General features: G+C 68.2%; 103 protein-coding genes and 1 CRISPR repeat array (2 of these 104 running past the window's edge). Of the genes, 40 read left to right on the forward strand and 63 right to left on the reverse strand.

Annotation, left to right across the window (positions count from 1 at the left end):
* A protein-coding gene (gene lnt / locus FNM00_RS05560) for an apolipoprotein N-acyltransferase (RefSeq protein WP_143912264.1) crosses the window boundary here: on the forward strand, positions 1-310 show its final stretch. 1148 nt of this gene lie to the left of the window's left edge; the window shows 310 of its 1458 coding nt (coding positions 1149-1458); the start codon falls outside the window, past its left edge; its stop codon occupies positions 308-310.
* Here lnt and FNM00_RS05565 read toward each other — a convergent pair.
* From FNM00_RS05565 to FNM00_RS05585, 5 genes are all read right to left on the reverse strand, one after another.
* A complete protein-coding gene (locus FNM00_RS05565; protein WP_143912266.1) occupies positions 307-693 on the reverse strand; it encodes an RNA polymerase-binding protein RbpA in 387 nt (128 codons plus the stop codon). The two genes, lnt and FNM00_RS05565, sit on opposite strands and share 4 nt — an antisense overlap.
* A 34-nt stretch (positions 694-727) precedes the next feature.
* On the reverse strand, positions 728-2038 hold the full coding sequence (locus tag FNM00_RS05570; protein ID WP_246065074.1) for an MFS transporter: 1311 nt from the start codon (positions 2036-2038) through the stop codon (positions 728-730).
* The gene (locus tag FNM00_RS05575; protein ID WP_143912270.1) at positions 2035-2799 is read right to left on the reverse strand and encodes a glycerophosphodiester phosphodiesterase family protein; all 765 of its coding nucleotides are present in this window, start codon (positions 2797-2799) and stop codon (positions 2035-2037) included. The genes FNM00_RS05570 and FNM00_RS05575 overlap by 4 nt, the downstream gene beginning before the upstream one ends.
* Positions 2800-2932: 133 nt before the next feature.
* Complete coding sequence (locus FNM00_RS05580; RefSeq protein ID WP_143912272.1) at positions 2933-4468, reverse strand: UDP-N-acetylglucosamine 1-carboxyvinyltransferase; 1536 nt, start codon at positions 4466-4468, stop codon at positions 2933-2935.
* Positions 4469-4524: 56 nt separating this feature from the next.
* Positions 4525-5175 carry an MBL fold metallo-hydrolase gene (locus FNM00_RS05585; RefSeq protein WP_221933611.1) on the reverse strand — a complete coding sequence of 217 codons (651 nt, stop codon included), beginning with the start codon at positions 5173-5175 and terminating at the stop codon, positions 4525-4527.
* 17 nt (positions 5176-5192) lie between these two features.
* On the opposite strand from FNM00_RS05585, the gene FNM00_RS05590 reads away from it, so the two are divergent.
* Positions 5193-5684, forward strand: coding sequence for a phosphoribosyltransferase (locus FNM00_RS05590; RefSeq protein WP_143912274.1), 492 nt, complete (start codon positions 5193-5195; stop codon positions 5682-5684).
* A 3-nt stretch (positions 5685-5687) separates the two neighbouring features.
* On the opposite strand, the gene FNM00_RS05595 is transcribed toward FNM00_RS05590, so the two are convergent.
* Positions 5688-6755 carry an alpha/beta hydrolase gene (locus FNM00_RS05595; protein ID WP_143912276.1) on the reverse strand — a complete coding sequence of 356 codons (1068 nt, stop codon included), beginning with the start codon at positions 6753-6755 and terminating at the stop codon, positions 5688-5690.
* A gap of 330 nt (positions 6756-7085) precedes the next feature.
* On the opposite strand from FNM00_RS05595, the gene FNM00_RS05600 reads away from it, so the two are divergent.
* From FNM00_RS05600 to FNM00_RS05620, 5 genes are read left to right on the forward strand one after another with little or no spacing between them, the layout of a single operon-like run.
* On the forward strand, positions 7086-7667 hold the full coding sequence (locus FNM00_RS05600) for a DinB family protein (RefSeq protein ID WP_185972993.1): 582 nt from the start codon (positions 7086-7088) through the stop codon (positions 7665-7667).
* A 25-nt stretch (positions 7668-7692) separates the two neighbouring features.
* On the forward strand, positions 7693-8478 hold the full coding sequence (locus tag FNM00_RS05605) for an alpha/beta fold hydrolase (RefSeq protein ID WP_143912280.1): 786 nt from the start codon (positions 7693-7695) through the stop codon (positions 8476-8478).
* Positions 8479-8505: 27 nt separating this feature from the next.
* On the forward strand, positions 8506-8952 hold the full coding sequence (locus FNM00_RS05610; RefSeq protein WP_143912281.1) for a helix-turn-helix transcriptional regulator: 447 nt from the start codon (positions 8506-8508) through the stop codon (positions 8950-8952).
* A gap of 5 nt (positions 8953-8957) precedes the next feature.
* The gene (locus FNM00_RS05615; protein WP_143912283.1) at positions 8958-9368 is read left to right on the forward strand and encodes a VOC family protein; all 411 of its coding nucleotides are present in this window, start codon (positions 8958-8960) and stop codon (positions 9366-9368) included.
* Positions 9369-9372: 4 nt separating this feature from the next.
* Positions 9373-11736 carry an ATP-binding cassette domain-containing protein gene (locus FNM00_RS05620; protein WP_143912285.1) on the forward strand — a complete coding sequence of 788 codons (2364 nt, stop codon included), beginning with the start codon at positions 9373-9375 and terminating at the stop codon, positions 11734-11736.
* 134 nt (positions 11737-11870) lie between these two features.
* On the opposite strand, the gene helR is transcribed toward FNM00_RS05620, so the two are convergent.
* Positions 11871-14030, reverse strand: coding sequence for an RNA polymerase recycling motor ATPase HelR (helR, locus tag FNM00_RS05625; RefSeq protein ID WP_143912286.1), 2160 nt, complete (start codon positions 14028-14030; stop codon positions 11871-11873).
* A 184-nt stretch (positions 14031-14214) separates the two neighbouring features.
* Between helR and FNM00_RS05630 the strand changes: the two genes are divergently transcribed.
* Together FNM00_RS05630 and FNM00_RS05635 are read left to right on the forward strand one after the other, a co-directional pair.
* Positions 14215-14988: a DsbA family protein gene (locus FNM00_RS05630; RefSeq protein ID WP_143912288.1), complete on the forward strand. Its 774-nt coding sequence runs from the start codon at positions 14215-14217 to the stop codon at positions 14986-14988.
* A complete protein-coding gene (locus FNM00_RS05635) occupies positions 14985-15653 on the forward strand; it encodes a hypothetical protein (protein ID WP_143912290.1) in 669 nt (222 codons plus the stop codon). The genes FNM00_RS05630 and FNM00_RS05635 overlap by 4 nt, the downstream gene beginning before the upstream one ends.
* Here the strand turns inward: FNM00_RS05635 and FNM00_RS05640 are convergent.
* The 3 genes from FNM00_RS05640 to FNM00_RS18795 form a co-directional block, all read right to left on the reverse strand.
* Positions 15640-17139, reverse strand: coding sequence for a dynamin family protein (locus FNM00_RS05640; protein ID WP_143912292.1), 1500 nt, complete (start codon positions 17137-17139; stop codon positions 15640-15642). The two genes, FNM00_RS05635 and FNM00_RS05640, sit on opposite strands and share 14 nt — an antisense overlap.
* The gene (locus FNM00_RS05645) at positions 17136-18980 is read right to left on the reverse strand and encodes a dynamin family protein (protein ID WP_185972994.1); all 1845 of its coding nucleotides are present in this window, start codon (positions 18978-18980) and stop codon (positions 17136-17138) included. The genes FNM00_RS05640 and FNM00_RS05645 overlap by 4 nt, the downstream gene beginning before the upstream one ends.
* Positions 18981-19077: 97 nt before the next feature.
* On the reverse strand, positions 19078-21354 hold the full coding sequence (locus tag FNM00_RS18795) for an IniB N-terminal domain-containing protein (RefSeq protein WP_185972995.1): 2277 nt from the start codon (positions 21352-21354) through the stop codon (positions 19078-19080).
* Positions 21355-21673: 319 nt separating this feature from the next.
* Here FNM00_RS18795 and FNM00_RS05650 point away from each other — a divergent pair, with 319 nt between their 5' ends.
* Both FNM00_RS05650 and FNM00_RS05655 read left to right on the forward strand, forming a co-directional pair.
* Positions 21674-22846, forward strand: coding sequence for an Hsp70 family protein (locus tag FNM00_RS05650; protein ID WP_185972996.1), 1173 nt, complete (start codon positions 21674-21676; stop codon positions 22844-22846).
* Positions 22843-24771, forward strand: coding sequence for a LuxR C-terminal-related transcriptional regulator (locus FNM00_RS05655; protein ID WP_143912297.1), 1929 nt, complete (start codon positions 22843-22845; stop codon positions 24769-24771). The genes FNM00_RS05650 and FNM00_RS05655 overlap by 4 nt, the downstream gene beginning before the upstream one ends.
* A 32-nt stretch (positions 24772-24803) precedes the next feature.
* Here FNM00_RS05655 and FNM00_RS05660 read toward each other — a convergent pair whose 3' ends face one another.
* The gene (locus tag FNM00_RS05660) at positions 24804-27602 is read right to left on the reverse strand and encodes a helix-turn-helix transcriptional regulator (protein ID WP_143912299.1); all 2799 of its coding nucleotides are present in this window, start codon (positions 27600-27602) and stop codon (positions 24804-24806) included.
* Between the two features lie 125 nt (positions 27603-27727).
* Positions 27728-28267, reverse strand: coding sequence for a hypothetical protein (locus FNM00_RS05665; protein ID WP_143912300.1), 540 nt, complete (start codon positions 28265-28267; stop codon positions 27728-27730).
* Positions 28268-28729: 462 nt separating this feature from the next.
* On the opposite strand from FNM00_RS05665, the gene FNM00_RS05670 reads away from it, so the two are divergent.
* The gene (locus FNM00_RS05670) at positions 28730-29731 is read left to right on the forward strand and encodes a fatty acid desaturase family protein (RefSeq protein ID WP_246065075.1); all 1002 of its coding nucleotides are present in this window, start codon (positions 28730-28732) and stop codon (positions 29729-29731) included.
* Between the two features lie 29 nt (positions 29732-29760).
* On the opposite strand, the gene FNM00_RS05675 is transcribed toward FNM00_RS05670, so the two are convergent.
* From FNM00_RS05675 to FNM00_RS05690, 5 genes are all read right to left on the reverse strand, one after another.
* Positions 29761-30525 (reverse strand): methyltransferase domain-containing protein, encoded by a 765-nt coding sequence (locus FNM00_RS05675; RefSeq protein WP_246065076.1) that lies wholly within the window; start codon positions 30523-30525, stop codon positions 29761-29763.
* A 150-nt stretch (positions 30526-30675) separates the two neighbouring features.
* Entirely contained in the window at positions 30676-30828 is a 153-nt protein-coding gene (locus FNM00_RS18800) for a hypothetical protein (RefSeq protein WP_185972997.1), read from the reverse strand.
* Positions 30829-30979: 151 nt separating this feature from the next.
* Complete coding sequence (locus FNM00_RS05680) at positions 30980-31711, reverse strand: GNAT family N-acetyltransferase (RefSeq protein WP_246065077.1); 732 nt, start codon at positions 31709-31711, stop codon at positions 30980-30982.
* An 11-nt stretch (positions 31712-31722) separates the two neighbouring features.
* The gene (locus FNM00_RS05685) at positions 31723-32238 is read right to left on the reverse strand and encodes a mycothiol transferase (protein WP_143912308.1); all 516 of its coding nucleotides are present in this window, start codon (positions 32236-32238) and stop codon (positions 31723-31725) included.
* A 48-nt stretch (positions 32239-32286) separates the two neighbouring features.
* Positions 32287-32898, reverse strand: a complete 612-nt coding sequence (locus tag FNM00_RS05690) for a trimeric intracellular cation channel family protein (protein WP_246065078.1) — start codon at positions 32896-32898, stop codon at positions 32287-32289.
* 419 nt (positions 32899-33317) lie between these two features.
* Positions 33318-34320: a CRISPR direct-repeat array (repeat unit 28 nt; unit sequence GGATCATCCCCGCTCGTGCGGGGAGCAC).
* Positions 34321-34612: 292 nt separating this feature from the next.
* Between FNM00_RS05690 and FNM00_RS05695 the strand changes: the two genes are divergently transcribed.
* Genes FNM00_RS05695 through FNM00_RS05710 form a run of 4 tightly spaced genes read left to right on the forward strand, consistent with a single transcriptional unit; the run spans position 34613 to position 37368 of the window.
* On the forward strand, positions 34613-35188 hold the full coding sequence (locus tag FNM00_RS05695; RefSeq protein ID WP_185972999.1) for a DnaJ family domain-containing protein: 576 nt from the start codon (positions 34613-34615) through the stop codon (positions 35186-35188).
* The gene (locus FNM00_RS05700) at positions 35185-36075 is read left to right on the forward strand and encodes a DNA-3-methyladenine glycosylase family protein (protein WP_143912311.1); all 891 of its coding nucleotides are present in this window, start codon (positions 35185-35187) and stop codon (positions 36073-36075) included. The genes FNM00_RS05695 and FNM00_RS05700 overlap by 4 nt, the downstream gene beginning before the upstream one ends.
* Before the next feature lie 50 nt (positions 36076-36125).
* On the forward strand, positions 36126-36734 hold the full coding sequence (locus FNM00_RS05705; protein ID WP_221933612.1) for a hypothetical protein: 609 nt from the start codon (positions 36126-36128) through the stop codon (positions 36732-36734).
* 10 nt (positions 36735-36744) lie between these two features.
* Complete coding sequence (locus tag FNM00_RS05710; protein ID WP_143912314.1) at positions 36745-37368, forward strand: MSMEG_1061 family FMN-dependent PPOX-type flavoprotein; 624 nt, start codon at positions 36745-36747, stop codon at positions 37366-37368.
* Here the strand turns inward: FNM00_RS05710 and purE are convergent.
* The 5 genes from purE to FNM00_RS05735 all read right to left on the reverse strand — a co-directional run bounded on the left by purE (position 37359) and on the right by FNM00_RS05735 (position 41505).
* On the reverse strand, positions 37359-37856 hold the full coding sequence (gene purE / locus FNM00_RS05715) for a 5-(carboxyamino)imidazole ribonucleotide mutase (protein WP_143912316.1): 498 nt from the start codon (positions 37854-37856) through the stop codon (positions 37359-37361). The two genes, FNM00_RS05710 and purE, sit on opposite strands and share 10 nt — an antisense overlap.
* Positions 37853-39007 carry a 5-(carboxyamino)imidazole ribonucleotide synthase gene (locus FNM00_RS05720; protein WP_342778535.1) on the reverse strand — a complete coding sequence of 385 codons (1155 nt, stop codon included), beginning with the start codon at positions 39005-39007 and terminating at the stop codon, positions 37853-37855. The genes purE and FNM00_RS05720 overlap by 4 nt, the downstream gene beginning before the upstream one ends.
* 34 nt (positions 39008-39041) lie before the next feature.
* A complete protein-coding gene (locus FNM00_RS05725; protein ID WP_246065079.1) occupies positions 39042-40034 on the reverse strand; it encodes an adenylate/guanylate cyclase domain-containing protein in 993 nt (330 codons plus the stop codon).
* On the reverse strand, positions 40018-40539 hold the full coding sequence (locus FNM00_RS05730; protein ID WP_143912319.1) for a PH domain-containing protein: 522 nt from the start codon (positions 40537-40539) through the stop codon (positions 40018-40020). Before FNM00_RS05730 ends, FNM00_RS05725 begins: the two co-directional genes overlap by 17 nt.
* Positions 40540-40677: 138 nt before the next feature.
* Positions 40678-41505, reverse strand: coding sequence for a biotin--[acetyl-CoA-carboxylase] ligase (locus tag FNM00_RS05735; RefSeq protein ID WP_143912321.1), 828 nt, complete (start codon positions 41503-41505; stop codon positions 40678-40680).
* 17 nt (positions 41506-41522) lie between these two features.
* On the opposite strand from FNM00_RS05735, the gene FNM00_RS05740 reads away from it, so the two are divergent.
* The 3 genes from FNM00_RS05740 to FNM00_RS05750 are packed head-to-tail and all read left to right on the forward strand — an operon-like array spanning position 41523 to position 43941.
* Entirely contained in the window at positions 41523-43127 is a 1605-nt protein-coding gene (locus FNM00_RS05740) for an acyl-CoA carboxylase subunit beta (protein WP_143912322.1), read from the forward strand.
* The gene (locus FNM00_RS05745; protein ID WP_143912324.1) at positions 43124-43357 is read left to right on the forward strand and encodes an acyl-CoA carboxylase subunit epsilon; all 234 of its coding nucleotides are present in this window, start codon (positions 43124-43126) and stop codon (positions 43355-43357) included. The genes FNM00_RS05740 and FNM00_RS05745 overlap by 4 nt, the downstream gene beginning before the upstream one ends.
* Positions 43351-43941 (forward strand): Maf family protein, encoded by a 591-nt coding sequence (locus FNM00_RS05750; protein ID WP_221933618.1) that lies wholly within the window; start codon positions 43351-43353, stop codon positions 43939-43941. The genes FNM00_RS05745 and FNM00_RS05750 overlap by 7 nt, the downstream gene beginning before the upstream one ends.
* 61 nt (positions 43942-44002) lie before the next feature.
* On the opposite strand, the gene FNM00_RS05755 is transcribed toward FNM00_RS05750, so the two are convergent.
* Positions 44003-45169, reverse strand: a complete 1167-nt coding sequence (locus FNM00_RS05755) for an acyl-CoA dehydrogenase family protein (RefSeq protein ID WP_143912328.1) — start codon at positions 45167-45169, stop codon at positions 44003-44005.
* 191 nt (positions 45170-45360) lie between these two features.
* On the opposite strand from FNM00_RS05755, the gene FNM00_RS05760 reads away from it, so the two are divergent.
* The gene (locus FNM00_RS05760; protein WP_221933613.1) at positions 45361-47127 is read left to right on the forward strand and encodes an acetyl/propionyl/methylcrotonyl-CoA carboxylase subunit alpha; all 1767 of its coding nucleotides are present in this window, start codon (positions 45361-45363) and stop codon (positions 47125-47127) included.
* A gap of 62 nt (positions 47128-47189) precedes the next feature.
* Here the strand turns inward: FNM00_RS05760 and FNM00_RS05765 are convergent, their stop codons facing one another.
* From FNM00_RS05765 to FNM00_RS05785, 5 genes are all read right to left on the reverse strand, one after another.
* Positions 47190-52079, reverse strand: a complete 4890-nt coding sequence (locus tag FNM00_RS05765; RefSeq protein ID WP_185973000.1) for a fibronectin type III domain-containing protein — start codon at positions 52077-52079, stop codon at positions 47190-47192.
* Positions 52080-52203: 124 nt separating this feature from the next.
* Positions 52204-53574, reverse strand: a complete 1371-nt coding sequence (locus FNM00_RS05770; RefSeq protein ID WP_246065080.1) for an NAD(P)H-quinone dehydrogenase — start codon at positions 53572-53574, stop codon at positions 52204-52206.
* An 88-nt stretch (positions 53575-53662) separates the two neighbouring features.
* The gene (locus tag FNM00_RS05775) at positions 53663-54430 is read right to left on the reverse strand and encodes a heme ABC transporter ATP-binding protein (RefSeq protein WP_143912334.1); all 768 of its coding nucleotides are present in this window, start codon (positions 54428-54430) and stop codon (positions 53663-53665) included.
* Positions 54430-55452 carry a FecCD family ABC transporter permease gene (locus FNM00_RS05780; RefSeq protein ID WP_143912336.1) on the reverse strand — a complete coding sequence of 341 codons (1023 nt, stop codon included), beginning with the start codon at positions 55450-55452 and terminating at the stop codon, positions 54430-54432. Before FNM00_RS05780 ends, FNM00_RS05775 begins: the two co-directional genes overlap by 1 nt.
* On the reverse strand, positions 55449-56630 hold the full coding sequence (locus FNM00_RS05785; RefSeq protein ID WP_246065081.1) for a heme/hemin ABC transporter substrate-binding protein: 1182 nt from the start codon (positions 56628-56630) through the stop codon (positions 55449-55451). Before FNM00_RS05785 ends, FNM00_RS05780 begins: the two co-directional genes overlap by 4 nt.
* A gap of 105 nt (positions 56631-56735) precedes the next feature.
* On the opposite strand from FNM00_RS05785, the gene FNM00_RS05790 reads away from it, so the two are divergent.
* Positions 56736-57545, forward strand: a complete 810-nt coding sequence (locus FNM00_RS05790; RefSeq protein ID WP_374190837.1) for a purine-nucleoside phosphorylase — start codon at positions 56736-56738, stop codon at positions 57543-57545.
* A gap of 156 nt (positions 57546-57701) precedes the next feature.
* Positions 57702-59327 (forward strand): phospho-sugar mutase, encoded by a 1626-nt coding sequence (locus FNM00_RS05795; RefSeq protein WP_143912339.1) that lies wholly within the window; start codon positions 57702-57704, stop codon positions 59325-59327.
* Between the two features lie 94 nt (positions 59328-59421).
* Here the strand turns inward: FNM00_RS05795 and FNM00_RS05800 are convergent, their stop codons facing one another.
* Complete coding sequence (locus FNM00_RS05800; RefSeq protein WP_143912341.1) at positions 59422-60684, reverse strand: DUF445 domain-containing protein; 1263 nt, start codon at positions 60682-60684, stop codon at positions 59422-59424.
* 69 nt (positions 60685-60753) lie between these two features.
* Between FNM00_RS05800 and FNM00_RS05805 the strand changes: the two genes are divergently transcribed.
* Both FNM00_RS05805 and hrpA read left to right on the forward strand, forming a co-directional pair.
* Positions 60754-61542 (forward strand): CPBP family intramembrane glutamic endopeptidase, encoded by a 789-nt coding sequence (locus FNM00_RS05805; RefSeq protein WP_246065082.1) that lies wholly within the window; start codon positions 60754-60756, stop codon positions 61540-61542.
* A 4-nt stretch (positions 61543-61546) separates the two neighbouring features.
* Complete coding sequence (gene hrpA, locus FNM00_RS05810; protein ID WP_143912343.1) at positions 61547-65182, forward strand: ATP-dependent RNA helicase HrpA; 3636 nt, start codon at positions 61547-61549, stop codon at positions 65180-65182.
* 166 nt (positions 65183-65348) lie between these two features.
* On the opposite strand, the gene FNM00_RS05815 is transcribed toward hrpA, so the two are convergent.
* Positions 65349-65711, reverse strand: coding sequence for an FKBP-type peptidyl-prolyl cis-trans isomerase (locus FNM00_RS05815; protein WP_143912345.1), 363 nt, complete (start codon positions 65709-65711; stop codon positions 65349-65351).
* A gap of 19 nt (positions 65712-65730) precedes the next feature.
* On the opposite strand from FNM00_RS05815, the gene FNM00_RS05820 reads away from it, so the two are divergent.
* Entirely contained in the window at positions 65731-66753 is a 1023-nt protein-coding gene (locus tag FNM00_RS05820) for a zinc-dependent alcohol dehydrogenase family protein (RefSeq protein WP_143912347.1), read from the forward strand.
* Between the two features lie 19 nt (positions 66754-66772).
* On the opposite strand, the gene FNM00_RS05825 is transcribed toward FNM00_RS05820, so the two are convergent.
* The 3 genes from FNM00_RS05825 to FNM00_RS05835 all read right to left on the reverse strand — a co-directional run bounded on the left by FNM00_RS05825 (position 66773) and on the right by FNM00_RS05835 (position 70712).
* On the reverse strand, positions 66773-68101 hold the full coding sequence (locus FNM00_RS05825) for a hypothetical protein (protein ID WP_143912349.1): 1329 nt from the start codon (positions 68099-68101) through the stop codon (positions 66773-66775).
* Between the two features lie 81 nt (positions 68102-68182).
* Complete coding sequence (locus tag FNM00_RS05830) at positions 68183-69391, reverse strand: acyl-CoA dehydrogenase family protein (RefSeq protein ID WP_143912350.1); 1209 nt, start codon at positions 69389-69391, stop codon at positions 68183-68185.
* A 13-nt stretch (positions 69392-69404) separates the two neighbouring features.
* Entirely contained in the window at positions 69405-70712 is a 1308-nt protein-coding gene (locus FNM00_RS05835; protein ID WP_246065083.1) for an acyl-CoA dehydrogenase family protein, read from the reverse strand.
* Between the two features lie 155 nt (positions 70713-70867).
* Here FNM00_RS05835 and def point away from each other — a divergent pair, with 155 nt between their 5' ends.
* Entirely contained in the window at positions 70868-71461 is a 594-nt protein-coding gene (def, locus tag FNM00_RS05840) for a peptide deformylase (protein ID WP_143912352.1), read from the forward strand.
* A 129-nt stretch (positions 71462-71590) separates the two neighbouring features.
* Here def and FNM00_RS05845 read toward each other — a convergent pair whose 3' ends face one another.
* Positions 71591-72397, reverse strand: coding sequence for a TrmH family RNA methyltransferase (locus FNM00_RS05845; RefSeq protein ID WP_143912354.1), 807 nt, complete (start codon positions 72395-72397; stop codon positions 71591-71593).
* Between the two features lie 18 nt (positions 72398-72415).
* Here FNM00_RS05845 and FNM00_RS05850 point away from each other — a divergent pair, with 18 nt between their 5' ends.
* Positions 72416-72943 carry a YbhB/YbcL family Raf kinase inhibitor-like protein gene (locus FNM00_RS05850; protein WP_143912356.1) on the forward strand — a complete coding sequence of 176 codons (528 nt, stop codon included), beginning with the start codon at positions 72416-72418 and terminating at the stop codon, positions 72941-72943.
* Between the two features lie 87 nt (positions 72944-73030).
* Here the strand turns inward: FNM00_RS05850 and FNM00_RS05855 are convergent, their stop codons facing one another.
* Genes FNM00_RS05855 through FNM00_RS05865 form a run of 3 tightly spaced genes read right to left on the reverse strand, consistent with a single transcriptional unit; the run spans position 73031 to position 75413 of the window.
* A complete protein-coding gene (locus tag FNM00_RS05855) occupies positions 73031-74128 on the reverse strand; it encodes an SPFH domain-containing protein (RefSeq protein WP_143912357.1) in 1098 nt (365 codons plus the stop codon).
* A 14-nt stretch (positions 74129-74142) separates the two neighbouring features.
* Entirely contained in the window at positions 74143-74592 is a 450-nt protein-coding gene (locus FNM00_RS05860) for an NfeD family protein (protein WP_143912359.1), read from the reverse strand.
* A 14-nt stretch (positions 74593-74606) separates the two neighbouring features.
* Positions 74607-75413: an ABC transporter ATP-binding protein gene (locus FNM00_RS05865; RefSeq protein WP_143912361.1), complete on the reverse strand. Its 807-nt coding sequence runs from the start codon at positions 75411-75413 to the stop codon at positions 74607-74609.
* A gap of 50 nt (positions 75414-75463) precedes the next feature.
* On the opposite strand from FNM00_RS05865, the gene serB reads away from it, so the two are divergent.
* Complete coding sequence (gene serB, locus FNM00_RS05870) at positions 75464-76708, forward strand: phosphoserine phosphatase SerB (RefSeq protein WP_425456798.1); 1245 nt, start codon at positions 75464-75466, stop codon at positions 76706-76708.
* Between the two features lie 10 nt (positions 76709-76718).
* On the opposite strand, the gene FNM00_RS05875 is transcribed toward serB, so the two are convergent.
* A complete protein-coding gene (locus FNM00_RS05875; protein WP_143912363.1) occupies positions 76719-76934 on the reverse strand; it encodes a dodecin in 216 nt (71 codons plus the stop codon).
* A gap of 65 nt (positions 76935-76999) precedes the next feature.
* Here FNM00_RS05875 and FNM00_RS05880 point away from each other — a divergent pair, with 65 nt between their 5' ends.
* Together FNM00_RS05880 and FNM00_RS05885 are read left to right on the forward strand one after the other, a co-directional pair.
* A complete protein-coding gene (locus FNM00_RS05880) occupies positions 77000-77308 on the forward strand; it encodes a DUF3099 domain-containing protein (protein ID WP_185973001.1) in 309 nt (102 codons plus the stop codon).
* Between the two features lie 3 nt (positions 77309-77311).
* Positions 77312-78079 (forward strand): SURF1 family cytochrome oxidase biogenesis protein, encoded by a 768-nt coding sequence (locus tag FNM00_RS05885; protein ID WP_143912367.1) that lies wholly within the window; start codon positions 77312-77314, stop codon positions 78077-78079.
* Here the strand turns inward: FNM00_RS05885 and FNM00_RS05890 are convergent.
* The 9 genes from FNM00_RS05890 to FNM00_RS05930 form a co-directional block, all read right to left on the reverse strand.
* The gene (locus FNM00_RS05890; RefSeq protein WP_143912368.1) at positions 78066-79667 is read right to left on the reverse strand and encodes an ABC-F family ATP-binding cassette domain-containing protein; all 1602 of its coding nucleotides are present in this window, start codon (positions 79665-79667) and stop codon (positions 78066-78068) included. The two genes, FNM00_RS05885 and FNM00_RS05890, sit on opposite strands and share 14 nt — an antisense overlap.
* Positions 79668-79884: 217 nt before the next feature.
* On the reverse strand, positions 79885-80244 hold the full coding sequence (locus tag FNM00_RS05895; protein WP_087624618.1) for a metal-sulfur cluster assembly factor: 360 nt from the start codon (positions 80242-80244) through the stop codon (positions 79885-79887).
* 4 nt (positions 80245-80248) lie between these two features.
* Entirely contained in the window at positions 80249-80719 is a 471-nt protein-coding gene (gene sufU, locus FNM00_RS05900; RefSeq protein WP_143912370.1) for a Fe-S cluster assembly sulfur transfer protein SufU, read from the reverse strand.
* Positions 80720-80721: 2 nt separating this feature from the next.
* Entirely contained in the window at positions 80722-81963 is a 1242-nt protein-coding gene (locus FNM00_RS05905; protein WP_143912371.1) for a cysteine desulfurase, read from the reverse strand.
* Positions 81960-82724 (reverse strand): Fe-S cluster assembly ATPase SufC, encoded by a 765-nt coding sequence (gene sufC, locus FNM00_RS05910; RefSeq protein WP_143912373.1) that lies wholly within the window; start codon positions 82722-82724, stop codon positions 81960-81962. The genes FNM00_RS05905 and sufC overlap by 4 nt, the downstream gene beginning before the upstream one ends.
* 4 nt (positions 82725-82728) lie before the next feature.
* Entirely contained in the window at positions 82729-83052 is a 324-nt protein-coding gene (locus tag FNM00_RS05915; RefSeq protein WP_143912375.1) for a Rieske (2Fe-2S) protein, read from the reverse strand.
* 11 nt (positions 83053-83063) lie between these two features.
* Positions 83064-84224 (reverse strand): Fe-S cluster assembly protein SufD, encoded by a 1161-nt coding sequence (sufD, locus tag FNM00_RS05920; protein ID WP_143912377.1) that lies wholly within the window; start codon positions 84222-84224, stop codon positions 83064-83066.
* Positions 84225-84253: 29 nt separating this feature from the next.
* Entirely contained in the window at positions 84254-85690 is a 1437-nt protein-coding gene (gene sufB / locus FNM00_RS05925; RefSeq protein ID WP_143912378.1) for a Fe-S cluster assembly protein SufB, read from the reverse strand.
* Positions 85687-86379 (reverse strand): helix-turn-helix transcriptional regulator, encoded by a 693-nt coding sequence (locus FNM00_RS05930; protein WP_342778536.1) that lies wholly within the window; start codon positions 86377-86379, stop codon positions 85687-85689. The genes sufB and FNM00_RS05930 overlap by 4 nt, the downstream gene beginning before the upstream one ends.
* Before the next feature lie 201 nt (positions 86380-86580).
* On the opposite strand from FNM00_RS05930, the gene FNM00_RS05935 reads away from it, so the two are divergent.
* Positions 86581-87639: a DNA polymerase domain-containing protein gene (locus FNM00_RS05935; RefSeq protein WP_143912380.1), complete on the forward strand. Its 1059-nt coding sequence runs from the start codon at positions 86581-86583 to the stop codon at positions 87637-87639.
* 103 nt (positions 87640-87742) lie between these two features.
* On the opposite strand, the gene FNM00_RS05940 is transcribed toward FNM00_RS05935, so the two are convergent.
* Positions 87743-88849, reverse strand: coding sequence for an ATP-dependent DNA ligase (locus FNM00_RS05940; RefSeq protein ID WP_143912382.1), 1107 nt, complete (start codon positions 88847-88849; stop codon positions 87743-87745).
* 47 nt (positions 88850-88896) lie between these two features.
* Positions 88897-89148 (reverse strand): hypothetical protein, encoded by a 252-nt coding sequence (locus FNM00_RS05945; protein ID WP_143912384.1) that lies wholly within the window; start codon positions 89146-89148, stop codon positions 88897-88899.
* 71 nt (positions 89149-89219) lie between these two features.
* Here FNM00_RS05945 and FNM00_RS05950 point away from each other — a divergent pair, with 71 nt between their 5' ends.
* Genes FNM00_RS05950 through FNM00_RS05960 form a run of 3 tightly spaced genes read left to right on the forward strand, consistent with a single transcriptional unit; the run spans position 89220 to position 91800 of the window.
* Positions 89220-90140, forward strand: coding sequence for an ABC transporter ATP-binding protein (locus FNM00_RS05950; protein ID WP_246065084.1), 921 nt, complete (start codon positions 89220-89222; stop codon positions 90138-90140).
* 44 nt (positions 90141-90184) lie between these two features.
* A complete protein-coding gene (locus tag FNM00_RS05955; RefSeq protein ID WP_246065085.1) occupies positions 90185-90910 on the forward strand; it encodes an ABC transporter permease in 726 nt (241 codons plus the stop codon).
* A complete protein-coding gene (locus tag FNM00_RS05960; RefSeq protein WP_143912387.1) occupies positions 90901-91800 on the forward strand; it encodes a COX15/CtaA family protein in 900 nt (299 codons plus the stop codon). Before FNM00_RS05955 ends, FNM00_RS05960 begins: the two co-directional genes overlap by 10 nt.
* Before the next feature lie 240 nt (positions 91801-92040).
* Here FNM00_RS05960 and FNM00_RS05965 read toward each other — a convergent pair whose 3' ends face one another.
* Complete coding sequence (locus tag FNM00_RS05965; RefSeq protein WP_143912398.1) at positions 92041-92991, reverse strand: heme o synthase; 951 nt, start codon at positions 92989-92991, stop codon at positions 92041-92043.
* A gap of 72 nt (positions 92992-93063) precedes the next feature.
* On the opposite strand from FNM00_RS05965, the gene tkt reads away from it, so the two are divergent.
* From tkt to pgl, 6 genes are all read left to right on the forward strand, one after another.
* Entirely contained in the window at positions 93064-95226 is a 2163-nt protein-coding gene (gene tkt, locus FNM00_RS05970; protein WP_143912400.1) for a transketolase, read from the forward strand.
* A 28-nt stretch (positions 95227-95254) separates the two neighbouring features.
* Positions 95255-96343 (forward strand): transaldolase, encoded by a 1089-nt coding sequence (gene tal, locus FNM00_RS05975; RefSeq protein ID WP_143912402.1) that lies wholly within the window; start codon positions 95255-95257, stop codon positions 96341-96343.
* Positions 96340-97926 (forward strand): glucose-6-phosphate isomerase, encoded by a 1587-nt coding sequence (locus tag FNM00_RS05980; protein WP_143912404.1) that lies wholly within the window; start codon positions 96340-96342, stop codon positions 97924-97926. The genes tal and FNM00_RS05980 overlap by 4 nt, the downstream gene beginning before the upstream one ends.
* Before the next feature lie 94 nt (positions 97927-98020).
* Positions 98021-99541 carry a glucose-6-phosphate dehydrogenase gene (gene zwf, locus FNM00_RS05985; protein WP_143912406.1) on the forward strand — a complete coding sequence of 507 codons (1521 nt, stop codon included), beginning with the start codon at positions 98021-98023 and terminating at the stop codon, positions 99539-99541.
* Positions 99541-100446 (forward strand): glucose-6-phosphate dehydrogenase assembly protein OpcA, encoded by a 906-nt coding sequence (locus FNM00_RS05990; RefSeq protein ID WP_143912408.1) that lies wholly within the window; start codon positions 99541-99543, stop codon positions 100444-100446. The genes zwf and FNM00_RS05990 overlap by 1 nt, the downstream gene beginning before the upstream one ends.
* A 13-nt stretch (positions 100447-100459) precedes the next feature.
* The gene (gene pgl, locus FNM00_RS05995; protein WP_246065086.1) at positions 100460-101161 is read left to right on the forward strand and encodes a 6-phosphogluconolactonase; all 702 of its coding nucleotides are present in this window, start codon (positions 100460-100462) and stop codon (positions 101159-101161) included.
* Positions 101162-101184: 23 nt separating this feature from the next.
* On the opposite strand, the gene FNM00_RS06000 is transcribed toward pgl, so the two are convergent.
* From FNM00_RS06000 to uvrC, 13 genes are all read right to left on the reverse strand, one after another.
* Entirely contained in the window at positions 101185-101844 is a 660-nt protein-coding gene (locus tag FNM00_RS06000) for a GntR family transcriptional regulator (protein WP_143912412.1), read from the reverse strand.
* Between the two features lie 92 nt (positions 101845-101936).
* Complete coding sequence (locus tag FNM00_RS06005; RefSeq protein ID WP_143912414.1) at positions 101937-105311, reverse strand: molybdopterin-dependent oxidoreductase; 3375 nt, start codon at positions 105309-105311, stop codon at positions 101937-101939.
* Between the two features lie 27 nt (positions 105312-105338).
* Positions 105339-106763, reverse strand: a complete 1425-nt coding sequence (locus FNM00_RS06010; protein WP_143912416.1) for a short-chain fatty acid transporter — start codon at positions 106761-106763, stop codon at positions 105339-105341.
* Positions 106764-106812: 49 nt separating this feature from the next.
* Positions 106813-107760, reverse strand: a complete 948-nt coding sequence (locus FNM00_RS06015; RefSeq protein ID WP_185973002.1) for an ornithine cyclodeaminase family protein — start codon at positions 107758-107760, stop codon at positions 106813-106815.
* 198 nt (positions 107761-107958) lie between these two features.
* The gene (locus tag FNM00_RS06020) at positions 107959-108312 is read right to left on the reverse strand and encodes an RNA polymerase-binding protein RbpA (RefSeq protein ID WP_143912420.1); all 354 of its coding nucleotides are present in this window, start codon (positions 108310-108312) and stop codon (positions 107959-107961) included.
* Positions 108312-108548 carry a preprotein translocase subunit SecG gene (gene secG, locus FNM00_RS06025; protein ID WP_143912422.1) on the reverse strand — a complete coding sequence of 79 codons (237 nt, stop codon included), beginning with the start codon at positions 108546-108548 and terminating at the stop codon, positions 108312-108314. Before secG ends, FNM00_RS06020 begins: the two co-directional genes overlap by 1 nt.
* A 15-nt stretch (positions 108549-108563) precedes the next feature.
* Positions 108564-109364, reverse strand: coding sequence for a triose-phosphate isomerase (gene tpiA, locus FNM00_RS06030; protein ID WP_143912424.1), 801 nt, complete (start codon positions 109362-109364; stop codon positions 108564-108566).
* Positions 109361-110575: a phosphoglycerate kinase gene (locus tag FNM00_RS06035; RefSeq protein WP_143912425.1), complete on the reverse strand. Its 1215-nt coding sequence runs from the start codon at positions 110573-110575 to the stop codon at positions 109361-109363. The genes tpiA and FNM00_RS06035 overlap by 4 nt, the downstream gene beginning before the upstream one ends.
* Positions 110576-110594: 19 nt before the next feature.
* Positions 110595-111602: a type I glyceraldehyde-3-phosphate dehydrogenase gene (gene gap, locus FNM00_RS06040; protein ID WP_143912427.1), complete on the reverse strand. Its 1008-nt coding sequence runs from the start codon at positions 111600-111602 to the stop codon at positions 110595-110597.
* A gap of 85 nt (positions 111603-111687) precedes the next feature.
* Positions 111688-112671 carry a DNA-binding protein WhiA gene (gene whiA / locus FNM00_RS06045; RefSeq protein WP_143912429.1) on the reverse strand — a complete coding sequence of 328 codons (984 nt, stop codon included), beginning with the start codon at positions 112669-112671 and terminating at the stop codon, positions 111688-111690.
* 36 nt (positions 112672-112707) lie between these two features.
* A complete protein-coding gene (locus tag FNM00_RS06050) occupies positions 112708-113643 on the reverse strand; it encodes a gluconeogenesis factor YvcK family protein (protein WP_143912430.1) in 936 nt (311 codons plus the stop codon).
* On the reverse strand, positions 113640-114503 hold the full coding sequence (rapZ, locus tag FNM00_RS06055; RefSeq protein WP_185973004.1) for an RNase adapter RapZ: 864 nt from the start codon (positions 114501-114503) through the stop codon (positions 113640-113642). Before rapZ ends, FNM00_RS06050 begins: the two co-directional genes overlap by 4 nt.
* Positions 114500-115343 carry the end of an excinuclease ABC subunit UvrC gene (gene uvrC / locus FNM00_RS06060; RefSeq protein WP_143912432.1) on the reverse strand. Its footprint extends 1130 nt past the window's final position, so the window shows 844 of its 1974 coding nt (coding positions 1131-1974); the start codon falls outside the window, past its right edge; its stop codon occupies positions 114500-114502. Before uvrC ends, rapZ begins: the two co-directional genes overlap by 4 nt.

A 115343-nucleotide genomic window follows, 5' to 3' on the forward strand; every position in this document is an offset into this window, starting at 1 on the left:
GAGCAATGCGAGTTTCGAGGGTACTTCGCAGCTGCGCCAGCAGTGGAACATCTCCCGTCTGCGGGCCATCGAGACCGGACGTTATGTCGTGGTGCCGTCGACCAATGGCATCAGCGGGGTCGTGGCGCCCGACGGCGAGGTCGTCACGGAGGCGCCGCTTCTGGAGCCGACGGTCATGATCGAGGACATCACCGGGGCCACCGGAACGACACCAGCCCAGCGACTCGCCGCTCCGTTGGAGGGGCTCATCGCCGGGCTGGCATTGGTCGGCGTCGTGGCGGCCTGGCGGGCCGCCCGTCGCCGCGGTTAAGCGGTCTTCTTCTTGCTCGCCGAGCGTCGGTGCAGGTGCGGCGGGCCGATCTCGCCGCCGCGCAGCAGCTCCAGTCGCTCGCTCAGGAGGTCCTCGAGCTCATCGACGGAGCGACGCTCGAGGAGCATGTCCCAGTGCGTACGGATGGGCTTCTCGTCCTTGTCGTTGCCGGAGGCGTCGGCACCGACCAGGCGGCCCATCTGCCCGGACTTCGGGTCCTCCCACTCACCGGGGATCTCCGCTTCCTCCGACATCGTCACGGTGAAGGTGCGGCCGTCGGCGAGGGCGTACTCGACCTCCTGGCGCGGAGCCATCTCCACGCCGCGCTCGTCTTCGAAGCTCTGGGCACCGAGTCGGGCGCCTCGCAGTGCTCGTTCAGCCATGCTCGCGTTCCCCTTTCGTGGTCGTCTCTACCTATCAACGTACGCCATCGCCGTGAGATTCCCCTGAGAAGCGATCGTCGTCCGCGTGAGCCAGTTCGGGGACCCGCAGCAGTAGCGCGAGCCCGATGCCGAGGACGATCATGATCCCGAGGATTCCCCAACGATCCGCCCCGCCAATCAGCACGAACAGGCCGAAGAGGCTGGGCGCCATGAAGGACGCCGCCCGCCCGGTCATCGCATACAGGCCGAAGTTCTGTCCCTCCTTGCCGGTGCGGGTCGCCCGGGTCAGGTAGGTGCGGGAGGCGGCCTGGGCGGGCCCGACGAACAGACACAGGGCCAGGCCGAAGATCCAGAACATCAGCGGACCGCTGACGAACAGCAGGACGACCGCCACGACCAGCATCGAGACCAACGAGGCCACGACGACCCGCCGTGACCCCCAGCTGTCGTCGAAGTAGCCGGCCACCCAGGCTCCCGCAGCGCTCACGACATTGGCAGCGATGGCGAAAAGGATGACATCGGCGGCATCGATGCCGTAGACGCTGACGGCGAGGATGCCGCCGAAGGTGAACACACCGGAGAGGCCGTCGCGGTAGAAGGCGCTCGCGATGAGGAATCTCAGCACATCGCGGTCGCCGGCCCACATCGCCTTGAGCTCTCTCCAGAGCACCCGATAGGACTCGATGAAGCCGACGTCGGCGCTGTCCGGGGTGGCGCTGGCGGGGAGTTCGGGGACGGCGAAGAACAACGGGATCGCGAACACGAGGAACCATGCCGCGGCGACCAGCGCCACCAGCCGGATATTCCATCCGTTATCGGTGGAGAGACCGAGGATGCCGCCGTCGCCGGTGATGAAGCCGAAGTAGCAGATCAGCAGCAGGACGATGCCGCCCAGATAGCCGAAGGCCCAGCCGATGCCGGAGATGCGTCCGACATTGTCCGGCGTGGAGACCTGACGCAGCATCGCGAAGTACGGGACCTGCGCGAGCTCGAAGGCGATCGAGGCCACCGACACGAGGAGCAGCCCGAACCACAGGTAGTGGTAGTCGTCCTCGACGAAGAACAAGGCGGCTGTGAGCGTCACCACGAGGCCGGTCAGCAGCGCGAGGGTGCGTTTGCGACGGCCACGGGCATCCGACCGTTGGCCGAGAGCGGGGGCGGAGATCGCTATCACGAAGGCCCCGGCACCGATCGCCCAGCCGTACCAGGTACTGGCGGAGATCGGCCCGGGAAGATCGTCGCCGACGCCGTCGACGAGGTACACCGAGAAGACGAAGGTGATGATGACCGCGTTGAACGCCGCCGAACCCCAGTCCCAGAGGCTCCAGGCGATGACCTTCTTCATGGGGCCTCGTTCCATTCTCCGCGGGCGAGAAGCACGTCCTTGAGCAGGTCCGTGCGGTCGGTCATGATCCCGTCGACACCGAGATCCAGCAGCCGGTGCATCTCGACGGGATCGTCGATGGTCCAGACGTGGACCTGGATGCCGGCGGCGTGCGCGCGCTTCAAGAGCCGTCGGGTGACGATGGGGATGGGCCCACGCTTGACCGGTACCTGTAGGCAGTCGACCCCGCCGGGCGCTCGGAGGCCCAGCACGACCCGCGCGACCTCGCGGGACGACGCGCTCGTGGCGGCCTCCGGCAGCCGGGAACGCAGGATCGCCAAACGCTGATGCGAGAACGAGGCCAGGCATACGCGGTCGACGGCCCCGAGGCGCTCGATCACGTCGCAGGTGGGGTCGATCGCGTCGGCAGACTTGATGTCGATATTGAAGCGGGCGTCGGGCAACGCCGCCATGAGCTCGTCGAGCCGGACGATCGGCTCACGGTCCCCGAGAAGCATCGCGTCGAGCTCGGCGGACGTGAGGTCGCTGATCGCCCGGTCGTCGCCGGCGAGGCGCGTGAGGCGCGCGTCGTGGCATGCGTAGGCGACGCCGTCGCTCGTGGCGCGGGTATCGGTCTCGAGGTATCGGTAACCTGACTCGACCGCGTGGCGAAAGGCGGTGAGCGAGTTCTCGATCCCCGCGTTGCCGGCCGTACGGGCGCCGCCGCGATGGGCGAAGGCCAGGGGAGTGGGAGCGTCCAAGTAGGCCGGCGAGCGATTCACGTCTCCCACGCTAGGGGAGGGCTCCCGCTCACGGACGACGCCTCGCCGTCGCCGCGCTCGCGTCCGGGCGGTAGACCGTCAACCCCATCGACTGCGGATGAGGTTGACAGGCTACCGCCGCCGTGCCGGACGCTCAGATATCGCGGAAGGTCTCGATCTCTGCGCCCAGGGCGTTGAGCCTGGTCGCCAGATCCTCGTAGCCGCGATTGATGACATAGACGCTGCGCAGCACCGAGGTGCCCTTGGCGGCCAGCATCGCGAGCAGGATGACCACGGCGGGACGCAGCGCGGGCGGGCACACGAGCTCGGCACCGCTCCAGTGCGTCGGACCCTCGATGAGGACCCGGTGCGGATCCATCAGCTTGACCCTCGCACCCAGCTTGTTGAGCTCGGTCAGGTAGATGGCGCGATTCTCGTACACCCAGTCGTGCAGCATCGTCTGCCCGTCCGCAGTCGCCGCGATGACGGCGAAGAACGGCAGATTGTCGATATTGAGGCCGGGGAACGGCATCGGGTGGATCTTGTCGATCGGCGCCCTAAGCTGCGACGGATGCGTGGTGATGTCCACCAGGCGGGTCTGACCGTTCTCGGCCATGTACTCGGCCGACCGCTCGTACACGAAGCCCATCTCCTCGAGCACCGCGAGCTCGATCTCCATGAACTCGATCGGCACCCGGCAGACCGTGATGCTGGACTTGGTGACGATGGCGGCCGCGATGAGGCTCATGGCCTCGATCGGGTCCTCGCTCGGCGCATAGTCGACATCGGTGCGGATGTCCGGCTCACCGTGCACGCGCAGGGTGGTGGTGCCGATGCCCTCGATCCGGACACCCAGCTTCTCCAGGAAGAAGCAGAGGTCCTGGACCATGTAGTTCGAGCTGGCATTGCGGATGACGGTGACTCCGTCGTAGCGGGCCGCGGCGAGCAGCGCGTTCTCCGTCACGGTGTCGCCGCGCTCGGTGAGGACGATCGGACGCTCGGGACCGGTGCCCTGTGCGGCGGACGCGTGGTAGCTGCCCTCGGTGGCGATGACCTTCAGGCCGAAGGGACGCAGAGCCGTCATGTGCGGCTCCACCGTGCGGGTGCCGAGATCGCATCCTCCCGCATAGGGAAGCTCAAACTCGGGAACCCGGTGCATGAGGGGGCCGAGGAACATGATGATGCTGCGCGTGCGGCGCGCGGCGGCGGCGTCCATCGCCGCGAGGTTGAGCTTCTCGGGCACGACGAGCTCGAGATCGTTGTACTCGTTCAACCAGCGGGTCTTGACGCCGATGGAGTCCAGCACCTCGAGCAGGCGGTTGACCTCCTCGATGCGTGCAACTTTGCGCAGGACCGTCGTGCCGGTGTTGAGCAGGGACGCACAGAGCAGCGCCACGCCGGCGTTCTTGCTCGACTTGACGTCGATCGAGCCCTGGAGCGTCGTGCCGCCCTTGACCCGCAGGTGGCTCGGCCCGGAGGTGCCCACGCTGACGATCTCGGAGTCGAGAGCCGAACCGATCCGCGCGAGCATGTCCAGCGTCAGGTTCTGCTGGCCCTTCTCGATGCGGTTGACGGCGCTCTGACTCGTGCGGAGCTGGGCGGCGAGTTGCGCCTGGGTCAGACCGGAGTGCTGGCGCGCATCGCGGATCAGGGTCCCGATGCGTCCGAGGTAGTCGTCTCGTTCCGTCATGGTTCGAGGCTATCTCATGTGTGAGATAGAGTCGCGTCGAGCGCGTGCGTCGATCATCACATGTCGAGCGTGCCGTCCTGAGGGAGGTCTCGCGCATCCGGCACACCGCCGAAACGGCTGACATGCTGCCAGTAGACGCCGTGTCCGGCCTCGGAGACGGTGCAGTCATGGATCGGGAACATGACCTTCGGGCCGACGCGCCCCACGAACTCGATGGTCTCGGCGACCTTGGTCCACGGAGCGGACAGCGGAACCGCCAGCACGTCGACCTCCGGGGGAGCGACGGCATAGCTGTCGCCGGGATGGAACAGTGTCGGCTCACCCGATGCGGTGACGAGCACGCCCACGTTGGCGACCCTGGGCAGCGGCTCGGCGATGACCGCGTGCCATTCGCCGACGCCCGTCAGCTCCAGGTCACCGACCAGAGTGAGCTCGCCGTCGCGGTGCGCGCGCCACGGCGAGCCGAGGCGCGCGGCGGTCTCCGGGTCGGCCAGCAGCGTGGCACCGGGATTGGCCTCCAGCAGGTCCCCGATGCGGTCAGGGTCCACATGATCGGGGTGCTGGTGCGTCACGACGATGGCGTCCAGCCCGGTCAGGTCGAAGACCGCGTCGCGGCTGAAGGTGCCGGGATCGATCAGGATGCGTGTCGCGCCCGATTCCACGAGAAGGGCAGCGTGCCCGTAACGAGTGACCAACATGTCGTCCATCGTGGCACGATGTCCGCATGACGCAGCGGGAGATCCTCACCTGGGAGCGGTACGGCACGGCGGTGCGCGAGCTCGCCCAGTCGGTCGCCGACAGCGGATTCGTCCCCGATGTGGTGCTGGCGGTCGCCCGCGGCGGTCTGATTCCCGCCGGCTCCGTCGCCTATGCGCTGGACTGCAAGAACCTCTTCACGATGAATGTCGAGTTCTACACGGGTGTCGGGACGACCCTCCCGGCTCCGCAACTGCTGCCGCCCTTCCTGGATCTCGCGGAGCTCAACGACATCGGCGTGCTGGTCGTCGACGATGTCGCCGACAGTGGTCGGACCCTCGAGCTGGTCGTCAACGTCTGCCGCAAGCATGCCGCCGAGGTACAGTCGGCGGTCATCTACGAGAAGCCGAGATCCCTGATCGCGCCCGACTTTGTATGGCGTCGCACCGATCTGTGGATCAACTTTCCGTGGTCGAGCGAGCCGGTGATCACCTCGCGGTCGGGCGTCGCCGACGCCTGAGCCTCAGCGGCTGAAGGCGGCGTGCGCGAAGTCCTCGATCGCGTCGCACACGGCCGAGAACCGCAAGGACGCGAAGCGGTCGAAGCCGTGCTGGGCCCCCGGCAGTTCGGCCAGCGCAACGGTGTCGCCCGACAGCATCCGGCGATGTCCCGCATACCGCCGAGCGCCCGAGATGTCGACGAAGGAGTCGGCATCGCCGTGGACGAGGAGCGTGAGCGGTGCCTGGTCGGCCGGGTACCTGGTCGGGTCCGAGGGGACATCGGAGCGTGTTCGCTGGGCGCCGTAGTAGCCGTAAAGTCCGACGAGTGCGCGTACCTGTGCGCCACGCAGGGTAGACAGCACCGCGAGATGCGCGCCGGCGGAGCTCCCCACGAGCACGATGCGCTCAGGATCGATGTCCAATTCCTCGGCATGCATGCGGAGCCAGGTCACGACCTCGACGATGTCATCGGCATTCGCCGGGAACTCTCCGGCAGGAAGCAGCCGATAGTCCGGCGAGACGGTCACCCAACCCCGGCGTGCGAGCCGGTACAGGAGCATCCGGGCGTCCTGCGAGCGTCGGCCTCGACGGAAGCTACCGCCGTGCACGTGGACGAGAACCGGTGCGGGACCCGGAGGCCGGCGTCGGCGACGGTAGAGATCGAGCCGATTGGCCTTCCCGTACGGCCCATAGGAGATCGCGCCGTGGCGCTCCACGCCCCTGGGCAGACGCGGCCAAGGGCGGAAGGCGAGGCTCGCCCAGGGGCGCGGGCGCCGCGCCGGGGTGCCACCGACAGCGCGGACGGCGGACTCCAGCACGTTCCGTGCCGCGAGGGCGCGGCCCAGCAGCGCGACGCCGCCGAGCAGCGAACAGCCGAGCAGGATGACGGCGACGACGCTGATCTCGCCGAGCGTGACGGTCGACGCGAGGAGGAACACGGTGAGTGCGAGGACCTGTAACGGGAGCTCGGAGGTCGCCACGCCGGCGTAGAAGCTGATCGTCGCAACCAGAGGATTGGCGCGGGCGGGCCACAAGGCGAGGGCGACGCTGAACGCGAGCAGGGCGGACAGTGCCATCACCAGCGTGGTCATCGCGGCTCAGCGGATCGGCGACGAGGGCCGGACGTCCGGATGCGAGCTGGGCATGGCCGCATTGTGTCAGAGAGGGGGACCATGGGTGTGTCACGGCTCACATCGGGGCGAGGTCACGCCTACGTGACGTGGTTTCGCTCCGTGACGGCTACGCCCCTCCTGTCACGGCTCCATTGCGTCCTGCTCGCAGAGCTCGCGGTCGCTACTCAACCACCGATCCCGACCTTCGGTGGTCGAGTAGCCGCTGGGGGTACCTCCCGCTTGCGGGGGAGGGACGAGCAGCGTATCGAGACCACGCTTACGTCAGAGGTCACGACTACCGTGAGGGCTATGGACGAGACGAGCTGGAAAGACGTGCTGGAGCACTACCTGCGCAGGGCCCATCGCTCGGTGCACCGGACGATCGACGGCGTGAGCGAGTACGACCTGAGGCGTCCGTTGACGCCCACCGGCACCAATCTGCTCGGAGTGGTCAAGCACCTGGCGACGGTCGAGCACGGGTATCTGGTGACCTTGCCGGGACGCACGAGCCCTGCCGCCGAGGTCATCACGTGGGACGACGAGGAGAGCATGACCGATAACGCCGATCTCTGGGTCGAGCGGGACATGTCCAGCGAGTCGGTGATCTCGCTGTACGACCAGGTCGAGGTGGCTTCTCTCGCCTCCATGCGGGAGCTGCCACTGGACACGCCAGTGACCGTCCCGTGGTGGCGACCGGATGCCCGGGACACCACCCTCGGCCTTCTCGCGGTCCACGTGATCGCGGAGACGGCCCAGCACGCGGGCCAGCTCGACATCCTGCGCGAGCAGCTCGACGGTGCGACAGCCGAGTCGTCCGGCGACGGTCGCGACACGACCTGGTGGCGCGCCTACGTCGACAAGATCAGCGCGGAGGCCGAGCACTTCGCCTGATCGAGGTCGTCACTAGGCTGGGTCCGTGACCGAGCCGACGCTGTACACCCGCCTCATCGGCGACGCCGGAACCCCCGTGGTCTTCCTGCACGGGCTGTTCGGACAAGGACGCAACTTCACCCAGATCGCCAAAGGGCTCGAACCGGAGTTCCGGTCGCTGCTCGTCGACCTGCCCGACCACGGCCGCTCGTCGTGGACCGAGCGCGTCGACTACGTGACGATGGCCGATACGGTCGCGGAGACGATCGGCGAGGTCTTCCCCGATCGGCGCGTCCACCTCGTCGGCCACTCGATGGGCGGGAAGGTGGCCATGATGACCGCCCTTCGCCACCCGGACCTCATCGACCGGCTGGTCATCGTCGACATCGCACCGGCGGTGAGCGAAGGGGCTGACGAGTTCGAGCATCTCCTCGGCAGCCTGGCAGCGCTCGATCTCGACTCCGTCGAACGGCGGTCGGATGCCGATACCGCCCTCGCGGGACGCATCGGCGACGAGCGGGTCCGAGGATTCCTCCTGCAGAATCTTCGACCTCACGACGGCGGTTTCGCCTGGCAGGCCAACCTGTCCGTACTCCGCCGAGATCTAGATCGGATCGGAGACTTCCCCGAGATCGATGCCGTCTTCGAAGGGCCGACGCTCTGGGTGGCAGGGGAGAAGTCGGACTACATTCGGCCCGAGCACGCCGACCGGATGCGCGAGCTCTTTCCCCGCACCACGCAGGTCACGGTCAAGGACGCCGGCCACTGGGTGCACTCCGAGCAGCCCGAGTCGTTCATCGCGATCCTGCGCGCCTTCCTCGGCAACGACTGAGCTCCCGAGCCGTGGCACGATACAGCCATGGCCGATGATGCCGTCGAACAGCGGCTGCGCGATCTCACGCTGCTGCGGCGTGTGCGCGACCGCATCGATCGCGATTACGCCCAGCCCCTGGACGTCCCCTCCCTGGCCCGCGACGTGCACATGTCGACGGGCCATCTGAGCCGGCAGTTCCGGCTGGCCTACGGCGAGAGCCCCTACAGCTATCTCATGACGCGGCGGATCGAGAGGGCGATGACGCTGTTGCGGCGGGGCGATCTCAGCGTCACGGAGGTCTGTTTCGCGGTCGGCTGTTCCTCGCTCGGTACGTTCAGCACCCGGTTCAGCGAGCTCGTCGGCGAGCCGCCGAGTGTCTACCAGCGACGCTCGGGCACCGGACTCCCCGGCGTGCCCTCCCTCGTTACCAAACGCGTCACCCGACCGATCAGGAATCGAGAAGCGTCCACCGGGCCCGCGGCTTTACTGTGAGCCTCATGAACCTGAGAATCCACGTCACCTTCCTGCCTCACGAGGACGCCGAGACCTCGATGGCGTTCTTCCGCGATGTCCTCGACTTCGAAGTCCGCAACGACGTCGGGTACGACGGCATGCGCTGGATCACGGTCGGGCCGCCGGATCAACCCGACACCTCGATCGTGCTGTTCCCACCCGCCGCCGACCCGGGTATCACGCCTGAGGAGCTGACCGTCGTCCGCGAGATGATGGCCAAGGGCACCTTCTCCTCGCTCGTCCTGGCGACGAGCGACCTCGACGAGGTCTTCGAGCGCCTGCAACGGCACGATGCCGATATCGTTCAGGAGCCCATCGACCAGGACTACGGTGTACGCGACTGCGCCGTCCGCGACCCCGCCGGCAATATGATCCGCATCCAGGAACGAGAGTGAATCGATGACCACGCCCCCTGCCCCCGCCGCCGACAGCCACGACGTCATCCGCGTGCGCGGGGCCAGGGAGAACAACCTGCGAGATGTCGACGTCGAACTGCCGAAGCGACGTCTCACCGTCTTCACCGGCGTCTCGGGATCCGGCAAGAGCTCGCTCGTGTTCGGCACTATCGCCGCGGAGTCGCAGCGTCTCATCAACGAGACCTACAGCGCCTTCGTGCAGGGCTTCATGCCGACCCTCGCCCGCCCCGATGTCGACGTGCTCGAGGGTCTGACGACGGCGATCATCGTCGACCAGGAGCGCATGGGAGCCAATATCCGCTCGACGGTCGGCACCGTCACCGATGTCAACGCGATGCTGCGCATCCTGTTCAGCCGGCTCGGGGAGCCGCAGATCGGCTCCCCGCAGGCGTTCTCCTTCAACGTCGCGTCGATCAGCGGCGCGGGCGCCGTCAACTTCGAGCGGGGCGGCAAGACGGTCAAGGAACGCCGCGATTTCAGCATCACCGGCGGCATGTGCCCGCATTGCGAGGGGACGGGCCGGGTCAGCGACTTCGATCTGTCGGCGCTGTTCGATGCCGACAAGTCCCTCAACGAGGGTGCTGTCACCGTGCCGGGGTACAGCATGGACGGCTGGAACGGACGCATCTACCGCGGCTGCGGCTTCTTCGACCCGGACAAGCCGATCTCTGCCTTCACCGACACCGAGCTCGATGATCTCCTGTACAAGGAGGCCACCAAGGTCAAGATCGAAGGCATCAATCTCACGTACATGGGACTGATCCCGCAGATCCAGAAGTCCTTCCTGTCCAAGGACCGCGAGGCGATGCAGCCGCACATCAGGGCCTTCGTCGACCGGGCGATCACCTTCACGGACTGTCCCGAATGTCATGGCACTCGGCTGAGCGAGCTGGCCCGGTCCTCGCGAATCCGTGGCCGGAACATCGCGGAGCTGTGCGCGATGCAGATCAGCGACCTGGCGGACTGGGTCGCCGAACTCGACGAGCCTTCGGCGGGGCCGCTGCTGGAGGCCCTGCGGGAGACTCTCGACTCCTTCGTGGAGATCGGTCTGGGCTATCTCAGCCTGGACCGGCCGTCGGGCACCCTGTCCGGGGGTGAGGCTCAACGAACCAAGATGATCCGCCACCTGGGGTCCTCGCTCACCGATGTCACCTACGTGTTCGATGAACCGACGATCGGGTTGCATCCGCACGACATCGCCCGAATGAACCAGCTGCTCCTGCAACTGCGCGACAAAGGCAACACGGTGCTCGTCGTCGAGCACAAGCCCGAGACGATCGCGATCGGCGATCACGTGGTCGACCTCGGGCCCCGAGCGGGCACTGAGGGCGGCCAGCTGGTCTACGAGGGGACCGTCGAGGGCCTGCGCTCCAGCGACACGCTCACGGGTCGGCACCTCGATGACCGGGCCACGCTGAAGCCGCAGGTGCGGGCCGCGAACGGGACCCTGGAGGTCCGCGGCGCCGATAGCCACAATCTGCGAGAGGTCGATGTCGACATTCCGCTCGGTGTCCTCTGCGCCGTCACCGGGGTGGCGGGTTCGGGCAAGAGCTCGCTCGTGCATGGATCGATTGCCGGGCGAGAGGGAGTCGTGGTCATCGACCAGGGCGCGATCAAGGGCTCGCGACGCAGCAATCCCGCGACCTACACCGACCTGCTCGACCCGATTCGCAAGGCCTTCGCCAAGGCGAACGGGGTGAAGCCCGGACTGTTCAGCGCCAACTCCGACGGTGCCTGCCCGCACTGCAAGGGCGCCGGCGTGGTCTACACGGATCTGGCGATGATGGCGGGCGTGGCCGTGCCGTGCGAGGTCTGCGATGGCAAGCGGTTCCAGGCCGAGGTGCTGGAGTACACCTTCGGTGGCAAGGACATCAGCGAGGTGCTTGCGATGTCGGTCGGCCAGGCCGAGGAGTTCTTCGGAGCGGGCGATGGCAGGATTCCGGCGGCCCACAAGATCCTCGTCCGGCTCGCCGACGTCGGCCTCGGCTACATCAAGCTCGGCCAGCCGTTGACGACGCTGTCCGGTGGTGAGCGTCAGCGGCTCAAACTCGCCGCGCAGATGGGCGAGAAGGCCGATGTCTACGTCCTCGACGAGCCGACCACCGGCCTGCACCTCGCCGATGTCGAGCAGCTGCTCGGGCTGCTGGATCGCCTCGTCGACACGGGCAAGTCCGTCGTCGTCATCGAGCACCATCAGGCCGTCATGGCCCATGCGGACTGGATCATCGACCTCGGTCCCGGCGCGGGGCATGACGGCGGACTCATCGTCTTCGAGGGCACGCCGGCCGAGCTGGTCGCGGAGGCGTCGACGCTCACCGGGCAGCATCTCGCCGAGTACGTCGGCTAGCGGGTGTATGACGACGGAAGATGTGATTCCGCGGTCGCAATGAGTACCGCCGAGTCACATGCTCCGTCCACGCCGGACGAAGGATGCGATTCGGCGGTCGCGATGGCTACCACGGAATCACATCCTTCGTCAGCTCACCGCGAGTGGAGGATGACCAGCCGCTGTGTCGCGCGGGTCATGGCGACATAGCGGTCGACGGCGCCCTCGATGCCGTCGCCGAAGGAATCGGGATCGAGCAGGACGACCAGGTCGAACTCGAGCCCCTTGGCGAGCGTGGGGGAGAGGTGTCGCACTCGTGACGGGTCACGAAGATCCACCGCGGTGCCCCCGATGACGCAGGCCGTCCCCTCCGCGTGGGCTGCGAGCCAGTCATCGAGGAGGTGCTCGAGATCGTCAGGATGTCCGTGAAGGACGGGAAGGCCGCTCGACCGCACCGATATCGGCACATTGGCGTCCGGCAACACCCGGCGGATGACGGGAGCAGCCTCCTCCATGACCTCGGCCGGTGTGCGGTAGTTGACCGTGAGGGAGGCCTGCTCGATCGTCTCGATGCCCACGCGCCGCAGTCGTTCCTCCCACGACTCGGTGAAGCCCCGTCTCGACTGGGCCCGGTCGCCCACGATGGTGACGCTCCGGGACGGACACCGGCTGAGCACCATCTGCCATTCGGCATCGCTGAGCTCCTGGGCCTCGTCCACGATGAGGTGCGCGAACGGCCCGTCGAGGGGCTCACGCTGGTCCTCCAACGGTGCCTCATCGTCGAGCACTGATCGAAGGTCGTCACCACGCAACATCGACATCACCAGCATCTCGGAGTCGTCGGCCGCGATGAGATCGTCGATCACCCGCGTACGTTCCTCACGTTCGGCGGCGAGGGCGGCGCCATGGCGGCGACGACGCCGCGCGGCATGTGGGTCGCCCAGCCGCCGACGTGCCGCATCCAGCAGCGGACGGTCCGAGGCAGTCCAGGCCCGCGGTTCGGCCCGCTGGAGCGATCGAACCTCGTCGGCGGTGAGCCACGGCGCGCACCGGCGCAGATACGCCGGCACCTCCCAGAGATCGCCGACGAGATCGTAGGGATCGATCAACGGCCAGGCCCGGTCGAAGGCTTCAGCGAGTCCGGCGTCTCGCCGCAGCACCCGCACCAGTTCCTCGACGGACACCTCCATCTCGGGGCGACCGTCGACGAGGATCGCGAGTACCGCCTCCCAGACCTCGTCGCGCGCGTCATTGTGCGGCCGTTGAGGATCAGCCGAGGCGAAGGCCTCGGCCCAGTCGGCGGGTCGCAGCAGCAGATCAGCCCAGGGGGTCTCCACCACCAGGGACTCCGTGGGCGGTTCCTCGTAGAGCTGGACGGCCGGCTCTATCGCCTCGACCATGGCCACCCGTGCCTTGAGCCGCGCCACCTCCTCGTCCGCCTCCGCCGGCACGTCCGGTAGGCCCGGCACCAGGTCCCCGACGGTGCAGGTCGAGACTCCGTCCTCGCCCAGACTCGGAAGGACATCACCGATGTAGGCCAGGTAGGGCCGGTGCGGACCGATCACCAGCACCCCGCCGCGCCCCTCCCCGAGCCGGGGATCGGCATAGAGCAGATAGGCGGCCCGGTGCAGAGCGACCACGGTCTTACCGGTCCCAGGGCCTCCGTCGACCACCAGTGCGCCCGCCGAGGAAGCACGGATGATCGCGTCCTGGTCCGCTTGGATCGTGGTGAGAACCTCCTGCATCCGCGACGAGCGGCTCCGCACGAGAGCCGCGAGGAGCGCCGAGTCCTCGTCTGGGGCGAGATCCTCGGATCCGTCGCCGGCGAGGACCTCGTCCCAGTAGTCGACGACCCGGCCGTCGCTCCAGCGGTAGCGCCGACGGCTCGCCAGACCCATCGGCCGCCTCGGGGTGGCAGCGAAGAAGGGCTCGGCTGCGGGCGAACGCCAGTCGATCAGCAGACGGCGACCGTCCGGAGCGGTGAGGCCCATCCTTCCGATGTAGACGGGGGCATCGGGAGCATCCGCGGGCACCATCCGGCCGAGGCACATCTCGGGGGCGAAGCGGCGCAGCCGGCGCATCTCCGCGTCGAGACGACGCACCTCCTGATCGCGGTCGAGCGCGGCCTGGCCCGGGCCGGCAGGGGCTCGGAGCGCCGCGTCGCGCCGTGATGTGAGCTCGCGGAGCCGTTCCGCGATGACGGTGGCGAGCTCGGCGAAGCGCAGCTCGTCGGCGTGGATGAGCGCGGTCTGCGCCTTCGCCATACGGCTGTCCGGCAGCGCGAAGACAGGGGACGAGTCAGGGGACGGGGACATGGATTCAGGAGTGTGGGGAGATCGCATCAGATGAGGATTCTGGACCCTCGACGGGGGCTTGCGGCAAGCCCCCGTGCGCGATATATCTTGGAGATGGCAGGGCTATGTCCTCCGCCATGCCTCACTCCATCTGCCCCCTGAGAGCGGCATACTGTCTACGCACGACCATCGAGTGAGGAGCGTCATGAGTGACGGCAACGCCCAACGCCGGGCGCTGGCGGACAAGATCCGTCAGAACCATCAGCGGAAGGCTCGCCGTCGGCGCTCCGTGGCCACCGTCTTGATCGTGGTGATCGTCGTCGTGGCCCTTGCCCTCCTCGGATGGCGCCAGCTGCGTGCCAGCGAGGAGGACACCGGTATCGCCGTCCCCGAGAACGCGACCGATGACTACGGGTTCACGCTCACTCCCGAGCTCGCCGGTAGCGAGGCCGTGGGGACGACCCCCGTCGACGTGCAGATCTTCGAGGACTTCCTCTGCCCCTCTTGCAAGGCCTTCCACGACGAGTCGGGTCCCTTCCTCGCCGAGCAGGTCGCGAACGGGACCGTCAGCATCACGTACCACCCCTTCACCTTCCTGCTGGAGGCCTCGACCGACGAGTACGCCCAGCGTGCCGCGAACGCCGCCGTGTGCGTCGCCGATGATGCCGGAGTCGCCGCCTATGCCGCGATGCACGACCTGCTGCTGCAGAACCAGCCTGCCGAGGGCGGAGCGGGGCTCAGCGACGACCAGCTGATCGCCTTCGCCACCCAGGCCGGCGCCGGGGACGTCACCGACTGCGTCGCCGACCGTACCTTCACGCCCTGGGTCGAGCGCGCCCTCGAGAAGGGCCGCGCCGCGGATGTCACCACCACGCCGACAGTCCGGATCGGCGGCATGAACGTGGTGCGCAGCGACAACGGCACCGAGTCCATCCCCGGCCCCGAGGAGCTCCAGTTCGCGATCGAGGCGGCCCAGTGAACCAGCCGAACCCCGGACCCTCCTGGGATGTCGATCGATCGGGCGCCCCGAAACGCCCCTCCTTCGCCAGCAATTTCACCCCTCAGCCGCCGATCGAGCGTCCCCGTCGCGTCACGGTCGCGGTCTGGCTGGTGCTCACGGCGGTCGTGATCTTCCTGGCGCTCACAGCGCTGGCCGCCTGGCAGTTCGGCGACGTTCGCGACACCGTCACCGAGGCGCTACCCACCGATCTCGAGGCCGACTACACCGACGGGGAGATCCGGCGCGCCGTGCGGGTGCTGATCGGGGTGGTCGCCGGGCTCGGCTTCCTGCTGACCCTGATGCAGGCGGTGACCATCCGGTCGGTGGCCCGACGCCGGTCCGGTTCGGCGCGGGTGCTGTTCGTGATATCCGTGGTGCTCTACCTGCCGCTCGCCGTGCTCAGCACGTCAATCCGCGCGCTCGGCCGTGGCGATCTCGCGGCGAGCGCCGTCGCCGTCCTCTGCCTCGTGGTCGCGGTCGTGCTCGTGTGCACACCGGCGGTCTCGGCCTGGTGGCGTCAGCCCGATCGACGAGATCCGGCTCCGCTGATCCGCCGGGACGAGACGGCCCCGGAGCATCCGGTCGCCTCGCCCCCTGACGCGCAGGTGACCGAGGATGACCCGGAGGATCTCAACCGAAGGTGACCGAGGCCCGGTGCTCACGCCCCATCAGCGTGACGATGATGGTCTCGCAGCTACGCTCGGCGGTCTTCGCGGCCCGGTAGGTCTCGTGATCCACCAGCGGATTGACCGTCAGCTCCCGCCACCGCTGCAGATGATGGATCGCGAGGTCGAGCAGCTCCTGGGCTGACAGCTCCTGGCCGTCGACCCCGAGCCGACACTCCGGGCTGCCACCGTGACCGCCGACGAGCCGTTCCAGCTCATCGGCGAGGTCCGCCGACAGGTGCAGCCGCCGCGCGGCGATCCGCCCCAGCAGGCGGGTCTCCGCGAAGGTGTGCGCACCCGCCATGTGTTCATCGGCCATCACCACGATCTCATCGGAGCCGGGCACCGGACGTGAACGCACGAAGCGATGCACCGCGAGCACGATGGAGTGGGCCTTCAACTCGGACTGACGTTGCACGAAATGCACGTCGATGACCCGACGGAGCTCCTCCAGGCCGCTGCGGCGGAGCAGTTCCTCGGCCAGCTCGCCCGCGTCATCGACACCGCCGCGTACGGCTGCCAAGGCGAGCCGGATCCCGTACATGCCGAAGCGGTCGACCAGATCGGCCCGCACCCGCTCGCTGGGGAGCTCGTCGTCGGGGGTCGCCAGGAACCGCTCGGCGCTGATCATCAGCTGACGGGTCTCGTCGGGATGACGGGTGGCCAGGCTGCGGAAGACACTGAAATCGGACTGGCGCAGGGTCATCGCACCGGTGCCGAGGAGGCCGGCGACCGGCACGATGGTCTCGCACACACCGTGCAGTGCGGGATGATCACGGAGCCGCTCCACGGCCTCGTTGACCGAGACCATGGCGGTCAGTCGCCCGGCGCCGAGCTCGTCGGCGCGAGAGAGCACCGCGATGGCGCCGATCGCCGCGTTGCCATGACGGGTGCGATCGTGCAGGGTCTGCAGATAGCGCACATCTGAGTCGTGCAATGACCGCAGGAGATAGACCACCGCATCCGCCCCGGTCGCCCCGTGCTCGGGCAAGAGGAAGCGGTCGGTCTGGCTCGACACGTCCTCGGTCACCGAGATCGTCCCAGGGGTGTCGATGAAGGTCACCCCCTGGATACCGGGGGCCGGCCAGCTGACATCGAGGCGTTCGAACTCGTCGGGGGAGAGCCCCTGCAGTGCCAGCTCGAGACGGCCGGGCTGGCGCTGTGCGGGCAAGAGTGCCGGGGTGCCGTCGGTGAGCAGACCGCGCACCGACGGCGTGGCCCCGTAGTGATAGCGGGTCACGATACGGGTGCACTCGCGGGCGTCCGTCGGGGCGATCCGCTCGCCCAGCAGGCCGTTGAGCAATGTCGACTTGCCCGCCTTGACCGAGCCGACGAGGGCGATGCGCAGGGGACCGTCGAGTCGCCGATCGAGCTCATCGAGTTCAGCGATCGCCGTGGGATCGAAGGCATACAGCCGCCGCGCGGCCGCCACCACCGCTCGTGCCGAGTCCAGGGGACCTCTCATGCTGATGTCAACTCCTGCGTCAGGGCCGGGGCCGTGCCGGCGCCGGCCTGGCGGCACAACTCGCGGATCTCCCGCAGTTCGCGGCTGAGGACGAGGGCCCGGCGAGACCGCTCGTCGGTGGGCAGCGCGGCCCCGTCCTTCGCCGCCCGCACGGACTCGGCGAGTGAACGCTTCAGATCCTCGGCGATCTCCGAGAAGTGGTCGCGTAGCACCCGCTTGATGCGACCCATGCGGTCCCGCGACTCCTTGCCGACCTGGAAGATCGACTCATCGATCAGTCGCCGTACCGCCACCTTCGCCTCGTTGCGCCGCTGCTCGAGCCGTTGATTGGCATCCTGCCGGTAGGCGAATCCGCCCATCATCAGACCGGCGGCCACCGAGAGCGGGTTGACCAGAGCCATCCCGGCGAGGCTGGTCATCAGCCCGAACATGAGGATGCCGCCGTAGGACCCCTTCATGCCGACCATCACCTTCTGGCCCAGCGAGAGCCGGCCGGAACGCACGAACTCCAACCCGCCGATCGCTCGCAGCGCCTGCTCGGCACCGTCCAGCGTCAGATCGGGCAGCGCGGCTCGGCCGTCGAGGGAGAAATGGCGGGCCACCACCTCGGCCAGATGCTCGCTGCGTTGATGGGCCCAGACGAAGTTGTCCGAGACCGCCTGCGTGACCGACTCCGCGAGCCAGAGGCCGACGTCGTCCCACACCTCGCCGGGATCGCAGTCCTCGATCAACTGCTCCGCCTCGCGTCCGACCGCACGCAAGCGGTCGCGCAGGTCGAACTCGATATCCGAGACGAGCTCGGCAGCACCGTCGGACAGCGTCTGCTGCCAGCGCGCCGAACGACGGGTGAGCTGGTCGGCGACATCGCGGGCGTCCTCGAGCTCGCGCACCACCTCGACCGCACCGGAGGCGGCCCCCAGGGCGCGCAGCTCCGCTTGCAGCACCATCATGAGATGCTCCCCGACGCCGGTGATATCGGTGGCTGCGGCACGTCGACGCTCCGCCAGGACATCCGCGCGGACGACATCGTGCAGATGGGTGCCGAGTGCGGCGACCTGCGCCTCCCGCGCAAGCTCCTCGTCATGTTCGCGGCCCGCCAGATCGTGCAACAGCGCGGATGTAGCGAGCAACGGCACCTCGATCTCGGCCGCGGCGAGGTGCTCGCGGTCAGCATCGAGGATCGTCCGCCACTGATGCTGCAGATCGATCTTGCTGACGACGCAGGTGATGCGCGGGCACAGGGCCACAGCCTGTCTCAGGAAGCTCATCTCCGGTTGGGTGAATTCCTGTGTCGCGTCCGAGAGCATGATGGCGGCATCGGCCTGCGGGAGCAGGGTGAGGTTCGTGGAGATCTGGGCTTGGGCCCGCCCGACTCCGGGCGTGTCCACCAGGACCAATCCGTCGGCCAGGAAGGAGCGGGGCAGCCGGACCTCGGCGTGCAGCGAGCCCGCGAATCCCGTCTCGCCGGCCAGTTCGGTGACATGGCGGCGCAGCTGCCGTGGGTCGATCGGAGTGCGGATCGAGGTCTGCTCCTCCTCGAACTCCGTGACCAGCAGTGCGCTCGGCTGCTCACCCCAGCTCACGGAGGTCGGCACCGCAGTGGCCACGACATCGTCGACCGGGCAGACGGGCGCATCGATGAGAGCATTCACCAGGGCGCTCTTGCCCTGTTTGAACTGACCGACGACCACCACCTGGACGGCGGTGTCGTTCACGAGCGTGCGCGCCTCGTCGAGTCGCGTGGTGAGCTCGGGCCGGCCGTGCGAGGTCGCGAAGGTGCTCAGCCGCTCGACGATCTCGTCGAGCGAGGGGGAATCGTGGGGTACGGGAGACGCTGACACGTGGGCTCCTCTGAGGCGCGGGGATGGGATGACACCGGATCCAGACCTCCGACCGCTGCGAACCGCCAGGCTCGCAGCGGCCGGAGACCGTCCGGGGTCAGCCCGCGTTGTAGTCGTAGTCGTAGGTGTAATCGTTGACGGTCGTGTCGATCGTGGTGTCCGTCGGCGCGTACGTGTTGCCCGAGCCCTGCTCGTAGTAGTCGCCGCCGTAGGAGCTGCCGCCACCGTCCTGGTAGAAGTCGCCACCGTAGGAGTTGACGGCACCCTGCTCGTAGTAGTCGCCGCCGTAGGAGCTGCCGCCACCGTCCTGGTAGAAGTCGCCACCGACCGAGTTGTCCTGAGACAGGTCCACGCCGACGTCGCCCACGTTGACCGAGTTGTCCTCGGAGAAGTCGGCATTGACATCACCGATCGTGGTCGACTCGTCGGTGGTCGTGGTGTTGCCGGAGTCGGTGATCGTGGCGTTGCCCGAGTCGGTGATCGTGGTGTTACCCGAGTCGGTGGTATTGCCCGAATCATTCACCGAGTTGTCCGACAGATCCACCGCGAGCGTTCCCACGCTGATCGAATTGTCGTTATTGAGTGAATCGGTGATGGCCACCGTGTTGCCCGAGTCGGTGGTGTTGCCGGAGTTGCGGCTGTCGGTGTTGCCAATGCCTCCGGCGTTCGAGCCGTTCTCCCAGTAGTCGCCGCCGACCGAGTTGTCCTCGGACAGGTCCACCGACACGTCGCCGACGTTGATCGAGTTGTCATCCGTGGTGGTGTTGCCGGAGTCGGTGATGTTGCCCGAATCGTTGATCGAGTTGTCCGACAGATCGACGTCGCCGACGTTGATCGAGTTGTCGTCCGTGGTCGTGTTGCCGGAGTCGGTGATCGTGGTGTTCCCGGAGTCGTTCACCGAGTTGTCCGACAGGTCCACCGACACGTCGCCGACGTTGATCGAGTTGTCGTCGACCGTCGTGTTGCCAATGCCTCCGGTATTCGAGCCGTTCTCCCAGTAGTCGCCGCCGACCGAGTTGTCCTCGACGGTGGTATTCCCGGAGTCGTTCACCGAGTTGTCCGACAGATCGACCGACACGTCGCCGACGTTGATCGAGTTGTCGTCTGTGGTCGTGTTCCCGGAGTCGGTGATCGTGGTGTTGCCCGAGTCGGTGGTGTTGCCCGAATCGTTGACCGAGTTGTCGGACAGATCGACGTCGCCGACGTTGATCGAGTTGTCGTTGCCGATGCCGCCGACATTCGAGCCGTCCTCCCAGTAGTCGCCGCCGACCGAGTTGTCCTCGACGGTGGTGTTCCCGGAGTCGGTGATCGTGGTGTTCCCGGAGTCGGTGACCGAGTTATCGGACAGATCGACGTCGCCGACGTTGATCGAGTTGTCGGAGTTATCGGAGTTGTCGTTGCCGATGCCGCCGACATTCGAGCCGTCCTCCCAGTAGTCGCCGCCGACCGAGTTGTCCTCGACGGTGGTGTTCCCGGAATCGGTGATGTTGCCCGAGTCGTTCACCGAGTTGTCGGAGTTGTCGGTGATCGTGGTGTTACCCGAGTCGGTGATGTTCCCGGAGTCGTTGATCGAGTTGTCGGAGTTGTCGTTGCCGATGCCTCCGACATTCGAGCCGTCCTCCCAGTAGTCACCGCCCACCGAGTTGTCGGAGTTGTCCGAGTTGTCGGTGATCGTCGTATTGCCCGAGTCGTTCACCGAATGATCGGAGTTGTCGTTACCGGAGTTCTCGGCCTGGTTCTGGTTCCCGCCGACGGTCGTCGAGTTGTCGTTACCGGAGTTCTCGGCCTGGTTCTGATTGCCGCCGACGGTGGTCGAGTTGTCGTTACCGGTGTTCTCAGCGTTGTTCTGGTTCCCGCCGATCGTGTTGCCGGTGTTCTCCGCCTCGTTGTTGATCTGGTCCCCACCGAGGGTCAGCTTGCCGTCACCGTTCTGGATCATGTCGCGCCCGGCGGCCTGCGCGTCATCGGACGCCACGGTGTTGCCGTGGCCGACGACCACCGGATCGTTGGGGGCGAACTCGCCTCCGACGGCGAGACCGCCGTCGCTGGCGAAGGCCTGGCGCACATCGCCCTCAGCCCAGATGTTCTGGCCGAAGTGCGTGCCACCGTAGCTGCCGATGGCGATGTTCTTGACCAGGTAGTTGATCATCTCGCCGGGTGTTCCGCCGCCACCACCGACGGCGGCGATGGCCACCGCGCCGGGAACCGAGTTGGCGATCAACGGTGTCAGCGCGTCGACATCCGCGCACGAGATATCGCCGAGCCCGGCCGCGGCCAGGGCACCTGACGAGTCTTCCGCGAACGCCTCGGCCTTGGACGAGTCGCCCAGCAGATCGAGAATAAAGCTCAGCAGATTACTGGCGGTCACTTCCATGAGAACTCCTCTGAATCACAAGCCCGCCGCGAAATCGACCGAGCCACTGTGACGCTATGTCGACGCGTCGATCCCGCCCAACGGGGACGACCCCCCTCTTTTCGACCGCGGGCCCTGCGCGCCGTCACCTGTTCAGCGGAGGTGGATTAGGGGATGGATGAGGGGATCGGGCCTCGACAACTGGGTGGTGAACCCCTATGGAGGACCCGATCGCTGGATTAGACTCGCACTCGGACGGCCCTCGGGAGGGCCGATTCATGCTCGGATCACGGGGGTATCCGACGACCAGATCACCCCTAGCGACTCGGGAAGTGTCGACATGATCGGAATCGACGTAGGTGCCACGGATGTCACCCACAGCGACGGCAGCACGTTCCTCCACAGAGTCCCCGACACCCCCGCGGATCTTCTCGCCCGCGTCGCCGGGGACCTCCCCGATGTCCGTGTCGATGAGAACGGATGTTCGTTGCGGCCCGCCCGAGAGATCTACGCGACGATCGTCGCCCGGTCGATCCCGCCGCGTCATCGCGGATCGACCGTCGCACTGGCCACTCCGGCCTGGTGGAGTCCACGCGTGATGGACCAGGTCCGCTCGGCTCTACTGGCGCAGTCGCTCGAGGCGGTGCTGGTCAATGAGGCCGAGGCGGCTGTCGCCGAGCACCAGGCGGCGGGGCACCGTATGCCCGAGACGGTGGCCGTCGTCAGCGTCCGGGCGGCGTCCAGCAGCGTCGCGATCGTGGAGCATTGCCAGGAACGGCCCGCCGCGCGGGTGGCCCCCGCGTTCGTCCTCGACGAAGGCGGGGACCGGCTCGATGTCGCTGTCCTGCACCATCTGGTCGACGGTCTCACCGATCTGGGCGACATGATCGACGGTGAGGATGTGGCGACCATCGCCGCTGCCCGCGAGGCGTTGCGCCACTGTCGCGAGCTACGTGAAGCCCTCTCGGTGAGCACGGTGGAGTCGCTGCATCCGGAGCTGCCGGGAGCCGATCACCACCTCCGATTGGTGCGCAGTGAGCTCGAGGAACTCGCTGCCCCCTGGATGGCCTCGGTGACCCGTATGGTGGCCTCCGCCCTCGACCAGTACGGGCGGCCGGTCGACGCCCTCCTCCTCGTGGGAGGACTCGCCGCCATGCCGATGGTCAGCCAATATCTCTCGGCCGAGCTGGCCGTCGAGGTACTGGTCGCGCAGGAGCCGCGGCTGGTCGTCGCGCGGGGTGCGCGACGGCTTCTCCCCGAGGAGGTTCCGGCAGGCCGGGGGAGGAGGGTCGGCTCCTGGTTCCGCGGCAGCTCGCGTCGCTCGAAGACGACGCGGGTCGACGGCCGCCGGCGTCGGGAGGAGACCCCGCAGATCGACGCACCGCCAGGAAGGGTCGCGCTGGCACTACCTCCCGGTTCGCTCGATGACGCGGCTCCCGAACGCCTGGTCGAGGAGTTCACACCGGTCTCCGGCCCCGCGCCTGCCCGCGGACATCGGCAGCTGACGTCATGAGCGCCGGCGCCCTTCAAGAGCTCGAGGTCTCGATGCCCGACCTGCCCGACGACGCGACAACCGCGCGGCGCACGCTGCAGCTGCACGTCGCGCTCAGCTGTCCCGCGAACGCCGCCGAGCTCGCGCGCAGGGTCGGCCGTCCGGAACGCGCCGTCCGCGACGACCTCGACGCGATGATCGCCAACGGCACGATCCATGTGCAGGAGGGCGTCCTCCGCACGTCCGCGGCGGCGCGGCTGGTCGCCGAGGCACTTCCCGGCGAGGTCCGCGAGATCCACGATCTGGTGCTCGCCGATGTGGATGCCGCGAGTGCGCGTCCGGCGACGTTGATCGCCCTGGCCGAGTCCGGGTGCCGGGACCCGAAGCTGCTCGGGCATCTGGTCCGCGTCGTCAACGAGCATCCCGATGGCGCTTCGGTCACCGCGATCCTGAACGCGGTGGCCCGATCGACCGGGCTTGAGGACGATGGGGTGCAGCTACTGCGTGCCACCGATGCGTCCATCCGGGGCCGGACGGAACTCGTGTTACGTCTCACCGAGGCTCTGGTCACCGCGGGTTCGGCTGCGACGCGCAAGCGAGCCGCCGTCTTGGCGGCCGGTGCCCATGTGCAGAGCGCGCGACTCGAGCGCGCTGGGGCACTTTACCGGCATGTCGGTGGGGACGAGCTCGGACAGGACGCCGCCTGGGCGGTGATGTCCGCGCTCGGGCGGGGCGATCTGGAGGCCGCCCGCGTGTGGCGCGCGGCGATGGGCGATGACGCACTGACGAGTCAGTCGTCCGGCCTGCTCGACTTCGCCGACGGACTCCTGCGCAGCGTCGAGGAACCGGGTTCGGTCTCCCTCGATCGACTGGCACGTTCGCTGTCGGCCTTGGGGCCTTTCGGCGCTGAGCTCGTGCTACCCGACACTCCGGCCGCCGTCGGCGCGCTCTTCGCGATCAGCCGCGGAGAGCCCGCCACGGCGGAAGTGCTGCTCGACCGCGCGCTGCGCGCGGGTCTCGGGGGTGAGGCGGGGCGTCGTCGCCATCTGCTGGTCTCCGCCTGGTCGCTCATGGTGCAAGGTCGGCTACACGCCGCAGATCAACGCGTCGAGTCGCTCGGTTCGCCCGAGGAGCTGGGGGACCGGGACCTGTTGTTCTACTGGGGGCTGCGCGCCGGCCTCGCTCGGCGCCGCAGCGATGCGCACGAGACGCGCGCCGCGTGGCGCGAGTTCCGCGATCGCACGCTGGGCGTCAGCCTGAGCCTGTACGACCTCCTCCCGCTGGGGGAGATGATGGTGGTGGCGGCGCGGTTGCACGATGCTGAGCGGGTGGCTCCGATGGTCGAGCAGGCACTCTCGGTACTCGAGGGACTCGGACACCCGCCGTCGTGGGCCGCGCCACTGCACTGGTGCGGTGTGCAGGCGGCCTTCCAGAGTGAGGATCCGGCAGCGCTCATGCCCCACGCCAATGCGCTCGCCACAGCCGCCTCGCGCAGCTCCTATGCCGCGACGCTGGCGCGGGCCGGTCGCACCTGGCTGGATGTCCTACGTCGGGAGGCCGATCTCGCCGCGGTGGAGGTCAGCGTGCGCGAGCTCGCCGCCACCGGCCACGTCTGGGACGCGTCGCGGCTCGCGGGTCAGGCGGCGCTGCAGCATCCAGACCGCGAGGGGACCCTCGCGATGATGCAGCTGGCCCGCGAAGTCAGCAAGAGCCACCAGCAGACCCAGCCAGTGCCGCTGCGGTCCTCGACGCTCACTGCCCGGGAACTCGAGGTCGGTCGGCTGGTGCTCGACGGCCAGGGCTATCGAGCGATCGGCGAGCAGTTGTTCATCTCGCCGAAGACGGTCGAGCACCATGTGGCGCGGATCCGCAACCGGCTCGGCGCCACCAGCCGCGGCGAGCTCCTGGAGATGCTGCACGACATCGTGACCGCGACGGATCAGTGAGCCAGGGGAGGGGAGCGGCGCCGGACAGCGGGCTACTCCGGCGTCGCCCCGGCCTCTCGGAGCAGGCGCGCCACCTCGCCCCGTGACGACAAGCGGAGCTTGCGGAGCACATTGGAGACGTGCGAGCGCACCGTCGCCACCGACACGACCATCGACTCGGCGATCTGATTGTTCGAGCGTCCTTCGGCGAGCTGCTCGACGATCTGCCGTTCACGGTCCGTGAGGGTGGCGAGGAGACGCGCGGCGGGGCTCTGAGCAGCTGGCGACGCGGGGGAGAAGCGGGCACGGACGGCCGACAGATAGGCCTCGGCACCGAGGCGTTCGAGGATCTCGATGGCCTTCTCGGTCACCCGACGTGCCTCCTCGTGAGCGCCTTGCTCGTTCAGGAAGACGCCGAAATCGGCGAAGGTCAACGCCTGCGGGAGGGGGAGACCGTCGACCGCGACGGCGGACTCATAGTGGCGCCGCGCGGTCGACGCGTCACCGCGGGCCTCGGCGAGCCGCGCGCGCAACCAGTCGAGGCTGCCCCAGTACTCGAGCCAATGGACGTCCCGCCAAGCAGCCAGCTCTTCGATCAGGTCGGCCGCTTGATCCAGTCGTCCGAGATCGATGAGGGCCAGAACACGGTAGGTGAGGTAGCCGCGGTGGGTATTGGACAGCCGGTCGACCGTCGGCCCCTGGCTCGCGCGCAGCACTCCTTCGGGGTCGCCCGCAGCACGGGCCGCCTCGCATTCGGCCATCACGGCGGTGTCCGCCGCGTAGCCCTCCCACATGATCTCGTGCTGGTGCCGGGCCAGCTCGAGATGGCGCTCGATATCGCGGCCGCCGCGGATTGCCGCGATGATGGCGCGCAAGGCCGCGAAGGTCGGCCGTGTCTCGACATCGAGGGCATCGAAGGCGATCTCCTCGGAAAGATCGATGAGGGTGCCCGCCTCGGCGTAGTCGCCGCGCAGGACGAGACAATCGGCGAGGATGAGCCGGGCCGTGCCGGCCGCCCACGGCTCGCTGACGCGATCGAGGAGTTCCACACCCCGGCGGGCGAGACGTTCGCCGGCCGCGAAGCGGCCGAGGGCCAGTTCGGCGCCGCTCACGGCCACGAGGCTGTCGACCTTCAGCGGACCGTCGGGCATCTCCTCGATCCGTCGTTCCAGCTCGGGAAGCGCTTCGGCGACGGCCGGCAACTCGAACATCCGCTGGTCGTGCACCGTGCGATAGCAGTCCAGCAGCACCAGATACTCCTGGGGCGCGACCATCCAGGCCAGACGTGCGTCACCGAGCTCGACGGCATCGGCGGGTGCCTTCTCGAAGAGGGTCCGCGCGTGGTCGATGAGCAACGGAACCATGGACGGGTCGTTCGTGCGCATCGTCATGATGACCACCAGGAAGGACAGGAAGGCCGAGACGGTGCGATCGTCCGGGTCGGAGCTCTCCAGCGCGAGCAACGCCATCACCTGCTCCTGGGGGAGCTCGCTCTCGACCCGGTGGGCGGCGAGCACGATGAGGATGAAGTCGCGCAGCGTGGACGGGGGGAGCCGTTCGTATTCGTCGGCGAGGTCGAGGATCAGATAGCCGGTCTTGCCGCGGATATGTGCCACGGCGAGGCTGATCAGCAGTTCCTGGCGCGTGGCGGTGTCGTCGGCGAGATCGAGCGCGGTCCGCAGGATGTCCGAGGCGTTGCCGAATCCACCGTGATCGAGGGCCTCCGATACGTAGTAGTTGACCTGTTTGCCGAGCTCTTCTGACCACTGCTCCGCGCCTTTCAGAGCGTGGCGGACCGAACGATAGCCCGAGGTAATCGTGGCGAGGGCGCGGGAGATCGCGCGGACCCGGTCGGCGGCGATCGTGTCGCGGATGGCCTGCGCGACCAGAGCATGCCGAGGCACGATGGTGGCACCGAACCCGGACTCGCTGAGCACGCCCGCTGCGCTGGGCTCGGACAGCTCGACCGGCTCGCCGAGCAGATCCGCCGCGGCATGGAGATCGGCGCGGGACATCTCGTGTCCGGCGAGGCAGACGATCTCGGTCGTCGCGCGCGCCGGCGCGCTCAGCTCACGGAAGCCGTGCAGCAGCGGATTCTCGTCGCTGGTCGCCCCGCGGATCGGCAGATCCCAGATGAGGTGAAGGTGGGCCACCTCATCGGGTGTCAGCTGACGCAGGATCGCGTCCAGGCGCAGGAACGAGCCGCTGGTCGCCTTGAGCAGCCGCTCGCCGGTGCGCGCGGACACGCCCGTGCCCAGGCGGTCGGCGGCGAAGGCGCGGATCTCGTCGGTCGTGAGCGGGTCGATCTGGTGGACCAGGTCCTGCGGGCTGTGGGAGATGAGCTCGGCGAGCACCTGTCCGAAGGACCCCTGCTCGTAGGGAGTCCGGGCCCCGAAGCCGAGAAGGACATGGCGCCGATGGATGCGGGGGATGACGTACCGCAGGACCCGCTGTGATTCTGTGTCGATCCATTGAACATCGTCGATGAGCACCACGGCTCCGTCAGCGGCGTTCTCACGGAAGCGGCGGAGGCACTCGCGGGCGACGGGGATCGGCTGCGTCTCACGGTCGGGCTCGAAGTCCCAGCCGTCGAACAGGCCGCTGGCAGCGAAGCGCTCGATGAAGCTGTAAGGCTCGCCGCACTCGATCTCGTCGGCATTGGCGAAGTAGACCGGCCAGGAACTGGATTCCTGGCCGGCGATGCCGAGCTCGCGCAGGAGGAAGGTCTTTCCCATGCCTGCCATGCCTTCGACCAGCAGCGTGAGGCCGCCTTGGGCCACCGCCTTCTGCACGACATCGGCGGCGAACCGTCGCCGCTCGAAGGCAGGCGAATACGGCGAGTCCCGAAGCATGGGCTCATGTTAACCCCAGTCATAGGCCTGATTCGGCCTGTTTCAGGGGCCCGAGAGAACCATTTTTCCCTAGGCGCTGCGTGGTCCGGGCTCCACTCTAGATCGATCCGATAATGCACATTATGTCAACTTGTGTCCAGAGAAGCCTTCTCGGCACGACCCGGTGTCCCTCCGTCATCGTCCCAACGCTCCCCTTCGTCCTCCGCGGCAGGGTTCACCCTGGGCGCCGCCTGGAAGTCGATGAGTGCGGCCTGCGATGTGAGCGACTGAAGCCTGTTCGCCTCCCGAGTCTGGGCGTCGCGAGCCCGCCGGTCGCGCGCATCGTCCTCGTCGTGAATCTGCTGGACGGCGTCGTCGATCACACGCGTGAGGTGGTAGCCGAGCCCGGCGGCGAGCTCACGCAGAGTGGTCTCGGTGACCATGAGTCGCCGATCGGCGACCGCCAGCCGGATGTCCCGATAGCCGGCCGCACCGAGCTCCTCGCGGACGGCGTGCCCTTCGATCCGGCTCTTCTCCGCCCCGGTGACCCGGCGTGAGAGCACGATCGGCACGGTATAGCGGTCGGGCCCACCGGGGACACCGACATCAGGTGGCAGGCCACCGACGAGTACCTCGGTGAGTCTCAGCGGGCTCATCGCCGCGGACGCGGATGCGGATGCGGACATCGTGTCCCCCACTTCTGCCGTGTTCCTCCGCCGCCGAAAGCCACGGAGAGAAAGGCCTTCGCATAGACACCGGACGACACGTCGCCGGCGATGGATACCGCGGCTGTGCCCAAGCGTGTTGGGAGCCGGAACGGACACACGGCGATTCGTTCTCGTCGCGGCCGCATCGACGTGCTGGCCGTGGTACTAGACCCGCGGATCGTGTACTCGATCTACGCGACATGGTGTTCGAAGGAGATGTGGCCTGGTTGCCACCTACCTGCAGTCTAGCGCGCGTCACCCATTCCCTCGCGACCAGCAGTAGGTGGCTCCAGCGCGTAGGCTGGAGGCGCGCGTCGAACCTTTCAGAGTGTCAGGCAAAGGGCCCGCAGAAGGCGGCCTACCATGTTCTACACCAGCGGTAAACCATCCTCCGGCGCAGTGCGATCGGCGGATGAGTTCACTAATCTCTACACCGGGCTCATGCACGAGGTCCGCGACCAAGGCCTGTTGCGTAAGCGACCCGCGTATTACTACCGCCAGATCGCCGTCGCCGTCACGACCTTCGCCGCGCTCTGGGCAGCGGTGGTGCTCATCGGCGACTCGTGGTTCCAGCTGATCCCGGCGGCCGTGATGGGGATCGTCCTCGCCCAGTTCGGCTTCCTCGGACATGACGCGGCCCACCAGCAGATCTTCACCTCCCGCGCCGCGAACGCGTGGACCGCGCGCATCCTGGCCGGGGCCTTCGCCGGGCTGAGCTACGGGTGGTGGCGAGGCAAGCACAACAAGCACCATGCCGCGCCCAATAAGGAGGGATACGATCCCGACATCGCCCCTGGGGCCATCGCCTTCACCCGCGACATCGTCGAGTCTCGCACCGGGTTCACCGGGTGGCTGGCGCGGCGTCAGGGATGGTTCTTCGTTCCGCTGCTCACCCTCGAAGGGCTGAACCTGCATGCCTCGAGCATCCGCGCGCTACTCCCCCGTCAGCAGCTGCCGTGGAGACGACTCGAGCTCGTCATCGTCACGACTCGCCTCGCGGCGTTCGTCGCGCTCCTGGTGCTGCTGCTCCCGCCCGGGATCGCCGCGGCTTTCTTCGCGGTCCAGATGGCGGTATTCGGCCTCTGCCTGGGCGGATCCTTCGCGCCGAACCACAAGGGCATGCCGATCGTGCCGGCCACCATGAAGATCGACTTCCTGCGGCGCCAGGTCCTGATGTCACGCAATGTCCGAGGGAACTGGTTCATCGACCGGGCGATGGGCGGGTTGAACTACCAGACGGAGCACCACCTCTTCCCGAGCATGCCCCGACCGACTCTCAAGCGCGTCCAGCCCCTGGTCCGCGACTATTGCCGCCGCCATGGCATCGCCTATACCGAAGAGACGCTCTTCACCTCCTACGGCATCGTCATCAGATACCTCAACGACGTGGGCCTTCGTGCCCGCGCACCCTTCGACTGTCCTCTCGCTCGCGAGATGCGCTGATCGACAGGCCGCTGCCCCGCCGCGGCGGCTCACTCGGGAAGGCGCGCGAGCAGTTCCCCGTTCACGATCGCGAACCAGGCGTCCGGCTCTTCTCCCCAGGCCCGCCAGCCGGCGGCGATCCGGACGAGATCGTCACCGGTGACACCGTAGCGACCGGCCTGCTCGGCGAACAGCTCGGCGGAGTACCGCTCGGCCTGACTATGCCCCCACCATCGGCAGGTCTCGGAATCGGCGTAGTTCCATGTACCGGCCGTGTAGCGGACATCGGTCAGGCCTGCCGCTTGGGCCCAGGTGCGCATCCGCCTGGCCGCGTCGGGCTCGGCGCCGTTGCCCCGTGCCACTCGACGGTAGATAGTCCGCCACTCCTCCAGCTCCGGGAGTTCTGGATACCAGGCCATGGCCGCGTAGTCGGCGTCGCGGGCAGCCACCCAGCCGCCGGGCTTGGCCACCCTCGCCATCTCCCGGAGCGCGCCGACCGGATCGGTCAGGTGCTGAAGCACCTGGTGGGCGTGCACGATGTCGAAGCTGTCGTCTTCGAAGGGCAGCGCCATCACATCACCCAGCTCGAAGCGGGTACGGGTGTCCCCTCGCTCGGCAGCACCCGCGCGGGCCGCGACGAGCGGCTTCTCCACGTTCTCGATTCCCACCACGACACCCGGTGCGACGATCTCAGCGAGGTCCAGAGTGATCGTTCCCGGGCCGCAGCCGACATCGAGGACGCTCATCCCCTGCCGCAGCACCGGAAGGAGATAGCCCGCGGAGTTCGCCGCCGTGCGCGCACCATGCGAGGCCAAGGTGGCACGCTCGTGTCCATGCGTGTAGCGGGAAGATTTCACTATCCGAGACGTTCTCGCTCATATTCCGAGACGATGCCAGGTGGACCCCAGCCCCGTCGAGGACCCGGTCGCATCGTGGACATCGCGAACGCCACGGCCACCCGCGGATCAGTCCACCACGACGTCGACGGCGAGACGGCAGTATCGACCAACGAAGCCCTTCAGCGCCCCGATGTCGATCGCGGACACCGCGGTGGGCGGCAGGCCGCGCAGATGGACCGTGGTGCCATGCGCATCCCATAGCGATAGCTCTGGGACCAAGAGCCGTCGCTGCGCCGGTTCTCATGCACGAGCTCCTCGCACACCGCAGCCACAGTGGACATGCCGCGTCTGGGCGCGCCATCGGGAAGCGTCGGTGGCGTGGCGGCAGCGTAGAACCGGACGTCGGGCGTGGCCATGACCGGCTTGCGGATCATCGTGCCGTCGACATCTCGACGCGTGTCGGTGCCCGTCCGTCGTCGCTGACAGTGACACTCGACCGGTGGATACGGACCATTGCGGTGCCGATCCTGCCCTGCGCCTCGGCTTCGTCATCGGCGTAGGCCAGCACTTCGAGGATCATGTGCACCACCTGCTCCACGCCGATGTCCCCCACCGACCGTCGCGCCTCGTCGAGGTGGGCGATGTCGACATCGCGCGACCAGTCGTGGGTCAGCGTGACCCACGACGTCCGATCCCCCTCCGGCTGAAGGTGCCGTATCAGCCGCCGCTCCACGGGGCCATGCGCATGGCGCACGGCGACGTCGCCGGTGTCCTGCCATCCAGTGGCCTCATACAGTGCGATCGCCCGGTCGTTGGTGTCGATCACCCATAGCTCCAGCGTTGGAAAGCCCTGTCGTGCGGCTTCCTCACCAAGGTGGTGCAGGAGCGCGGTGCCGATGCCCTGTCCCCATTTCGCGGGCTCCACAGCGAGATACCGGAGTTCGAGCCGATCCTCGTGCGGGACGATGACGCTGAAGCCGACCGGATGGTCGGTGTCATCAGCGATCTGCAACGAGGAGCCGGGCGCCGAGAGCGCGGACCGTATCCCCCGCACCACGCTCGCTGTGTCCTGCGGATCGACGCCGTCGCGTCGGGCGGTCGCGCGAGCCCAGATTCCAGCGGCGCACAGCTGCGCCCCCTCCCCGGAGACGGCGCGAATCATGTACGGCGAGGTCAATGACCGCCTCGGCTGGTGACGATGCCGCGCACGTAGGCGGCCTGTCCTGCGTGCTGTAGGCCATCGGCGATGACGCTGACCAACCTGACCGCCAGTGACACGGGCGGGTCCCAGCGCTCGTCCACGATCCGATCGAGGTCCTCATCGCGCAACGTCGCGACATAGCGTCGTGTCCGCTCAGTCACCGCTCGGAGATAACCGGCGAGCAGATCGGCTGAAGCGACCACCGAGTCGACCTGCTCGCTGGTGTATCCGTAGCCGGTGTCCTCGACGGGCACCGGCAGGTCGAATCGCTCGTGCCATCCTTCGGCGACCCACGCCTGAGCGCCTCCGCACGCGTCGGCGATGTGGTCGTCCTGCACCCGGGCCAGGTGCCAGACCAGCCAGGCGATCGAGTTGTTTCCTCCCGGACGTTCCGCGAGCTCGTCCCGCGAGAGATTGCCGAGGGCCGCGGCCGCGGCCGACTCGATCCGGGTGAAGGCATCGTCAAGGAGAGCTGCTGTGGTGACCATGTCTCCACGCTACGACCGACCGCTCTCCCCTGCCATCCGCTGCGTTTCCTACCGTCGACGCGCGCCCGGCGCCGACCATCCGCGGCGCATCGACACGAGGCGCAAGCCCAGGCACACCAGTGCCGGCCCCACGTACACGATCCCGGCCGCGCCGAACGCCTCGGCCACCGTCGTGAGGGTGGCACCGACGATCGCGGGGATCGCATAGAGTTCGCCGCTGAAGACCACCGGCGTGCGCCCGGACAGCACATCGCGGACGATGCCGCCGCCCACGGCCGTGAGGACTCCGAGCAGCACCGCCGTCGCGGGCGTGATGTCGTGACTCAAGGCGGCGATCGTGCCGGTGACGCAGAACGTCGCCAGACCGACGGCATCGAGCAGCATGACGACACGTTCTCGACGCAGCACGCGGTCGTGCTGCCAGAAGATCAGCGCGGCCGCGAGAGTCGCGGTCAGCAGCCGTTCCCAGCTACCGATGTTGACCGGCGGGTTGACGCCGAGCAGCACATCGCGGAGGACCCCTCCGCCGAGACCGGTCATCATGGCCAGGACGACGAGACCGACGATGTCGAAATCCCGACGGACCCCGACGAGAGCGCCGGTCATCGCGAAGACGAAGATGCCCGAGAACTCCAGCACCGCGAGGACGGTTGCAGTCACCACGACATCGTAGGGCGCGCCACAGCTTCACCCTCCGCTCCCCCAGCGCCAGCGGTGAGTTATCCCGCATCTCGCCCGTGGGCGGTGAGCTGTCACGCACTTTCGTCGTCGGAGTGCGGGATGGCTCACCGCCCATCCGCGGCGATCACTCACGGCCCGGGCAGGAGACTCGCGAGGCGATGCATGGGGAAACCGTCGCGCGTGGGACGAAGGATGTGCTTCCACGGTTGCCCTGACCACCACGAAGTCACATCCTTCGTTCTCGCCCGACGGAGGATGTGCTTCTGTGGTTGCCCCGGCAGCCACGGAATCACACCCTCCGTCCCACGCGGCGCAGGAAACAGCTCACCGGCGGCCTCACCGATCCCCGGCAGAGCGGGAGCATGGCAGCATCCCAAATCGCGTTCGTTTGGTTCTCGGGATCATCCCCGCTCGTGCGGGGAGCACGTGCGGGCGGTGCCCACCGGGTCGACGGCACCGGGATCATCCCCGCTCGTGCGGGGAGCACACCTTCGGGTGGTCGGCGAACCCGTCGTCGATGGGATCATCCCCGCTCGTGCGGGGAGCACTGGCGCGTAGGTGATCGTCATGCCGTCTTCCCCGGATCATCCCCGCTCGTGCGGGGAGCACATCGTCGCCCGGGCGCTAGCCGGCGTGCTGCTCGGATCATCCCCGCTCGTGCGGGGAGCACGGCGTGCGCCGACTCGCAGCCGGACTCGCGTGAGGATCATCCCCGCTCGTGCGGGGAGCACGCCCATCTTTGGCGCCATCGGCGCGTTCGTCTCGGATCATCCCCGCTCGTGCGGGGAGCACTAGCGAGGAAGCAGACAGCTCCGAGTTCGTCGAGGGATCATTTCCGCTCGTGCGGGGAGCACGCCGAGTACCCCGACGGGTCACCGGCCGCCTGGGGATCATCCCCGCTCGTGCGGGGAGCACTACCGCAGCACCACCGACGTAGCATCACCGGCGGGATCATCCCCGCTCGTGCGGGGAGCACTCGGTGTCGTCATCGAGGATCAGCCGGCCCTCCGGATCATCCCCGCTCGTGCGGGGAGCACTTGCCCAGGATCATCACGCCCTCAAAGCGAGCGGGATCATCCCCGCTCGTGCGGGGAGCACTCGCTGCTGCGGCGACCTGGATCGTCACCCACGGGATCATCCCCGCTCGTGCGGGGAGCACCTCGTGGGCAGGGGTAGAAGCTGACGCGCGCAAGGATCATCCCCGCTCGTGCGGGGAGCACTAGTCGCCCCCACCGGAGGGATAGGCGTGGACAATCATCCCCGCTCGTGCGGGGAGCACGGCAACAGGACGCCGAGCGCATGGCCGAACAGCCAATCATCCCCGCTCGTGCGGGGAGCACATGGCGTCCGCTGGCGAAATCGACTTCGCCACGCAATCATCCCCGCTCGTGCGGGGAGCACGCTTGCTGACCTGCGCAAACACACGTCGAGGAGCGGTTTCGGCATCACTTTTCTACCACGCCCACGTCTCGTTTGTGAAAGACGCCATCCCCGTCTACGGCGACTCCCCCGAGCACTCCGCTGCGCTCCGTGCAGGGAGGTACCCCCACCACGCCGGATACCTCGAATGCCGCATCAACCCCCGAGACGGCATCCCCGAATTCCGACGACCCGGCACCCGACAATGGAAACGCAACCACCGATGGCGACCCTGATCATGACCGCGGACGTAACCTGGAGGCGAGGTGGTTCGATGACGCGTGATGACAGCCGTCAGCGCGCCATGCGCTACCGCATCGGTGACGAGGACCCGCCGGCTTCCGAAACTGAGCAGAGCGAGTACGAAGCGGGCCGCGAACGCCGTCTCGAAGCGCAACCGTTGTGGATCGACCAGCAGATCCGCTCAGCCATGGCTCGCGGCGACTTCGACAACCTCCCCTACGCCGGCAAGCCCCTGCCCGACCGGCTTCTCAGGAACGACCCGGACTGGTGGGTCAAACAGCTCATCGAACGCGAACGCGTCAGCGGAGTCCTTCCCCCAGCACTGCAACTGCGCAAGGACGACGCAGCCCTGGGCAGTCTCCTCGACGCCATCTCCTCGGAACGGCGAGTCCGGGAGGAGATCGAATCGTTCAACGCCCGCGTCATCGAGGCCCGGCGGCAGCTCCTCGGCGGCCCACCGGTCGTCACCCCTCTGCGCGACGTCGAGGCCGAGGTCACGGCCTGGCGAGAACGCGCCGAACACCGTCGTGTCGCTGCGCAGCGCCATGACGACACGCCGACCAGTCGGTCACCACGCCGGCGCTGGCTCCGGCGCCGGAGCGCATGACTCTACATATCGAGCTCCCAGGCCGATACGACCTCCACCGCTCCCTGAGCCCGCTCCGACGTGGTCAGTACGACCCGACATTCCGGCGACGAGGCGACGAGATCTGGAACGCTGTCCGCTCGCCAGAAGGACCCGCCACCCTACGCCTCCGGCAGCTCACGCCCTCCCTCGTCGAAGCCGACGTATGGGGTCCCGGTGCCGAATGGGCCGCACACCGCCTACCCGAGCTGCTCGGTGCCGCCGACGATCCCGAGAGCTTCACCCCCTCGGACGCATTGATGGCCGACCTCCACCGCCGCACGCCAGGCCTACGCCTGCCGCGAACGCTGCGCGTCCTCGACGCCCTCGTCCCCGCGATCATCGAGCAGAAAGTCCTCGGCGTGGACGCGTTCAACGCCTGGAGCCGCATCCTGCGCCATGCGGGCACCCCCGCGCCCGGCCCGGCGCCCGCCGGGCTCCTCGCCCCACCCGACGCCACCGGCTGGTCCTCCATCCCCGCCTGGGAATGGCACCGAGCAGGCGTGGGACCGCAGCGCTACCGCGCCATCCAGGCGGCGGTCCGCGTCGGAGAGCGACTTCAACAGCTGCCCTCCGAACGCCTGCCGGCAGGCCTCTCCCCCATCCCCGGCGTCGGCCCCTGGACCATCGCCGAGACGATCGTCCGGGTCCATGGCGACAGCGATGCCGTGCCGTGGGGCGACTACCACCTCGGACGCCTCGTCGGGACGGCCCTCGCCGGACGCATCGTCGACGACGACGCCACCATCGCCCACCTGCTCGCCCCCTACGCGCCCCACCGATATCGCGCCCTGCGTCTCCTCGCGCTCCACATCAGAGTCCCCCGTCGAGGTCCCCGGCGCGCCCGCGTCGACTACCGCGCCCACTAGGGTGAGCTCCTCAACGAGCGGCACCCCGCGAACCGTCTGACACTGGACGCGTGGAGCAACGATTCGTCGGGCATATCGCCGGCATGGGCACCACCTCAGGCACCCGGCTCGTGGTCGGCGTGTGGGAGCACTCCCCCTTCGGTCGCTTCTGCGATGTGATGGTCGAGGAAGCCACCGGACACCGAACCCTCCTCGCTCCCACGCCCGACACCGCCGACTACGTGTCAGCCACCTATACCTTCGACTCCGTCGACATCGCACCAGTGACCCTCACCGTCGACAACGCGCTCTGGGCGGTCCGGCATCGAGCACTCACCCTCGACTGGCAGGTCGGCAGACGTCGACTGCTCGGCGCGCTGCTTCACCTCGTCCCCTCCGGGCTCCGTGAGAAGGAAACGTGGGCCCAGGCCATCGACCCAGTCGCACGCATCGTGCAGCCAGGCGTACGTACCCACGGGACGGCCGGAAACGACCGGACCGAGTGGTACGCCGCCGACGATGTCCGTGCCATCGTCGCCGCGACCGGAACCTGGCGCGGTGCCTCCCTCGGCACGCTCGCACCGCTGAGACCGCCCGTCTCCTTCGGATTCTCCTCCGCACCCCGCAGCCCGTCCCTGACCAGCGTGACGAGCATCGTCCGCGATGACGACACCCGTTAGAGTGCCGAGCATGGACGCCCAGATCAGGACCGAAGGCGAGTTACGCGAGATCCTCGGAGAACCGCACCCGCGCATCCGCGACAAGGACCGTGACCGGCTGGCCGACGTCCATCGGACCTTCATCGAGGCCTCGCCCTTCTGCCTCGTGGCGACCAGCGGCGCCGACGGCAGCTGCGACGTGTCGCCCAAGGGCGATCCCGCCGGCCATCTCGCGACCGTGCTCGACGACCGCCATCTCGCGCTCGCCGAGCGTCCCGGCAACCGCCGTGCCGACGGCTTCGTCAATCTCCTGACCAATCCGCACATCGGGCTGATCTTCGTCGTCCCGGGACGCGGCGACACCCTCCGGGTCAACGGCACCGCGCGGCTGCTGCGCGACGCCCCCTACCGGGACCGCCTGGAAGTGAAAGGGCACCGCCCGCAGATCATCTGCGAGGTCGAGATCGAACAGGTCTTCTTCCACTGTTCCAAGGCATTCCTGCGTTCTCGGCTCTGGGACCCGGAGTCGTGGGACGTGGAGTCAGTCCCCTCGCGGGCGCGGATCGCGCACGCCTTGGAGCGCGCCGATGAGCCCCTCGCCGATGTGGTCGCCTACTACGAGAGCCCGGAGTACGCGGCGAATCTCTATCGCTGATCGCGCACCGCGGCGCCCTTCGCGCGCGCCGCATCGGCGAGACCTTCCTGGAACCGCAGAACACGTTCGGTCAACTCGGTATCCCCGGCCGCAAGCATGCGCACGGCCAACAGCCCGGCGTTGCGGGCATTGCCGATCGAGACGGTGGCGACGGGCACTCCGGCCGGCATCTGCACGATCGAGAGCAGCGAATCCATGCCGTCGAGATACTTCAACGGCACGGGCACGCCGATGACCGGCAGGGGGGTGACGGCGGCCAGCATGCCGGGCAGATGCGCAGCTCCCCCGGCTCCGGCGATGATCGCCTCGAGACCCCTGCCGTGAGCTTCGCGACCGTAGTCGAGCATCTCGGTCGGCATCCGGTGGGCCGAGACCACGTCGGTCTCGTAGGCGATGTCGAACTCCGCCAAGGCGTCCGCGGCCGCGCGCATCGTCGGCCAATCCGAGTCCGACCCCATGACGATCCCGACGCGTGGTCGTGGGTTCATTGCTCTCCTCCGTCGGTGAGAACAGCGGCGCTGCGGCGAGCACGCGCCAGAACATCGTCGAGATCGTCGCCCACGGCCGTGACATGGCCGACCTTACGGCCCGGCTTCACGGACTTGCCGTAGAGGTGGATCTTGACATCGGGTTCGGCGGCCAGGGCGATTGCGCGCTGAGCCCGCAGATCGGTGACGCTACCGCCCAGCACGTTGACCATGACGGTCCACGGTTGGCGCGGCCGGGGTGAGCCGAGGGGCAGATCGAGCACGGCGCGCAGGTGATTCTCGAACTGACTCGTCAGTGCGCCGTCGATGCTCCAATGACCGGTGTTGTGCGGGCGCATCGCGAACTCGTTGACCAGCACGCGCCCGTCCTCGGTCTCGAAGAGTTCCACCGCGAGCATGCCGACGACATCGAGCCCCTCGGCGACGGTCAGGGCGATACGGCTCGCGGCCTCGGCGAGCTCATCGTCCAGACCGGGGGCCGGCGCGATGGCCTCGACACAGATGCCGTCGGACTGACGAGATTCGACCACCGGATAGGAGACCGTATCGCCGGACGGCCGACGGGCGATCTGGGCCGAGAGCTCGCGTGTGAAGGGGACGAGCTCCTCGGCCAGCAGCCGGGCGCCGCGTTCCCGCACCACGGAAAGCGGGTCATCCAGGTCATGGACCGCATCGACCCGCCAGACCCCCTTGCCGTCGTAGCCGCCGCGCGTGGTCTTGACGATGAAGGGCCAGCCGATCTCGTCCCCGAAGGAACGGAGCCGATCGGGCGCCTCGGCATCGGGCTCGACGATGCGAAAACGGGGGCCTGGCACTCCGAGCTCATCGAGCTTGAGCCGCATGTCGCCCTTGTCCTGGGCGTAGATCAGGGCTTGCGGGCCGGGACGGCAGGCGACTCCCTCGTCCTGCAGCGCCCGCAGATGGGCCGGAGGCACGTGCTCGTGGTCGAAGGTCACCGCGTCGGCGCCCGCGGCGATCCGGCGCAGCGCCTCCAGGTCGGTGTAGTCCCCCACCTCGTGGTCGACGATCACCTGGGCGGCCGACACATCCGGCCCTTCGGCCAGCAGGCGGATGTCGATACCCAGTGCGATGGCGGGCTGTTGCATCATCCGGGCGAGTTGTCCGCCACCGATCACAGCGAGTTCAGGCACGGGTATCACCCTAGCGAGCCCCGTGGCGGCCAGCTCAACGGCTGCGGAAGCCGCGGCGCTCCGACACCGTGATCGGCGAGACATTGCCGAACCCGCGCAGCAGGCGTGGCGGAAGGACCCGCGTCTCGAAGTCGTCGCCGAGCCGGTCGGCAGTGGTCTTGTCGATGAGGACGCGGTTGCTCCGGGCGACGTGAGAGAGCCGGGCCGCGAGGTTGACCGGTGGTCCGAAGACATCGCCCAGGCGGCTCAACACCGATCCGGTGGCCAGTCCCACTCGCAGGCTGGGCAGCCCGTCGCTCGTGGACAACCGTCGGACGATCTCGAGCGCGATACGCGTCGCCTGGACCGGATCGGGGCAGACGTAGAGCACGGCGTCGCCGAGGGTCTTGATGACCCGGCCGCCGTGCGACGTGATGAGGTCGGTGGCGCGGGTCTCGAAAGTCTCGACGATCCGGGCGAGGCCGGCGTCGTCCAGCTCGTTCGACAGCGCCGTGAATCGCGACAGGTCCGCGAAACCGACGGACATCGTGGTGGAGAGCAACTCCTCGTCAAGCGCGCCCTGAGCCTCGAGTCGGGACGCGGCGGCCGCCAGGTGGCGTCGCCAGGCGTGGATCATGAGCTGCTCGAAGGCCGGGCCGGCCGTGGCGACGAGCGCCATCGCCGCCTCCATGCGGTTGCCGGCACGTCCCTCGTCGACATCGTGTTCCAGCTGGTCGACGAGCGTCGAGACCTGCCAGTCGGCCAGACGTGCCATCGTCTGCCCGACGGCGCGCGTCAGCCGGAAGATGGTGTCCTCACCGAGCACACCATGGTCGATGGCGGAGGCCACGATCGCGACCGCCTCGGCATCCGACTCGCCGAAGGCGGCATCCTCCCCCGGGTCCGGGAAGCCCAGCGCGCGCCACAGACGCCGGGTGTTCTCCGGGGACAGGCCGCCCTTCTCGGCGACCTCGTCGCTGGTCAGCTCGAGCCGGGAGCCGAGGATGAGCGAGACGAGCTCGTCGCGCTCATCAGCTCGATTCGCCACGAGGAACCTCCTGATGCGTGTCGTGGGCGTCAAAGACCAGCCCGCTCACGGTGCGGTGAAAGCGTTCGATGCGCGGGATGTCGTGGAGTTTGAGCCCCTCCTGCTGCGACGCATCGTGCACGACGAGCGTGCCACAGCCGAGGAGGCGATCGTTCAGATGCTTCTCGTAGTTGACGTCGTTGATGCGCATGAGCGGGATCACCCGGCCGGTGCGGGTGAGGATGCCGCGCTGCTCGACGATTCGCAGATTCGTCAGCGTGTAGGTCCACAGGTACCAGCGCAGGAACGGGATCAGCGTCGTGATGACGAACAGCACCGCGGCGACCGCGATGACGATGCCGCGGGCCCAGCCGTCGCCGCGCGAGCCGATGAAGCCGACGGCGAATCCGGCGACGCCCATGAGCACGAGTCCGAGCAGGAACGGAACGAAGAGGACCTTGATGTGGGTGCGCGTCTCCTCGACGACTTCCTCTCCGTCGAGAAGGAGCTTGCGAGACAGGCTCATGCCGGCACCTGCCAAGAAAAACGTCGAGGATGGGCAGACGCCGGCATGATCTCCACGGCCGATCGCTCGCTACGCTCGCTCATGAGGCCGATTCTGTCATGTGCGTATCGCGGCGGGAATGTTCACGACACGACCGTCTCACCTGGCCGGCCGGACATGGACGACGTCGCCTGAGCTGAACGGCGTGCCGTCCACGATGAGCCGACCGTCGCCGTCGACGGTCTCGGCCGTGCCCACGAAGGGGTCGCCTCCCGGCCGCTCGATGCGCACGTGCTGGCCCAGCGTGACGCATCGTTCCAGGAAGGTCTCGCGGATCGCCTCGATCGCGTCGGGGCGCGGATCCTCCCAGCGTGTGAGCCAGTGGTCGAGGCCTTCCAGCAGCTCGACCAGGACGGCCCGACGGTCCAGGTCGCGTGCGCCTTCCAGGGCGAGAGAGGTCGCCGTCGTGGTCGGGAGCTCGTCGCGACGCGCGGCGATGTTGAGCCCGATGCCGATCACCGCGCCGGCGGCGAGCCCCGGGGTCTCGACGCGTTCGAGCAGGATGCCGCAGATCTTGCGGCCGTCGACGAGGACGTCGTTCGGCCACTTGATCCCGCCACCGCGTACCCCACGGGCACGCACGAGATCGTCGACCGCGAGTCCCGCGACCAGGGGCAGCCAACTCCAGCGGCTGATGGGAACGACCGGTCTGATGAGCGCGGAGACGGCGATCCCCGATCGGCCGGGGAGCGCGAAGCTGCGACCGAGCCGTCCTTTGCCGGCGTCCTGTCGATCCGCGGCGACCACCGAGCCTGTTGGGGCGCCGTCCCGAGCCATCGACGCGAGGTCGGTGTTCGTGCTCGACGTCCGCTCCGGCGCCACGATGTCGCCACGCCAGCGGGTGTGCGTCAATCGTGCTCGCAGCTCGTCGGCGGCGAGGGGACTGCGGGACAGATCACAGGGACCGGGTGGGGGCGAGAAGGTCACGGTCTAAGGTAAGCCACATGACCGACGCAGCACCCGACGTCCAGCTCGAGGCACATCCCGAGCTCCACACCACCGCGGGCAAGCTCGCCGACCACGAGCGCCGCACCCACGAGGCCACCGTCGAGATCGCCGAGCGCGCCGCGGAGAAGCAGCATGCCAAGGGCCGCCAGAGCGCCCGCGAGCGGATCGAGCAGCTCCTCGACGAGGGCTCCTTCGTCGAGCTCGACGCCTTCGCCCGGCACCGCGCCACCGCCTTCGGCCTGGATCAGAACCGGCCCCTCGGCGATGGTGTGATCACTGGCTACGGCACGATCGACGGCCGCCAGGTCTGCGTGTTCAGTCAGGACTTCAGCGTCTTCGGCGGCAGCCTCGGCGAGGTCTACGGCGAGAAGATCACCAAGGTGATGGACCTGGCGATCAAGGCCGGCTGCCCGATCATCGGCATCAACGAGGGCGCCGGCGCCCGCATCCAGGAGGGCGTCGTCTCCCTGGGCCTCTACGGCGAGATCTTCCGCCGCAATGTGCACGCCTCGGGTGTCATCCCGCAGATCAGCCTCATCATGGGCTCGAACGCCGGCGGGCACGTCTACTCCCCCGCGGTCACCGACTTCGTGGTGATGGTCGACCAGAAGTCCAATATGTTCATCACGGGCCCGGACGTCATCAAGACCGTCACCGGCGAGGACGTCTCGATGGAGGACCTCGGCGGCGCGCGCACCCACAACACCAAGAGCGGCAACGCCCACTACATGGGTGCCGACGAGGAAGACGCGATCGAGTACGTCAAGGCGCTTATCAGCTTCCTCCCGCAGAACAACATGGAGGAGCCCGAGCCCTTCGACGAGGTCATCGACCTCGAGCCGAATGACGACGATCTCGCCCTCGACACCCTGATCCCGGATTCGGCCAACCAGCCGTACGACATCCGCACGGTGATCGAGACCGTCCTGGACGATCAGGACTTCCTCGAGGTCCAGCCGCTGTTCGCCCCGAACATCGTCATCGGCTTCGGCCGGGTCGAGGGCCGCAGCGTCGGCGTCGTGGCCAATCAGCCGATGCAGTTCGCCGGCACGCTCGACATCGACGCTTCGGAGAAGGCGGCCCGTTTCGTGCGGACCTGCGATGCCTTCAACATCCCGATCCTCACCTTCGTGGACGTGCCCGGCTTCCTGCCCGGCACCGATCAGGAGTGGAACGGCATCATCCGCCGCGGCGCCAAGCTCATCTACGCCTACGCCGAGGCCACGGTCCCGCTCGTCACGGTCATCACCCGCAAGGCCTACGGTGGCGCCTACGACGTGATGGGCTCCAAGCACCTGGGTGCCGACGTCAACCTCGCGTGGCCCACCGCCCAGATCGCCGTCGTCGGCGCCCAGGGCGCGGTCGGCATCCTGTACCGCCGCGATATCGCCGGAGCCGATGACCCCGACGCCCGTCGCGCCGAGCTCATGACCGAGTACGAGGACACGCTGTGCAATCCGTACGTGGCGGCCGAGCGCGGCTATGTCGACGCCGTCATCCGGCCGAGCAGCACCCGCGCGGAGGTCGCCAAGGCACTGCGCCTGCTGCGCACCAAACGTGAGTCGCTGCCGCCCAAGAAGCACGGGAACATCCCGCTGTGAGCGACGAGCAGCAGGATCAGCCGCGCCCGGTTCTTCGGGTCGTCAAGGGCGATCTCACCGAGGAGGAGCTCGCCGCACTCGTCGCGGTGGTCTCCGTGCGCAACGCGGCGGCCGCCCATGCGGCTGCCCGTCGCCCACGTCGAGTCCGCTCCGAGTGGGGCCACCCCGCGCGGCAGCATCGCACCGCGCTGCGTGTCGGCCCCGGCCAGTGGCGGGCGAGCTCCTGGTGACTCCTCTCGTGCTCGCCTCAGCCTCCCCGGCGCGGCTGGAGACGCTGAGGCGAGCAGGGGTGGAACCCGAGGTGATCGTCTCGGGAGTCGATGAGACCGAGGTGCTGGCGGCCACCCCTGGTCAGCTGGCATCGTCGCTCGCGCAGATGAAGTGTCGAGCGGTCGCGGTCGATCATCCCGATCGCCTCGTGCTCGGCTGCGACTCGGTCCTGGAGTTCGATGGCGAGCCGCTGGGCAAGCCCCATGACCCGCGGGTCGCTCGCGAACGGTGGCGAGCCATGCGTGGCAATGCGGGAGTGCTGCATACCGGGCACTGTGTCCGCCTGGGTGACGATGAGGTCGTCCGCTCCGTGGCCACGCGGGTCCACTTCGCCTATGTGACGGACGATGAGATCGATGCCTATGTCGCCACCGGCGAACCTCTGCAGGTGGCAGGGGCCTTCACCATCGACGGTCTCGGCGGGGCCTTCATCAGCCGCATCGAAGGCGATCACCACAATGTGACCGGTCTCAGCCTGCCGGTTCTGCGCGACATGCTGCACGATTTCGATATCGTCTGGACCGATCTGTGGAGTGTTCGCTGACCGAACTCGGGGGGATCGACGCGCGGTCTGCCGTTCTGCGGCGACGGTCTCGCTCCCCTTCCTACTCCACCGGCAGCCCGAGCCCGCGAGCGATGAGCATCCGCTGCACCTCGCTGGTGCCCTCGCCGATCTCGAGGATCTTGGCGTCGCGGTAGAAGCGTACGACCGGGTACTCCTCCATGAAGCCGTACCCGCCGAAGATCTGCGTGGCGACGCGCGTGGCCGTGACCGCGGCTTCAGAGGTGTAGAGCTTGGCGATCGAGGCCGCCTGTTTGAACTCCGGACCTGTCCGGCCGGCGTCCTTCATCGCCGCGGCACGGTAGGTCAGCGCACGGCCCGCGGCAGCCATGACGGCCAGATCGGCGATCTGGAAGGCGACGCCCTGCTTGCTGCCGATGGGGACGCCGAAGGTGTGTCGCTCCCCCGCGTAGTCGCGGCAGAGTTCCAGGCAGCCCTCGATCAGCCCGACCGCGAGCGCGGCGATGGCGACCCGGCCATCGTCGAGGGTCGCGAGGAACTGGGCGTAGCCGCGTCCCCGCTCCCCGAGCAGGTGGTCCTCCGGCACCCGGGCATCGGTGAAGGTGAGCGGATGGGTGTCGCTGATGTGCCAGCCGAGCTTGTCGTAGGCGCGTTCTGCGGTGAATCCGGGCGTCCCACTGGGCACGATGATGGTGGAGATCTCCGGGCGGCCGCCTTCGCGCTCCCCGGTCCGAGCCGTGACGGTGACGAGCGACGTGATGGCGCTGCCGGAGTTGGTGATGAACTGCTTGCTGCCGTTGATCACCCAGCTCCCGTCGTCGAGCACCGCTCGGGTCGCAGTCGCGCCGGCATCGGAGCCCGCCCCCGGCTCGGTCAGGCCGAAGCCGGCGAGAGCACGGCCGGCGACGAGGTCAGGCAGCCAGCGTTCCTTCTGCGCGTCGGAGCCGAAGGTCAGGATCGGACTGATGCCCAGACCGACGCCGGCCTCGAGCGTGATGCCGATGGACTGGTCGACGCGGCCCAGTTCCTCGATGGCCACGCACAGACTGGTGAAGTCCGCGCCCGCTCCCCCGTACTCCTCCGGCGCGGTCAACCCGAAGAGCCCCAGATCCCCCATCGCCTGGATCGCGTCGACCGGGAAGTGATGGTCCCGGTCCCACTGAGCCACGTACGGGGCGATGCGCTCGGCAGCGAAGTCGCGCACGACATGCCGGAAGTCCTCGTGCTCACGCGACAGTTCGAAGTCCATGCGGTCAGGTTAACACCCATTAACTGAACTGCGGGAAGCGCTCGCCGCCTCAACGCACGGGGTCGAGGGCACGGCGCGCGCGTGACCCGGATCACGCGACGCTCATGACCTGAGACCTGGGACACCTCGTACCGAGCGCACGCCCTAGACTCGGCCTGCAGCCGCTGCTGCGTCGACGACAAGGAGTTCATGTGACGACGCCGTTGAAGAAGGTACTCATCGCCAACCGTGGCGAGATCGCGGTCCGAGTGATCCGCGCGGCCCGGGATGCCGGGATCGGTAGTGTGGCGGTCTACGCCGAGCCCGACCGCGATGCGCTGTTCGTGCGGCTGGCCGATGAGGCCTACTCGCTCGAGGGAGCCACGCCCGGCGACTCCTACCTCTCCATCGAGAAGATCATCGCCGCCGCCGAGCGCAGCGGCGCCGACAGCGTGCACCCCGGCTACGGCTTCCTCGCCGAGAACGCCGAGTTCGCCCAGGCCGTCATCGACGCCGGGTTGATCTGGATCGGCCCCTCCCCCGACGCGATCGAGGCCCTCGGCGACAAGGCCAAGGCCAAGCACATCGCCGAGCGCGCGAAGGCTCCGCTCGCTCCCGGCACCAAGGATCCGGTCGCCGGCGCCGACGAGGTCGTCGAGTTCGCGCAGGAGAACGGTCTCCCCGTCGCCATCAAGGCGGTCTTCGGCGGCGGTGGCCGCGGCCTGAAGGTCGCTCGCACGATCGAGGAGATCCCTGACCTCTACGAGTCCGCGGTCCGCGAGGCCGTCTCGGCCTTCGGCCGCGGCGAGTGCCTCGTCGAGAAGTTCCTCGACAAGCCGCGCCACGTCGAGACCCAGTGCCTTGCCGACAAGCACGGCAATGTCGTGGTGGTCTCGACCCGAGACTGCTCGCTGCAGCGGCGTCATCAGAAACTCGTCGAGGAGGCCCCGGCGCCGTTCCTGAGCGACGAGCAGCTCACGACCCTCTACGAGTCCAGTAAGGCCATCTTGCGCGAGGCCGGCTATGTCGGGGCGGGCACCTGCGAGTTCCTCGTCGGCAGCGACGGCACCATCAGCTTCCTGGAGGTCAATACCCGCCTGCAGGTCGAGCATCCGGTCTCCGAGGAGGTCACCGGTCTCGACCTGGTCCGCGAGATGTTCCGTATCTCGGCGGGTGAGGAGCTCGGCTACGACGACCCGGAGATCCGCGGACACTCGATCGAGTTCCGGATCAACGCCGAGGACGGCGGCCGCGGCTTCCTGCCCGCGCCGGGCACGCTCACCGCGTGGGACCCGCCGGCCGGACCCGGTGTGCGCGTCGACTCCGGCTATGTGGTCGGCGAGACCATCCCCGGCGCCTTCGACTCACTGGTCGCGAAACTCATCGTCACCGGCGCGACGCGCCAGCAGGCGATCGAGCGCTCGCGACGCGCCCTGGCGGAGTTCGTGGTCGACGGCATGCCCACGGTGATCCCCTTCCACGCGAGCGTGCTGAACGATCCGGCGTACACCGCCGAGAACGGCTCCTTCGACGTCTACACCACCTGGATCGAGACCGACTACGACAACCAGCTGGAGCCGTACTCCGGTGCCGCCGGCGAAGCGGACGAGGCCGGTGAACGCGAGCGCGTGACAGTAGAGGTCGGCGGCAAGCGCGTCGAGGTCGTCCTGCCCGGCGGTCTGGGCGCTGCCGCCGCCCCCGCGGCGGCGCAGAAGAAGGCCAAGCGCAAGGCAGGCTCCGGCGGCGGCGCGGCCGTCAGCGGCGACTCCCTCACCTCGCCGATGCAGGGCACGGTCGTCAAGCTCACGGTCGAGGACGGCCAGGAGGTCGCCGAGGGCGATCAGGTGCTGGTCATCGAGGCGATGAAGATGGAGCAGCCGATCACCGCGCACAAGGCGGGCGTCATCACCTCGCTGGACGCCGAGGTCGGCGCGACCGTCTCGGCCGGTGCCGTGATCTGCGAGATCAAGGACGCCTGAGCTCCGACCGACGACGAAGGGCTGCTCCCCTGCTGGGAGCAGCCCTTCGTCGTTCGCGAGGTCTAGAAGCCGAACCAGTTCGACTTGAGTCCGAAGGCCGTGCGGGCCCCGTTGCCGGTGATCTCGACTGAGCCGCTGCTTCCCGTGATGCGGACCTTGTCGACGCGCCCGCCCATGGATCCGTAGCCATTGCGCGCGGTGACCTGGATGCTCCGGGCAGTGCCGATCTGCGGGTAGGCCCGCTTGACGGCATCGGCACTGATGGTGGTCGTCCACGAGTGATTGGGATTGCTGGAAACGGCGTCCCAGTCGTCCTTCACCGGCTTGAGGTAGGGATGCTCCTTCGGATAGCTCGGCCAATTGGTGTACCCACCCGACGAGCTGGAGTACTGCGTGAAGGCCGGCGTGTTGCCGTACATCAACACCTGACCTCGCGTCGCGTCGATCGCGGTGTTGGTTGCCGCGGCCTCCGCGTTGTACCCGCCGTAGACCTGGCACGCGGTGGTGTCGCAGATGTCGTAGGCCGGGCTGCTCGGGTTCATCGTGCGAACGGTGTAGGTGCGCGCGGCGACCGCCTGGGAGCGCAACGCTTGCTGATGCCAGCCCGACGGCATCTCGCGAGGCACGACGCCACGGATGTAGTCGTCGAGGCTGAACAGCTCGTTCACGGTCGTACGAGCCGATCCGGAGCCGGTCCACCATCGGATGACGCCGCGGAAGGTCCGGTCCTGGGAACCGAAGAGGGCCGTCACGGTCCCACCGTCGACACCGAATTGCACGTCTCCGCGCCACGTCCCACCGTGGTTATGCCACGTGCCGCCGGTGTTGTAGCGCAGCTGGTTGCGCGACGAGTCCCCGGCGCGCACCACCTGCCACAGATCGACATGGCGTCCATCGGGACGCGCGGGCAGGACCTTGTTCGGCCCGCCCCCGGCGCTCTGGACCATCAGCCCGCTCTTCGGGCGCACGGTGAGCGCGTCCGTGGGCGCTCCGCTGATCTGCACCCGCACACGGGCGCTGCGTGTCGCGAGCTTGGTGCCCGGGTAGTAGTGGCTCAAGATCTGCTGGTAGCTGTTGCCCTGCAAGGCGCCGCCCTGTGCCCCGTACTGGCTCATGCCCACGCCGTGACCGTAGCCGTGCCCCTTCATGGTCACCGAGCCGTTCGAGAAAGTCGCCGAATTGCTCGAGCCCGCGGCGGCAGTGCGAAATGCGGTGTAGGCGGTATAAGCGCCCTGTCCGCCGTCAGGGCCGAGTGCAGACACCGCGACCCGATACTCGACGCCGGCCTTGAGGCCCGTGATCGACACTGAGGTTCCCGTCGGCTCGCTGGGCCATTGCTTGGGCGAGCCGTTAGCACCCTCGCGGTACCAGATCCGGTAGCGCTGCGCGCCGGCCACCGCCGACCAATTGACGTTCAGGCTCGAGCTGCTCGCCGACCCAGTGAGTCCGCTCGGAACGGCGGGAATCGTACGGAATGGCGTGTAAACTGTGTAGTCGCTCTGGTCGACTCCCGGCGCCAGCGCCGCAACCGCGAAGCGGTACTCCGAGCCGGCCTTGAGGCCCGTAACAGTGGCATTCGCGACCGTGGGCTCGGTGGGGAGCTGACGTGGAGTGCCGTTGGCTCCCTCGCGGTACCAGATCCGGTAGCGCTGCGCGCCGGCCACGGCGTTCCAATCGACGCGGATACTCGAGGCGGAACGCGCACCCAGACGCAGCGACTGTGGCGTGGACAGCCGGCTGAGCGATGTCGTGCGGAATGGCGTGTAGGCCGTGTACGCGCTCTGCCGACCCCCAGCGCCGAGCGCTGCGACAGCGACGTAGTAAGTCGCCTCCGGCTTCAGGCCATCCACAGCGGCGTTGGCCGCGGTGGGCTCGGTGGGCCATTGCTTAGGCGAGCCGTTGGCCCCCTCGCGATACCAGATCCGGTAGCGCTGCGCACCCGGCACGTCAGACCAGGAAAGCTGTAGCCGATCACCGCCGGGCGTCGCGCTGAGCTTCGTCGGCGTCGCGACCCCTGTATAGAAGCTAGTGTAGGCGGTGTAAGCGCTCTGACGATTCGCCGACGACAACGACGACACCGCCACCTGATAGTCGACCCCTGGCTTGAGCCCAGACAGGGTGATCGAGGTTCCTGGCGGTTCCTGCGGGGCCTGCCGCGGGGTGCCGTTCGCTCCCTCGCGGTACCAGACCCGGTATCGTGCTGCTCCCTTGACCGCCTTCCAGCTGACCTTCAACGATGTCGGCGTGGCCGAGGCGGTGAGGTTCTGCGGGACTCCGGGCGCTGTGCGAAACGGCGTGTACGCCGTGTACGCGCTCTGCTGACCTCCCCCGCTGATGGCCGAGACCGCGACTCGATACTCCGTATCGGACGCCAGGCCGGTCAACGTGGCCGAGGTCCCAGTGGGCTCTGTCGGTAGCTGCTTCGGAGTGCCGTTCGCTCCCTCGCGGTACCAGACCCGGTAACGCTGCGCGCCGGGCGTGGCCGCCCAGGAGACCGTCAGTGCGTCGGAGGCCGAGCTGGCCTTCAACTGGGCCGGCATGCCTGGGAGCGTTCCGTACGGTTTGTACTCGGTGTAGTCGCTCTGCGTGCCGTCGGCACCGAGGGTCGAGACAGCCACGCGGTACTCTGTGCCGGGCTTGAGCTTCGTCAGGGTGACGCCGGGTTTCGTGGGCTGCGTCGTCCACTGCTTCGGAGTGCCGTTCGCTCCCTCGCGGTACCAGACCCTGTACCGCTGTGCGCCGCGAGCCGCGTCCCACGTCACCGTCAGTGCCGTGGCCTCGCGCTTCGTCGCGCGGAGGTTGATCGGCGTCTCCGGCGCCGGCTTGCCTGACACGGTGAGGGTCGCGAAGGGTGTGTAATCGGTGTAGTCTCCGCGACCGGCGGCGGTGACGGCTGTGACAGCGACCGAGTAGGGTGAGGCGGCCTTCAGGCCCGTGATCTTCACGGACGTGGAGGTGGGCTCTGTCGTCCACTGCTTCGGGGTGCCGTTCGCTCCCTCGCGGTACCAGACCCGGTACCGCTGGGCGCCGCTCACAGCGCGCCACGAGACGTCCACCGAGGTGTTGCTCGGCTTGACGGCGAGTCCACCGGGTGCCGCCGGGCCGGTGCGGAACGGTGTGTAGGCGGTGTAGGCGCTCTGGCCGTTGTTCGCGCCGAGAGCCGCCACTGCAACCCGATACTCTGTGCCTCGCTTCAGACCGGTGATAGTGGTCGATGTGCCGGACGGCTGCGTCGTCCACTGCTTCGGAGTGCCGTTCGCTCCCTCGCGGTACCAGACCCGGTACCGCTGGGCTCCGGCTGTGGCCTTCCAGCTCACCCGCAACGACGGTCCTTCAGCCGTCGCGGTGATTCCCTGAGGTGTCGTGGGCCCTGTGCGGAAGGCTGTGTAGGCGGTGTAGGTGCCTGCTGCTCCGCTGCTGCGCACCCCGGCGACAGCGACCGAGTACGTCGTGTTCGCGCGTAGTCCCGTGATCGATGCCGAGGTACCGGTGGGCTGGGCGGTCCACTGTTTCGGAGTACCGTTGGTCCCTTCGCGATACCAGATGCGATAGCGCTGCGCACCGGAGACGGCGTTCCACCGAAGGTTCAATGCGCTGCTGGAGGCACTGCTGACCTGGAAACCGCCGGGAGCCGCCAGGGCGGGTGTCCCCCCTCCCCCGCTGTGCATCAGCTTGTCGACATCGGCGCGTAAGCCGTTGCCGGCGTTGAGCCAGTCCAATCCGTAGCGCCCCGGGCAGGCGGTAGCCATCCAGTTGCGGTGGCCGTTTACGGTGAAGTTCGTTCGGCCCGCCAGGGTGACCTGGGTCAGCGGCTTGAGACCGAAGCGCTGCAGGCGCCAGGCGGTGAGCCGGCTGACAGTGCTCCGCAGCGTGTTCCACTCGCCGTTCCAGATATTCGCGGTCTCGAAGTTGCCCATCATCGCGATGCCGGTGCTGTTGTCGTTCACCGCGCCGACACCCGCGTGGGCGCCTCGCCGGTGCCCGGCGATGCTGCCCGCGCGACCCTCGAAGATCTGGCCGTACTTGTCGACGAGGAAGTTGTAGCCGATATCGCACCAGCCGTTGGTGACGATGTGCATCGTCTGGTAGCTGCGGACGATGCCCGCGGACTGGGCCTTCGAGTAGGAGTTGGCACCCGCGGTGTGGTGGATGACCACGCTACGCATCGAGCCCCGGGTGGCATCACAGCTCTGCCCGGGACCCGCACCCCAGCCGCTGCGGGAGATGATCGCCGGCTGTGCCACAGACGCGAAGCCCGTGAGCTCGCCTGCCTCACCGCCTTCGGGTGTCGCGACGTCCTCGGGCCCCGGGTCCACGGTGGTGATCTTCAGGTCGGGAAGCGCGCCCTGATCCGAGGTCACGCGCGCCCGCACACCGTCGGCGGGCTCCGAGGTCCACAGCGGATCGCTGGCCGAGGGCGAACCTTCACCGTCCGCGAGCGGCAGGTCCTCCCACTCGGTCCACTCGCCCGCGACCCGCACGCTCATCACAATCGAGACACCGGTGGCCTCGACATCCTGGTCCCAACTGACGGCTGCCATGTGGAACGGGCTGAGATCCACCTTCTCAAGGATCGAATCATCGGTAGCTGACAAGGCGCGGAGCGTGTCCTCGGGGACCTCCACGTTCTCCACAGTGACCAGGTCCGAGAGAGCTCCGTCGTCGACTCGTTCGGCCTTGAGCGCACCGAGGATCGGCGCTTCGGCCGGAGGAGCGTCCTCGACCGGGGCGGAGGGAGCTTCTTCCGCCGGCGGTTCTGGAGACTCCGCGGGTGGCTGCTCCTCAACGGGTTCGGGAGACTCTTCTGCCTCCGCGGGCTCCGTACCCACCGTGGCCGCGGGCGTACCGGCAGGCGTCGGCTCGGCCGCCGCGGGCTCGAACGCGACGAGCACCAGCAGCAGGCTGATGAGAAGGGCGGCAGCGGAGCGCAGCGACAGCAACCGAGAATGCATGGGGAAGTCCATTCCTGGGGCGTGTGTGACGAAAGTGAATCGTGTTGTCAAAGAGGATTATCACCTGAGATTCCGGGCAAACGCCAGCGGTGGGCGGTCACCTGCGAAAGCACATCGGTGTAATTCACACGAGGCGGTGCAAACGGCGCGCGGCCTCCGCGACAGAGCCTGACATCGACGGGTAGACCGTGAAGGCTTCCGCGATGTGATCGGCGGTCAGCTGGGCCGATACCGCCACCGAAACCGGGTGGATCAGCTCACTGGCTCGCGGCCCGACCACGACCCCGCCGACGAGGGTGCCGATGCCCTGCCGCGCGAACAGCTTGACGAAACCGTCGTGGACGCCCTGCATCTTGGCGCGCGGATTGGACGCGAGCGGCAGGATCGTCGCGTCGACGACCAGGCCCCGTTCCTCGATCTGCCGCTGCGAGAGACCGACGGTCGCGATCTCCGGCGAGGTGAAGATGTTGCTGGACACCTTCAGACGTGACAACGGATTCACCGCGTCGCCCAGCAGATGAGCCATCGCGATCCGCCCCTGCTGGGCTGCAACCGAGGCCAGCATCAATACGCCGGTGCAGTCGCCCGCGGCGTAGATGCCCGGAACGGAGGTGCGCGAGACCTTGTCGACCGCGATGAATCCGCCGTCATCGGTCTCCACGCCCACCGCGTCCAGGCCGAGGTCAGCCGTATTCGGGATGGATCCGAGCGCCAGCAGGCAGTGCGAGCCCTCCACGGTCCGGCCATCGGTGAGGGTCACGACGACTCGCTCGCCATCGCGGTTCACCGAGGCCATCCGGGAGTTGCCCATCACGGTCATACCGCGACGGGTGAAGACATTCTCGATCAGATTCGCGGCGTCGGGGTCCTCGCCGGGAAGCACCCGGTCCCGGCTGGAGACCAAGGTGACCTGCGCACCGAGGCCGTTGTAGGCACTCGCGAACTCGGCTCCGGTGACGCCCGAGCCGACGACGATCAGATGCTCGGGGATCTCGTCCAGGCCGTAGACCTGCTCCCAGGTCAGGATGCGCTCTCCGTCGGGTTGGGCGTCGGGACTCACTCGGGGGTGGGCGCCTGTGGCCAACAGGATGCTGTCCGCGGCGACGACGCGCTCTCCCTCGTCGGTCGCGGCGACCACGGTCCCCGGGGCGTCGATGCGTCCCGTGCCCTTGACGATCTCGACCCCGGCCGAGCGCAGCCGATCCTCGATGTCGCGGGACTGCGCCTGCGCCAGACGCAGTACACGGGCGTTCACCGATGCCAGGTCGGCGCGCGGCGTCGAGGGAATCTCGACACCCAGCTCGGCCGACGTGCCGACCTCGGTCAGCAGATCGGAGGTGGCGATGAGCGTCTTGCTGGGTACGCAGTCGGTGAGGACGGTCGATCCGCCGAGGCCATCGCGGTCGATGAGTGTGACATCGGCCCCTGATCTGCGCGCTACCAGCGCTGCCTCGTAGCCGCCGGGTCCGCCTCCGATGATCGCCACATGAGTCACGTGAGCCATTCTCTCGCAGAGCACGGCTCACGAGCCAATCGCCCGGCCTCCGTGCCCGCGGGATCGGCATGCCAGCGTCGATCGGCGGTCAGCCTCGTCGACGCCGGGGTACGACGAGCGGACGGCCATCCGGACCGTCGATGACGTCCACCGCCACCCCGTAGACCTCGGCGATCCGCCCCGCCTCCAGGACCTGCTCCGGTGCGCCGTGCGCGACGAGGGAGCCACCGTCCAGCAGGGCGACACGATCGGCGTAAGCAGCCGCGAGCGACAGGTCGTGCAGCACCACGACCACCGTCCTGCCCTGCCGCGCGTCGTCGGCCGCATGGGCCAGGACATCCTCCTGGTGGCGAAGATCCAGCGCCGCGGTGGGCTCGTCGAGCAGGATGACGGGGGTCTGTTGCGCGAACACGCGCGCGAGGGCCACCCTGGCCTGCTCTCCACCGGAGAGGGCCTGCGCTGAGCGGCCCCGCAGATGGGCGATGTCAGCGCGTGCGATGGCGTGATCGACCGCCTCACGGTCACGCTCCGGCTCCGCGGGCCACGGCGCACGACCCATCGCCACGACGTCGTCGACCGTGAAGGCGAAGCTCACGGCGTTCTTCTGGAGCAGCACCGCCCGTTCACGGGCGAGCTCGGCCGCCGGCCACGCGGACACCGCTCGATCGTGCAGCAGGGCCGTGCCCTCGGCCTCGATATCGCCTGCCAGGACGCCGAGCAGCGTCGACTTGCCGGCACCGTTCGGGCCGACGATCGCCAGCAGCGTCCCCTCGTCGATCTCCAGGCTGACCTCGTCCAGGACGGCGCGGCCGCCGCGCCGGACGGTGACCCGGTCGAGGCGATAGGTGGTCGCCATCAGCCCCACCCTCCGGACCGCGCCCGCGTCTGGCGGATCAGCACGAAGAAGAAGGGGCCGCCGATGAGCGCGGTGAGCATGCCGAGCGGCAGGTCGGCTCCGGGCACCAGCGTGCGGGCCACGAGATCGCACCAGACGATCAGCGCCGCGCCGGCGATCACGCTCGCCACGATCAGGGTGCGATGCGCGGGGCCGAGCAGCATCCGCATCGCATGCGGTACGACCAGACCGACGAAGGCGATGATCCCCGCGAAGGAGACCGCCGCCGCTGTCACGAGTGCCACGATGCCGATGGAACCGATGCGCAGGAGCTCCACCCGCACGCCGAGATGCGCGGCACTGCGCTCGCCGAGGCTCAGCAGATCGTAGCGACGCGCCAAGGCGAAGGAGACGGCGATCGAGGGGACGGCCACGATGGTCACGAAGGCGACCTCGTGCCAGCGGGCGCCGTTCAGCGAGCCGAGCTGCCAGAACACGATCTGCTCACGAGCGGACGTGTTGCCGAGGAACATGGTCAACGCGATCCCGGCACCGGCGAAGGCATTCACGGCGATACCGGTCAGCAGCAGCGTGACGACCTCGGTCCGGCCTTCGGCCCGGGCCGTCAGGTAGACCAGCAGCGTGGCCAGGAAGCCCGCGACGAAGGCCGCGGCCGCGGTCGCGCCGGCCGCGGTGACACCCGCGGCGATGACGGCGGCGGCGCCGAGCGCGGCTCCGGAGGACACGCCCACGACACCGGGCTCGGCGAGGGGGTTCCCGAAGATCGCCTGCATGATGACGCCGCCGACAGCCAGACACGCGCCCACCACGATCCCGAGGGCGAGGCGCGGGAAGCGGATCTGCGTCAGCGTCTGGGCGATGATGTCGTCGCTGGGATACCAGGATGTGGAGATGCCGACGGACTTCAGCGCCGCGCCCAGCACATCGGTGACGTCCACCGGCAGCTGCCCGATCGCGGCGGACACCACGACACCGATGATCAGCGCGGCGACGAGACCGGCGACGACGAGGACCCGCTTCACGAGTCCTCGCCGGGCGCGTACACGGCGCGAGCCAGGGCATCGAGGACCCCGGCGGAACGGGGGCCGAAGGAGAGCACATCGGTGTCGGCCATGTCCACGATGCGCCGCTTCTGCCCTGCCGTGGTGAGCGCGAGCGCGGGCTTGCTCGACAGCAGCCCGTCGACGCCACCGGCAGACTCGAGGCCCTTCGTCATCACCAGCAGCAGGTCGGGGTCGGCCGCGACGATCGCCTCATCCGTCAACGGCGTGTACTCCCGCCACCCTTGGTCGGTGCCGACATCGACGCCGCCGAGTCGCTGGACCAGGTCGTCGGCTCCCGATCCGGGTCCGAAGAGGTAGTAGACACCCGAGCCGCCGCGCAGGTAGAGGAACGCCATACGCAGGCGCTCGCCCTCGGCGGGCACGAGATGGTCGTCGATCGTCGCCGACACCTCCTCGATCTCCGAGAGGATGCGCTCGGCGAGCAGCTCGCCCTCGTCCGCGAGTCCGAGCGCCGCTCCGACATCCCGCGCCTGCTGCGCGGCGCCCTCGAACGAGGCCGCCCGCGGGATGACGACGAGAGGGACGCCGGCATCCGCGATCTGCTCGACCACATCGCGCGGGCCGATGGAGCCGTCGGTCAGCACCACTGTGGGACGCAGCGCCAGCACCGACTCGACGTTGATCGCGTGGCCGCCGCTCGTGACCACCTCGACATCGTCGATCCCCGGGAAGGAGGCGGCTTGGTCCCGGCCGACGAGCCGGTCGCCCATCCCGAGACCCCAGATGGTCGAGGACAGCGAACCGGAGATGTCGAAGGCGACGATCCGCGAGGTGTCGTCGACCGTCACCTCGCTCTCCCCCGTGGTGAGCTCCGAGGTGACGGTCACCGGCAGCTGAGGTTCGGCCTTCTCGGTGATCGGCTCCACCGAGCGGTCGGACAGCGCGGCCGTGGACGGGCCTTCGATCCCGAAGGGGTCCTGTGGAGTGAGCGAGGACAGCGGCGCCAGATCGACGCCGGTGCCGGCATTGCTGGTCTCGTCGCTCGCCCCACCGCCCTGGCAGGCGCTCAACACGAGCAGGACGCCGGCGAGTAGGGCTGTCAGGACGGACCGCGCGGGCCCTTGAGGCCTCAGGCCGGCCGGCTGCGACGATGCGGCGAACACAGACAACGACTCCTCGGGACCGGAAGACGCCACGACCCAGCGTCCTATGGTTAGGCTAGGCTCAGTAAAGCACAACGGAATCGTCCGTCCTCACGCGACCCGAACCCCACGGAATCGGCACGTGGTTTCGCGTAGGGTGTGCTCGTGACCGCCTACGATCGAGCCCGAGACGCCGCCGAAGCCCTGCGCGAACGCACCGGCGGCGTCAAGCACAGCGTGGCACTGGTGATGGGCTCGGGCTGGCTCCCCGCGGCCGACGCCCTCGGCGAGCCGAGCGTGGAACTTCCCGCCGCCGAGCTCCCGCACTTCACCGCTCCCGCGGTCGCCGGTCATGGGGGCACCATTCGGTCGGTTCCGGTCGGTGACACCCATGCTCTCGTCTTCCTCGGCCGGACCCATTTCTACGAGGGCCGCGGCGTGGAGGCCGTGGTCCACGCGGTCCGTACGGCTGCTGCCGCTGGCGTGGAGACCATCGTGTTGACCAATGGTTGCGGCGGGCTCGACCCTTCGTGGACCCCCGGAACTCCCGTCCTCATCCGCGACCACATCAATCTCACCGCGACCTCGCCCATCGTCGGTGCCACGTTCATCGACTTGACCGATCTCTACTCGCCGCAGCTGCGCGAGTTGGTGCGGGAGGTCGATCCGAGCATCGACGAAGGCGTCTACGTGCAGTTCCCCGGTCCTCACTACGAGACCCCTGCCGAGATCGCGATGGTCCGGGCGATCGGCGGCGATCTGGTCGGCATGTCCACCGTCCTCGAGGCGATCGCCGCACGTGAGGCGGGGATGGACGTGCTCGGCATCAGTCTGGTGACCAATCTCGCTGCGGGTATCAGCGGCGAGCCGCTCAACCACGAGGAGGTGCTGGAGGCCGGCCGCGCCTCCGCGGCGCGCATGGGCACGCTCCTCGCCGATGTCCTCCCTCGCGTGCCTCGCCGCTCATGAGCGAACGAAGCGAACGAACCATGAGCACGTCAGGCCGGCTCCCGCCTACCATGCGCTCTTCTGGGCAGGAGCTGGCATGAGCGAGCGAAGCGAGGGAACCATGAGCACGTCAGGCCGGCTCCTGCCTACCATGCGCTCTTCTGGGCAGGAGCAGGCATGACCGGGCCAGAGGCCATCGACCTGGCTCGCGCGTGGATCGCCCAGGACCCGGACGACGAGACCCGTGCAGAGCTCCAGCGGCTGGTGGACCGTCGCGATCACACCGTGCTCGCGCGCCGCTTCTCGGGCAGGCTGACCTTCGGCACGGCCGGCCTGCGCGGCGAGCTCGGGGCCGGCCCCACGCGGATGAACCGCGTCGTGGTCGCGCAGGCCGCTCGCGGCCTCGCCGACTATCTGCGGTCCCGCCACGAGCGTCCGGCGGTGGTGATCGGCTACGACGCGCGCGAGAAATCGGACCATTTCGCACGCGACACCGCCGAGATCCTCAGCGGAGCGGGCATCGCGGCGGTTCTCTTCAGCGCACCCACGCCGACACCCGTCCTCGCCTTCGCTATCCGGCATCTCGGGTGCACTGCCGGGGTGATGGTCACGGCCTCGCACAATCCCCCGCGCGACAACGGCTACAAGGTCTACCTCGGTGACTCCAGCCAGATCGTGCCTCCGGCGGATACCGAGATCGCCGACGCGATCTTTCGGGTGGGCCCGATCGACACGTTGCCACGGGGCGATGACTACCGGCTGATCGGCGAGGACGTGATCGAGGCGTACCTGGACGCGGCCGTCGGTCTCGTGGGCGAGCTTCCGCCGACTGCCCCGCTGGACGTCGTCTACACCCCTCTGCATGGCGTGGGGCTCGACATCATGAGCGAGGCGGCGCGCCGCGCCGGATTCGCCCCGTTGCATGTGGTCGCCGATCAGGCTGAGCCGGATCCGCGCTTCCCGACCGTGGCATTCCCCAATCCCGAGGAACCCGGTGCCATGGATCTCGCGCTCGCCCAGGCCCGTGAGATCGGTGCCGACCTGGTGATCGCCAACGACCCGGATGCCGACCGGTGCGCGGTGGCGGTGCCCGTCGAGGGCGACTTCCGGATGCTCACCGGCGATCAGTTGGGTGCGCTGCTGGCCGATCACCTGCTGTCCTCGGGTATCGAGGGCACCTACGCCTCATCGATCGTCTCCTCCGATCTGCTCGGCCGCCAGGCGGCGGCGTACGGGCAGCCCTGGCGGCAGACGTTGACGGGATTCAAGTGGATCGGCAAGGTCGACGGTCTCGCCTTCGGGTACGAGGAGGCACTCGGCTATTGCGTGGCACCCGCGATCGCCCGCGACAAGGACGGCATCACCGCCGCCCTCGCCGTCCTCGAGCTCGCCGCGCGGTCGAAGCACCGTGGAGTGAGCCTGCTGGATCGTCTGCAGGAGATCTACGCCGAGCACGGATGGCACGCGACCGGGCAGGTGGCTCTGCGCGTCGAGGATCTGTCGGTGATCGGTGAGACGATGCAGCGGCTGCGCACGTCGCCGCCGACCGAACTGGGCGGACGCGCGGTCACGCGAGTCGACGATCTGGCCGCAGGATATGCCGGTTTGCCGCCTACCGATGGCATCCGCCTACAGCTCGGCGAGGATGCCCGGGTGATCGTGCGCCCGTCCGGCACCGAGCCGAAGATCAAGTGCTATCTGGAGGTCGTGATCCCGGTCGACGATGATCTGGCGGCTGCCGAGCGCCGGGCGACCGAGGAGCTGGACCGTCTGCGCGCCGGTGTCACCGAGCTGCTCAGCTGACCCCACACCCACCCGCGGAGCTTCTCCCCCTCCCGCCGGGGACCCCGCGAGTGGACAAGATTGCACCACTCGGCGGCCTGGCGAGCTGCGCGCGTCAGCCGAGCAGGGAGACCAGGGCGTGGAGCACCAGTCCGACCAGGCCACCGACGACGGTGCCGTTGATCCGGATGAACTGCAGGTCCCGGCCGGCCAGCAACTCCACCCGTCGCGCCGTCTCCTTGCCGTCCCAGCGGTCCACGGTCGCCGAGATGATCGTCGCGACCTCGGGACCGTACCGCTCGACCAGGTGCCCGGCAGCATCGCTCACGGCGCGGTCGACCCGAGCGGCCAGTGCGGGGTCATGCTGGAGTCGCTTGGCGAAGGCGATGACCTCGGAGGTGATCCGGCGACGCAGCAGACCGTCATCATCGCGCAGAGCCGTGACTGCCGTCTGGCGGAAGGCCTCCCACAGCCGCGTGGCCGTCGCGACCGCCTTCGGCTGGGACAGCAGCCGTGCCTTGAGACGTTCCGCCGCCTCCATGGTCTCGTCATCGTGCTGCAGGTCGTCCGCTAGATCGGTCAGCCAGTGATCGAGGGCTCGCCGCGCCGAGTGCTCCTGATCGTCCCGGATATCGGCGAGCCAGGTCGTGACCTCGCGGAGGATCCGTTCTGCCACCAAGCGGTTCGCCCACTCCGGAGCCCATCCGGGAGCCCGTTCGGTGACGAGGCCGGTGATCCGTTCGGGATGCCGGTCGATCCAGCCGGACAGCTCGTCCAGCATGAGATCCACCAAGCCCGTGTGGGCGCCGTCGTCCACGATCTCGCCGAGCAGTTGTCCGACCGCCGGGCTGATGCGCTCGTCGACCAGTCTCGGCACCACGACCTCGTTCCAGACCGCCTCGACATCAGCCGGCGAGATGGCCTCCAGGACGTCCGCCCCGATCTGCGCGCCCTCGGCCACGATCCGCTCGGCGTGACGCGGGGCGGCCAGCCACTCCCCCGCCCGGCGCGCCACCTGTGCCTCCTCGATCCGCTCCTTGACGATCTGCGGCTGCATGAAGTTCTCGCTGACGAACTCCTGCAGACTCGCTCCGAGCTGTTCCTTCTTGCGCGGGATGAGCGCGGTGTGCGGGATCGGCAGGCCGAGAGGCCGCTTGAACAGCGCCGTGACCGCGAACCAGTCCGCGATGGCTCCCACCATCGCGGCCTCGGAGGCCGCGTGGACGTAGCCCACCCAGCCCCGGCCGTCCAATGTCAGCACGAAGACGACAGCGGCAGCGAAGAGGAAGGAGGTCGCGACGATCCGCATGCGACGCAACCGTCGACGGCGCTCGTGATCGGCTCCGGCCACGTCGGGCGACAACGCGATGCTCGTCATGCGGGCACTGTAGGCGCCCGCCGTCCGCACGGCCTCCCGAGGTCGTGGAAGCCCACTAGACTTCTGCTCGTGCCCCGTCGTCCCCGATCGCCGCGTACTCCCATGGCGGCAGTCGCCCGAGGCGGGCTCCGCGCCGAGGTCTGGATCGTTCTGGGGCTCTCCCTCGGCCAGTCGGCGGTGTATGCGGTGGTCAGCCTGCTGCGCAAGCTCGCCGAAGGGGGCGTGGGTGGCTCGACCGCGACCCTGAACCCCTCCCGAGCCGATCTGCAGTGGCTCGATCTGACACTGCAACTGCTCTCGATCTTCTTCGCCCTGGTCCCGGTCGCGCTCGCCCTCTACCTGCTGAACCTCGACGGCGAGCGTCCCGGCGTGCTGAAGCGACTGGGCCTGGACGGCTCACGTCCGCTCCGCGATCTCGCCTGGGGCGCCGGGCTCGCGGCGGTCATCGGCCTGCCCGGGCTCGGCCTGTACGCCCTCGGCCGTGCCTTCGGCCTGACCGCCGATATCGTGCTGAGTCCGACCGACGCCTACTGGTGGACGCCGGTCGTGCTGATCGTCGCGGCGGTGCAGAATGCCCTGCTCGAGGAAGTCGTGGTGGTCGGCTACCTCATGACGCGACTGCGGCAACTGCGCTGGGGTGCCCCCGCCGCCATCGCGGTGAGCGCGCTCCTGCGCGGCACGTATCACCTCTACCAGGGCTTCGGCCAGGGCGTCGGCAATGCGATCATGGGAGTGGTCTTCGGCTACTGGTTCTACCGGACCGGTCGCGTCATGCCGCTCGTCATCGCCCACACGATCCTCGATGTCGTGGCATTCGTCGGCTACGCGTTCCTCGCGGAGACCCTCGGACTGCGCTGAACTCATGAGACTCACCTTCGATACTGCCCTCCCGATCGCCGAACGACACGACGAGATCGCCGAGTTACTCGCCCAACACCAGGTCGTCGTCATCGCCGGCGAGACCGGCTCGGGCAAGACGACCCAGCTCCCGAAGATCGCCTACGAGCTCGGTCGTCGCCACATCGCCCATACCCAGCCGCGGCGGATCGCCGCGCGCTCGGTCGCTCGCCGGATCGCCGACGAATGCGAGGTCGAGCTCGGCAACGAGATCGGCTATGCGGTGCGCTTCGACGACCAGACCAGCGACGCGACCGCGATCAAGTTGATGACCGATGGACTGCTGCTCGCCGAGCTCCAGGGCGATCCGGAGCTGCGTCAGTACGACACCGTCATCATCGACGAGGCCCATGAGCGGTCCCTCGCGATCGACTTTCTGCTCGGCTACCTCAAGCGTCTCCTCCCCCGGCGGCCCGATCTCCAGGTCATCATCACCTCGGCCACGATCGACGTCGGGCGGTTCTCGGAGATGTTCGACGACGCTCCCGTGATCGAGGTCTCCGGCCGCACCTACCCGGTCGAGGTGCGCTATCGCCCCGTGGCCGAGTCGGATGCCTCCGATCTCGCCGAGGCCATCGACCAGGCGGTCCGCGAGCTGCCGCGCGATGGCGACATCCTCGTCTTCCTGTCCGGGGAACGCGAGATCCGCGACACCGCCGAGTATCTGAGCGGGAAGAAGTACCCCCGCACGGAGATCCTCCCGCTCTACGGCCGCCTCGCCGCTCAGGACCAGCAGAAGATCTTCGCCTCGCATCCCGGCCGGCGGATCGTGCTGTCCACCAATGTGGCGGAGACCTCGCTGACCGTTCCGGGCATCCGGTATGTGATCGACTCCGGGCTGGCCCGTATCAGCCGGTACAGCAACCGGCTCAAGGTCCAGCGTCTGCCGATCGAGCCGATCTCGCGGGCCAGTGCCGCCCAGCGGGCCGGCCGCTGCGGTCGCGTCGCGGACGGCATCTGCATTCGTCTCTACGCCGAGGAGGACTTCGAGGGGCGCCCGGAGTTCACCGATCCGGAGATCCTGCGGACCAACCTCGCCTCGGTGCTGTTGCAGATGGCATCGCTCAAGCTCGGCGATATCGACGACTTCCCCTTCCTCGATCCACCGGACCGCCGCGCGGTCAACGACGGTCTGAACCTGCTCGCCGAGCTCGGCGCGCTCGATGGCCGCAGGCTGACGAAGCTCGGCCGCACCATGTCGGGTCTCCCGGTCGATCCACGGCTGGGCCGGATGCTGCTCGCGGCGGATCGTCTCGGATGCCTGGCGGATGTCCTGGTGATCGTGGCCGCCATGTCCATCCAAGATCCGCGCGAGCGCCCCTTGGAACGCCAGCAGGCCGCCGACGAGAAGCATCGGCGCTTCCATCAGCCGGACTCGGACTTCCTGTCCTATCTGAGCCTGTGGCGCTATCTGCGCGAGCAGCGCGACGCGTTGTCGCACAGCAGGTTCCGGCGGATGTGTCACGACGAGTTCATCCACTATCTCCGCGTCCGCGAGTGGCAGGACGTGCACGCTCAGCTGCGTCGCACGGTCCGCGATCTCGGCATGAAGCCGAAGCGCGACCTGAGCGACGACGCCGACGCGATTCATCAGGCGCTCCTCACCGGGCTCCTCAGTCACGTCGCGCTCAGAGAGCCCGACGGTCGGGAGTTCCTCGGTGCCCGCGGCGCTCGCGTCATGGTCTTCCCCGGCTCGGGCCTCGCCAAGAAGCCTCCTCGATGGATCATGGCCGGTGAGCTGGTCGAGACCTCGCGGCTGTGGGCCAGAACCGTCGCGCGGGTGGACCCGGGCTGGGTCGAGAAGGCAGCTGGGCACCTGCTCAAACGCCAGTACGCCGAGCCGTACTGGTCGTCGCGACGGGGCACGGCGATGGCCAAGGAGCGGGCCACGCTGTACGGGATCCCGGTGGTCGTGGACCGACCGGTGCAGCTCTCGCGTGTGGACCCGGTGCTGGCGCGGGAGCTCTTCATCCGCCATGCGCTCGTGGAAGGCGATTGGCGCACCGATCACCGGTTCTTCCACGAGAACCGCGCCCTCCTCGACGATGTCGGCGAGCTCGAGGACAGGCTGCGCCGCCGGGACCTGCGTGTCGACGATCAGACGCTGTTCGACTTCTACGACGAGCGACTCCCCCAGGAGATCGTCTCGGCGCGGCACTTCGACAGCTGGTGGAAGAAGACGAGGCGACACGAGCCCGATCTGCTGACCTTCGACCCGGCCATGTTGCGCACCGACGAGCTCGGCGCTGACATCGACGAGCAGTTTCCGACGACGTGGACGACCCAGAGCAGCGACTACGATGTCGAGTACGTCTTCGACCCGCAGTCCAGTGCCGACGGCCTCGTCGTCACCATCCCGGTCGAGGAACTGCTGGGGGTCGACGAACGCGCCTTCGGCTGGCACGTGCCCGGCCACCGGCATGAGCTCGTCACCGAGCTCATCCGTACGCTGCCGAAGACCCAGCGCAGGAACTTCGCCCCGGCCGGACAGTACGCCGACCGGATCGTGCCGGAGCTCGACCTCGAAGCGCCCGATATCGTCGAGGAGCTGGCACGCCGGTTGAGCAGCTCCTCGGGCCTCACCGTGCGGCCCGAGGACTTCGCTCCCTCCGCCGTCCCCGACCACCTTCGTGTCACCTACCGGATCGTCGACGACGGCGAGGAGATCGCGAGTGGCAAGGATCTCGCGGCATTGCGTCGTCAGCTCGAGCCGCGCCTGCGCAGCGATCTGAACGCCGTGGCCGAGCAGGAGGAGCGCACGGGGCTGACGAGCTGGGAGATCGGGACGCTCGATCGGACCGTCGAGGCCGGGCAGATCACCGGATATCCCGCGCTGGTCGACGACGGTGACAGCGTCTCTCTGCGCGTGCTGTCATCGGTGGACGAACAGCACTCGGCGATGGTGTGGGCGCAGTCGCGGCTGATCGCGCTGGCGACGCCCTCACCCGTCGCGCAACTGGCGCGTTCGTTGAACCTCGCGGACAAGCTGCTGCTGTCCACGGCTCCCTATCGCGATCCGGGTGTTCTCATCGAGGACGCCCGGATGGCGGCCCTCGACGCCCTGGTGGTACGGCAGGGCGGGCCCGTCCACGATGAGGGCGCCTTCGCCTCTCTCACCGAGGCCGTGCGGGCGGACGTCTATCCGCTCGCCGAGCGGACGGTGCAGGGTGTGGTCGAGGCGCTGCGGGTGCTCGGCGAGATCGCGCCGGGAGCCGACGAGCCGGGCGAGGACGTCAAGATCCAGCTGTCCTGGCTCGTCTACCCCGGCTTCGTCCGCGAGATGGGTGCGGATCGCCTGCCACGGTTGCGGGTGTATCTGGAGGCCGCCCGCCGGCGGCTGCGGGCGCCGCTGACCCAGGACCTCGCGGCCGCCCAGGAGCTGGAGGCGCGCTTCCACGCGCTCACCGGCGACCTTCCGCTGTGGCTCCGGCGTGGGACCGCGGTACAGGAGGTGCGCTGGGCGCTGGAGGAGCTGCGCGTGAGCCTGCTCGCCCAGGATCTGCGCGCGGCGATCCCGGTCTCGGTCAAGCGCGTCACCAAGCGCCTCGACGCTCTGCAAGATCACCTGGCCGTGGTCACCCGGCCCACGCCCGCGCGCTGAACCACCCGGCATCGACCGATACCAGGCGTCAGTGGCGGTAGGCCATCAACCTCACGCCCCAGGCGGCGGTAGCTCAGCAACCTTATCGAGCCTCGATGAGGTTGCTGAGCTACCGCCTGCGATCAGGCGAGGTTGATGGGCTACCGCCCATGCTGGAGATACTCGCTCAGCCGACGCCAAGCAGGTCGATGATGAAGACGAGCGTTCGGCCCGAGAGACGGTGGCCGCCGCCTGCCGGGCCGTAGGCGAGCTCCGGCGGCGCGATGATCTGGCGACGTCCGCCGACCTTCATGCCGGGGATGCCCTGCTGCCAGGCAGCGATGAGCTGAGGAAGCGGGAAGCGCGCCGACTGGCCGCGATCCCACGAGGCATCGAACTGCTCGCCGGTCTCGAAGTCGACACCCACGTAGTGGACGTCGACGACGCCACCGGGCACCGCCTCGGGGCCGTCGCCCTCGATCAGGTCGGCGACCTGGAGCTCGGTGGGCGGGGGTCCTTCGATGAAGTCGACTTCAGGCTTGGAGGTCATACCTGCCATCCTTGCACGTATGCGCGCGACGATCCTCACATCCCCGGGCTCCATCGAGCTCCAGACGGTCCCCGATCCGCAGCTGACGACCGACTCCGATGCCGTCGTGCGGGTGGTCGCCTCCTGCATCTGCGGCAGCGATCTCTGGCCGTACCGCGGCCTGGACGGCGACCAGTCCGAGCCGCGCCGGATCGGGCACGAGTTCGTGGGCGTCGTCGAGCAGGTCGGCAGAGCGGTCGGCTCGGTGCAGCCGGGCGACTTCGTCATCGCCCCGTTCCTCTACAGCGACAACACCTGCGCGCTCTGTGAGCGCGGTGTTCACACCTCCTGCGTCAACGGCGGCGGCTACGAGGGATGCCAGTGCGAACTCGTGCGCGTGCCGCAGGCCGACGGCACCCTGGTGCGCGTCCCCGGCGGTGAGCCCGACGAGGCGCTCGTGCCGCATCTGCTGACCCTGTCCGATGTCTTCCCCACGGGCCATCACGCCGCCGTCAGCGCCGGCGTGCGGTCCGGGAGCACCGTGGCGGTCGTGGGCGACGGGGCCGTGGGGCTGAGCGCGATCCTCGCCGCCAAGCGGCTGGGCGCGTCCACCGTGGTCGCCATGTCGCGGCACGCGGAACGCCAGGAGATCGCCCGGGTCTTCGGCGCCGACGCGATCGTCGAGACCCGCGGCAAGGAGGGCGCGGCCGAGGTCCGCGAGATCACGGGCGGGATCGGCGCCGATGCCGTTCTCGAATGCGTCGGCACCGGCGACAGCCTCAAGCAGGCGTTCATGTCTACGCGTCCGGGTGGCATGGTCGGCTATGTGGGTCTCCCCCACGATGCGGCCTTCGACCCGCGCGGCAACTTCTACCGCAATATCGGGCTCGCGGGCGGTGTCGCACCAGTGCGCCGCTATCTCGACGAGCTGCTGCCCGATGTCCTCGACAGTGTCATCGAGCCCGGCAGGGTCTTCGATCTCATGCTCGATCTCGACGAGGTCGCCGACGGCTACCGAGCGATGGACGAGCGCCAGGCGACCAAGGTGCTGCTCACTCCCTGACCGCCCGGCCGCACTGCGCTCAGCTCTGCCAGCGCTCCTGCTCACGCGCGTGCGTCGGCAGGTAGGCGCCCGGGGTGAAGAGCGTGTCGTAGAAGTCGGTGTCCAGGTGCTGGGCCTGCAGGTAGTTCATGATCCAGACCGACGGCACGGTGCCGGGGAACTTGCCGAAGGTGTCGTCGATGTACTGCAACTGCAGCGTCAGCAGCTCGACGAACTCCTCGTCGAAGGGCGCTGCCGAGCCCCGGACGCCCGGGTTGTCGCGCCACCGGCCGGGAGTGGGCGGGTGGTAGGGGCCGCCCGCACCGAACTTGCGCTCGACCAGCGCCTCGACGACCGCACGCGCGGACCCATGGTGGGCGATCGTGGAGGTCTCGAAGATCCCCTCACGACCGGTCGGATTGGGCATCGACCACCGCGGATCCTCGTCGTACCGGAAGCCGAGGCCGGGCACGTCGGGGTTGCCGGAGGCGCCGAGCATCGAGATCCGGTCGATGCCGTCGAAGCTCCACCCGCCGAGGCCGATGCCGCCAAGGGCGAGGTGGCCGGCGTAGCTGGCGGTCATCAACTCGGCACTGGCCTCGGCCAGTGAGTACTGCTCGATGAAGCTCAACGGCTGCGGCTCGTCGAAATTGTGCAGCCGGTGCGCGAACGTATCGATGCCGGGGATCGGACGGTCGTTGACGTCGTCGTAGATCGCGTAGCCGTTCTGGTTGAAGAAGGCGATGTTGAGGAGCGTCTGCTGGGCCAGATCGGCGACCGGGATGACCAGCAGCGAGCCCGGCCAGTTCGCGATCCAGATGTTGTGGCCCTCGAGATAGGGCTGCTGCCGAGGCAAATAGAGCCGGTCATCGCTGAGCTTCACGGCACGGGCGATCACCGCGTTCAGCGCAGCCTCCACGTCGTCCTGGTCGTCCAGCGAGCCGCTCTGCCACGCGGTGTCGAGCACGTCGTCGCGGGTGGACAGGAAGTAGGTGCCCGAGTCGTCGGTGAAGAAGAAGTCGGTGGTGTGGAAGCCCGCCGCCGAGGGGATGACGCGCCCGATCGCCGAGCCGTTGTAGTTGGGGAACTGTGGCGCGTAGTCGGGATGGCGGGTGATGCCGAAGTGCCAGCCGGTCTGCCCGGTGACGGTGGCCAGCACGAGGGCACGCTGCACATCGGTGAGCGGGCGGCTCTCCTTACGGCTGGTGAACGCCAGCGGTCCGCCCGGGATGCTGCCGCCGACGGGGAACCGACGCGACCGACGTCCGAGCAGTGCCTCGTACAGACCGAATTCGGAGAGCTCACGGATCGCGGTGCGCTCGTGATCGGTCAGGCGGATGGCCGAGAGCCCGTTGTCGAAGACGGTCATGCGGAAGCTCCTTGGAGAGGATCGTGGTCGCGGGTACCAGCGATTCTCTCCAAGGAGCGTGGGCCTCTCGTGTCCCGTCCGCTATTTGAGCTGCGAGCTCGTCAGCCCCAGCACACGGCGGGCGACGATCAACTGCTGGATCTGTTGCGTGCCCTCGAAGATGTCGAGGATCTTCGAATCCCGCGACCACTTCTCCAGGAACTCGACCTCGCTGTAGCCGAGAGTGCTGGCCAGCTCCACGCAGCGCAAGGTGATCTGGTTTCCCACCCGGCCGGCCTTCGCCTTGGCCATCGAGGCCTCCAGCGAGTTCGGCTTGCGGTTGTCGGCCATCCACGCGGCGCTGAGCGTCAGCAGGTGTGCGGCCTCCCAGTCGGCCTCCATCTGCAGGAAGGTCGCGGCCGCGGCCGACTGCGACTGGGCGGGACGGTCGTAGTCGATCTCGATCCCGGCATCCGTGAACAGGTCACGTGTCAGCTCGAGGGCCGCCCGGGCGCATCCGACCGCCATGCCGGCGACCAGCGGACGGGTGTTGTCGAACGTGGCCATCGCGCCGGCGAAGCCCTTGGAGGTGTCGATCTCGGGATCACCGAGCAGGTTGGCGGCCGGGACCCGGCAGTCCTCCAGCACGATGACCGCGGTGTCCGAGGCCCGGATGCCGAGCTTGTGCTCCAGCCGTTCGACCCGGATGCCAGGCAGCGACTTGGGCACGACGAAGGACTTGATCGCCGCGCGTCCCTTGCTCTTGTCGAGGGTCGCCCAGACGACGACCGAGTCGGCACGCTCACCGGAGGTGACGAAGATCTTCTCGCCGTTGAGGATGTACTCGTCCCCGTCCTTGACCGCCGTGGTCTTGATCGCCGCCGAGTCGGAGCCGAAGCTCGGCTCGGTGATCGCCATCGCGGCCCAGGTGTCCTTGAACCGCTCGAGCTGCTCGTCGTTGGCGACCGAGGCGATGGCCGAGTTGCCGAGACCCTGACGCGGCATCGACAGCAGCAGGCCGACATCTCCCCAGCACATCTCGATGACCGAGAGCACCGAGGACATGTTGGTGCCGTTCTTGACCCCGCCCTTGTCGTCGTCCTTGACCCGCACACCCGCGGCCCCGGCGCCCTTGCTCTGCCCGGACTCGTTCATGCCGTCGACGAGCGAGGCGAGGAGATCGAGCTCCTTGGGGTAGGAGTGCTCGGCGAGATCGTAGGTGCGTGAGTTGGCACGGAGGAAGTTGGTGGCGACCTCGTTGACCTGCTTGACGAAGCCGCGGTACTTCTTGGGAGTCTCCAGATTGATCATGATCGTGTCGCCCTCAGACGAGGACCGCTCCTTCCATCACGCCGATGGCGCGCAGATCGCGATACCACCGCTCCACCGGGTGTTCCTTGACGAAGCCGTGACCGCCGAGCATCTGCACTCCGTCGGTGCCGATCTTCATGCCGTACTCCGCCGTCAACTTGCGGGCCAGGGCGATCTCCCTGGCGGCATCGAGCCCTTGATCGACACGAGAGGCGGCGCGCAGTGTCACCAGCCGCATACCCTCCAGCTCGATCGCCATGTCGGCGACCGTGAAGGCCACGCTCTGACGGTAGGCGACGGGCTCGCCGAAGGCCTCCCGCGTGGTGACGTAGTCCTTGACGTAGTCGAGGGTGGTCCGTGCGGTTCCGAGGGCGAGACCGGCCCAGGCGAGGCGTGAGAGCCGCACCATCTCGCGGTAGTCCTCGACGGAGCCGAGGACGGCGTCCTCAGCGACCTGGACATCATCGAGCGCGAGGCGAGAGAGTCCGGCTGCCCGCAGACCCATGCTCGGGTCCTCGGCCACCTGCACGCCCGCGGCGCTCGCCTCGACGAGGATCATCGACGGGCCGCGACCCTCGACCTCCGCGGCGACGACGAAGAGCTCCGCCTCGCTCCCCCGCACGACACCGGACTTGAGACCCGAGAGGGTGTAGCCGGCGCCGGAGCGGCGAGCGGTGGTCTGCAGCGTGAAGGGGTCGAAGAGCACACGCGGCTCGGCGACGGCGAGCGCGGCGGCAGGGACATCGTCGCCGGCGAAGGCGGAGAGATAGGTCTGCTGCTGGCCTTCGGTGCCCCAGAGGGCGATGGCGGTGGCGACGGCCGAGGGGGCGAGACACGCCACGGCTTGGCCCATGTCGCCGGACGCGAGGGCCTCGGCCACGAGCACCCCCGTGACCGCCGAACGCTCCTGGGAGAGTCCGCCGAGATCCTCGGGGATGTTGATGAGCGACAGTCCGAAATCGCTCGTCTGACCGAGGATCTCCTTGGGCGTGTCGTTCACTGCCTCGGCGCTCTCGGCCCCGGGACGCAGGACCTCGCGTGCGAACTCCTCGACGACCTCGACCATCATCTGCTGGTCATCGGTCGGGGTGAGGTCGAAGACACCGGTAGGAGCCGAGGTGGAGGGTCGTGCGCCCTGCCCTCCCGAGCGGACCTTCGTGAAGGTGCGCTGTGCCGTGCCGGCTGCTTTGAAGCCGTTCCTGGCTCCGTGATAGACGACTTTCTGGGTCGCGTCACGCAGGCCGAAGCGGTCGATGACGGACGACTGCGCGAGCCGGTTCAGGACCTTGAGGCCGACGCCCATGGGATCGGTGCGAGCCACTACGGTGCTCCTGTTCGAGATCGGATGGCGATACGAGTAACTGCGGTTTGCAGTTTCACATACCGAGAGTATCTGAAAGTGGGAGCACTGCCAAGCAGGTGCCGCGAATGAGGTCGATAGTGTGGTGACGATCATCCGTCGTCAGGAGTCCTTTCGTGAGCAGTGCCGAGCAGTCCCGCCCCCTTCCCGAGGGCGGCAAGGTCCTCCCCATCACCCGCTGGGGCACCCCGGTGATGCACCACGAACTGCGCGATGTCACCGAGTTCGATGACGAGCTCGCGACCTTGGTGGCGGACATGGCGGCCACGATGTATGCCGCGGAAGGCGTGGGTCTGGCGGCCAATCAGGTCGGCGTCGATCTCAAGGTATTCGTCTTCGACTGCCCCGATGCCGACCATCAGCGGGTCACCGGCGTCGTCTGCAATCCGGTGCTCACCCTGCCCGAGGGCAAGGATCGCCAGCTGGACGCCGCCGACGAAGGCTGCCTGTCACTCCCGGGAGCATTCGCCGAGTGCGCTCGGCCGGACCTCGCCACGGTGCGCGGCGTCGACCACCATGGCGAACCGGTCGAGTTCACCGGCACGGGTCTGCTCGCTCGCTGCCTCCAGCACGAGACCGATCACCTCTTCGGCACGGTCTTCGGCGATCGCGTTCCCGACCGGGCGCGCAAGAAGCTCTACAAGCAGCACAACAGCCTGGCCGACGACTACCCGGACGACTGGCCCGTCTCCCCCATGCGCGAAGACTGACCTGGGCCTGAATGGTCGCCATCTCAGCCCTCGATACGACCATCGCCTCATGTCCGAGTTTTGTCCGGTTGTGGCCCGTTACTTACCGGTAGAACGGGCCACAACCGGGCAAAAGTCGGACCGGGACGGTCAGCGGGGGCGGAAGTGCCAGCAGGCGATGGCAGTAGAGGCGGCTACGTTCAGCGAGTCGATACCGGCGGCCATCGGGATCGTGACGCGGTGATCGGCGGCCTGCTGCCAGTGCTCGGTCAGGCCCGGGCCCTCGGAGCCGACGATGACGGCCACTCTCTCCCCCGGCGCGATCTCGATGGCATCCAATGGCACCGAGTCCGCGGCGAGCGACATCGCGTAACTGGTGAAGCCGTGCTCGCGCAGCAGATCAGGAGCGGCGTACCAGTCCTCGATCCGCGCATAGGGCAGGGAGAAGACCGCCCCCATGGCGACCTTGACCGATCGCCGGTACAGCGGATCGGCGCAGCGCGGTGACAACAGCACAGCGTCGAAGCCGAGGGCCGCGACATTGCGCATGACGGCGCCGATATTGGTGTGATCGACCAGATCCTCGGCCACGAGAACGCGCCGGGCGGAGGCCAACACGGTCTCAGGTGACAGCGGCTCGGGTCGTTCCATCGCCGCCAGCGCGCCGCGATGCACATGGAATCCGGTCACCTGCTCGATCGTCTTCTCATCGAGGACGTAGCAGGGCGCATCGGTCGCCTCCAGCACATCGGCCAGCGACTCCATCCATCGCGGGGCCAGCAGGAGGGACCGCGGGCGGTGACCCGCCTCGACGGCCCGCCGCACGACCTTCTCTCCCTCGGCGATGTAGAGACCGCGCTCGGTCTCGAGGAGCTTGCGCAAGCTCACGTCACGCAGGTCCGTGTAGTCGCGCAGGCGCGGATCTCCCGCGCCGGCGATCTGAAACAACTCGGCCACCGATCTAGGCTACGGAGTATGAGTCTTGATCGACCCGTGACCCCCGACCCGTATCCGCTTCTCCCAGCAGCCGCTTCGTTCGACGTGCACAGCGACGATGTCGCCGACGGCGAGCCGCTCAAGGACGACCAGGTCAACGCCGGAGGCGACACCTCGCCCCACCTGGCCTGGGGCGACCCGCCCGAGGGCACCAGGTCCTTCGTCGTCACGTGCTTCGATCCCGATGCCCCCACGGTGTCGGGCTTCTGGCACTGGGTGGCGGTCGACCTTCCGGCCGACACGCGCGAGCTGCCGGCTGGTGCCGGCGCCTCCGATGACACGCTGCCCGGTTCAGCCTTCCACGTCCGCAACGACGGCGGTGGCCTCAATTTCATGGGCGCCGCCCCACCGGAGGGCGATCAGGTGCACCGCTACTACTTCGTGGTCCACGCCGTCGGCGAGGAGACCCTGGGAGTCGACTCGTCGGTCTCCCCCGCCGTCGTCGGCTTCAACCTGGCCTTCAAGACCCTCGGCCGCGCCATCCTCCACGGCACCTACCAGCACTGACGACGAAACCGGTTGAGCGGGACGTTTGGACGGTGAACATAGCCGAATGGCCGTCCAAACGTCCCGCTCAACGGGTCGGTGGTGGTGTCAGGCGGTGGGGTGGTCCTCGGCGGGGGCGCCCTCGTCGTCATCGGGGCGGGCCACCGGAGACTCCGCCTGCCGCGCGGCCTTGATGGCCTCCTCGACGGCCGAGGACGTGTCCTCGCTGGCGATCGGGACCTCGTCGACGATCTCCTCGTCCAGATCGACCTCGCGGCGGCTGCCACCGCTGTCGACCGGGACGTCGCCGATCGCGCCGCCGAGGGTACCGAGGGCCTTGGTGAGCTCGGCCGGGATGATCCAGGTCGACGCGTTCTCACCCGAGGCGATCTTCGGCAGCGTTTGCAGGTACTGGTAGGACAGCAGCTTCTGGTCAGCATTGCCGTTGTGGATCGCCTGGAAGACGGTCTCGATGGCGCGGCCCTCACCCTGCGCCCGGAGGATCGCAGCCTGGCGCTCGCCCTCCGCCGACAAGATGGCCGACTGCTTCTCACCCTCGGCCTTGAGGATCGACGACTGCTTCTCGCCCTCGGCGGTCAGGATGGCCGACTGGCGCTCGCCCTCGGCCGTGAGGATCGCGGCGCGCTTGTCACGATCGGCGCGCATCTGCTTCTCCATCGCGTCGATGATCGTCGGCGGCGGATCGATGCTCTTGAGCTCCACCTGGTTGACCTTGATGCCCCACCGGGCGGTCGCTGCGTCGAGCTCGGCGCCCAGCGTGCGGTTGATCTGGTCGCGGCTGGTGAGCGTGTGCTCCAACGTCATGCCGCCGATGATGTTGCGGACCGTCGTCATCGTGAGCTGGTGGATGGCATCGATGTAACTGACGATCTCGTAGGTGGCGGCGACCGCGTCGTTGACCGTGAAGTAGATCACGGTGTCGATCTCCACCGTGAGGTTGTCCTCGGTGATGACACCCTGTGGCGGGAACGAGACGACCTGCTCACGCTGGTCGACCCGGTACCTGACCCGGTCGAGGAACGGGATGATCAGGTGCGGTCCCGAGCTCAGCGAGGTGCGATAGCGGCCGAGCCGCTCCACGATGCCGGCGTGATTCTGAGGGATGATCTTGACCGACATCGAGACGACGACCACGAGGAGCAGGACCACGAGGCCGACGAAGACGGCGAGGGCGGAGGCCACCATTGTCGTTCTTCCTTTCAGTGATGGGCGGCGGTGACGCGCGCGATCGGGCCTTCGATAGCCACGACGAGCACCTCCGTCCCGGGTTCGAAGGTCGTATCAGCGTCGAGCACTCGGGCAGTCCAGCGCTGGCCGTTGATCATGACCTGGCCCGCATGGGCGGAGACCTGCTCATCGACCGTGGCGTACTGGCCCACGAGACCGTGCTGGCCCGATGGCAGCGTAGGTCCGCGGTGGATGCGCTTGACCATCTTGGGGCGCACCAGCGTCAACATGCTCCCCGAGACGCCACCGAAGACCAGGAGGCAAAGGACGAACGGCGCCCCGAGGGCAGCGACGGCGGCGGCGGCGAAGGCCCCGATGCCGAACATCAGGAAGACGAACTCCATGCTGGCGATCTCGACGACCGACAGCACGACGCCGATCGCCGTCCAGGTGAGCCAGATGTCGTCGCCGAGCCAGTCCATGATCTATGTCTCTATCACGAAGCGGCCCGTCGCGCCGCCGGCTGACGCCGCGCGGTGAAACGGCCGCGGTCCTCGCGGAGTTCGAGTCGTTGTCCGAAGGCATTGCTCAAGACATCAGAGGTCAGCACCTCGCGGAGCGGACCACGTCCGACGACCTTGCCGTCGGCCAGGACCAGAGCGTGGGTGAACCCCTGCGGGATCTCCTCTACGTGATGGGTCACCAGGACGAAGGCCGCTCCGGCAGGATCGCTGGACAGGACATCGAGGCTCGCCAGCAGGTCCTCCCGTGCGCCGAGGTCGAGTCCGGCGCCCGGCTCGTCGAGCAAGACTGCCTCGGGATCGGTCATGAGCGCCCGGGCGATGAGGACCCGCTTCTTCTCCCCCTCCGACAGGGTGCCGAAGGTGCGATCGGCGAGCGAGGCGATTCCCAGTTCGGCGAGCAGTTGGTCGACCCGGCCGAAGTCGTGTTCGTCGTACTCTTCGTTCCAGCGTCCGACCACGGCGTACGCGGCCGAGAGCACGACATTGCGCACCGATTCCCGCGCGGGGATCCGCTCAGAGACCACCGTGGACGTGTGCCCGATGCGGGTGCGCAGTTCGAAGACGTCGACCTGGCCGAGCGTCTCGTCGAGGATCCGGACCCGGCCGGACGTGGGGTGCAGCGAGGCGCCGAGGATCTGCATGAGGGTGGTCTTGCCAGCCCCGTTCGGGCCGATGACCACCCAGTGCTCGCCCGCTCGGACGGTCCAGGAGACCGAGTCCAGGAGCTTCTTGCCGGATCGGATCACCGTCACATCGTCCAGCTCGAAGACAGCTGACATGCATCCTCCTGGTCGTGACGGCCCGGTGATCCCAACCTATCGTGTCGCCGGTGAGCCCTGACGCTACCCTCGACTCGATGACCTCCGAGCATGTGCCCGCCGCCCTCCAGCTCACCGTGCCGACGGTGCTGGTGACGCTGGTCGGTCCCGACCGCCCCGGCGTCTCCACCCGTCTGTTCGCCGAGGCGGCGAGTTTCGACATCGAGGTGATCGATGTCGAACAGCTCGTCGTTCGCGGCCGGCTCGTCCTCAGCACCCTGCTCACCGAGCCCGAGGCTCCCGAGCAGCTCGAGGAGGCCATCCGCGGCTTCGCCGAGCCTCTCGGCCTCGAGGTCTGGTTCGAGCACGGGGTCGGGGACAACCGCCCGCGGCGCATCGGACGTGCGCAGGTGGTGGTGCTCGGAGGTCCTCTGCGTCCGTCGGCGATGTCCGCCATCACCGACGGGATCAGGCGCCTCGGCGGCAATATCGACCGGATCGTCCGCATGGCTCGCTACCCGGTGACGGCGATCCGCATGGAGGTGTCCGGCGCCGATCCCGATGCCCTGCAGCGCGACCTCGCCAGCATCGGTCATGCCGAGGGGGTCGACATCGCGGTGCAGGAGAACGGCATCGGCCGGCACGCCCAGCGCCTGGTGGTCATGGACGTCGACTCCACGCTGATCCAGGGCGAGGTCATCGAGATGCTCGCCTCGCACGCCGGTTGCGAGGCTCAGGTCGCCGAGGTCACCGAGCGCGCCATGCGCGGCGAGCTCGACTTCGCCGACTCGCTCCATGCACGGGTGGCCCAGTTGGAGGGCGTCCCAGCCAGCGCCCTGGACGAGGTGTACGCCGGCATCGCCTACACCCCGGGAGCGCGGACGATGATCCGCACCCTCAAGCGCCTCGGCTACCGATTCGCGCTCGTGAGCGGAGGCTTCACCCAGATCATCGAGCGGATCGCCGAGGAGCTGGGCATCGACTACTTCGCGGCCAACGAGCTGGAGATCGTCGACGGCCGGCTCACCGGTCGCGTGGTGGGCGAGGTCGTCGATCGTGCCGGCAAGGCGACGGCACTGCGCCGGTTCGCCGCAGAGGCCGGCATCGCCGAACGCAACACGGTGGCGATCGGCGACGGCGCCAACGATCTCGACATGCTCGCCGCCGCGGGCCTGGGGATCGCCTTCAATGCCAAGCCCCTCGTGCGCGACCAAGCGCGTACCAGCGTCAACGTGCCCTATCTGGACACGGTCGTGTTCCTCATGGGCATCACCCGCGAAGAGGTCGAGGCGGCCGACGCCGCTGACCCGGCCTGAACGCCAGTTCCTACTCGTCGTCCTCGAGGCGGAAACCCAGCTTGAGGGTCACCTGGTAGTGCTCGACCTCGTCGTCGACGATCTGCCCGCGGATGCCGACCACCTCGAACCAGTCGAGGTGGCGCAGCGTCTGCGAGGCCCTCTTGATGCCGCTCTCCACAGCCTCCGTGACGCCCTCGGGCGATGTTCCGACGATCTCCGTGACGCGATAGGTGCGATTGCTCATGCCGCCATCATGCCCCTCCCCCTCGGCCGGCCGGCGGCCAGGGAGGCCAGCGTAGAGTGGAGGGTGTGAAGCTTCGAAGGAAGCGCGATGAGGTGCATTCGATCACCTCGGCCGCTCAGTCCCACAGTGAGGCCACGTGGTCTCGCGAGAAGCGTTATGCCATCTCGATGGCGATCCGCACCGTGTGCTTCATCGGCGCGGTCGCCGCGAGCGGTCCGTTGCGCTGGACGTTGCTGGTCGGGGCGGTCTTCCTCCCGTATGTGGCGGTCATCTTCGCCAACTCGCCCGCGCGCAAGGCCAGCGACGGTCCGTCGCCCTTCGGACACGAGCGCCCCGAGCTCGAGCAGCCCCGCCGCGAGCTCGACGAGGACTGATCGGTGCTGCGCTTCCTGTTGACCCCCCGCTGGCTGGGGTTCGGCGCCTTCGTGATCGCCTTGGCGGTGACCTGTGTATTTCTCGGCATGTGGCAGCACGACCGACACGAGCAGCGCCAGCAGCACAATGCGCAGGTCGAGAGCCATGCCGAGTCCGATCCGATCTCGATCGAGCAAGTGGCACCCGTGGGCGCCGACTGGCCCTCGGAGGACGAGTGGACCCAGGTGACCGCCACCGGCCGCTATGACGCGGAACACGAGGTGCTGGTCAAGTTCCAGCAGCGGGGCAGCCAGCCCGGCGTCGATGTCGTCACGCCGCTCGTCCTCGATGACGGCAGCGCCGTGCTCGTCGATCGCGGCTGGGTGCAGACCCCGAACACCGCCTCGCGTCCCGAGGGCGTCCCCGCCCCGCCCAGCGGCCAGGTGACCGTGACCGGCTGGCTGCGCGCCGACAGCTCCAATGACGGGCAGGCGGTCCAGCCCGAGGACGGCCAGGTCCGGCTGATCAGCAGCGCGGCCCTCACCGAGCACACCCCCTACGACCTCGTCAGCGGCTATATAGCCCTGCGCGAGCAGAATCCGCCGCTCGACGGTCTCGAACCCGCCGAACCGCCCGAGCTCGGCATGGGCGTCAATCTCTTCTACTCCTGGCAGTGGTACTTCTTCGCCGGGCTGGCCGGATTCGGCTTCTTCTGGTTCGCGCGGGCCGAGGTGAAGGAGCGCCGACGCGAGCCCCACGCAGAGCAGACCGAGCAGCTCACGCCAAGCTGATCAGATCGAAGTAGCTGTCGGACCAGATGTCCTCGTCGCCATCGGGCAGCAGGAGGACACGATCGGGATCCAGGGCGGCCACTGCGCCTTCGTCGTGGGTCACCAGGATGATCGCGCCCTCATAGGAGCGGATCGCCCCGAGGACCTCCTCGCGTGAGGCGGGATCGAGGTTATTGGTCGGCTCGTCGAGCAGCAGGACATTGGCCTTCGAGACGATCAGGCTCGCCAGCGCCAACCGGGTCTTCTCCCCGCCGGACAGCACCGCGGCCGGCTTCGCGACATCATCGCCGGTGAACAGGAACTGGCCCAGGACACTGCGTGCCTCGGTCTCCGTGAGCTCGGGGGCCGCCCGCTGCATGTTGTCGAGGATCGTGCGGCTGGTGTCGAGGGTCTCGTGCTCCTGCGCGTAGTAGCCGAGCTTGAGTCCGTGACCGGGCTGGATTTCGCCGGTGTCGGCCTTGTCCATGTCGCCGAGGATCCGCAGCAGCGTCGTCTTCCCGGCACCGTTGAGGCCGAGGATCACGACGCGACTGCCGCGATCGATGGCCAGGTCGACGTCCATGAAGACCTCCAGCGAACCGTAGGACTTCGAGAGCCCCTCGGCCATGAGCGGGGTCTTGCCGCAGGGCGCCGGCTTGGGGAACCCGATCTTGGCGACCTTCTCGGTCTGCCGCTCGTCCTCGAGCCCCGCCATCATCTTCTCGGCGCGCTTGATCATGTTCTGCGCGGCGACCGCCTTGGTGGCCTTGGCGCGCATCTTCTCAGCCTGTTGCAGCAACCGCTCGGCGGTCTTCACCGTGTTGGCGCGTTCGCGCCTGCGCCGTTCCTCGTCCGCCTCGCGCTGCTTCAGGTAGGCTTTCCAGCCCATGTTGTAGATATCGATGACCTGACGGTTGCCGTCGAGGTAGAAGACCTTGTTCACCGTCGTCTCGATCAGGTCGACATCGTGGCTGATGACGATGAAGCCCCCGGAGAAATCGGCGAGGAACTGACGTAGCCAGACGATCGAGTCGTGGTCGAGGTGGTTCGTGGGCTCGTCGAGCAGGAGGATCTCCGCATCGGAGAACAGGATGCGGGCGAGCTCCACCCGGCGGCGCTGACCGCCCGAGAGAGTGCTGAGCGGCTGCTCCAGGATGCGCTCGGGAAGGGCGAGGGACATCGCCATCGCATCGGCCTCGGACTCCGCCGCGTAACCGCCCGCGGACTGGAAGTCGGCATCGGCGGCGGCATAGCGCTTCATGCCGCGCTCGGCGACTTCCGGATCGGCGGAGGCCATCTCCTCTTCGGCCGTACGTAGCCGACGCATCGCGTCGTCGAGTCCACGGACCGACAGGATGCGGTTGCGTGCGCTCACCGTCATGTCGTCGACCCGCGGGTCTTGGGGTAGATAGCCGACGGAGCCGGTACGGCTGATGCTGCCGGCCGAGGGCTCTCCCCCGGCCCCCGCGAGCATCTTGGTCAAGGTGGTCTTGCCCGCTCCGTTGCGGCCGACCAGGCCGATCTTGTCGCCTTTGGCGACGCGGAACGAGACATCAGACATCAGGACGCGGGCGCCGAAACGCAGCTCCACGCCGGAAGCGGTGATCACGGGGTTCTCCAGAGGACATGAGGGGACGGCTAGGACGACACACGGCATCGGCGGACGATGCCGGACCGTCACTCTCTCTGGATCAGCACCGGATCATTCTACCGACCGGGCCCACGGGACCCACGTCGGCCACCGGAAAGAGGGGGCGGCGGGCCACCACACACCCGGTGATGGAGATGCGTGATGACTCACCACCCGCCTGCAGCACTGGCGGACCTCAGCCGATATTGAAGCCGAGGGCGCGCAACATCTCGCGGCCGTCATCGGTGATCTTGTCCGGGCCCCACGGCGGCATCCAGACCCAGTCGATACGGAACTCGTTGACGATGCCGTCGAGCGCGGCACGGGTCTGGTCCTCGATGACATCGGTCAGCGGGCAGGCCGCCGAGGTGAGGGTCATCTGCAGCACCGCATTGCTGTGGTCGTCGACGTGTGCGCCGTAGACCAGGCCGAGATCCACGACATTGATGCCGAGCTCGGGATCGACGACGTCCTTCATCGCCTCGATGACGTCATCGGAGCTGGTGGGCTTGGGGCTGGTGTCGACCTGAGGCAGATCGGAATGGTCGGTCGTCATGGTGTCACTTGCCTCTCTCATGGGACACGGTCTGATCGGAGCCGGCGAGCGCCTGGGAGGTGGCGTCCTTCCACGCCATCCACCCCAGCAGCGCACATTTCACGCGAGCCGGGAACTGCGCCACGCCGGCGAAGGCGATGCCATCCTCGAGCACCTCCTCATCGGGGGTGACCTGGCCACGGCCGTGCATCACCTCGGTGAAGGCGTCGAGCACGCGCATCGCCTCCTCGACGGTCTTGCCCGGCAGCAGGTCGTACAGCACGGAGGCCGAAGCCTGGCTGATGGAACAGCCCTCGGCATCGTAGGAGATGTCAGCCACGCGGTCGCCGTCCAGATGCACCCGCAGGGTGATCTCGTCGCCGCAGGTGGGGTTGACGTGATGGACCTCGGCCTCGTACGGCTCGCGCAATCCGGCGCCGTGGGGGTTCTTGTAGTGGTCCAGGATGATCTCCTGGTACATCGCATCGACGTCCATGCTCATCCCACCTTGAAGTACTGCTGGGTGTAGCGGATCGCCTCGGCGAGGGCGTCGATCTCGGCCTCGGTCGTGTAGAGGTAGAACGAGGCTCGAGTCGTCGACTGCACGCCGAAGCGCCGATGGGCCGGCTTGGCGCAGTGGTGCCCGGCTCGCACGGCGACACCGCGCGAGTCGAGCAGCTGCGCGACATCGTGCGGATGGACGCCGTCGAGGGTGAAGCTCACCGCTCCCCCGCGGTCGACCGCCTCGGACGGGCCGACCACCGTGAGGCCGTCGATCTCCTGCAACCGTCCGAGCGCATAGGCGGTGATCGCCTGCTCGTGCGCCGCGATGTTCTCCATGCCGATCGCCGACAGGTAGTCGACGGCGGCACCGAGACCGACCGACTGCGCGATCGGCGGTGTCCCCGCCTCGAATCGGTGCGGCGGCGCGGCGAAGGTGCTCCGCTCCATCGACACCGTCTCGATCATCTCGCCGCCGCCGAGGAAGGGCGGCAGCGAGGCGAGCAGGTCGTAACGCCCCCACAGCACGCCGATACCGGTCGGACCGACCATCTTGTGACCGGTGAAGGCCACGAAATCGGCTCCCAGGGAGGAGACGTCCACGGGGAGCTGCGGGACCGCCTGTGAGGCGTCCACCGCGACCAGCGCACCGACCTGGTGCGCACGGGCAATGACGACGTCCAGCGGGTTGATGGTGCCGAGCATGTTCGACACCCAGGTCAGCGAGACGATCTTGGTGCGCTCGGTGACCAGCGACTCGAGGTCGTCCAGATCCAAGCGTCCCTCGTCCGTGACGCCGAACCAGCGCAGCGTCGCGCCCGTGCGCTCGGCGAGGAGCTGCCACGGGACGATATTGGAGTGATGCTCCATCTCGGAGATGACGATCTCGTCGCCCTCCCCCACGATGCCGCCGTCCCCCAGCGTGCGAGCGATGAGGTTGAGCGCCTCGGAGGCGTTCTTGGTGAAGATCACCTCATCGCGCGACGGCGCGCCGATGAAAGCCGCGACCTTGTCCCGGCCGGTCTCGAAGGCCTCGGTGGCCTCCGCGCCGAGCTGGTGCATCGCGCGCGCCACATTGGCGTTGTGCTCCAGATAGTGCCGCTCGATCGCCTCGACGACCTGCCGCGGCTTCTGCGAGGTATTGGCCGAGTCGAGGTAGACCAGCGGCCGGTCGCCCGCGAGGGATCGCGCGAGGACCGGGAAGTCCTTGCGGATCGCCTCGACGTCGTAGCGGGTCACAGCGCCGCGGCCGCCTTCACGTACTTGTCGTAACCCTCGGCCTCGAGCTGCTCGGCGAGCTCCTCGCCACCGGACTCGGCGAGCCGGCCGGCGACGAAGACGTGCACGTAGTCGGGCTTGATGTAGTTGAGGATGCGGGTGTAGTGCGTGATGAGCAATACGCCGCGATCGCCCTGCGAGGTGTACCGGTTGACGCCATCGGACACCACGCGCAGCGCGTCGATGTCCAGGCCCGAATCGGTCTCGTCGAGGACGGCGAACTTCGGGTTGAGCAGCTCGAGCTGTGCGATCTCGTGGCGCTTCTTCTCACCACCGGAGAAGCCCTCGTTGACGCTGCGCTGTGCGAAGGAGGGGTCGAGGGTGACGCGCTCGAGCGCGGCGTTGACATCCTTGACCCAGGTACGCAGCTTCGGAGCCTCACCGTCGACCGCGGTCTTGGCGGTGCGCAGGAAGTTGGCGACCGAGACGCCCGGCACCTCGACGGGATACTGCATCGCCAAGAACAGGCCGGCGCGAGCCCGCTCGTCGACGCTCAGATCGAGGATGTTCTCACCGTCGAGCAGCACCTCGCCGTCGGTGATCTTGTACTTGGGGTGGCCGGCGATCGAGTACGCGAGCGTGGACTTGCCCGAGCCGTTGGGGCCCATGATGGCGTGGACCTCGCCGGAGTTGATCGTCAGATCGACCCCGCGCAGGATCTCCTTCTCGCCGTCCTCGGTCTCGACCGAGACGTGAAGGTTCTTGATCTCCAGAGTGGACATGCTCTCAGTTCTCGCTTTCGGTGGGGAGATCGACCCAGACGGTCTCTCCCTCGATCTTGGTGGCGTACACGGGGACGGGTTCGGTGGCCGGGAGGCTCAGCGCCTCACCGGTCCGCAGGTCGAAGCGGGAGCCGTGCAGGAAGCACTCGATGGTGCATCCCTCCACGTCGCCGTCCGACAGCGGGATCTCGGCATGCGAGCACCAGTCCTGGATGGCATAGACGTCGTCCCCCTGGCGGACCAGGGCGATGTCGACGCCGTCGACCTCGATGCCGAGCGCCGCGCCCTCCGGCACGTCGCCCAGCGGAGCGGCCTCTCTAAATGACACGGCGCGGCTCCTCAGGACTCCAGGCGACCGACGACGGTCGCCAGCTCGTCCTCGATCGCCGAGGTGAGCCGCTCCTGCAGGTCCTCGACGCCGATCCGGCGGATGATGTCATTGAAGAAGCCGTGCACGACGAGGCGACGAGCCTCGGTCTCCTCGATGCCGCGGCTCTGCAGGTAGAACAGGTGCTCGTCGTCGAAGCGACCGGTGGTCGACGCGTGCCCGGCACCGGCGATCTCGCCGGTCTCGATCTCCAGATTGGGCACCGAGTCGGCCTTGGCGCCATCGGTCAGCACGAGGTTGTCGTTCTGCTCGAAGGTCTCGATGCCCTCGGCCACCTTGCGGATGAGCACATTGCCGATCCACACGGTGTGAGCGTCCTGACCCTGCAGCGCGCCCTTGTAGACGACATTGCTGCGCGTCTTGGGAGCGGTGTGATCGACGAACTGCCGGTGCTCGAGGTGCTGGCCGGCGTCGGCGAAGTAGACGCCGAACAGCTCAGCGCTGCCGCCCGTGCCCCGGTAGTCGACATTGGTCGAGGAGCGGACGAGATCGCCGCCGAGCGTGAACTCGAAGAACCGCACCTGCGCGTCACGCCCGACCGACACCCCGTTCTGCACGGCGTGCACGGCGTCGTCCTCCCAGTCGGCGAGGCTGATCACCGTGAGCTGCGCGCCATCGCCCACCAGGTACGTGACGGTACTGCCGTAGGTGGCACTGCCGACATGGTCGAGCAGCACGGTGGCCTTCGCGAAGGGCGCGACCTTGACGACCGTGTGACCCCACACGACCTGATCGCTGGCGGTGCCGGACCAATTCAACCGGACCGGGGCGTCGAGTTCACCGTCGATGCTGAGCAGCGAGGCCTCGGGCGCATTCTCCACTGCGAGGGCGGCGAGCCGATCGAGCGGCGCGATGCCGCCGAGTGCCTTGGCCTCGTCACGCGAGATGGCGCTCAGGCTCGCGCCCTCGGGCAGTTCCTCCGTGAGGGCCAGCTTCGCCGCCGAGGCGGGGCCGTCGAGCAGACCACGCAGCCGCTTGAGCGGCGTGAAGCGCCAGATCTCCTCCAAGCCGGTGGGCTTGGGGTGGGCCTCGACGTCGTACGACGGCTCGGGGTGCAGGTGGGACTCGACATGCTCCAGCTCAAGGGCAGGCTCCAGGCCTGACGCGGCCATGGAGGCCTCCTTCTCAACAACTGTAGGCATCATCCGACAGCACCCTCCATTTGCAGTTCGATGAGGCGGTTGAGCTCGAGGGCGTACTCCATCGGCAGCTCGCGGGCGATCGGCTCGACGAAGCCGCGGACGATCATCGCCATCGCCTCGTCCTCCTCCATGCCGCGCGACATGAAGTAGAAGAGCTGGTCCTCGCTGACCTTGGAGACGGTGGCCTCGTGGCCGAGCGTCACATCGTCCTCGCGAACGTCGACATAGGGGTAGGTGTCCGAGCGGCTGATCTGATCGACCAGCAGGGCATCGCACTTGACGGTGCTGGCCGAGTGCTCGGCACCGTCCAGCACCTGCAGCAGACCGCGGTAGGACGTGCGACCGCCACCGCGGGCGACGGACTTGGACAGGATCGAGCTCGAGGTCCGCGGCGCGGCGTGCACCATCTTGGCGCCGGTGTCCTGGTACTGGTCGACGCCGGCGAAGGCGATCGACAGCGTCTCACCGCGGGCGTGCTCGCCCATCAGGTAGACCGCCGGGTACTTCATCGTCACCTTGGAGCCGATATTGCCGTCAATCCACTCCATCGTGGCGCCCTCCTCACAGGTGGCGCGCTTGGTGACCAGGTTGTACACATTGTTCGACCAGTTCTGGATCGTGGTGTACCGCACCCGGGCGTTCTTCTTGACGATGATCTCGACGACCGCCGAGTGCAGCGAGTCGCTGGAGTAGATCGGCGCGGTGCAACCCTCGACGTAGTGCACGTACGAGTCCTCGTCGGCGATGATGAGGGTGCGCTCGAACTGGCCCATGTTCTCGGTGTTGATCCGGAAGTAGGCCTGCAACGGGATGTCGACGTGGACGCCCTTGGGCACGTAGATGAACGATCCGCCGGACCACACCGCCGTGTTGAGCGCGGCGAACTTGTTGTCGCCGGTCGGGATGACGGTGCCGAAGTACTCCTCGAAGATCTCCGGATGCTCCTTGAGGGCCGTGTCGGTGTCCAGGAACAGCACGCCCTGGGCCTCGAGGTCCTCGCGGATCGAGTGGTAGACAACCTCGGACTCGTACTGCGCGGCGACGCCGGCGACGAGGCGCTGCTTCTCCGCCTCGGGGATGCCGAGCTTGTCGTAGGTGTTCTTGATGTCCTCGGGAAGGTCCTCCCAGCTTTGGGCCTGCTTCTCCGAGGAGCGCACGAAGTACTTGATGTTGTCGAAGTCGATACCGGTGAGATCGGCGCCCCACGTCGGCATGGGCTTGCGCTCGAAGAGCTTGAGTCCCTTCAATCTCCGCTGGAGCATCCAGTCGGGCTCGTCCTTCTTGCCCGAGATGTCGCGGACGATCGACTCATTCAGGCCGCGCTTCGCGGTCGCGCCGGCGACATCGGGATCGGCCCAGCCGAACTCGTAGTTGCCGACCTCCTTCAGACCGGGATTGAGCTCCTCGATCTGGTTGGTCTCGTGCGTCGTGGTCATGACGACACCCTCTCTGATGTGGGGGCTTTCGGAAGATGGGTGGTGCACACACCATCGCCGTGGGCGATCGTGGCGAGCCGTTGGACATGGGTGCCCAGCAGTTCGGCGAAGAGTTCGGTCTCGGCATCGCAGAGCTGGGGGAACTCACCCGCCACGTGCGCGACGGGGCAATGGTGCTGGCACATCTGCTCGCCCGCGGGCGAGCTGCTGACGGAGGCGGCGAAGCCGTCCTCGGTCAGAGCATGGGCGAGGAGCTGAGCACGCTCCTCGGTGGTATCGACCGAGGCGAGCAGACCTCGATAGCGTTCCTCGAGTCCGGCCAGCCGGAACCGGGCGAAGGCCTTGACGGCGTCATCGCCGCCGGTGGCGTGCAGGTATCGCAGCGCCTCGGCGGCGAGATCGTCGTAGCCCTGGGTGAACTGGTCGCGTCCGGCATCAGTGAGCACGAAGACGCGAGCCGGCCGGCCGCGACGGCGTTGGCCGACGATCCGTTCCTCGCGGGCGGTGATGAGGCCCTGCTCCAGGAGAGCGTCGAGGTGGCGGCGGACGGCGGCAGGCGTGAGATCCAGGTGCTCGGCCAGGCTCGCGGCGGTCGACGCTCCGTGCGCCAGGAGGGATTCGGCCACCCGCAGACGCGTCGGGGCATCGTCGTTCGACGACGTCGCCTCCGGTGTCTGCACGTTTTTCACAACACCAGTGTGCCGTTATTCATTCCTGCTATTCAACGAAGGATGGCCTTACCCGGCGTGCCGTGGCGGACGCATTGGTCACCGCGGGAAGGCCGGTGCCGCCAGAGTCGGTCCGGGCCGCGCCCGCGACGACATCGCGGGCCTCTCACCCGCGCACCGGCGATACCGCCCGGCAGCGCGACCGCGGCGCTATCGTGAGGCATGGCCAGTCCCGCCGCACATGTCGACGCCGGTGGACGCGAGGTACGCGTCTCCAGCCCCGATCGGATCATTTTCGAAGCGACCGATCTCACACCGGACATCACCAAGCTCGAGGTCGTCGAGTACGTCGTGCGTGTCGGTGACGGGCTCATGCGCGCGCTCCGTGAGCGGCCCACGACACTCGAACGCTGGCCCAAAGGCGTCCGAGAGGGTATGGAGCTGTCGACGCGCCAGGACAACCACGGCGACGCCTTCTATCAGAAGCGTGTTCCTAAAGGCGCGCCCGACTACGTCGAGACGGTGCGGATCAACTTCCCCTCGGGACGCCGCGCCGACGAGATCTGCCCGACGGAGATCGCCGTCGCCGCCTGGGCGGCCCACATGGGCACGATCACCTTCCATCCCTGGCCGGTGCGCCGCGCGGACGTCGACCGTCCCGATGAGCTGCGCATCGACCTCGACCCGCAGCCGGGCACGGACTTCCACGATGCCCAGCGGGTGGCCCGCAGCGCCAAGGAGCTGCTGGAAGAGATCGGGATGCGCGGATTCGCTAAGACCAGCGGCAATCGCGGCGTGCACGTGTTCGTCCGGATCGAGCCACGCTGGACGTTCACCGACGTCCGCCACGCGGCGCTCGCCTTCGGGCGCGAGCTGTCGCGCCGCGACGACCGGGTCACGACGGCCTGGTGGAAGGAGGAGCGAGGCGAGCGGATCTTCGTCGACTTCAACCAGAACGCGCGTGACCGCACGATCGCCAGCGCCTACAGTCTGCGCCCCAAGCCCGGGGCGCCGGTCTCGACACCCTTGACCTGGGACGAGCTGTTCGACCTCGACGATCCCCGGACCTTGAACCTCACGACCGTGCCGGCGCTGCTGGAGCGACGCCCCGATGCCTGGTCCTCGATCGACGACGAGGCGTTCAGCCTGGAGACCTTGCTGGAGTGGTACGCCCGCGATGAGGAGAACGGGGAGGGCGAGATGCCCTATCCCCCGGACTACCCCAAGATGCCCGGCGAGCCCCGGCGGGTTCAGCCCTCCAAGGCCCGCAGTGACGAGTGAACCTCGCCCGCTCCCGGCCATGCCCCGACGGAGGATGTGACTGCGGGGTTGCCCCAGCAACCGCGGAGTCACATCCTGCGTGCTTCACCTGCGCAGACCGAACTCAGTGGGCGCCGAGCACCTCGGCGAGGTCGTAACGGGCGACCTCCTCGAGCTGCTCGTAGGTGCAGGACTCCGGTTCCCGGTCCTCGCGCCAGCGCTTGAACCGCGCCGTGTGCCGGAATCGCGCGCCGTCACCCTCGCCCTCCATGTGTTCATATCCGACCTCGGCGACCCGTTCGGGACGCAGCGGGACGAAGGAGAGATCCTTGGTACCGCTCCATCGGCTCTGCCCGCCCGGCAGACGTCCGGACGCCTGGGCCTCCTCGTCCTCCCACGCTGCCCAGGGGTGCGCGTCGTCCACCGTCGCAACGAGCGGCGCGAGCTCCTCGATCAGCTCCTCGCGTCGCTGCTCGGTGAACGAGGCCGCCACGCCGACGTGCTGCAGACGGCCGTCATCGGCGTAGAGACCGAGGAGCAACGATCCCAGCAGCGGTCGCTCGGGCGTCGAGGTCTTGTGCAGGCGATAGCCGGCGACGACGACATCGGCGGTTCTGGCGTGCTTGACCTTGAGCATGACCCGCCCGTTGGGTACGTAGGCCGAGGCGAGCGGCTTGGCCACCACCCCGTCGAGCCCCGCCCCCTCGAACAGGTCGAACCACTCGGTGGCCTCCTCGGTGTCGGCGGTAACGCGCGTGACGCTGACCGGACCACCGGCACCGCCGAGCTCGGCCACCAGCCGCTCACGACGGGTCGAGAAGGGCTGCTCGGTGAGATCCTCATCGCCGATCGCCAGCAGATCGAAGGCCACCAATCGCGCCGGCCACTGCTCGGCCAGCAACGTGACCCGTGACTCGGCGGGATGGATCCGCTGGCTGAGGAGATCGAAGTCGAGCCGATCCCCGCTCACGACCACGATCTCGCCATCCACGACGCAGCGCTCGGGCAGCAGCTCGCGGGCCGCGGTGACGACCTCCGGGAAGTAGCGGGTGAGCGGCTTGGTCGACCGACTGGCGATCTCGATCTCGTCGCCGTCGCGGAACACGATCGCCCGGAACCCGTCCCACTTCGGCTCGTAGACAAGGCCGCCCTCGATCGCGTCGGCCGCGGGCACGCCCTTCACCGACTTCGCCAGCATCGGTCGGACGGGAGGCATCACCGGAAGGTCCATGCCGCCCAACCTAAGGGACAGCAACCTGTTGAGTGTGGGAAGCTGCTCTACCAGGTCAGGAGATCCATCACCGCGGAGGCGGCGTCGCGCAGGCGTCGTCCGGTCAGTCGGACGATCACCCAGCCCACCACGACCAGCACCAGACTGAGGTACAACACGGCCGGCTCTGATTCCTCGCCATTGGTGTACTCGACCACGAGCATCACCACCGAGATGACGACTCCGAGCATGCCCATAATCGCCACGACGGCGCCGAGGCCGGCCACCATCACGCTGATCACTTGCCGTGTCTTACGCACCGCGACAGGGTAGCCTCCGCTACTGCGGACACTGCCGATGGCTCGCTCACCCCGCTCATTAGACTGGCCGGGTGCCACACCCCGCCGTCGACATCAGCGACCTCGTCATGCGCTACGGCGATGTCGCCGCCGTCGACGGCCTCTCGCTCAGGGTCGAGACCGGCACCATCACGGCCATCCTCGGGCCGAACGGGGCCGGCAAGACCACCACGATCGAGACCTGCGAGGGCTTCCGACGGCCCCACCAGGGCACGGTGCGCGTACTCGGCCTCGACCCCGTAGCGGATGCCACCGAGCTCCGCCCACGCGTGGGCGTGATGCTGCAGTCGGGCGGCGCGTGGCTCGGTGTCCGAGCCGAGGAGATGCTGCGCCACATGGCGTCGCTCCACGCGCGCCCCCTCGATACGGACGCCCTCATCGAGCGATTGGGCATCGGCTCCTTCGCCCGCACCGCCTATCGCCGTCTGTCCGGCGGTGAGAAGCAACGGCTCAGCCTCGCGATGGCGATGGTCGGCCGCCCGGAGCTGCTGTTCCTCGACGAGCCGAGCGCCGGCCTCGATCCGCAGTCACGCCGCGCCACCTGGGATCTGCTCGTCGAGTTACGCGAGCAGGGTGTCACCACCGTGCTCACCACGCATTTCATGGACGAGGCCGAGGAGCTCAGCGACGCGGTCTACATCGTCGACTCCGGCCGGGTGATCGCCGCGGGCACCCCGCGCGAGCTCACGGGAGCCGACGCTCGTAACACCCTCCACATCGTGGCCCCGGCCGGACTCGACACCCACGCCCTGGCCGCGTGTCTGCCACCGGCGACCACCGCGGACGAGCCCGTACCCGGTCAGTACGTCGTCACCGGAGACATCTCCCCCGGGCTCGTGACCCAGGTCACGACATGGTTCGGCGAGCACGATGTCCTGGTCGAGTCCGTTCTCGTGGAACGACGCTCGCTGGAGGACCGCTTCCTCGACCTCACCGGAAAGGCCCTGCGGTGACCCTGGATCTCTCGCCCGCACCCGGGGCGGCCCCGAGGGCCACCATGCTCCGCGCACAGACGCTCATGGAGCTGCGCCTGCTCGCGCGCAACGGCGAGCAACTGCTCCTGACGATCATCATCCCCCTGATCCTGCTGATCGCCGGCACGCAGTCGAGTCGCATCGTCGACCTCGGCCCGGGACGTCCGATCGATATCATCGCCCCCGGAGTGCTCGCCCTCGCGGTGCTGTCCACCTCGTTCACGTCGTTGGCGATCGCGACCGGCTTCGAGCGCCGCTACGGCGTCCTGAAACGGCTCGGTGCCTCACCGCTGCCGCGCTGGGGGCTCATGGTGGGCAAGGTGGGTGCCGTGGTGATCGTCGAGATCGTCCAGCTCGCCTTGCTCAGCACGGTCGCCCTGCTGCTCGGATGGGAGCCCGCTGGCGGGGTGACGCCCTGGCTCTGGGCGGTCGTCCTCGTCGTGCTCGGCACCGCGGCCTTCGGTGCGCTCGCGCTGCTGATCGCCGGGACGCTGCGCGCCGAGGCCACGCTCGCCGTCGCAAACCTCGTCTATGTCGTGCTGCTCGTCGGCGGAGCGCTGCTGGTACCCCTCGATCGATACCCGGATATCGCTCAGAGTGTCCTGGTGCTGCTCCCCTCAGGAGCGCTCGGTGAGGGCTTGCGCGAGACCTTCACCGCCGGAACCCCGCCGTTCCTCGCCATCGCTGTTCTCGCCGGTTGGACCGCCGTCGCCGGCCTCGCCACCGCCAGGAGCTTCTCATGGGAGTGAAGGACCTCGTCCGCACCTCGGATATCCGTCAGTCGACCGTCGTCGGGTGGGCCTGGGCGTCCCTCATCGCCAATATCGGCATCATCCTCACCGGCGGCCTGGTGCGACTGACCGGCTCAGGTCTCGGATGCCCCACCTGGCCGCGATGCACCGACGAGTCCTTCGTCCCGCACTCGTCCCTCGGCTGGCACGGGGCGATCGAGTTCGGCAACCGGTTGCTGACCTATGTGCTCATCGCCATCGCGATCGCCACTTTCTTCGCCGTGTGGCGGTGGGCCGGCGCCACGACGACGATGAAGCAACTCACCGTGCTCATCGGCGTGGGCATCCCCTGCCAGGGCGTCATCGGCGGCATCACGGTGCTCACCCAGCTGAACCCCTGGGTGGTAGCGCTGCACCTGCTGCTCTCGATGGGCCTCGTGGTCGCCGCGACCGTGCTGCTCGTGCTCGTGCGAGGTGATGGCGGCTCGCCGGTCGACCAGGTCACCCGGCGGCTCGTGCTGCTCGCCTACGGCCTGCTGTTGATCGCGATCTATCTCGGCACCATCGTCACCGGCAGTGGTCCCCACGCCGGCGATGCCGATGCTCCTCGCAATGGTTTGGATCCGCAGTTCTGGAGTCGCATCCACGCATTGTCCGTGTGGGCGCTCGTGGCGGTGACGCTCGTCGTGATCTGGCGGTTGCGCGGGCATCGAGTCCAGCGCGCCGCGTGGATGGTCCTGGCAGCGGAGCTTCTGCAGGGCGCGATCGGGTACGTCCAGCACTTCACCGGACTTCCGATCGGGCTGGTGGCCGCGCATCTCGTGGGTGGCGCGGTGCTGCTCGCTGCGACCACGTATCTCGTGCTGAGCGTCGCGCCCGCCGCCGACCGCGAATCTGTTGATACCTGACCCGGGCGGTGAGCAGTCAACCACCGACACCTCGCTCAGGGCGCGGTGCGTTTCCGACGGTGGTTGAAGACGCACCGCCAGACGGCCCTACCGCATCTCGGTGGGTCATCAACCACGGACCTGGCCGCCGTGGTTGATGACCCACCGATCCAGCGCCACGTCGTTCGGCGGTGAGCTGTCAACCGCCCCACGAGCCTGGCGGTCGTTGACAGCTCACCGGCCGCGGGCGAGGTGAGAGCGTCAGCCGATGAAGGGGTCGACCGCGGCGGCGACGAAGAGCAGCGCCAGGTACGCGTTCGAGAAGTGGAAGAGCCGCATCGGCTTGATCACCGACAGCTGCTCGGTCTCACGCGAACGAGCACGCAGATCGTAGGCCTCGATGAGGAACACGATGCCGAGCGTGATCGCGGCCGCCGGGTAGAACCACCCGGTGTCGGCCACCGGCCAGACGGCCAGCGAGGTGATGACGGTTGCCCAGGTGTACCAGACGATCTGCCGGCCGACCTCCGCCGCCGGAGCGATCGACGGGAGCATCGGCACCCCGGCGGCCGCGTAGTCCTCGCGATACCGCAGCCCCAAGGCCCAGAAGTGCGGCGGGGTCCAGAAGAAGACGACGAGGAACAGCAGGAACGGTGCCCACGCGAGCTCATTGGTGACGGCGGTCCAGCCGATCAGCGGCGGGAAGCAGCCCGCGGCACCGCCCCACACGATGTTCTGCGAGGTACGGCGCTTCAGGATCATCGTGTAACCGACGACATAGAAGACATTCGCCGCGAGCGCGAGCACCGCGGAGAGCCAGTTGACCAGATACCCCAGCCAGAGCGTCGCGATGACCCCGAGCACGAGGCCGAAGATCAGCGCATTGCGTGTGCCGACCTGGTGGCGCGGCAGCGGACGACGCGAGGTGCGACGCATCTTGGTGTCGATATCGGCATCGACCACGCAGTTGAGCGCATTGGCGCTGCCGGCCGCGAGTGCACCGCCCACGAAGGTCGAGAGGATCAGGGTGAACGACGGCACACCGCGCTGGGCCAGGAACATGACCGGGACGGTGGTGAGCAACAGCAGTTCGATGATGCGCGGCTTGGTGAGCGCTACATACGCCTTGACGACATCGGCCGCGGAGGACCCGTGACCCTGCCGAGTGGACGACGAACCGTTGACGGGAGCCTCATGGTCGACGGAAGTCACCTGAGCAGTCTAACTCGTACGCAGTAGGCTCGGAGTGACCGGCTTCTGACACACGATCTTGGAGTGACGCCCGTGAGCACTGCACCGTCCGCGCTGGACTGGAACGACCTCGACCGCAAGGCGGTCGACACCGCTCGTCTCCTCGCCGCCGACGCCGTCCAGAAGGCCGGCCACGGTCACCCGGGAACCGCGATGAGCCTGGCGCCCGCCGCCTATCTGCTCTACCAGAAGCTCATGCGCCACAACCCCGCCGATCCGCACTGGACCGGCCGCGACCGCTTCGTGCTCTCCTGCGGTCATTCGAGCCTCACGCAGTACATCCAGCTGTACCTCGCGGGCTACCCGATGGAGCTGAGCGACCTGGAGAGCCTGCGCACCTGGGGCAGCCAGACCCCCGGCCACCCCGAGTACGGCCACACACCGGGCGTCGAGGTCACCACGGGCCCGCTCGGCCAGGGCATCGCCAATGCCGTCGGCATGGCGATGGCCGCCCGCCGCGAGCGCGGCCTGCTCGATCCCGAGGCGGCCTCCGGCGAGAGCGTCTTCGATCACTCGATCTACGTCATCGCCTCCGATGGCGACATGCAGGAGGGTGTCTCGGCCGAGGCCTCGTCGCTGGCCGGGCACCAGCAGCTCGGAAATCTCACGCTCCTCTACGATGACAACAAGATCTCGATCGAGGACAACACCGATGTCGCGTTCACCGAGGACGTCGCCGCCCGCTACGAGGCCTACGGCTGGCACGTGCAGACGGTCGACTGGACGCACGGCGGCACCGAGTACCGCGAGGATCTCGACGCCCTCTGGGACGCGTACCAGCAGGCAGCGCAGGTCACCGACAAGCCGAGCCTGATCGTCCTGCGCACCATCATCGCGTGGCCCGCCCCCCATGCGCAGAACACCGGCGCGGCGCACGGCTCCGCTCTCGGCGATGACGAGGTCCGCGCCACCAAGGAGGTGCTGGGATTCGATCCCGACGCGACCTTCGCCGTGTCCGACGAGGTCATCGAGCACACCCGTCAGGCGCGCGCACGCGGCGAAGAGGCGCAGACCGACTGGCAGGATCGCTTCGACGCGTGGGCGCAGGCCGATCCCGATCGATACGCGCTCTTCCAGCGGCTGTCCGCCCGCGAGCTCCCCTCCGGCTGGGACGCTGATCTCCCCGTCTACGAGGCCGACGAGAAGGGCATCGCGACCCGAGTCGCCTCCGGCGAGTTCCTGACGGCCGCTGCCCCGAATCTCCCCGAGCTCTGGGGCGGCTCCGCCGACCTCGCCGGTTCCAACAACACGACGCCCAAGGGGCAGCCCTCCTTCATCCCGCCGCAGCGCTCGACCGAGAAGTTCTCCGGCGACTGGTACGGGCGCGTCCTGCACTTCGGCATCCGCGAGCACGCGATGGGAGCCATCCTCAACGGCATCACCTTGGACGGGCTGACCCGGCCGTATGGCGGCACGTTCCTGGTGTTCAGCGACTACATGCGTCCGGCCGTGCGACTGGCCGCGCTGCAAGAACTGCCGACGACCTTCGTGTGGACCCACGACTCGATCGGCCTCGGCGAGGACGGTCCCACGCACCAGCCCGTCGAGCACTTGGCCGCGTTGCGCGCGATCCCCGGCCTCGATGTCGTCCGGCCCGGCGACGCCAACGAGACGATCGCCGCCTGGCGCACCGTCATGGAGCGTCATCATCGGCCGGCCGGCCTCGTCTTGAGCCGGCAGAACGTGCCGACCTTCCCGCGGGGCGAGGACGGATACGGCGACGCCGCGCTCACCGCCAAGGGCGCCTATGTCCTCCTCGACACCGACGGCACTCCCGATGTCGTCCTGGTGGCGACCGGATCCGAGGTCCAGATCGCCGTCGCGGCCCGCGAGCAGCTCGCCGCCGAGGGAATCGCCGCCCGGGTGGTCTCCATGCCCTGCCGCGAGTGGTTCGAGGAGCAGAGCAGCGAGTACCGCGACTCGGTCATCCCGCCGTCGGTCCGTGCACGCGTCTCGATCGAGGCCGGTGTGGCCCTCGGCTGGCGCGATGTCGTCGGCGACGCGGGTCGCATCGTGAGCCTGGAGCACTTCGGCGCCTCGGCTCCCTTCGCGACCCTGTACGAGAAGTTCGGACTCACCAGCGAGGCCGCTGTCGCTGCGGCCAAGGAGTCGATCCAGGCGGCCGCGACGCCCGATGCTGGTGTCCCCTTCGCGGCCCGGCCCACCGGCCCGGTCCTCCCGGACACCACCCACTGACTCTCCTCACTCACCGAAGGAGCCCATCATGACCGATCCCCTGGCAGCGCTGAGCGAGGCCGGCGTCTCCGTCTGGCTCGACGACCTCTCCCGCGAGCGCATCGACAGCGGCAATCTCGCCGAGCTCGTCGAACAGCGACACGTCGTCGGTGTCACCACGAATCCGACGATCTTCGCGGCCGCCTTCGCCGAGGGCGAGCGCTACACCGAGCAGATGCGCGAGCTCAAGGCCGCCGATGTCGACCTCGAGACCGCCGTCTTCGAGTTGATGTGCACCGACGTGCAGCGCGCCTGCGACATCCTGCGCCCGGTGTACGACCGGACCGACGGCTTGGACGGACGCGTCTCGATCGAGGTCGATCCGGGCTTGGCCCGCGACACCGATGGCACGGTCGACCTGGCAGCGCGGCTCTGGAAGCGCGTCGACCGCCCGAACCTGTTCATCAAGATCCCGGCCACCCGCGAGGGGCTGCCCGCTATCGCCGCGACGATCGCCGAGGGCATCAGCGTCAACGTGACGCTGATCTTCTCCCTGGAGCGCTACCGCGACGTGATGGACGCCTACCTCTACGGCCTGGAGCAGGCAGCTGCCGAGGGCCGCGACCTCTCGGCGATCGAGTCCGTGGCGTCCTTCTTCGTCAGCCGTGTCGACTCCGAGGTCGATCCTCGACTGCCCGAGGACAGTCCGCTGCGTGGCAAGGCGGCCATCGCCAATGCACGGCTGGCCTATGAGGCCTGCGAGCAGGTGTTCTCCTCCGAGCGCGCGCAGGCGCTCCTCGCCAAGGGCGCCAAGCTCCAGCGTCCGTTGTGGGCCTCGACCGGCGTCAAGGACCCCAGCTACCCCGACACGCTCTACGTGCGCGAGCTGATCGTCGCCGATAGTGTCAACACCATGCCGGAGAAGACACTGCTGGCGTTCGCCGACCACGGGGACGTCCCCGGCGACACCGTCACGGGGCGCTATGACGAAGCCCGCGAGGTCCTCGCGGAGCTCGAACGCCTCGGCATCTCCTACGACGAGGTCGTCGAGAAGCTCGAGGACGAGGGCCTGGAGAAGTTCGACGCCTCCTGGGCGGAGCTGCTCGACACGGTCCGCGGGGAACTGGACAAAGCATGAGCGACAGGGACGGGGGCGTCGCGCTGTCGGTCGCCGTCAGCGATCACGACACCTTCGAGTCGGTGCTGCGCGACACGGCCGACGCCGCCGTCGCCTCCGGTATCTTCGCCGAGGACGGTTCGCTGTGGGGTGAGGCAGCCCAGGACGAAGCGAGCGAGAGACTCGGCTGGACCGATGCTGTGGCGCGGTCCCGCCCCCTCGTCGCCGAGATCGAGTCGCTGCGCCACGAGCTGCGCGAGCGCGGCGTCGACCGGATCGTGCTGTGCGGCATGGGCGGCTCGTCACTGGCGCCAGAGGTCATCTGCGCCGCGTACGGAGTCGAGCTCGTCGTCCTCGACTCCTCGCATCCGTCGATGGTCCGTTCGGCGCTCACCGATCTGGAGCACACGGCAGTCGTCGTCTCCAGCAAGTCCGGCGGAACGGTCGAGACCGACAGTCAGCGCCGTGTGTTCGAGCAGGCGTTCCGCGATGCCTCGATCGATCCGGCCTCGCGCATCGTCGTCGTCACCGATCCCGGATCGCCGCTCGAGGAGCTCGCGACCGGGAACGGCTACCGCGTCTTCCGGGCTGACCCGACGGTCGGGGGACGCTATTCGGCGCTCACCGCCTTCGGACTCGTCCCGAGTGGGCTGGCCGGGGCACCGATCAGCACCTTGCTCGACGAAGCGGCAGCGGTCCGCGATGTCCTCGCCGCTGACACCCCGGACAATCCCGCGCTCCGCCTGGGCGTCCTGCTGGGCGTGGCCGCGCGCGAGCGAGCGGACAAGCTCGTGCTCGCCGATGTGTCCGGCGAGGGCTTCGGCGAGTGGGCCGAGCAGCTCGTGGCCGAATCGACCGGCAAGGATGGCACCGGCATCCTCCCGGTCGTCGTCGCATCTCCGACCTCCCCCAATTTCGCGCCGCACACCGGCGACAGCGTCCTCGTCGTCAGCGGCGATGCCGAGCGGCCGGACGCCCCGTGGTCCGCGGCTGTCGCCGGTCCCCTCGGCGCGAGATTCCTGCTGTGGGAGACCGCGATCGCCGTGGCCGGCAGGATCCTCGGCATCGATCCCTTCGATCAGCCCGATGTCGAGTCGGCCAAGCAAGCGGCTCGTGACCGGCTCGGCGGTGGCACGAAGACACCCGCGCCCGCCTTCAGCGAGGACGGCATCGACGTCTTCGGCACCTCCGCCTCATCGCTGGCCGCCGCCGTCGACGAGCTGCTCGCCCAGCTCACGTCCGAGGGATATCTGGCCGTGCAGGCCTACCTGGATCGCTGGGAGCACGCCGGTTTCGCGTCTGTGCGCGATCAGCTCGCGGAGCACCTCGGCCGGCCTGTGACCTTCGGCTGGGGCCCGCGCTTCCTGCATTCCACGGGCCAGTATCACAAGGGCGGAGCCCCGGTCGGGGTCTTCGTGCAGATCACCGACGAGACCGCCGAGGATCTGCCCATCCCCGGCCGCGACTTCACCCTGGGACAGTTCATCGCCTCTCAGGCCGAGGGCGACGCCTCCGTGCTGCGTGACCACGGCCGCCCGGTGCTGCGTCTTCACCTGCACGACACCGCCGCCGGACTCGAACGACTCAGGAGCCTCCTGGCATGACCACGGGCAGAACCGAGATGTGCTGGGGATTCGTCAACCACGGTCGGTGTTCGTTGACGAGTACCCAGTACATCTCGGTACAGGGAGGAGCAGGATGACCGCGGCGAACCCGCTGCGCGACCCGCGGGATCGCCGGCTCCCCCGCATCGCGGGGCCGTGCAGCGTCATCATGTTCGGCGTCACCGGCGACCTGGCGCGCAAGAAGCTCATCCCCGCGATCTACGACCTCGCCCATCGTGGACTCCTGCCGCCCGGCTTCGCCCTCGTCGGCTTCGCCCGTCATGACTTCGGTGATCGGACCTTCGCGTCGATGCTCAAGGACGCGGCCAAGGCCGGGGCGCGGACCGAATGGAGCGAGACCGTCTGGAAGCAGCTGGCCGCGGGCATCCGCTTCGTACCGGGGCAGTTCGACGACGACGATGCCTGGGACCGACTCGCGGAGACGCTCGCCGAGCTCGACCGGACGCAGGGCACCGGAGGCAACCACGCCTTCTATCTGTCGATCCCACCTGGCCTGTTCCCCGTCGTGGTGTCCAAGATCAAGGAGCACGGTCTCGCGACCTCGAGCGAGGGCTGGCGACGTGTCGTCATCGAGAAGCCGTTCGGCCATGATCTGGAGTCGGCGCGCGAGTTGAACCGGCTCGTCGACGACGTGTTCCCCCGCACCTCCGTGTTCCGCATCGATCACTATCTCGGCAAGGAGACGGTGCAGAACATCCTGGCGCTGCGCTTCGCCAACGGCATGTTCGAGCCGATCTGGAACAGCCACTACGTCGACCACGTGCAGATCACCATGGCCGAGGACATCGGCATCGGCTCGCGAGCCGGCTACTACGACGGCATCGGAGCCGCCCGCGATGTCATCCAGAACCATCTGCTGCAGCTGATGGCGCTGGTGGCGATGGAGGAGCCGGTCTCCCTCGATGCCAACAGCCTGCGCTTGGAGAAGCAGAAGATCCTCGCCAACGCAAGCGCACCGACGGAGCTGTCGAAGCACACCGCGCGAGCCCAGTACACCGCGGGGTGGGCCGGAGGCGTCGAGGTCGAGGGATATCTGGACGAGGACGGCATCCCCGAGGACTCGCGCACGGAGACCTATGCCGCGATGCGGATCGACATCGGCACGCGCCGATGGGCCGGAGTGCCCTTCTACCTGCGGACCGGCAAGAGGCTCGGCCGCCGGGTCACCGAAGTCGCGGTCGTGTTCAAGCGCGCCCCCCACCTGCCTTTCCGCAAGCACGATGTGACCGAGCTGGGACAGAACGCGCTGGTCCTGCGTATCCAGCCCGATGAGGGCGTCACGCTGCGTTTCGGTGCCAAGGTCCCGGGCACGACGATGGAGATCCGCGACGTCAACATGGACTTCGCCTACGGCGGCGCCTTCGTCGAGAGCAGCCCAGAAGCCTACGAACGGCTCATCCTCGACGTCCTGCTCGGCGATCCTCCGCTCTTCCCCCAGCAGGAGGAGGTCGAGCTGTCCTGGAAGATCCTGGACCCGGTCATCGGACACTGGCGCCGTCAGCGCACGATCGACTCCTACCAGGCAGGCACCTGGGGTCCGTCGTCCGCGGATGCCATGATCCAGCGCGACGGCCGTACCTGGAGGCGTCCCTGATGGAGATCGCACTCACCGACACCAATGCCGGCGATATCGCCCGCGCCCTGGTGCGCGCCCGTCACGGCGCCGGCAGCCCGGCGATGGACATGGTGCTGACCCTCCTGGTGGTCACCGATGACGAGAACGTCGCCGACGCGATGCGGACCGCCACGGCATTGTCGACCGAGCACCCCGCCCGGGTCATCGGCGTCGTGCTCGGAGACGGCCGCGGGCGGGCCCGGCTCAACGCCAAGGTGCGCGTGGGCGAATCCTCCACGGGAGAATCGATCCTGCTGCGGATCGCCGGCAAGCTCACGCGCCACAGCGAGTCGGTGGTGTTGCCACTGTTGCTGCCGGACTCCCCGGTGGTGATCTGGTGGCCCGCCCACGGACCGGCCGATCCCTCCCACGATCCGATCGGACAGCTGGCCCAACGGCGCCTGACCGACGCTGAGAGCACCGGTCAACCGGTGCGGGCCTTGCGAAACGTGGCGCGGCACTATGCCCCGGGTGACACCGATCTGGCCTGGACGCGGCTCACCCCCTGGCGGGCGCTCTTGGCCGCCGCACTGGACCAGTCCGCCGGAACCGTGAGCTCGGGATCGGTCGTGAGCGACGAGGGCAATCCGGCGGCCGTCCTCCTGGTCGCCTGGCTCGAGAGCCGGCTCGGAGTGCCGATCAGCCATCGGCACGGTCCGGGCACCCAGATCGGCGAGGTGACCCTGGAGACCGATCTCGGGACCGTTCGCCTCACCCGCCAGGACGAGGCGAGCTGCGAGTTCACCGTCCCCGGGTCCGCGTCGCGGGTCGTGCCGCTGGGCCGGCGGACATTGGCGGAGCTGCTCGCCGAGGACCTGCGTCGTCTCGATCCGGACGTGATCTACGCCGAGACCATCGACCAGCTGTTGGAGCAGAACATATGACCGGGAGGCGATCGTGACCGTACAGGTACTCGAGGATCGTGAAGCGCTCGCACGGGCCGTCGCCCACCGGATCAGCACGCGGGTCGCCGAGCTCCAGGAGACACAGGCGAGAAGACCGCGACTCGTGCTGACGGGCGGCTCCGTCGCCGGCGAGATCTACGGGCTGCTGACCGGGGACGCCCTGACGTGGCAGGAGGTCGACTACTACTGGGGCGATGAACGCTATGTCGAGTCGTCCTCCTCCGATCGCAACGAGCTCCAGGCGCGCGAGGCCTTCCTCGACCGTTTCGAGGTTCCCGAAGAGCGGATACACGCGATGCCGGCCGCCGCGAGGTACGCCTCCAAGGAGGAGGCCGCCGAGTCCTATGCCGCGGACCTGCCCGACGAGTTCGATCTCGTGCTGCTGGGTGTGGGCCCCGATGGACATATCGCCTCGCTCTTCCCCGGTTTCGAGCAGCTGGCTGTCCTCGACCGCGATGTGGTGGCCGTCGACGACTCCCCCAAACCCCCGCCGGAGCGCCTGTCGCTGACCTTCGCCGCGCTCAATCGCACCACGGCGCTGTGGTTCGTGGTCGCCGGCGAGGACAAGGCACAGGCCGTCGCCGCGGCGCTCGCCGGCAGCCCGGTCGAGGAGGTCCCGGCCGCGGGAGCTCGCGGGATCGAGGAGACGCTATGGCTCCTGGACACGGAGGCCGCGGGTCGTCTCCCCCGCTGAGCGGCGACCCATCGATCTCCCGCTCAGCGCTCGGGTGGATGCGCCCAGTCGCTGCGGGTGTGGGCCAGGTGGGCGCTGAGCAGCCGATCGGCCGCCTCGCCGTCGCCGTCGAGCACCGCGTTGAGGATGCTGCGGTGTTCGCCCGCCGCCTCGCTCAAGGTGTGGGTGTCGGACTCGCGCAAGCCGTAGAGCCGCGTCTGGTCGCGCAGGATGGCAACCCAGTCCAGCAGCCGACGGTTCCCATGCAACTCGAGGAGCGCCAGATGGAATTCGCGGTCCGCTGCCAGGAACGTGTTGACATCGCGGTCTTCGGCTGAGACCTCCGTGGCGCGCACCAGCTGATCGAGTCGATCGCGCTCGGCCGTCAGATCGACATCGGCGAGCGCGCGGACGGCCGGCACCTCGAGCATGAGCCGCAGCTCGAAGACCTCGTCGAGGTCGGCCGGGGTCAGCTCCGCCACCCGGAAACCGATATTGCGGACCGGCTCCATGATGCCGGCATTCACGAGGGTGAGCATCGCCTCACGAACGGGGCTGACGGACACGCCGAGCTGGCGGGCCAGGGCGGTGGCCGAGCAGACCTCACCGCTCTTGATCTCACCCGAGACGATCGCCTGACGCACGATCCGCAGCGCCTTGTCACGGAGGCTGTCATCGCGCTCCAGGGTTCTCGCGGAGATCATGGGTGCCTCTTCGACATGTCTCGTACAGTACCCCATCGACAGTGGTAATCGACTACCGTTCAAGGCCGATCGGCCCGTGCGGACCTCCTCGCTCAGATGTCGAGGACCACGTCGCCGATGGGCACGGCGATACAGGTGAGACATCCGTCGTCAGCAGGGTCCTCGCCGAGATGGGCGACCGTCCCTGAGATCACGCGGACGGCGCAGCTCTCGCACTGGCCGACCCGGCAGCCACTCGGCAGGACGCGGCCCTGCCGCTCGGCCGCTCGCAGGATCGAGCCGTCCGCCGGCGTCCAGCTGATCGGCTCGCCACCGCCACCGAACCGGATGATCGCGGGCTCGAGGTTCTGCGGTACCTCGACCGCGGCGTGGAAGTCCTCGCGGAAGACGTCGAATCGCGGCACACCGCGCCCGGCGAGCTCTTCGGTCACGTCATCCATCAGGCTCGATGCGCCGCACAGGTACACGAGCGGACGCTCGTCGACCGGCAGATCCAGATCGCGGAGCGAGAGCCTTCCCTGTTCGTCGAAGTCGTGACCGGGCCGATCCGCCTCCGCGGGCTGCGAGTACCACGCTCGGATGCTCAGCTCCGGAATCTCACGGTCGAGCAGATCGAGCTCGTCGCGGAACGGGTGCTCGAGGCTGTTGCGGAACACGGCCAGCAGGGTGACCGACGGCGGCCGTTCCGAACGGTCCCGCAGCGCGCGCAGGTAGCCGATGAACGGTGTGATGCCCACTCCCCCCGCCACCAGCACGACGGGACGGTCGGTCGACAACGGTGGGGTGAACGTGCCCTGCGGACGTTCCAGCCACAGCCGCGATCCGGTCGACACGTCCTCGTGGACGAAGCGCGAGATCACCCCGTCCTCGATACGCCGCACGGCGATGTCGACCGTCGACTCGCCCTCGCCCCCGCGGGTCACCGAGTAGGCACGCGCCGGCCCGTCCTCGGTGGCGGCGAGCAGGACATGCTGCCCGGGACGGACGGCCGGCATCGACTCCCCTCCCGCCGGGGCGAGGCTCAGTCCGGCCACACCCTCGGCCTCCGGCCAAGCGCGCAGCACCCGCATCTGCTGTCGTCCGGCCCAGTTCCCTTCGCTGAGCACGGGATCGGGCCGCAGTTCACAGGCCACCGCCCGCAACGGGACCGAGCCGCTCGTCGGATCGTGCTCGTCGTCGCTGAGCACCGCGTTGATGTTCAGCGATCCGTCGCCGCTCACCGGCGTGCGAGGCAAGCCCAGTGGAGGGCAGTCCTCCCACCAGCCGAAGTCAGCGAGCACGACACTGGGATGCAGATCGTCGTCGACATGGACGCGGGCTCGGGTCGTCCCGTTCGCCGTCTCGATCACCGCCCAGTCGCCCTCGATGAGGCCGCGAGAGCGTGCGAGCTCCGCGCTGACGTCGACGTGGGGGTCCGGCGCGCGGCGCCGCAGGGAGGCGACGTGGCGGTGCGAGGTGTGCACGTAGACGCCGTTCTTGTGCGTCGACAGGATCAGGGGCAACGGCGCGCCGTCGCGACCCCGACGGGGATCGATGGGCGCGACGAAGGTCGGCAGGGGCCGGTAGCCGTGCTCGAGCAGCTGCTGGGAGTACAGCTCCACCCTTCGTGTCGGCGTCGCGAAGCCCGTGACGCCGCCATCCTCGCGCACGACGGCGTACTTCTCCCGCGAGGTGACCTGCGGGACCCGGGCTGCGTGCTCGCCGTGGATGAGATCGTCCAGCCTGACCCCGGTGGGGGCCAGATGCCAGTCCCATCCCGCCCGGATGTCACCGTCGAAGAACTTCTCGCCGAGACCGAGCCTGGTGGCCAGGTCCACCGCGATCTCGTAGTCGGCGCGGGACTCGCCGAGCGGGTCGATCATGCGGGGACGGAACTGGAGATACTCCACGGCCTCCTGGGTGATCTCGAAACCGGCCCGCAAGGCCTCCCGTTCCCACGGCGTGTTCGCCGGCAGCACGTAGTCGGCGAGCTCGGCGGTGGGGTTCATGAACATGTCGGTGTGGACGTAGAGGTCCAGGGCCTCGATGGCCGCCCTGCTACGCTCGCCGTCCGCCTGGGACACGGTCATGTTGTTGCCGAAGCTCACCAAGGCCCGCACCGGGTAGGGATCGCCCTCCAGCGCCGCTCGGCAGAAGTGTCGAGCGGTCACCCATCCCAGCCGGGGCGGACCCAGGGGCAGGTCACGGAGTCCCAGCGCCTTCTCGCGCTGTTCCGGTGGCAGCAGATCGTAGGGCGACAGCGGATTCAGCGGTGGCGGTTGCAACCAGAGGTTGCCGCCGGGACGATCGCATGCACCCAGCAGCGCGTAGAGCGTCGCGATGCACCGCTCGGTCTGGGTCGCGTTGGAGTGCTGGCCCACACCGGTCCACGAGTGATAGGCGATCCGGCCCCGGCGGCTGAGCAGCTCGAAGAAGCTCTCCAGCTCCGCGACACCGATCGTGGTCGCCTCGGCGACCGCCTCCGGCGTCCATTCGGCGCTGTGCTCACGCAATCGCGCGAAGGCAGGACGGGCAGTGATCCGGCGACCCTCGGGCGTGGCCAGATCGACCTCGCTGTCGAGGTCGACCTCGTCGGGACGCTCCAGCGGGTGGCGGGGATCGTAGGCGCGGAGCGCCCCGGTGCGGACGTCCCGAACGACGAACGCGGCCGCGTCACCGCTCTCCCAGACCTGATCGGCGGTGAGGAACCGGCCGGTCTCGTCGTCGACGAGCATCGGTGCATTGGTCCACGAGCGCACGAAGTCCTCGTCGTAGGTCGCGGTCTGCAACAGGTGCCGCACCGCGCCGAGCGCCAATGCGGCGTCGGTACCCGGCCGGACGCGCATCCAGAGGTCGGACTGCTGACCGCTCCCGGCCTTCTTAGGATCGATCACCACGACCGTCGCGCCTCGTGCACGTGCCTCGGCGATACGGCTCGCCTGCGCGAGCCAGGTGCGCGCAGGGTTGTGTCCCCAGAGCAGGATCGTCTCGGCCTCGTCGTAGTCCGGCGCGCCGACGCCACGACCGAAGGTGAGCGCGTGCGCGTAGTCCTTGTGCCAGCCGCAGTTCTCGACCGCGTAGATGAGATTGGGGCTGCCGAAGATCCGCACCAGTCGCTCGATCCACTCGATGCTGTCGACGATCGGGGTTCCGGACGGGGTGGTGGCGGCGAAGGCGACGGCCTCGGCCCCCGATGCACCCTTGATGTCGTTCAGCCGTCGGGCGATATCGGTGAGTGCCTCGTCCCAGGACACCTCCTCCCATTCGGGATCGAGAGCGGTGCGGGGCGTGGTCCGGCGCAGCGGGACCGTCAGCCGACGCGGGCTGCCCGCGATCTCCGGCGCGGCACGTCCTTTGGCGCAGAGAGCGCCGCCCGTAGGATGGCCGGCCAGCGGTCGTACGCCGACGAGCCGGCCCTCTTCGACCAGGTTCAGCGACCCGCACCTCGACCGGCACAGCGTGCAGTATCCGGCGATCTCCTCGGTCATGCGCACCCCTCTCGCGGGTCGGGCTCGTCAGAAGAACAACGGAGCCAGCAGGAAGGCCACGGTGCCGATCGAGCAGGTCACCAAGGCGAAGATGATCAGGAATCCCATAATGTGCCGGAAGGACAAACCGCACAGGGCCAGCAGCGGCAGCGCCCAGAAGGGCTGTAGGGCATTGGTCGACATGTCGCCCCAGATGTACGCCACCGTGGTCAGATCGAGCGGGACGCCGAGGGTCTGGGCCGCCTCGCCGAGATACGGTGCCTCGATGGCGAACTTCGACCCGCCGGAGGGCACGAAGAAGTTGAGGATGGCCGAGTACCAGTAGACGAACACCGCGAAGGTCTGCTCGCTGGCCACGGTCGCGAAGGCATTGGCGATCCGCTCGCTCAGGCCGGAGGCCACGATCATGCCGAGGATGCCCGCATAGAAGGGGAACTGCAGCAGAACGCCCCATACGAAGGTGCCGCCCGTCTGCGCCGCGGTGAGCAGGGCCTTGGGCGTCCCGTGCATCAGGATGCCGACGAAGAGGAAGATGAAGTTCACCGAGTTGAGCGTGAGGCCCTGGAGGATGCCGTCCTCGAGCGAGCTGAAGTACAGGACGACGTAGACGAGTCCGAGCAGACCGATGCTGCCGTTGACCCATCGCGAGTTCTCGATGATCTCGACCGGTGTCCGCTCGCCGGTCCTCTTCGCGGCATCGCGCGCCTCGCGATCGGCTTCGAACTCGGCGGCCATCTTCTCGCGAAGCTCGGCCGGCGGACTGACGGTGTCGGCCGGCCCAGGTTGAAGCACGATGGCGGTGATCGTCCATGCCACGATCGTGATCAGCACCAACGTGAGGTTGAACGGCGAGAACACGGTCTGGCTCATCGGGATGACGCCGAAGTACTCCTCGGCGAAATGGCCGGGGGTCGCCACGAGCAGTCCTGCCGATGAGGACAGTCCTGCGTGGAACGTGCCGGCCATGCCCAGGTACGCGGCTGCCACGAGGAGCCGGTAGTCGGCCTTCGTGTCGCGCGCGGCGTAGTACCGCACCAGGATTCCGGCGGCGATGAGGCCGATCCCCCAGTGGATCCACATAAGGATCATGCTGGTCAGGGCGACCGTCGCGACCGTGCGCTTGGGTCCCGCTTGCCGGTCGGCGACCCAGATCAGCGCCCGGCGGACCGGCGGCGAGCTGGCGACGACGTAGCCGCTGAGCAGCATGAGCGCCATCTGCATGCCGAACTCGAGCAGGCCCCAGAATCCGTCACCCCATCCGCGAACGATCGTCTCGGCCTTGTCCAGGCCGAGACCGCCGGGGGTGGCGAAGAAGGACACGGCGCCCGCGACCATGGTCAGCAGCACGACGATGATCCAGGGATCGGGGATCCATCGCACGCAGATGTCACTGAGCAGGTTCGACAGCCGTTCGAGGGGCTTGCGAGTTCGGCGCTCCGTGGACGCGGTCATGAGGGGGCTCCTTGGGAGATCGGAAACGAGGGCAGAGGGAGGGTGATCGCTACCGGGAGACGCTCAGTCCGAGCTTGTCGGCGGCGAGGGCGGCGATCGTCACATCGCACCAGGCTTCGCCCACCCCCTTGAACAGATGGAGGCCGCTCACGGTCGTGCGCGGCTCCTTGACGACGTCCGCGAGCTCGGCATCGACGGCTCGATCCGCGGGGACACCGTCGCGGCATGCCAGGATGATGTCTCCGGCCTCGGCGAAGGACGAGGCGCGGGTCTCGACCGTCACGAATGCCCGGTCGACGAGGGCCGTGTCGACCTCGCGAGCCTCGGGCGAGTGCGAACCGATGGCCACGACGGTCGCGTCATCTCGCAGGGACGCCGAGTCGAAAAGCGGTGCGGATGCGGAGGTGCAACAGGCGACGATGTCCGCCTCCCCCACCGCTGCCGGCGTGCCGACCTCGGCCTCCAATCCCGACTCCGCCGCCCAGGCCATCAGCTCGCGGGCACGCTCCGGCGAGCGTCCGACGACGATGACCCGGCGCAGCGGACGGACGGCCCGGATGGCCTCGATGTGGCCTCGGGCTTGAGGGCCGGCACCGAACACCACGAGGGTCGAGGCGTCGGCTGGTGCCAGATGACGGACGGCCAGACCGGACAGCGCCGCGGTGCGCAACACCGTGAAACCCGCGGCATCGAAGATGACCGCCGGTCGCAGCGTCAGGCTGTCGGACAAGATGACGAGGCCCTGGATCCGCGGAAGGCCCCGCTCGTGATTCGTCGGGGAGACCGAGGCCATCTTCACGCCCACGACGCCGTCCACCTGCGAGGGCATGTAGAGCAGGTGACCGTGAGGCAGATCCGTGCGGCTCCGCAGCGGGGTGTGCTCGGTCGCCGTCCCGGTGCGCAGCGCGCCCTCGAGCGCGTTGATCGCCTCCTCATAGGAGACGAGACCGTCGAAATCGGCCGCGGTGACGAAGGGAAGGGCGGGTGAGTCGCGCATGCGGGGTCCGGGAGCCTCTCGTTGGTGGGATGTCTGATCGGTATTGATCGGTGATCGATTACCCATAACGTAGGGGTTGGTATGTCGCGCCGTCAACGGCCGCAGCGCAGAAATGTGAACGTAACGCGAAGAGAAAAGCCATCGCCCACGGGGCGACTCCCGTGGGCGATGGCGGTGAAACGGCTCAGCGGCCGGCGATCAGAAGATGATCTCCCCTGTCTTGCGCTTGGTGCGCAAGGTCTCGAGTGCCTCGTCGAGGATCGACGCGGCCTCCTCCTCCGAACGCCGTTCCTTCACATAGGCCAGGTGGGTCTTGTACGGCTCGATCCGCGGAGCATCGGGGCGATTCTCCGCATCCCGGCTGGCGGGGAACCCGCACCGCGGACAGTCCCACTCCACCGGAACCTCGGCCTCGATGGCGAACTGCAACGTGGTGCGGTGGTCCTTGGCGCAGAAGAAGTCGATGGTCTGTCGCGGCGCGGCCTCACCGCGTTCGGCCTCGCCCATGGGACCGGAACCGATCCGGCTCCCCCGGATCGCTCCGGTGGACATCAGGCGCTCACCTTCAGCAACAGCCCGAGGGCGAAGACGCAGACGACCCAGACCAGGGCCACGCCGACCGTCAGACGGTCGAGGTTCCGCTCGGCCACCGACGAGCCACCCAGAGAGCTCGACACGCCACCGCCGAACATGTCCGAGAGCCCGCCACCACGGCCCTTGTGCATGAGCACCAGCACGATCATCAGCACGCTGCTGAGCGCCAGCAGGATCGAGAACAACAAGATCACGAGACGTTTCCTCCGTCAGGAACCGGACAGGTCCGGCAGATCGTAGAATCGGGCGATCGCGGCGAACTCCTCGGCTTGCAGGCTCGCGCCACCGACGAGGGCACCATCGACATCGGGCTTGGCCATGATCGACGAAATATTCTGCGCCTTGACCGATCCGCCGTACAGGATACGCGTTGCCGCGGCCGTCTCGGCACCCCAGGTCTCGGCGAGCCGTCCGCGGATGGCCGCGCACACCTCCTGAGCGTCCTCGGGCGTCGCCACCTCGCCGGTGCCGATCGCCCAGACCGGTTCATAGGCGATCACCAGTCCGGCCACCTGTTCGGCGGTGAGACCTTCGAGCGAGCCGTCGACCTGTCCCAGGGTGTAGCCGACATGCTCGCCGGACTGGCGCACCTCGAGACCCTCCCCCACACAGACGATGGGCGTCATGCCTGCGGCGAGCGTCTTGCCTGCCTTGGTGTTGACGACAGCATCGGTCTCGCCGTGATACTCGCGACGCTCTGAATGGCCCACCACCACATACGAACAGCCGAGCTTGGCCAGCATCGCCGCGCTGATCTCCCCGGTGTAGGCCCCGCCGTCGTGTTCGGAGACGTCCTGCGCCCCGTAGCCGATCTGCAGATGATCGCCGTCGACCAGAGTCTGCACACTGCGGATATCCGTGAACGGCGGGATCACGACGACTTCGGACTTGGCGTAGTCGTGCTTCTTGTCCGACAACGTCCACGCGAGCTTCTGCACCAGGACGACGGCCTCATGGTGGTTGAGATTGGACTTCCAGTTGCCTGCCATCAAGGGCGTACGCTCGGTCATGAGGCCTCCTCGTCGAGAACTGCCAGGCCGGGCAGCGTCTTGCCCTCCAGGTACTCCAGGCTCGCGCCGCCGCCGGTCGAGATATGGCCGAACTGGTCATCGGAGAACCCGAGCTGACGCACGGCTGCGGCGGAATCGCCGCCACCCACGACCGAGAGTCCATCGACCTCGGTGAGCGCCTGCGCGACCGCCTTGGTGCCCGCGGCGAAGGCCGCCATCTCGAACACGCCCATCGGGCCGTTCCAGAAGACCGTCCGCGCGCGTCGGATGACGTCGGCGAAGTGCTCCGCGGAGTCAGGACCGATGTCGAGGCCCAGCTGATCCTCGGGAATGGCGTCGACCGAGACGATCGTCGCCGGCGCATCGGCGGCGAACTCCGGTGCCACCACGACATCCGTCGGCAGCACCAGCTCCACCCCCTGCCGAGCCGCGCGCTCGATGTAGCCCTTGGCCACCTCGATCTGGTCGGACTCGAGCAGGCTCTTGCCGACCCCGTGCCCCTGCGCGGCCAGGAAGGTGAAGACCATCCCACCGCCGATGAGCAGCGTGTCGGCACGATCGATGAGGTGGTCGATCACGCCGAGCTTGTCGGAGACCTTCGAGCCACCGAGCACGACCGCATAAGGCCGCTCGGGACTCTCGGTCAGTCGTTCGAGGACCTCGACCTCCGCCTCGACGAGGCCGCCGACATAAGCCGGCAACCGGTGGGCGATGTCGTAGACGCTCGCCTGCTTGCGGTGCACGACCCCGAAGCCGTCGGAGACGAAGACTTCCGCGAGCTCGGCCAGCTCGTCGGCGAAGGCGCCGCGCTCGGCATCGTCCTTGCTCGTCTCGCCGGCGTTGAAGCGGACATTCTCCACCACCGCGACCTCGCCGTCACCGAGCGCCGCACTGATCCGGTGTGCTTCGGGACCCACGGTGTCGTTGGCGAACAGGACCGGCTGTTCCAGCAGTTCTGCCAGACGTTCAGCGACCGGTTTGAGCGAGAACTGTGGATCGGGCGTGCCCTTGGGGCGGCCCAGGTGGGCCGTCACCAGGACCTTGGCGCCCGCATCGGTCAGACGCTTGATGGTCGGCACGCTGGCGCGGACTCGGCCGTCGTCGGTGATGCGCTGACCGTCCAACGGCACGTTGAGGTCACTGCGGACCAGGACGCGCTTGCCGCTCAGGTCGCCACCGGACTCCGACAGCAGGGTGTCGATCGTCTTCACGAGAAGCCGTCTCCCGCGATCAGAGCGATCCGCCGACGAGATCGACGAGGTCGACCAGGCGGTTGGAGTATCCCCACTCGTTGTCATACCAGCCGACGACCTTGACCTGGTCGCCGATCACCTTGGTGAGGCCGGAGTCGAAGATGCACGAGGCGGGATCGGTGACGATATCGGTCGACACGATCGGATCCTCGGTGTACGTGAGCTTGCCGGCCAGCGGACCCTCGGCAGCAGCCTTCTTGACGATCTCGTTGACCTCCTCGACCGTGGTCTCACGACCGGCGGTGAAGGTCAGATCGGTGGCCGAACCGGTCGGCACCGGGACACGCAGCGCGTAACCGTCGAGCTTGCCCTTGAGCTCGGGCAGCACCAGGCTGACGGCCTTGGCGGCGCCCGTGGAGGTCGGGACGATGTTGAGCGCAGCGGCACGGGCGCGGCGCAGGTCCTTGTGCGGCGCGTCCTGGAGGTTCTGATCCTGCGTGTACGCGTGGATCGTGGTCATCAGGCCCTTCTCGATGCCGAGGGCGTCGTTGAGCGCCTTGGCCATCGGAGCGAGGCAGTTGGTGGTGCACGACGCGTTCGAGATCACCGTGTGCTGCGCGGGATCGTAGAGATCGTCGTTGACGCCCATCACGATCGTGATGTCCTCGTTCTTGGCGGGCGCGGAGATGACGACCTTCTTGGCGCCGCCGTCGAGGTGGGCCTTGGCCTGCGTGGCGTCGGTGAAGAAGCCAGTCGACTCGACGATGACATCGGCTCCGACGCTGGCCCAGTCGAGCTTGGCGGGGTCGCGCTCCTCGAAGGCCGCGATGCGCTGATCGCCGACATAGATGGCCTCGTCGTCGTAGGTCACCTCGGCGTCGAGGCGACCGAGGATGGAGTCGTACTTCAGCAGCGTGGCGAGGGTCTTGTTGTCGGTGAGGTCGTTGACCGCGACGATCTCGATGTCCGCCCCGGCGGCGCGTGCGGCGCGGAAGAAGTTGCGGCCGATGCGACCGAAGCCGTTGATACCTACACGAACAGTCACGCGAGACTCCTGCAATCGAAGGTGGGGTGCACTACACCGTCCACCCTACTACTGCCGTTGTCGGCCAGCGTGCGGACCGACGCCCTCAATGATCGGGCAGGAGATCCTCATTCAGACCCGCCTCGGTGTCAGGGATACCGAGGTCCTGTGCACGCTTGTCCGCCATCGCCAGCAGGCGGCGGATCCGGCCGGCGATCGCATCCTTGGTGAGCACCGGGTCGTGCAATTGACCCAGTTCCTCCAGGCTCGCCTGGCGATGCTCCACGCGCAGCAGCCCCGCGAGCTTCAGATGGTCCGGCACCTCGTCGCCGAGGATCTCGAGGGCTCGCTGCGCCCGGGCCCCGGCGGCGACGGCCGCGCGCGCCGAACGGCGCAGATTGGCGTCATCGAAGTTGGCCAGCCGGTTGGCGGTCGCACGCACCTCGCGGCGCATGCGCCGTTCCTCCCACGCCAGCAGCGCCTCGTGGGCTCCGAGGCGCGTCAAGAGCGCGCCGATGGCCTCGCCGTCGCGGATCACGACGCGGTCGGCGCCGCGCACCTCACGCGCCTTCGCGGCGATACCCAGCCGACGGGCCGAGCCCACGAGGGCCAACGCCGCCTCCGGCCCGGGGGCGGTCACCTCAAGGGAGGACGAACGGCCGGGCTCGGTCAGCGATCCACGTGCCAGGAAGGCGCCGCGCCACGCAGCCACCGCGTCACAGGACGCGCCGGAGACGACCTGGGGCGGAAGACCTCTGATGGGCCTGCCGCTGGCGTCGACCACACCGGTCTGCCGAGCCAGTGCGTCGCCTTCCTTGGCCACCCGCACGACGTACGAGGTGCCCTTGCGGATGCCGCCGTTCTGCAGCACCAGCAACTCGCTGCCGTGCCCGTAGACCTCGGCGATGTCCTTGCGCAGGCGGCGCGCCGTGGCACCCGAGTCGAGCTCGGCCTCCACCACGATCCGGCCCGACACGATATGCAGCCCACCGGCGAAGCGCAGGATCGTGGAGACCTCGGCCTTGCGGCAGCAGGACTTGGTGATCGGTGTCTGCGCCAGCTCGGACTTGACCTGGGTCGTCATCGCCATCCGCGGTGTTCCTCCTCGAAGAGTGCTCGCTTCACTCTATGCCTCGCTGAAAACCTTCGTGAATACCTGGGCGAGCAGCTCCGGATCGTGCTGGTCGGGCCGCTCTCGCGACGCGACATCGGCGCAGACCAGCCTGGCACCCACGCGACGAGCGACGTGCTGGAGCGCCGAGTCACCGGCCACACTGCGTCGATCGGCCACGATGACGTCCAGTCGCAGATCGGGGGCGTGCTCGACGAGGACGTCCAGGTGTGCGGACGGGGTCAACCCCTCGGTCTCCCCCGGCTGGTCGACCAGATTGAGCACCAGGATTCGCCGCGCGCTGGTGCGCACGAGCGCCTCGCGCAGGCTCGGGACCAGCAGATTGGGCATGACGCTGGTGAACCACGACCCCGGCCCGACGACGACCCAGTCGGCGGAGTCGATGGCAGCCACCGACTCAGGGCACGCCGGCGGATCGGCGGGCTCGAGACGGACTCCGAGGACCTCACCGGGTGTCGAGGCGACCTGCGCCTGGCCTCGCACACGCTCCACGGGATAGGGGGAGGTACGCGACCGGACATCGGCCTCGATCGTCAGCGGGACGGAGGCCATCGGCAGCACGCGTCCTTGCGCGCCGAGCAGCTCGCCAACGAGCGCGAGACCGCGGACGGTGTCGCCCAGCCGGTCCCACGTCGCGGCCAGCAGCAGGTTCCCGAGCGCGTGGTTGCCGAGCGGCCCCTCGCCGCTGAAACGATGCTGCAGAATCCCCGCCCACGTGCGACCCCAGTCGTCATCACGGCACAGTGCCGCCAACGCCATCCGGAGGTCTCCCGGAGGCAGGATGCCGAACTCCTCGCGCAGTCGTCCCGACGAGCCGCCGTTGTCCGCCACCGTGACGATGCCGGTGAGATCGTCGGTCACCCGCCGTAGAGCCGCCAGACTGGCGGCCAGCCCGTGCCCTCCCCCGAGAGCGACGACGCGCGAGCTCATTCCTTCCCCAGATCGCGGTGCACGACCAGCGTCTTGACCCCGTGCGCCCGGAGCCGGCTCGCGAGCGCCTCGGACATCGCGACGCTACGGTGCCGTCCGCCCGTGCAGCCGATCGCGACGGTCAGGAAGTGTTTGTCCTCGTGTAGGAAGCCGTCGGTCAGCAGAGCGATCAGCTGCTCATAACTGTCCAGGAACTCGACTGCACGTGGCTGTGCCTCGACATAGGTGCGCACCGGGTCGTCCAGCCCGCTCAGAGCGCGCAGATCGTCGTCCCAGTAGGGATTGGGCAGGAAACGCATATCGGCGACCATGTCGGCGTCGATCGGGATGCCGTACTTGAAGCCGAAGGAGACGACCGTCGCCCGCAGACCGTACTGTTCGGGAATCTCGAAGGCGGCCTGCATCCGCTGGGCAAGCTGGTGGGTGTTCAGGCGGGTCGTGTCGATGACGAGATCCGCCGCCGCCCGCACATTGCGCAGCAGGTCGCGCTCGCGGTCGAAGCCGTCCATCAACCGGCCCTCGTGGCTGAGCGGATGTGGCCGGCGCGCGGCCTCCTGACGACGCACGAGGACATCGTCGGCCGCCTCCAGATACAGGATCCGGACGGCCACACCGGACTCCTTCACTGCCTCGACCTGGTCGACCAGGGCACCGAAGAAACCGCGCGAGCGCGCGTCCACCACCAGCGCGAATCGATCGACATCGCCGGCCTCGCCGACCGTGCGCACGGCATCGGCGAGCATCGGGGCGGGCAGATTGTCGATGACGTAGTAGCCGAGCTTCTCCAAGACCTTCGCGGCGGTGCCGCGTCCCGCACCGGTCATACCGGTGACCAGGACGACCTCGTTGATCGTGCTCACGTACTGCCCTCTCCGTCGTCGATGATCTCACCCGTGCGAGTGTCGATCGCCGGCCCGGCCGGCGATCCGTCTCGCAGGGCCCGCACGATCGATTCTGCCGTAGCCGGACCGATACCGGGCACCGCCTCGATCTCCTCGGCCGTCGCGGCACGGAGCCGCTTGAGCGATCCGAACTGCTTCATCAGCGCCTTGCGTCGTGTGTCCCCCAGCCCGGGGATCGGATCGAGCAGGCTCTCGACCATGGACTTGCTCCGGCGCGTGCGGTGGTGAGAGATGGCGAAACGATGAGCTTCGTCGCGGACTCGCTGCAGGAGATAGAGACCTTCGCTCGTGCGCGGCAAGATCACCGGGTCTCCCCCATCTGTGGATTCGGTGTCGGGCAGCCACACCTCTTCGAGCTTCTTGGCCAGCCCGCATAGCGCGATCCCCGTGATCCCGAGCTCATCCATCGCGGCCTGGGCGGCGGCCACCTGCGGCGGTCCGCCGTCGACGACGACCAATGACGGCGCGTAGGCGAACTTGCGCGGCTTGCCGGTCTCCGGGTCGATGCCCGGTTCCTCGTCGCCCTGTCGATCACGAGCCCGCAGATAGGCCTCGAAACGCCGGGTGATGACCTCGTGCATCGCCGCCACGTCGCTCTGCCCTTGGTGCCGGACCGTGAAGCGCCGGTACTCGGACTTGCGGGCGAGTCCGTCCTCGAAGACCACCATCGAGGCGACGATCTCGGTGCCCTGCAGATTGGAGATGTCGAAGCACTCGATCCGCAGCGGCGGCTCGGGCAGGCCGAGCGCAGCCTGGATCTCCTCCAGGGCCAGGCTCCGGGCGGTGAGATCACCACTG

The organism is Aeromicrobium piscarium, from assembly GCF_007421815.1.
Classification (GTDB): domain Bacteria; phylum Actinomycetota; class Actinomycetes; order Propionibacteriales; family Nocardioidaceae; genus Aeromicrobium; species Aeromicrobium piscarium.

Coding starts and splice junctions, on each gene's coding strand:
- FNM00_RS05755 (WP_143912328.1), bottom strand. CDS start 45,169: ATGGACTTCGAACTGTCGCGTGAGCACGAGGACTTCCGGCATGTCGTG.
- FNM00_RS05990 (WP_143912408.1), top strand. CDS start 99,541: ATGGAGATCGCACTCACCGACACCAATGCCGGCGATATCGCCCGCGCC.
- FNM00_RS06010 (WP_143912416.1), bottom strand. CDS start 106,763: ATGACCGCGTCCACGGAGCGCCGAACTCGCAAGCCCCTCGAACGGCTG.
- FNM00_RS05565 (WP_143912266.1), bottom strand. CDS start 693: ATGGCTGAACGAGCACTGCGAGGCGCCCGACTCGGTGCCCAGAGCTTC.
- sufD (WP_143912377.1), bottom strand. CDS start 84,224: ATGGCCGCGTCAGGCCTGGAGCCTGCCCTTGAGCTGGAGCATGTCGAG.
- FNM00_RS05680 (WP_246065077.1), bottom strand. CDS start 31,711: ATGATTCGCGCCGTCTCCGGGGAGGGGGCGCAGCTGTGCGCCGCTGGA.
- FNM00_RS06005 (WP_143912414.1), bottom strand. CDS start 105,311: ATGACCGAGGAGATCGCCGGATACTGCACGCTGTGCCGGTCGAGGTGC.
- FNM00_RS05595 (WP_143912276.1), bottom strand. CDS start 6,755: ATGACCACGCTGGTGATGGCACTGTCCGCCCTGCTCGCGTTCAGCGTC.
- hrpA (WP_143912343.1), top strand. CDS start 61,547: ATGAGACTCACCTTCGATACTGCCCTCCCGATCGCCGAACGACACGAC.
- FNM00_RS05710 (WP_143912314.1), top strand. CDS start 36,745: ATGGACGCCCAGATCAGGACCGAAGGCGAGTTACGCGAGATCCTCGGA.
- FNM00_RS05850 (WP_143912356.1), top strand. CDS start 72,416: ATGAGTCTTGATCGACCCGTGACCCCCGACCCGTATCCGCTTCTCCCA.
- zwf (WP_143912406.1), top strand. CDS start 98,021: ATGACCGCGGCGAACCCGCTGCGCGACCCGCGGGATCGCCGGCTCCCC.
- FNM00_RS05955 (WP_246065085.1), top strand. CDS start 90,185: ATGCTCCGCGCACAGACGCTCATGGAGCTGCGCCTGCTCGCGCGCAAC.
- FNM00_RS05600 (WP_185972993.1), top strand. CDS start 7,086: ATGGACGAGACGAGCTGGAAAGACGTGCTGGAGCACTACCTGCGCAGG.
- helR (WP_143912286.1), bottom strand. CDS start 14,030: ATGTCCCCGTCCCCTGACTCGTCCCCTGTCTTCGCGCTGCCGGACAGC.
- FNM00_RS05860 (WP_143912359.1), bottom strand. CDS start 74,592: ATGGACTGGCTCGGCGACGACATCTGGCTCACCTGGACGGCGATCGGC.
- FNM00_RS05765 (WP_185973000.1), bottom strand. CDS start 52,079: ATGCATTCTCGGTTGCTGTCGCTGCGCTCCGCTGCCGCCCTTCTCATC.
- tal (WP_143912402.1), top strand. CDS start 95,255: ATGACCGATCCCCTGGCAGCGCTGAGCGAGGCCGGCGTCTCCGTCTGG.
- FNM00_RS05940 (WP_143912382.1), bottom strand. CDS start 88,849: ATGGACCTTCCGGTGATGCCTCCCGTCCGACCGATGCTGGCGAAGTCG.
- FNM00_RS05875 (WP_143912363.1), bottom strand. CDS start 76,934: ATGAGCAATCGCACCTATCGCGTCACGGAGATCGTCGGAACATCGCCC.
- FNM00_RS05655 (WP_143912297.1), top strand. CDS start 22,843: ATGAGCGCCGGCGCCCTTCAAGAGCTCGAGGTCTCGATGCCCGACCTG.
- FNM00_RS05825 (WP_143912349.1), bottom strand. CDS start 68,101: ATGACCGTCTTCGACAACGGGCTCTCGGCCATCCGCCTGACCGATCAC.
- FNM00_RS05730 (WP_143912319.1), bottom strand. CDS start 40,539: ATGAGCCTGTCTCGCAAGCTCCTTCTCGACGGAGAGGAAGTCGTCGAG.
- FNM00_RS05640 (WP_143912292.1), bottom strand. CDS start 17,139: ATGAGAGGTCCCCTGGACTCGGCACGAGCGGTGGTGGCGGCCGCGCGG.
- FNM00_RS05585 (WP_221933611.1), bottom strand. CDS start 5,175: ATGGACGACATGTTGGTCACTCGTTACGGGCACGCTGCCCTTCTCGTG.
- FNM00_RS05590 (WP_143912274.1), top strand. CDS start 5,193: ATGACGCAGCGGGAGATCCTCACCTGGGAGCGGTACGGCACGGCGGTG.
- FNM00_RS06015 (WP_185973002.1), bottom strand. CDS start 107,760: ATGCGCGACTCACCCGCCCTTCCCTTCGTCACCGCGGCCGATTTCGAC.
- FNM00_RS05580 (WP_143912272.1), bottom strand. CDS start 4,468: ATGACGGAACGAGACGACTACCTCGGACGCATCGGGACCCTGATCCGC.
- FNM00_RS05615 (WP_143912283.1), top strand. CDS start 8,958: ATGAACCTGAGAATCCACGTCACCTTCCTGCCTCACGAGGACGCCGAG.
- FNM00_RS05685 (WP_143912308.1), bottom strand. CDS start 32,238: ATGGTCACCACAGCAGCTCTCCTTGACGATGCCTTCACCCGGATCGAG.
- FNM00_RS05570 (WP_246065074.1), bottom strand. CDS start 2,038: ATGAAGAAGGTCATCGCCTGGAGCCTCTGGGACTGGGGTTCGGCGGCG.
- FNM00_RS06020 (WP_143912420.1), bottom strand. CDS start 108,312: ATGTCCACCGGAGCGATCCGGGGGAGCCGGATCGGTTCCGGTCCCATG.
- FNM00_RS05660 (WP_143912299.1), bottom strand. CDS start 27,602: ATGCTTCGGGACTCGCCGTATTCGCCTGCCTTCGAGCGGCGACGGTTC.
- FNM00_RS05865 (WP_143912361.1), bottom strand. CDS start 75,413: ATGTCAGCTGTCTTCGAGCTGGACGATGTGACGGTGATCCGATCCGGC.
- FNM00_RS06050 (WP_143912430.1), bottom strand. CDS start 113,643: ATGAGCTCGCGCGTCGTCGCTCTCGGGGGAGGGCACGGGCTGGCCGCC.
- FNM00_RS05700 (WP_143912311.1), top strand. CDS start 35,185: ATGACTCTACATATCGAGCTCCCAGGCCGATACGACCTCCACCGCTCC.
- FNM00_RS06000 (WP_143912412.1), bottom strand. CDS start 101,844: ATGATCTCCGCGAGAACCCTGGAGCGCGATGACAGCCTCCGTGACAAG.
- FNM00_RS05670 (WP_246065075.1), top strand. CDS start 28,730: ATGCACGAGGTCCGCGACCAAGGCCTGTTGCGTAAGCGACCCGCGTAT.
- FNM00_RS05665 (WP_143912300.1), bottom strand. CDS start 28,267: ATGTCCGCATCCGCATCCGCGTCCGCGGCGATGAGCCCGCTGAGACTC.
- sufB (WP_143912378.1), bottom strand. CDS start 85,690: ATGACCACGACGCACGAGACCAACCAGATCGAGGAGCTCAATCCCGGT.
- FNM00_RS05960 (WP_143912387.1), top strand. CDS start 90,901: ATGGGAGTGAAGGACCTCGTCCGCACCTCGGATATCCGTCAGTCGACC.
- purE (WP_143912316.1), bottom strand. CDS start 37,856: ATGAACCCACGACCACGCGTCGGGATCGTCATGGGGTCGGACTCGGAT.
- FNM00_RS05935 (WP_143912380.1), top strand. CDS start 86,581: ATGGCCAGTCCCGCCGCACATGTCGACGCCGGTGGACGCGAGGTACGC.
- FNM00_RS05620 (WP_143912285.1), top strand. CDS start 9,373: ATGACCACGCCCCCTGCCCCCGCCGCCGACAGCCACGACGTCATCCGC.
- FNM00_RS05775 (WP_143912334.1), bottom strand. CDS start 54,430: ATGGCGACCACCTATCGCCTCGACCGGGTCACCGTCCGGCGCGGCGGC.
- tpiA (WP_143912424.1), bottom strand. CDS start 109,364: ATGACCGAGCGTACGCCCTTGATGGCAGGCAACTGGAAGTCCAATCTC.
- FNM00_RS05980 (WP_143912404.1), top strand. CDS start 96,340: ATGAGCGACAGGGACGGGGGCGTCGCGCTGTCGGTCGCCGTCAGCGAT.
- sufU (WP_143912370.1), bottom strand. CDS start 80,719: ATGGACGTCGATGCGATGTACCAGGAGATCATCCTGGACCACTACAAG.
- FNM00_RS05630 (WP_143912288.1), top strand. CDS start 14,215: ATGAGTGACGGCAACGCCCAACGCCGGGCGCTGGCGGACAAGATCCGT.
- FNM00_RS05650 (WP_185972996.1), top strand. CDS start 21,674: ATGATCGGAATCGACGTAGGTGCCACGGATGTCACCCACAGCGACGGC.
- FNM00_RS05830 (WP_143912350.1), bottom strand. CDS start 69,391: ATGATCAATCTGGAGACTCCCAAGAAGTACCGCGGCTTCGTCAAGCAG.
- FNM00_RS05855 (WP_143912357.1), bottom strand. CDS start 74,128: ATGGTGGCCTCCGCCCTCGCCGTCTTCGTCGGCCTCGTGGTCCTGCTC.
- FNM00_RS05820 (WP_143912347.1), top strand. CDS start 65,731: ATGCGCGCGACGATCCTCACATCCCCGGGCTCCATCGAGCTCCAGACG.
- FNM00_RS05695 (WP_185972999.1), top strand. CDS start 34,613: ATGACGCGTGATGACAGCCGTCAGCGCGCCATGCGCTACCGCATCGGT.
- FNM00_RS05740 (WP_143912322.1), top strand. CDS start 41,523: ATGACCGACGCAGCACCCGACGTCCAGCTCGAGGCACATCCCGAGCTC.
- FNM00_RS05800 (WP_143912341.1), bottom strand. CDS start 60,684: ATGACGAGCATCGCGTTGTCGCCCGACGTGGCCGGAGCCGATCACGAG.
- whiA (WP_143912429.1), bottom strand. CDS start 112,671: ATGGCGATGACGACCCAGGTCAAGTCCGAGCTGGCGCAGACACCGATC.
- FNM00_RS05610 (WP_143912281.1), top strand. CDS start 8,506: ATGGCCGATGATGCCGTCGAACAGCGGCTGCGCGATCTCACGCTGCTG.
- sufC (WP_143912373.1), bottom strand. CDS start 82,724: ATGTCCACTCTGGAGATCAAGAACCTTCACGTCTCGGTCGAGACCGAG.
- FNM00_RS05895 (WP_087624618.1), bottom strand. CDS start 80,244: ATGACGACCGACCATTCCGATCTGCCTCAGGTCGACACCAGCCCCAAG.
- FNM00_RS05795 (WP_143912339.1), top strand. CDS start 57,702: ATGACCGGGCCAGAGGCCATCGACCTGGCTCGCGCGTGGATCGCCCAG.
- FNM00_RS18795 (WP_185972995.1), bottom strand. CDS start 21,354: ATGGAAGTGACCGCCAGTAATCTGCTGAGCTTTATTCTCGATCTGCTG.
- FNM00_RS05815 (WP_143912345.1), bottom strand. CDS start 65,711: ATGACCTCCAAGCCTGAAGTCGACTTCATCGAAGGACCCCCGCCCACC.